Annotated in this window: 96 protein-coding genes, 1 tRNA gene, 2 rRNA genes and 1 other RNA gene (1 of these 100 running past the window's edge); 32 read left to right on the top strand and 68 right to left on the bottom strand. The window is 71.6% G+C overall.

The annotated features are described in order from the left end of the window. Positions 1–350: the 5' portion of an MBL fold metallo-hydrolase gene (locus tag ACF06X_RS00500; protein WP_392284962.1), read on the bottom strand. Its footprint begins 403 nt before the window's first position; 350 of the gene's 753 nt are visible here — the first part of the coding sequence; its start codon is at positions 348–350; the stop codon falls past the left edge of the window. Between the two features lie 252 nt (positions 351–602). Here ACF06X_RS00500 and ACF06X_RS00495 point away from each other — a divergent pair, with 252 nt between their 5' ends. Further along, a complete protein-coding gene (locus ACF06X_RS00495; protein WP_392284961.1) occupies positions 603–1085 on the top strand; it encodes a type II toxin-antitoxin system PemK/MazF family toxin in 483 nt (160 codons plus the stop codon). A 27-nt stretch (positions 1086–1112) separates the two neighbouring features. Here the strand turns inward: ACF06X_RS00495 and ACF06X_RS00490 are convergent, their stop codons facing one another. The 5 genes from ACF06X_RS00490 to ACF06X_RS00470 all read right to left on the bottom strand — a co-directional run bounded on the left by ACF06X_RS00490 (position 1113) and on the right by ACF06X_RS00470 (position 3462). Then, positions 1113–2063: a PLP-dependent cysteine synthase family protein gene (locus ACF06X_RS00490; protein ID WP_392284960.1), complete on the bottom strand. Its 951-nt coding sequence runs from the start codon at positions 2061–2063 to the stop codon at positions 1113–1115. 5 nt (positions 2064–2068) lie between these two features. After that, the gene (locus ACF06X_RS00485) at positions 2069–2347 is read right to left on the bottom strand and encodes a MoaD/ThiS family protein (protein WP_392284959.1); all 279 of its coding nucleotides are present in this window, start codon (positions 2345–2347) and stop codon (positions 2069–2071) included. Between the two features lie 136 nt (positions 2348–2483). Continuing rightward, positions 2484–2600, bottom strand: coding sequence for a putative leader peptide (locus ACF06X_RS00480; RefSeq protein WP_332836496.1), 117 nt, complete (start codon positions 2598–2600; stop codon positions 2484–2486). 44 nt (positions 2601–2644) lie between these two features. Beyond that, a complete protein-coding gene (locus ACF06X_RS00475) occupies positions 2645–2827 on the bottom strand; it encodes a hypothetical protein (RefSeq protein ID WP_392284958.1) in 183 nt (60 codons plus the stop codon). Continuing rightward, positions 2824–3462, bottom strand: a complete 639-nt coding sequence (locus ACF06X_RS00470; protein WP_392284957.1) for an HD domain-containing protein — start codon at positions 3460–3462, stop codon at positions 2824–2826. The genes ACF06X_RS00475 and ACF06X_RS00470 overlap by 4 nt, the downstream gene beginning before the upstream one ends. Positions 3463–3534: 72 nt before the next feature. On the opposite strand from ACF06X_RS00470, the gene ACF06X_RS00465 reads away from it, so the two are divergent. Then, complete coding sequence (locus ACF06X_RS00465; RefSeq protein WP_392284956.1) at positions 3535–4539, top strand: GlxA family transcriptional regulator; 1005 nt, start codon at positions 3535–3537, stop codon at positions 4537–4539. Here the strand turns inward: ACF06X_RS00465 and ACF06X_RS00460 are convergent. The 4 genes from ACF06X_RS00460 to clpS all read right to left on the bottom strand — a co-directional run bounded on the left by ACF06X_RS00460 (position 4524) and on the right by clpS (position 7706). Further along, a complete protein-coding gene (locus tag ACF06X_RS00460; protein ID WP_392284955.1) occupies positions 4524–4955 on the bottom strand; it encodes a Mov34/MPN/PAD-1 family protein in 432 nt (143 codons plus the stop codon). The genes ACF06X_RS00465 and ACF06X_RS00460 overlap by 16 nt on opposite strands. A gap of 77 nt (positions 4956–5032) precedes the next feature. Next, positions 5033–6460, bottom strand: a complete 1428-nt coding sequence (locus tag ACF06X_RS00455) for an amino acid permease (protein ID WP_392284954.1) — start codon at positions 6458–6460, stop codon at positions 5033–5035. A gap of 317 nt (positions 6461–6777) precedes the next feature. After that, on the bottom strand, positions 6778–7401 hold the full coding sequence (locus ACF06X_RS00450) for a DUF2017 domain-containing protein (protein WP_392284953.1): 624 nt from the start codon (positions 7399–7401) through the stop codon (positions 6778–6780). After that, the gene (gene clpS, locus ACF06X_RS00445) at positions 7401–7706 is read right to left on the bottom strand and encodes an ATP-dependent Clp protease adapter ClpS (RefSeq protein ID WP_392284952.1); all 306 of its coding nucleotides are present in this window, start codon (positions 7704–7706) and stop codon (positions 7401–7403) included. The genes ACF06X_RS00450 and clpS overlap by 1 nt, the downstream gene beginning before the upstream one ends. 102 nt (positions 7707–7808) lie before the next feature. Between clpS and ACF06X_RS00440 the strand changes: the two genes are divergently transcribed. Both ACF06X_RS00440 and ACF06X_RS00435 read left to right on the top strand, forming a co-directional pair. Further along, complete coding sequence (locus ACF06X_RS00440) at positions 7809–9137, top strand: nicotinate phosphoribosyltransferase (RefSeq protein ID WP_392284951.1); 1329 nt, start codon at positions 7809–7811, stop codon at positions 9135–9137. A 159-nt stretch (positions 9138–9296) separates the two neighbouring features. Next, on the top strand, positions 9297–9896 hold the full coding sequence (locus ACF06X_RS00435) for an isochorismatase family protein (protein ID WP_392284950.1): 600 nt from the start codon (positions 9297–9299) through the stop codon (positions 9894–9896). Between the two features lie 67 nt (positions 9897–9963). On the opposite strand, the gene ACF06X_RS00430 is transcribed toward ACF06X_RS00435, so the two are convergent. Both ACF06X_RS00430 and ACF06X_RS00425 read right to left on the bottom strand, forming a co-directional pair. Next, positions 9964–10272 (bottom strand): hypothetical protein, encoded by a 309-nt coding sequence (locus tag ACF06X_RS00430; protein ID WP_392284949.1) that lies wholly within the window; start codon positions 10270–10272, stop codon positions 9964–9966. A 124-nt stretch (positions 10273–10396) separates the two neighbouring features. Continuing rightward, positions 10397–12865 (bottom strand): immune inhibitor A domain-containing protein, encoded by a 2469-nt coding sequence (locus ACF06X_RS00425; RefSeq protein ID WP_392284948.1) that lies wholly within the window; start codon positions 12863–12865, stop codon positions 10397–10399. A 353-nt stretch (positions 12866–13218) separates the two neighbouring features. On the opposite strand from ACF06X_RS00425, the gene ACF06X_RS00420 reads away from it, so the two are divergent. Beyond that, the gene (locus ACF06X_RS00420) at positions 13219–13491 is read left to right on the top strand and encodes a hypothetical protein (RefSeq protein ID WP_392284947.1); all 273 of its coding nucleotides are present in this window, start codon (positions 13219–13221) and stop codon (positions 13489–13491) included. A gap of 27 nt (positions 13492–13518) precedes the next feature. Here the strand turns inward: ACF06X_RS00420 and ACF06X_RS00415 are convergent, their stop codons facing one another. Both ACF06X_RS00415 and ACF06X_RS00410 read right to left on the bottom strand, forming a co-directional pair. After that, positions 13519–14265 (bottom strand): RDD family protein, encoded by a 747-nt coding sequence (locus ACF06X_RS00415; RefSeq protein WP_392284946.1) that lies wholly within the window; start codon positions 14263–14265, stop codon positions 13519–13521. A 102-nt stretch (positions 14266–14367) separates the two neighbouring features. Beyond that, positions 14368–15912: an RDD family protein gene (locus ACF06X_RS00410; protein ID WP_392284945.1), complete on the bottom strand. Its 1545-nt coding sequence runs from the start codon at positions 15910–15912 to the stop codon at positions 14368–14370. A gap of 286 nt (positions 15913–16198) precedes the next feature. Between ACF06X_RS00410 and ACF06X_RS00405 the strand changes: the two genes are divergently transcribed. After that, positions 16199–16690 carry an SsgA family sporulation/cell division regulator gene (locus tag ACF06X_RS00405; protein WP_392284944.1) on the top strand — a complete coding sequence of 164 codons (492 nt, stop codon included), beginning with the start codon at positions 16199–16201 and terminating at the stop codon, positions 16688–16690. Positions 16691–16707: 17 nt separating this feature from the next. On the opposite strand, the gene ACF06X_RS00400 is transcribed toward ACF06X_RS00405, so the two are convergent. Continuing rightward, on the bottom strand, positions 16708–18087 hold the full coding sequence (locus ACF06X_RS00400) for an FAD-binding oxidoreductase (RefSeq protein WP_392284943.1): 1380 nt from the start codon (positions 18085–18087) through the stop codon (positions 16708–16710). Between the two features lie 109 nt (positions 18088–18196). Between ACF06X_RS00400 and ACF06X_RS00395 the strand changes: the two genes are divergently transcribed. Beyond that, positions 18197–19654 (top strand): tetratricopeptide repeat protein, encoded by a 1458-nt coding sequence (locus tag ACF06X_RS00395; protein ID WP_392284942.1) that lies wholly within the window; start codon positions 18197–18199, stop codon positions 19652–19654. Between the two features lie 15 nt (positions 19655–19669). On the opposite strand, the gene hppD is transcribed toward ACF06X_RS00395, so the two are convergent. Beyond that, complete coding sequence (hppD, locus tag ACF06X_RS00390; protein ID WP_392284941.1) at positions 19670–20815, bottom strand: 4-hydroxyphenylpyruvate dioxygenase; 1146 nt, start codon at positions 20813–20815, stop codon at positions 19670–19672. A 121-nt stretch (positions 20816–20936) separates the two neighbouring features. Between hppD and ACF06X_RS00385 the strand changes: the two genes are divergently transcribed. After that, complete coding sequence (locus ACF06X_RS00385; protein ID WP_392284940.1) at positions 20937–21410, top strand: Lrp/AsnC family transcriptional regulator; 474 nt, start codon at positions 20937–20939, stop codon at positions 21408–21410. A gap of 90 nt (positions 21411–21500) precedes the next feature. On the opposite strand, the gene ACF06X_RS00380 is transcribed toward ACF06X_RS00385, so the two are convergent. After that, positions 21501–22295, bottom strand: coding sequence for a S16 family serine protease (locus ACF06X_RS00380; RefSeq protein WP_392284939.1), 795 nt, complete (start codon positions 22293–22295; stop codon positions 21501–21503). A 42-nt stretch (positions 22296–22337) separates the two neighbouring features. After that, positions 22338–23531, bottom strand: a complete 1194-nt coding sequence (locus tag ACF06X_RS00375) for an alpha/beta hydrolase family protein (RefSeq protein ID WP_392284938.1) — start codon at positions 23529–23531, stop codon at positions 22338–22340. A 75-nt stretch (positions 23532–23606) separates the two neighbouring features. Here ACF06X_RS00375 and ACF06X_RS00370 point away from each other — a divergent pair, with 75 nt between their 5' ends. Next, the gene (locus ACF06X_RS00370; RefSeq protein ID WP_392284937.1) at positions 23607–24575 is read left to right on the top strand and encodes an ArsR/SmtB family transcription factor; all 969 of its coding nucleotides are present in this window, start codon (positions 23607–23609) and stop codon (positions 24573–24575) included. Between the two features lie 180 nt (positions 24576–24755). On the opposite strand, the gene ACF06X_RS00365 is transcribed toward ACF06X_RS00370, so the two are convergent. From ACF06X_RS00365 to ACF06X_RS00355, 3 genes are all read right to left on the bottom strand, one after another. Then, positions 24756–25397: an IclR family transcriptional regulator gene (locus ACF06X_RS00365; RefSeq protein WP_392284936.1), complete on the bottom strand. Its 642-nt coding sequence runs from the start codon at positions 25395–25397 to the stop codon at positions 24756–24758. A gap of 356 nt (positions 25398–25753) precedes the next feature. Further along, the gene (locus ACF06X_RS00360; RefSeq protein ID WP_392284935.1) at positions 25754–27544 is read right to left on the bottom strand and encodes a DEAD/DEAH box helicase; all 1791 of its coding nucleotides are present in this window, start codon (positions 27542–27544) and stop codon (positions 25754–25756) included. Between the two features lie 269 nt (positions 27545–27813). Next, on the bottom strand, positions 27814–29304 hold the full coding sequence (locus ACF06X_RS00355; RefSeq protein ID WP_392284934.1) for an MFS transporter: 1491 nt from the start codon (positions 29302–29304) through the stop codon (positions 27814–27816). Positions 29305–29566: 262 nt separating this feature from the next. Between ACF06X_RS00355 and ACF06X_RS00350 the strand changes: the two genes are divergently transcribed. From ACF06X_RS00350 to ACF06X_RS00325, 6 genes are all read left to right on the top strand, one after another. Beyond that, a tRNA-Cys gene (locus ACF06X_RS00350) sits at positions 29567–29638 on the top strand. Between the two features lie 61 nt (positions 29639–29699). Next, the gene (locus ACF06X_RS00345; protein ID WP_392284933.1) at positions 29700–30101 is read left to right on the top strand and encodes a hypothetical protein; all 402 of its coding nucleotides are present in this window, start codon (positions 29700–29702) and stop codon (positions 30099–30101) included. Between the two features lie 164 nt (positions 30102–30265). Then, complete coding sequence (locus ACF06X_RS00340; RefSeq protein ID WP_392284932.1) at positions 30266–31192, top strand: serine/threonine protein kinase; 927 nt, start codon at positions 30266–30268, stop codon at positions 31190–31192. Between the two features lie 3 nt (positions 31193–31195). Beyond that, entirely contained in the window at positions 31196–33361 is a 2166-nt protein-coding gene (locus ACF06X_RS00335) for a PQQ-binding-like beta-propeller repeat protein (protein ID WP_392284931.1), read from the top strand. A gap of 27 nt (positions 33362–33388) precedes the next feature. Further along, positions 33389–33880: a serine/threonine-protein kinase gene (locus ACF06X_RS00330; protein WP_392284930.1), complete on the top strand. Its 492-nt coding sequence runs from the start codon at positions 33389–33391 to the stop codon at positions 33878–33880. A 71-nt stretch (positions 33881–33951) separates the two neighbouring features. After that, positions 33952–35457: a PQQ-binding-like beta-propeller repeat protein gene (locus tag ACF06X_RS00325; protein ID WP_392284929.1), complete on the top strand. Its 1506-nt coding sequence runs from the start codon at positions 33952–33954 to the stop codon at positions 35455–35457. Positions 35458–35497: 40 nt separating this feature from the next. Here ACF06X_RS00325 and ACF06X_RS00320 read toward each other — a convergent pair whose 3' ends face one another. The 15 genes from ACF06X_RS00320 to ACF06X_RS00250 all read right to left on the bottom strand — a co-directional run bounded on the left by ACF06X_RS00320 (position 35498) and on the right by ACF06X_RS00250 (position 53579). Beyond that, positions 35498–36178 (bottom strand): hypothetical protein, encoded by a 681-nt coding sequence (locus tag ACF06X_RS00320; protein ID WP_392284928.1) that lies wholly within the window; start codon positions 36176–36178, stop codon positions 35498–35500. A gap of 13 nt (positions 36179–36191) precedes the next feature. Beyond that, entirely contained in the window at positions 36192–38549 is a 2358-nt protein-coding gene (locus tag ACF06X_RS00315; RefSeq protein ID WP_392284927.1) for a hypothetical protein, read from the bottom strand. Positions 38550–38567: 18 nt separating this feature from the next. Further along, positions 38568–38993 (bottom strand): hypothetical protein, encoded by a 426-nt coding sequence (locus ACF06X_RS00310; protein WP_392284926.1) that lies wholly within the window; start codon positions 38991–38993, stop codon positions 38568–38570. 192 nt (positions 38994–39185) lie between these two features. Beyond that, on the bottom strand, positions 39186–40565 hold the full coding sequence (gene mycP, locus ACF06X_RS00305; protein ID WP_392284925.1) for a type VII secretion-associated serine protease mycosin: 1380 nt from the start codon (positions 40563–40565) through the stop codon (positions 39186–39188). 28 nt (positions 40566–40593) lie between these two features. Beyond that, positions 40594–42102 (bottom strand): hypothetical protein, encoded by a 1509-nt coding sequence (locus tag ACF06X_RS00300; protein ID WP_392284924.1) that lies wholly within the window; start codon positions 42100–42102, stop codon positions 40594–40596. Positions 42103–42135: 33 nt separating this feature from the next. After that, a complete protein-coding gene (locus ACF06X_RS00295; protein ID WP_392284923.1) occupies positions 42136–42666 on the bottom strand; it encodes a hypothetical protein in 531 nt (176 codons plus the stop codon). Positions 42667–42764: 98 nt separating this feature from the next. Next, positions 42765–45101 carry a xanthine dehydrogenase family protein molybdopterin-binding subunit gene (locus ACF06X_RS00290; protein WP_392284922.1) on the bottom strand — a complete coding sequence of 779 codons (2337 nt, stop codon included), beginning with the start codon at positions 45099–45101 and terminating at the stop codon, positions 42765–42767. Beyond that, complete coding sequence (locus tag ACF06X_RS00285) at positions 45098–46405, bottom strand: (2Fe-2S)-binding protein (protein ID WP_392284921.1); 1308 nt, start codon at positions 46403–46405, stop codon at positions 45098–45100. Before ACF06X_RS00285 ends, ACF06X_RS00290 begins: the two co-directional genes overlap by 4 nt. Beyond that, entirely contained in the window at positions 46402–47277 is an 876-nt protein-coding gene (locus tag ACF06X_RS00280) for an FAD binding domain-containing protein (protein ID WP_392284920.1), read from the bottom strand. The genes ACF06X_RS00285 and ACF06X_RS00280 overlap by 4 nt, the downstream gene beginning before the upstream one ends. Positions 47278–47515: 238 nt before the next feature. Then, a complete protein-coding gene (locus tag ACF06X_RS00275; RefSeq protein WP_392284919.1) occupies positions 47516–49324 on the bottom strand; it encodes a beta-N-acetylhexosaminidase in 1809 nt (602 codons plus the stop codon). A 4-nt stretch (positions 49325–49328) separates the two neighbouring features. Beyond that, a complete protein-coding gene (locus ACF06X_RS00270; protein ID WP_392284918.1) occupies positions 49329–50210 on the bottom strand; it encodes a carbohydrate ABC transporter permease in 882 nt (293 codons plus the stop codon). Beyond that, positions 50207–51106, bottom strand: a complete 900-nt coding sequence (locus tag ACF06X_RS00265) for a carbohydrate ABC transporter permease (protein ID WP_392284917.1) — start codon at positions 51104–51106, stop codon at positions 50207–50209. The genes ACF06X_RS00270 and ACF06X_RS00265 overlap by 4 nt, the downstream gene beginning before the upstream one ends. A gap of 16 nt (positions 51107–51122) precedes the next feature. After that, on the bottom strand, positions 51123–52430 hold the full coding sequence (locus ACF06X_RS00260) for an extracellular solute-binding protein (RefSeq protein WP_392284916.1): 1308 nt from the start codon (positions 52428–52430) through the stop codon (positions 51123–51125). Positions 52431–52674: 244 nt separating this feature from the next. Then, a complete protein-coding gene (locus ACF06X_RS00255) occupies positions 52675–52968 on the bottom strand; it encodes a DUF3039 domain-containing protein (RefSeq protein ID WP_392284915.1) in 294 nt (97 codons plus the stop codon). A 50-nt stretch (positions 52969–53018) separates the two neighbouring features. After that, positions 53019–53579, bottom strand: a complete 561-nt coding sequence (locus ACF06X_RS00250) for a YqgE/AlgH family protein (protein WP_392284914.1) — start codon at positions 53577–53579, stop codon at positions 53019–53021. A gap of 274 nt (positions 53580–53853) precedes the next feature. On the opposite strand from ACF06X_RS00250, the gene murA reads away from it, so the two are divergent. Continuing rightward, positions 53854–55194: a UDP-N-acetylglucosamine 1-carboxyvinyltransferase gene (gene murA / locus ACF06X_RS00245; protein ID WP_158987783.1), complete on the top strand. Its 1341-nt coding sequence runs from the start codon at positions 53854–53856 to the stop codon at positions 55192–55194. A 127-nt stretch (positions 55195–55321) separates the two neighbouring features. Here the strand turns inward: murA and ACF06X_RS00240 are convergent, their stop codons facing one another. The 10 genes from ACF06X_RS00240 to ACF06X_RS00195 form a co-directional block, all read right to left on the bottom strand. Next, positions 55322–55603, bottom strand: a complete 282-nt coding sequence (locus ACF06X_RS00240; RefSeq protein WP_017237029.1) for an HU family DNA-binding protein — start codon at positions 55601–55603, stop codon at positions 55322–55324. Positions 55604–55912: 309 nt separating this feature from the next. Continuing rightward, on the bottom strand, positions 55913–57349 hold the full coding sequence (locus ACF06X_RS00235) for an NAD-dependent malic enzyme (protein WP_392284913.1): 1437 nt from the start codon (positions 57347–57349) through the stop codon (positions 55913–55915). 406 nt (positions 57350–57755) lie between these two features. Beyond that, positions 57756–60104, bottom strand: a complete 2349-nt coding sequence (locus ACF06X_RS00230; RefSeq protein ID WP_392284912.1) for a HelD family protein — start codon at positions 60102–60104, stop codon at positions 57756–57758. 61 nt (positions 60105–60165) lie between these two features. Then, the gene (locus ACF06X_RS00225; protein WP_392284911.1) at positions 60166–61101 is read right to left on the bottom strand and encodes an anti-sigma factor family protein; all 936 of its coding nucleotides are present in this window, start codon (positions 61099–61101) and stop codon (positions 60166–60168) included. Then, the gene (locus ACF06X_RS00220; RefSeq protein WP_189600955.1) at positions 61098–61691 is read right to left on the bottom strand and encodes a sigma-70 family RNA polymerase sigma factor; all 594 of its coding nucleotides are present in this window, start codon (positions 61689–61691) and stop codon (positions 61098–61100) included. The genes ACF06X_RS00225 and ACF06X_RS00220 overlap by 4 nt, the downstream gene beginning before the upstream one ends. Positions 61692–61767: 76 nt before the next feature. After that, entirely contained in the window at positions 61768–62385 is a 618-nt protein-coding gene (locus ACF06X_RS00215) for a CGNR zinc finger domain-containing protein (RefSeq protein ID WP_392284910.1), read from the bottom strand. A gap of 72 nt (positions 62386–62457) precedes the next feature. Continuing rightward, positions 62458–62967, bottom strand: a complete 510-nt coding sequence (locus tag ACF06X_RS00210) for a GNAT family N-acetyltransferase (protein WP_392284909.1) — start codon at positions 62965–62967, stop codon at positions 62458–62460. Positions 62968–63060: 93 nt separating this feature from the next. Then, a complete protein-coding gene (locus ACF06X_RS00205) occupies positions 63061–64200 on the bottom strand; it encodes a uroporphyrinogen-III synthase (RefSeq protein ID WP_392284908.1) in 1140 nt (379 codons plus the stop codon). 75 nt (positions 64201–64275) lie between these two features. After that, positions 64276–65649 (bottom strand): nitrate/nitrite transporter, encoded by a 1374-nt coding sequence (locus ACF06X_RS00200; RefSeq protein WP_392284907.1) that lies wholly within the window; start codon positions 65647–65649, stop codon positions 64276–64278. Between the two features lie 286 nt (positions 65650–65935). Beyond that, entirely contained in the window at positions 65936–66901 is a 966-nt protein-coding gene (locus tag ACF06X_RS00195; protein ID WP_392284906.1) for a LysR family transcriptional regulator, read from the bottom strand. Positions 66902–66983: 82 nt separating this feature from the next. Between ACF06X_RS00195 and ACF06X_RS00190 the strand changes: the two genes are divergently transcribed. Next, the gene (locus tag ACF06X_RS00190; protein WP_392284905.1) at positions 66984–68264 is read left to right on the top strand and encodes an MFS transporter; all 1281 of its coding nucleotides are present in this window, start codon (positions 66984–66986) and stop codon (positions 68262–68264) included. Between the two features lie 52 nt (positions 68265–68316). On the opposite strand, the gene ssrA is transcribed toward ACF06X_RS00190, so the two are convergent. From ssrA to ftsE, 5 genes are all read right to left on the bottom strand, one after another. Then, positions 68317–68710, bottom strand: a transfer-messenger RNA (tmRNA) gene (gene ssrA, locus ACF06X_RS00185). 101 nt (positions 68711–68811) lie between these two features. Then, positions 68812–69345, bottom strand: a complete 534-nt coding sequence (smpB, locus tag ACF06X_RS00180; protein ID WP_392284904.1) for an SsrA-binding protein SmpB — start codon at positions 69343–69345, stop codon at positions 68812–68814. 18 nt (positions 69346–69363) lie between these two features. Next, on the bottom strand, positions 69364–70569 hold the full coding sequence (locus ACF06X_RS00175) for a S41 family peptidase (RefSeq protein ID WP_392284903.1): 1206 nt from the start codon (positions 70567–70569) through the stop codon (positions 69364–69366). A gap of 78 nt (positions 70570–70647) precedes the next feature. Continuing rightward, positions 70648–71565, bottom strand: coding sequence for a permease-like cell division protein FtsX (ftsX, locus tag ACF06X_RS00170; RefSeq protein ID WP_392284902.1), 918 nt, complete (start codon positions 71563–71565; stop codon positions 70648–70650). Positions 71566–71597: 32 nt separating this feature from the next. After that, entirely contained in the window at positions 71598–72287 is a 690-nt protein-coding gene (ftsE, locus tag ACF06X_RS00165; RefSeq protein WP_147978208.1) for a cell division ATP-binding protein FtsE, read from the bottom strand. A gap of 236 nt (positions 72288–72523) precedes the next feature. Between ftsE and ACF06X_RS00160 the strand changes: the two genes are divergently transcribed. Beyond that, a complete protein-coding gene (locus ACF06X_RS00160) occupies positions 72524–72709 on the top strand; it encodes a hypothetical protein (RefSeq protein ID WP_158987805.1) in 186 nt (61 codons plus the stop codon). Positions 72710–72841: 132 nt separating this feature from the next. Here the strand turns inward: ACF06X_RS00160 and ACF06X_RS00155 are convergent, their stop codons facing one another. The 4 genes from ACF06X_RS00155 to ACF06X_RS00140 form a co-directional block, all read right to left on the bottom strand. Continuing rightward, the gene (locus ACF06X_RS00155) at positions 72842–73519 is read right to left on the bottom strand and encodes an LPXTG cell wall anchor domain-containing protein (RefSeq protein ID WP_392284901.1); all 678 of its coding nucleotides are present in this window, start codon (positions 73517–73519) and stop codon (positions 72842–72844) included. A gap of 486 nt (positions 73520–74005) precedes the next feature. After that, positions 74006–75112, bottom strand: coding sequence for a peptide chain release factor 2 (gene prfB / locus ACF06X_RS00150; RefSeq protein WP_392284900.1), 1107 nt, complete (start codon positions 75110–75112; stop codon positions 74006–74008). A gap of 123 nt (positions 75113–75235) precedes the next feature. Further along, positions 75236–76468, bottom strand: a complete 1233-nt coding sequence (locus ACF06X_RS00145) for a serine/threonine-protein kinase (protein WP_392284899.1) — start codon at positions 76466–76468, stop codon at positions 75236–75238. Between the two features lie 117 nt (positions 76469–76585). After that, on the bottom strand, positions 76586–78301 hold the full coding sequence (locus ACF06X_RS00140; RefSeq protein WP_392284898.1) for a serine/threonine-protein kinase: 1716 nt from the start codon (positions 78299–78301) through the stop codon (positions 76586–76588). A 482-nt stretch (positions 78302–78783) separates the two neighbouring features. Here ACF06X_RS00140 and ACF06X_RS00135 point away from each other — a divergent pair, with 482 nt between their 5' ends. The 5 genes from ACF06X_RS00135 (at position 78784) to ACF06X_RS00115 (ending at position 87991) form a co-directional block, all read left to right on the top strand. Beyond that, positions 78784–82677: an FHA domain-containing protein gene (locus ACF06X_RS00135; RefSeq protein ID WP_392284897.1), complete on the top strand. Its 3894-nt coding sequence runs from the start codon at positions 78784–78786 to the stop codon at positions 82675–82677. 188 nt (positions 82678–82865) lie between these two features. After that, positions 82866–84272, top strand: a complete 1407-nt coding sequence (locus ACF06X_RS00130) for an ABC transporter substrate-binding protein (protein ID WP_392284896.1) — start codon at positions 82866–82868, stop codon at positions 84270–84272. 9 nt (positions 84273–84281) lie between these two features. After that, on the top strand, positions 84282–85604 hold the full coding sequence (locus ACF06X_RS00125; RefSeq protein ID WP_392284895.1) for a carbohydrate ABC transporter permease: 1323 nt from the start codon (positions 84282–84284) through the stop codon (positions 85602–85604). Next, positions 85601–86497, top strand: a complete 897-nt coding sequence (locus tag ACF06X_RS00120) for a carbohydrate ABC transporter permease (RefSeq protein WP_392284894.1) — start codon at positions 85601–85603, stop codon at positions 86495–86497. Before ACF06X_RS00125 ends, ACF06X_RS00120 begins: the two co-directional genes overlap by 4 nt. 135 nt (positions 86498–86632) lie before the next feature. Next, complete coding sequence (locus tag ACF06X_RS00115; RefSeq protein WP_392284893.1) at positions 86633–87991, top strand: glycosyltransferase 87 family protein; 1359 nt, start codon at positions 86633–86635, stop codon at positions 87989–87991. A gap of 83 nt (positions 87992–88074) precedes the next feature. Here the strand turns inward: ACF06X_RS00115 and ACF06X_RS00110 are convergent, their stop codons facing one another. Then, on the bottom strand, positions 88075–93045 hold the full coding sequence (locus ACF06X_RS00110; RefSeq protein WP_392284892.1) for an NAD-glutamate dehydrogenase: 4971 nt from the start codon (positions 93043–93045) through the stop codon (positions 88075–88077). Positions 93046–93466: 421 nt separating this feature from the next. Here ACF06X_RS00110 and ACF06X_RS00105 point away from each other — a divergent pair, with 421 nt between their 5' ends. Further along, positions 93467–94024 carry a DJ-1/PfpI family protein gene (locus ACF06X_RS00105; RefSeq protein WP_392284891.1) on the top strand — a complete coding sequence of 186 codons (558 nt, stop codon included), beginning with the start codon at positions 93467–93469 and terminating at the stop codon, positions 94022–94024. A 118-nt stretch (positions 94025–94142) separates the two neighbouring features. Here the strand turns inward: ACF06X_RS00105 and ACF06X_RS00100 are convergent, their stop codons facing one another. The 3 genes from ACF06X_RS00100 to ACF06X_RS00090 form a co-directional block, all read right to left on the bottom strand. Next, positions 94143–94301 (bottom strand): hypothetical protein, encoded by a 159-nt coding sequence (locus ACF06X_RS00100; protein ID WP_392284890.1) that lies wholly within the window; start codon positions 94299–94301, stop codon positions 94143–94145. A gap of 460 nt (positions 94302–94761) precedes the next feature. Then, complete coding sequence (locus tag ACF06X_RS00095) at positions 94762–95439, bottom strand: HAD family hydrolase (RefSeq protein WP_392284889.1); 678 nt, start codon at positions 95437–95439, stop codon at positions 94762–94764. A 65-nt stretch (positions 95440–95504) separates the two neighbouring features. Beyond that, the gene (locus tag ACF06X_RS00090; protein WP_392284888.1) at positions 95505–96011 is read right to left on the bottom strand and encodes a DUF6912 family protein; all 507 of its coding nucleotides are present in this window, start codon (positions 96009–96011) and stop codon (positions 95505–95507) included. A gap of 274 nt (positions 96012–96285) precedes the next feature. Here ACF06X_RS00090 and ACF06X_RS00085 point away from each other — a divergent pair, with 274 nt between their 5' ends. Continuing rightward, a complete protein-coding gene (locus ACF06X_RS00085) occupies positions 96286–96828 on the top strand; it encodes an Rv3235 family protein (protein ID WP_392284887.1) in 543 nt (180 codons plus the stop codon). A gap of 127 nt (positions 96829–96955) precedes the next feature. Here the strand turns inward: ACF06X_RS00085 and secA are convergent, their stop codons facing one another. Further along, a complete protein-coding gene (gene secA, locus ACF06X_RS00080; RefSeq protein WP_392284886.1) occupies positions 96956–99757 on the bottom strand; it encodes a preprotein translocase subunit SecA in 2802 nt (933 codons plus the stop codon). Between the two features lie 238 nt (positions 99758–99995). On the opposite strand from secA, the gene ACF06X_RS00075 reads away from it, so the two are divergent. Both ACF06X_RS00075 and ACF06X_RS00070 read left to right on the top strand, forming a co-directional pair. Beyond that, a complete protein-coding gene (locus tag ACF06X_RS00075; protein WP_392284885.1) occupies positions 99996–100595 on the top strand; it encodes a GNAT family N-acetyltransferase in 600 nt (199 codons plus the stop codon). 10 nt (positions 100596–100605) lie between these two features. Then, positions 100606–101769, top strand: coding sequence for a winged helix-turn-helix domain-containing protein (locus ACF06X_RS00070; protein ID WP_392284884.1), 1164 nt, complete (start codon positions 100606–100608; stop codon positions 101767–101769). On the opposite strand, the gene ACF06X_RS00065 is transcribed toward ACF06X_RS00070, so the two are convergent. The 6 genes from ACF06X_RS00065 to mtrA form a co-directional block, all read right to left on the bottom strand. Then, complete coding sequence (locus ACF06X_RS00065; protein WP_392284883.1) at positions 101762–102517, bottom strand: response regulator; 756 nt, start codon at positions 102515–102517, stop codon at positions 101762–101764. The genes ACF06X_RS00070 and ACF06X_RS00065 overlap by 8 nt on opposite strands. Before the next feature lie 206 nt (positions 102518–102723). Further along, entirely contained in the window at positions 102724–103404 is a 681-nt protein-coding gene (gene hpf, locus ACF06X_RS00060) for a ribosome hibernation-promoting factor, HPF/YfiA family (protein ID WP_392284882.1), read from the bottom strand. Between the two features lie 330 nt (positions 103405–103734). Further along, the gene (locus ACF06X_RS00055) at positions 103735–104490 is read right to left on the bottom strand and encodes a ComF family protein (RefSeq protein WP_392284881.1); all 756 of its coding nucleotides are present in this window, start codon (positions 104488–104490) and stop codon (positions 103735–103737) included. Positions 104491–104569: 79 nt separating this feature from the next. After that, positions 104570–106450: an LpqB family beta-propeller domain-containing protein gene (locus tag ACF06X_RS00050; RefSeq protein WP_392284880.1), complete on the bottom strand. Its 1881-nt coding sequence runs from the start codon at positions 106448–106450 to the stop codon at positions 104570–104572. Then, positions 106440–108446 (bottom strand): MtrAB system histidine kinase MtrB, encoded by a 2007-nt coding sequence (mtrB, locus tag ACF06X_RS00045; protein ID WP_392284879.1) that lies wholly within the window; start codon positions 108444–108446, stop codon positions 106440–106442. Before mtrB ends, ACF06X_RS00050 begins: the two co-directional genes overlap by 11 nt. A gap of 1 nt (position 108447) precedes the next feature. Beyond that, on the bottom strand, positions 108448–109125 hold the full coding sequence (mtrA, locus tag ACF06X_RS00040) for a two-component system response regulator MtrA (RefSeq protein ID WP_356889901.1): 678 nt from the start codon (positions 109123–109125) through the stop codon (positions 108448–108450). Positions 109126–109580: 455 nt separating this feature from the next. On the opposite strand from mtrA, the gene ACF06X_RS00035 reads away from it, so the two are divergent. From ACF06X_RS00035 to ACF06X_RS00015, 5 genes are read left to right on the top strand one after another with little or no spacing between them, the layout of a single operon-like run. After that, positions 109581–110786, top strand: coding sequence for a hypothetical protein (locus tag ACF06X_RS00035; RefSeq protein ID WP_392284878.1), 1206 nt, complete (start codon positions 109581–109583; stop codon positions 110784–110786). A gap of 4 nt (positions 110787–110790) precedes the next feature. Then, complete coding sequence (locus ACF06X_RS00030; RefSeq protein ID WP_392284877.1) at positions 110791–111471, top strand: DUF4129 domain-containing protein; 681 nt, start codon at positions 110791–110793, stop codon at positions 111469–111471. Next, positions 111468–112679 carry a DUF4350 domain-containing protein gene (locus tag ACF06X_RS00025; RefSeq protein ID WP_392284876.1) on the top strand — a complete coding sequence of 404 codons (1212 nt, stop codon included), beginning with the start codon at positions 111468–111470 and terminating at the stop codon, positions 112677–112679. The genes ACF06X_RS00030 and ACF06X_RS00025 overlap by 4 nt, the downstream gene beginning before the upstream one ends. Continuing rightward, the gene (locus ACF06X_RS00020; RefSeq protein ID WP_392284875.1) at positions 112676–113659 is read left to right on the top strand and encodes an AAA family ATPase; all 984 of its coding nucleotides are present in this window, start codon (positions 112676–112678) and stop codon (positions 113657–113659) included. Before ACF06X_RS00025 ends, ACF06X_RS00020 begins: the two co-directional genes overlap by 4 nt. A gap of 12 nt (positions 113660–113671) precedes the next feature. Beyond that, positions 113672–114982, top strand: coding sequence for a DUF58 domain-containing protein (locus ACF06X_RS00015; RefSeq protein ID WP_392284874.1), 1311 nt, complete (start codon positions 113672–113674; stop codon positions 114980–114982). A 76-nt stretch (positions 114983–115058) separates the two neighbouring features. On the opposite strand, the gene rrf is transcribed toward ACF06X_RS00015, so the two are convergent. Together rrf and ACF06X_RS00005 are read right to left on the bottom strand one after the other, a co-directional pair. Next, positions 115059–115175 (bottom strand): 5S ribosomal RNA (gene rrf / locus ACF06X_RS00010). Between the two features lie 74 nt (positions 115176–115249). Then, positions 115250–115343, bottom strand: a 23S ribosomal RNA gene (locus ACF06X_RS00005); the annotation flags it as partial.

The raw sequence follows: 115343 nt of genomic DNA, 5'->3' as shown, positions 1-115343 counted from the left end.
TCGAAGACCTCGCTCATCGCCTTGTCCGAGGGCGAGTCCGCGTAGGCCGTGGTCAGACGCTGCTCCGCGCCCTCGGGGGCGAAGACCGGGATCGCGTCGCAACGGCCGCCCTCGTGGCGGTAGTAGCGCGCGACGAAATATCCGCACATGTCGATGCAGTGATCTGCGTGGAGGTGGCTGAGGAAGATGGCGTCGAGGTCGTACAGACCGATGTGGCGCTGCAGCTCGCCCAGGGCGCCGTTGCCCATGTCGAGGAGCAGCCGGAAGCCGTCGGCCTCTACGAGGTAGCTCGAACAGGCCGAATCCGCGGACGGGAACGACCCTGAGCAGCCGACGACGGTGAGCTTCATGGAGCGTGAACCTCCGTGGAAGGGTGTCCGTGGACGGTGCGGGACAGACGCTGGGGAGTCGCTGAAGGGGTCCTGAGGGGCCCTGGGGGGTCCTGAGGGGAGGTCGTGCGATCTGTCGAGCGTAAGGCGCGGGGGGCTCCGTCGCTCCTCCGCATCGGCCCGTTGTGGGCGAACTCACGGGCTCTGTCACCGGTTCGGATGGACCTGGGGCGGGTGGGCGCGGGGTGCGGCCCGCCGGTAACGTCATGGGGTATGGACACGTCGTGGTGGCCGGCCCTGCTCGCGGTCGTGGTGCTCGCGCTGGTCGTCGCGCTCGCGGACGGCCGGGGGCGCTCGTCCCGGCGGCCCGGGGGGCGGACGCGGCCGCCCGGACGGCCCACCGCCCCGGGACGGACACCGGCGCGGACTCCGGGCCGGATGCCGGCGCGGATCCCCCGGTCGGGCGAGATCTGGTGGGCGGACGTGCCCTACGAGGACGGTCCGGGCTCCAAGGACCGGCCGTGCCTGGTCCTGTCGCTGCGGGGTGACCGCGCGCTGGTCGCCAAGATCACCAGCAAGTACCACGACGAGCGGCCCGGGGTGATCGCGCTGCCGCCGGGTTCCGTGGGGGACGCGCACGGACGGCCGAGCTTCCTGGAGACGGACGAGTTGCGCGAGGTCCCGGTGTGGGAGTTCCGCCGGAGAGTGGGAACGGCGGACCCGGTCGTATGGGACCAGGTCCGCCATCTGTCGTAGAACCCCCGAAAGGGGCCGGGCCGCGGGCTACGCCCAGAGCTGGCCCTGGAGTGTCTCGATGGCCTCTTCCGTGGTGGCCGCCGTGTAGACGCCGGTCGACAGATACTTCCAGCCGCCGTCCGCGACGACGAAGACGATGTCCGCGCTCTCGCCCGCCTTCACCGCCTTGTTGCCGACCCCGATCGCCGCGTGCAGCGCCGCACCCGTCGAGACGCCCGCGAAGATCCCCTCCTGCTGGAGGAGTTCCCGGGTACGGGTCACGGCGTCGGCCGAGCCGACCGAGAAGCGGGTGGTGAGGACCGAGGCGTCGTACAGCTCGGGGACAAAGCCCTCGTCCAGGTTCCGCAGTCCGTACACCAGGTCGTCGTACCGCGGCTCGGCGGCGACGATCTTGATGTCCGGCTTGTGCTCGCGCAGGTAGCGGCCGACGCCCATGAGCGTGCCCGTGGTGCCCAGGCCCGCCACGAAGTGGGTGATCGAGGGCAGGTCGGCCAGGATCTCGGGGCCGGTGGTGGCGTAGTGGGCGCCCGCGTTGTCCGGGTTGCCGTACTGGTAGAGCATCACCCACGTGGGGTTCTCGGCCGCCAGCTCCTTGGCGACCCGTACCGCCGTGTTCGACCCGCCCGCCGCCGGGGACGAGATGATCTCCGCGCCCCACATGGCGAGCAGCTGGCGGCGCTCCTCGCTGGTGTTCTCCGGCATCACGCAGACGATGTTGTAGCCCTTGAGCCGGGCGGCCATGGCCAGCGAGATGCCGGTGTTGCCGCTGGTGGGCTCCAGGATCGTGCAGCCGGGGGTGAGCCGGCCGTCCTTCTCCGCCTGCTCGATCATGTGGAGCGCGGGCCGGTCCTTGACGGAGCCGGTGGGGTTGCGGTCCTCCAGCTTCGCCCAGATCCGGACGTCGTCCGAGGGCGAGAGCCGGGGCAGGCGGACCAGGGGCGTGTTGCCGACCGCCGCCAGCGGGGAGTCGTAACGCATCTGGATCAGACCATGCCGCCGGCGACGGCCGGCAGGATCGTGACGCTGTCGCCGTCGGAGAGCTCGGTGTCGATGCCGTTCAGGAAGCGCACGTCCTCGTCGTTGAGGTACACGTTGACGAAGCGGCGCAGCTTGCCGCCGTCCACGATGCGGGCCTCGATCCCGGGGTGGCGCGTCTCCAGGTCGGTGAAGAGCTTGGCGAGGGTCTCCCCGCTGCCCTCGACGGCCTTCTGGCCGTCGGTGTAGGTGCGGAGGATGGTCGGGATGCGGACCTCGATGGCCATGGCGTGGGCTCCTGTCGGGAGTGGCGTGGTGGGCGCGCGGCGGGGGCCCCCGCGCGAGGGGGGTCGTGCTGGGAGGTGCGCTCGGGCGGTTGATCGCTGCTGGGGTGTTTCGGTGCTTCGGTGCTTCGATCGGTGCTCAGAGCGCAGCGCGGGACGTACACATCGCGCTGGCGAGGCGGCACAGGTCGACGTGCAGACGGGCTACGAGCAGGGGTGTGCCCGGCGTCTGTTCGCTCACGTCGTGGGAAACCATGCGGTCATCGTATCGATTCCCGGTCCGGGTTCCGGAATGTGATCTCACATGACGGACAGATCGTGCTCGACAGGCGGACCGGGCAGGTGGACGACGGTCGGTGTACCGGTCGTCGGATGCGGAATGACCTCGGCCGCGACACCGTGGACGGTCGTCGGCAGGGCCGGGGCGAGAACCGCTTCGGGCGGCCCTGCGGCGACGCCTCGGCCCCCTCCGGTGGCCGTCATTCGGGCCAGGCGGATCCGCGGATGGTCTCGACGAAGTCGCCGGGGCGGAAGCCGGGGACGAAGTGCCGCAGGACGTCCGCCTTCACGTTGCCGAACGTCGTCGCCGGCCGGGGCGCGATCCCCTCCGTGAAGGCCTGGAGGATCCGGCGCTTGAAGTCGGGGCGCGGGTGCAGGGCGACGATCGCGGCCCGGTCCTCGGGCGCGACGGCGGCCGGGTCCTCGTAGCCGATGCCCAGCACGTCGTACTCCACGCCCGCCGTCACCAGCGCCACCTCGGGCTCCATGAACTCCGGGACACCGGGGGTGGTGTGCAGGGCGATGGCGGTCCAGACCCGGCGTACGGCGTCCTCGTCGACCCCGTGGGAGCGCAGGAAGCGGGCGGCCTCCTCGGCGCCGTCGACCTCGAAGCGGCGGCCGCTGTCCCGGTGGGCCTCGCCGAGGCCGAGGTCGTGGAACATGGCGCCGACGTAGAGCAGTTCGGGGTCGAAGGCGAGGCCGCGGGCGCGGCCCTGGAGGGCGCCGAAGAGGTACACGCGGCGGGAGTGGTGGTAGACGAGCTCGCTCGTGGTGTCGCGGACGAGCGCGGTGGCGGCGGTGGCGAGCGGGCTGTCGGGGATCAGGGTCATCGGGTCCATGGGGCAAGCCTCCCGGCCGGGCCCCGGGCCTCGCCATGTCCGTACGGACAGGCACCCCACAGAATGGGACACGTGACGGAACAGACGACGGAACACATGACGGGCCACATGATTCGGTCCGTGGTGGTGCTGGCTTTCGACGGTGTCCGGCTGCTCGACGTCTCCGCTCCGCTGGAGGTGTTCACCACGGCCGGATCGGGTTACGAGGTGCGGGTGTGCACGCCCGACGGGCGGGACGTGCGCACCTCGGCCGGGCTGCGGATCGGCGCCGACTGCGCCCCGGAGCAGGTGGGCGGCGCGGACACGCTGATCGTGCCGGGCGCGGTCGACGTGGACCGGTTCGTGACGGCGCCGGGGATGGTCGCTCTGGTCGCGGAGCTCGCGGGGCGGTCGCGGCGGGTGGCGTCGGTGTGCACGGGGGCGTTCGCGCTGGCGGCGGCCGGGCTGCTCGACGGGCGGCGGGCGACGACGCACTGGGAGCACGCGGCGGAGCTGGCCCGCCGCCATCCGGAGGTGGAGGTGACGCCCGACGCGATCCATGTGCGCGACGGGGAGGTATTCACCTCGGCGGGGGTGACGGCCGGGATCGACCTGTGTCTGGCCCTGGTGGAGGAGGACCACGGGCCGGCGGCGGCGCGTGCGGTCGCCCGTGACCTGGTGGTGTTCCTGCAGCGGCCGGGCGGGCAGTCGCAGTTCTCGGCCGCCTCGCGCACTCCCCCGACGGTCCATCCGGTGGTCCGGCCGCTGCTCGACGCGGTGGCGGCGGATCCGGGGGCCGACCACAGCGGGCCGGCGCTCGCGCGGCGGGCGGGGGTGAGCGCCCGGCATCTGGCCCGGCTGTTCCGGGAGCAGATCGGGGCGACGCCGGCCGCCTATGTGGAGCGGGTACGGGTGGAGGCGGCCCGGCTCCTGCTGGAGGGCGGGGCGAGCGTCACGGGCGCGGCGGCGCGCAGCGGCCTGGGCAGCGACGAGAGCCTGCGCAGGGCGTTCGCCCGGCATGTCGGGGTGACACCCTCCGCGTACCTCGCCCGCTTCCGTACGAGCGCGGGTGCCGCGGGCGCTCAGGCCTCCACGTAGGCCTCGACGACCTGGACCTCTTCCTCGGTGACGACGCCCTCGACGATGCTGAAGGAGCGGAACTGGAAGGGTCCCGCGCCGTCGGTGTCGGCCGTGGAGACCAGGACGTAGTGGGCGGCGGGCTCGTTCGCGTACGAGATGTCCGTACGGGAGGGGTAGGCCTCGGTCGCCGTGTGCGAGTGGTAGATGATCACGGGCTCCTCGTCCCGGTCGTCCATCTCGCGGTACAGCTTCAGCAGGTCGGCCGAGTCGAACTCGTAGAACGTGGGCGAGCGCGCGGCGTTCAGCATGGGGATGAACCGCTCGGGGCGGCCGCTGCCCACCGGGCCCGCGACCACGCCGCAGGCCTCGTCGGGGTGGTCCGCGCGGGAGTGTTCGACGATCTGGTCGTACAGGGCCCGTGTGATGGTCAGCATGTCCGACAGGATAGACAGACGGGCCGCCCTGTACCGAGGAGTGGTACGGGACGGCCCGAATGCTGGACAGAGGCTCTTTACGAGCGCTTGGCGAAGGCCGCGCCCTCGGGGTTGCGGGACTTCAGCACCAGGTAGGCGACGCCCAGGACGAGGCCCCAGACCGGCGCGCAGTACAGGGCGGTGCGGGCGCCCTCGTCGATGCCCATCATCACGATGACCATGCCGATGAAGAGGAGCGCGAACCAGCTGGTGTACGGGGCTCCGGGGGCCTTGAAGGTGGACTCGGGGAGCTCGCCGCGGTTCGCCTTGGCGCGGTAGCGGATCTGGCAGACCAGGATCATGATCCACGCCCACATGCCGGAGATGGTCGCGAAGGAGACGACGTACTCGAAGGCCTTGCCCGGGGCGACGTAGTTGATCCAGACGCCGACGAGCATCAGCGCGGCCGAGAAGGTCAGGCCGAGCAGCGGGGTGCCGTTCTTGGTGAGCCGGGTGAAGACCTTCGGGCCCTGGCCGTTGAGCGCGAGGTCGCGCAGCATGCGGCCGGTGGAGTACATGCCCGAGTTGCAGGAGGACAGGGCCGCGGTCAGCACCACGAAGTTGACGATGGCGGCGCCGACGCCGAGGCCCATCTGCTCGAAGGCGGCGACGAACGGCGAGATGCCCGGCTTGAAGTGCGTCCACGGGACGACCGACAGGATCATGATCAGCGCGCCGACGTAGAAGACGGCGATGCGCCACGGCACGGTGTTGATCGCCTTGGGCAGGACCGTCTTCGGGTCCTTGGACTCGCCGGCGGTGACGCCGACCAGCTCGACCGCGAGGAAGGCGAACATGACGATCTGGAGGGTCATCAGCGTGTTGCCGATGCCGGTGGGGAAGAAGCCGCCCTGGTCCCACAGGTGGGTCACGGAGGCGGTGTCGCCGGCGTCGGAGAAGCCGATGGTGAGGATGCCGGCGCAGATCAGGATCATGCCGATGATGGCGGTGACCTTGACCATGGAGAACCAGAACTCCAGCTCACCGAAGAGCTTCACGGAGATCAGGTTGGCGCCGTAGAGGATGACGGTGAAGACCAGCGCCGAGATCCATTGCGGGATGTTCCACCAGTACGTCATGTAGGTGGCGGCGGCCGTGACCTCGGTAATGCCGGTGACGACCCAGAAGAGCCAGTACGTCCAGCCGGTCACGAAGCCCCAGAAGGGGCCGATGAACTCACGGGCGTACTCCGCGAAGGAGCCCGACACCGGGCGGTACATGAGCAGCTCGCCCAGGGCGCGCATGATGAAGAAGATGACCAGGCCCGCGATGGCGTAGGCGAGGATCAGGCTGGGGCCGGCCTTGGCGATGGCCTTGCCGGCGCCGAGGAAGAGGCCGGTGCCGATGGCGCCGCCGATCGCGATCATCTGGATCTGCCGGGCGCCGAGGCCACGCTGGTAGCCCTCGCCGCCGCCCACGGCCCCGTCGGTGCCGTCGTATTCCTTGTCGACCTGCACTGAGGTCATGGTGGTGCGCCTTTCTCCATGCTGATCCGCGCCGACTGCGTCTGCCGCGGATCAGGTCCTGATCCCCCCGGATGTGGATGGAGTGCCACCGGCGGTCAGCCGGCCGAAGCGCCCCCGGGAACAGGGGTGGCGTCCCCGGGCGGTCGTGAAGATTTATCACGGGGGAAACAGTGATCGGGGGGCGCGAATGTGGCGCACACCACAGGAAGAAGCGGGCAAAGGGGACTCAACACGGCAAGGCAGAAGAGTTTGGTGACGTATTCGTTATGCGGATTTGAGTGTCCGCTGAGCGAACGAGACGTCTCCCGCCGGTGGCCCTACGGCATCAGCGTCTCGACGAGGGATTCCTGGAGCGCGCCGAGCCAGAGGTACGCCATCACCATCGGCTTGCGGGGGTCGGAGTCCGGCAGCCGGTACAGCTCGCCGTTCTCGTCCTCGTCGGTGACCTCCAGGCGGGTCCCGATCGTCAGCCGCAGGTCGTTGAGCGCGCCGAGCCAGGCCCGGGACTCGTCGGCGGTGAGCTTGAGGACCACCTCGCCCTCGCCGGGCGAGGACGGCGTCTCCGCGGAGTCCAGGGCGTCCGCGGAGTCCAGCGTGTCCAGCGCGTCCAGGGAGCGGATCACCGTGAGGGCGTCCTCCCGCTTGCGGGCCCGCAGGTCGTTCTCGGTGAAGCGGCGGAAGTCGGCCGCCGCGGCCCGCAGCTCCTCGTCCTCGTCGCCGTACGCGTCGGGGAAGAGCCGCTTGAGCGCCGGGTCGCTGGGCGCCTCGCTCGGCCCCTCGGCGAAGAGCGCGGCCAGCGGGTCCTCGCCCTCGACGGGCTCGTCACCCGGCCCGATCAGCTCCAGGAGCTGGACGGCGAGGGAGCGGAGGATGGAGACCTCGACCTCGTCGAGCGCCACGGCCGCGCCGCCGCCCGGCAGCGCCTCGAAGTGCCCGGCCATCAGCCGCGGTCCTGCGACAGCGTCGCCCACAGGCCGTAGCCGTGCATCGCCTGCACGTCCCGTTCCATCTCCTCGCGCGTGCCGCTGGAGACCACCGCGCGGCCCTTGTGGTGCACGTCGAGCATCAGCTTGTGCGCCTTGTCCTTGGAGTAACCGAAGTACGCCTGGAAGACGTAGGTCACATAGCTCATCAGATTGACCGGATCGTTGTGCACGAGGGTCACCCAGGGCACATCCGGTTCGACGACCGCCTGGTTCTCCTCGGCCGATTCCGTACGTTCGATCTCAATTGGCGCGACGCTCACTCAGCCCATGCTGCCACCCGGAGCGGCCCGTCGCACAAACGGGGCGCACGCGCGGCGATAGAAATCGTCACTCTGACGAGTATTCGGGGTAGCATCGCTGACATGAACGCTGCGGACCTTGGGCTGCCGGTGGACGTGCCGTCGACCGCGCTCTTCACCGACCAGTACGAGCTGACCATGCTGCAGGCGGCCCTCAGGGCCGGTACGGCGGACCGGCGCTCCGTCTTCGAGGTCTTCACCCGCCGACTGCCCGAGGGGCGGCGCTACGGCGTGGTGGCGGGCGTCGGGCGGGTCCTGGACGCGGTCGAGAACTTCCGCTTCGACCCGGGCGTCCTCGGCTTCCTGCGCGAGCGGGAGATCGTCGACGAGCCGACGCTCCAGTGGCTGGCGGGCTACCGCTTCTCGGGGGACATCTGGGGCTACCCCGAGGGCGAGGTGTACTTCCCCGGCTCCCCGATCCTGCGGGTCGAGGGCTCCTTCGCCGAGTGCGTGCTCCTGGAGACCGTGATCCTGTCGATCCTCAACCACGACTCGGCCATCGCGGCGGCGGCCTCCCGGATGTCGGCCGCGGCCGGCGGCCGGCGGCTGATCGAGATGGGCGCCCGGCGCACCCACGAGCTGGCGGCCGTCGCCTCCGCGCGGGCCGCGTACGTCGGCGGCTTCGACTCCACCTCGGACCTCGCGTCCGGCTTCCGCTACGGCATCCCGACCGTCGGCACCTCGGCGCACGCGTTCACCCTGCTGCACGACAGCGAGCGGGACGCGTTCCGCGCCCAGGTCGACTCGCTGGGCAGCGGTACGACGCTGCTGGTCGACACCTATGACGTGACCGAGGCCGTCCGCACCGCCGTCGAGGTGGCTGGCAAGGACCTCGGGGCGGTCCGGATCGACTCCGGGGACCTGCTGCTCGTGGCGCACCGGGTGCGGCAGCAGCTCGACGAGCTGGGCGCGAAGGGCACCAAGATCGTCGTCACCTCGGACCTGGACGAGTACGCCATCGCCTCCCTGGCGGCGGCGCCGGTCGACGCGTACGGGGTGGGGACGCAGCTGGTGACCGGCAGCGGGCACCCGACCTGCTCGATGGTCTACAAGCTGGTCGCCCGCGCCCGGTCGGCCGACCCGAAGGCGCCGCTGTCCCCGGTGGCCAAGAAGTCGGTGGGCGGCAAGGCGTCGGTCGGGGGCCGCAAGTGGGCGGCCCGGCGGACCGACGAGGACGGCGTGGCGGAGGCGGAGGTCGTGGGCACGGGCCCGGTGCCGCCGGAGCTCGTCGACCGTCAGCTCCTGGTGGAGCTGGTCAAGGGCGGCGACGTGGTGGCCCGGGAGCCCCTGGAGGCGGCGCGGGAGCGGCACATCGCGGCTCGGGCGGGGCTACCGATGTCGGCGATGCAGCTGTCGCGCGGTGAGCCGGTGCTGCCGACGGAGTACGTGTGAGGGGACGCATGAGGAGCATGTGCGCGGAGCACACGCACGGAGTATCCGTAACGCCGTGAAAGGCCCCCTCCCGAAGGGAGGGGGAAGTCTCTAGGCTCGATGCCATCCCCGAGCGACCGTACCCGCCGCCCGATTCCAGCCCACCGAAGGACACCCGCCATGCACCGCGCATTGATCGTCGTCGACGTTCAGAACGACTTCTGCGAGGGCGGCAGCCTCGCGGTGACGGGGGGCGCGGACGTCGCCGCCGCCATCACCGACCTGGTCGGCGAGACGGCGGGCGCCGCCTATCAGCACGTCGTGGCCACCCGCGACCACCACGTCGACCCGGGCGAACACTTCGCGCCGGAGGGACAGGCGCCGGACTACGTCACCTCCTGGCCCGTGCACTGCGTCGCCGGCACCGAGGGCGTCGGCTTCCACCCGAACTTCGCCCCCGCCGTCGCCTGCGGGGCGATCGAGGCCGTCTTCGACAAGGGCGCGTACGAAGCGGCGTACAGCGGCTTCGAGGGGCGGGACGAGAACGGCGTGACGCTGGCGGAGTGGCTGCGGGAGCGGGACGTGAGCGAGGTCGACGTGGTCGGCATCGCGACGGACCACTGCGTACGGGCGACGGCCCTGGACGCGGCCCGCGAGGGGTTCCGTACGAAGGTCCTGCTCGACCTGACCGCCGGGGTGTCCCAGGCGACCACCGAGAAGGCCCTGGAGGAGCTGCGGGCGGCCGGCGTCGAGCTCACCGGCAAGCCCGTGGTGGTCTAGGGCGACAAGACACCCCCTGGGCCGTCCACCTGGGCGACGGCGCGGCCGCCTGCGCGACGCGTCGGCCCTACGCTGCGGGGCGGGGCAGCGCGCGGACCGGGTGCCAGAGCTCCTGGCCCGTGACCGGGGTCGATCTCCACAGGAGGCCGTCCGGGTGGTGGAGGACGGCGGTGATCTCGTCCGGGGTGGGCGGCTCCGCGTTGCCCCGGAGGTACACCGCCCGCAGACCCAGGTTCCGCAGCCGGGTCAGGGCACGCGCCCGGTTGGCGGCATGGACCAGGAAGCGGACCGTGGCGCCGTCGCCCGCCGGGCTCGGCAGCCCTATCGCGACGACCACACTGCCACCGGGCAACTTGCAGAAACCTCCACCGGGCATGCCGGAACCACTCCCCCTGTGAGCTTGCTGTCAATAAGGACTCGGTCAGACGCACCTAAACACGATCGGCCGCCGCCCGCTAGAGGGCGACGGCCGATCATGCTCTGACCTGCGACGATGCAAACTACTTCGTCGACGGACCCACCTGGACAGTGATCGTCCGGCCGTTCTTCGGCTCCTTGACGACCACGATCTTGGTGTTGGTGTCAGTTACCTGGACACCGGCGCGCTCGGTCTCCTTGAACCAGTACGTGCCCTTGCGGTCGTCGAAGACCGGGTTGCCGGCCTGCGACCTGATCCACACCGGGACGTCCGCCTTGTGCAGCTGGAAGGCGTCGGTCCGGTAGGTGCCGAAGGGGGCGTCGTGGGACTGGATGCGGTTGCGCATCAGGGTCCCGTCGGTCCACTTCAGCGGCGTCGGGTGCGCGTCGACCGGCAGGATGAGGCCCTGGCCCGGGTGGACGGCCGTGTTGTTGTCCTTCTGCGAGGTGTCCCACAGCCAGACGAGCAGCCCGTTCTGGTACGGGTAGTGCTCGACCCAGCTCGCCTTGTCACCCGAGAAACCGAAGTTGTACGGGCCGACCTTCAGGGTCGCGTCGTAGGAGACGTACTGGCGGTTCTCCGCGAGGTAGTACTGCTCGTACTCCTTCGTGAAGCCCTTGCCGATCCGCGAGAAGCCCTTGGCCGTCCAGCCGTTGTCGCCGTTCTCGGCGTTGTCCGAGAAGACGGTGGCGCCGTCGGCGGTCAGCGTGATGGCGTCGGCCGCGAAGCCCTTGCCGCCCGCGCCGCCGTCCGTCTGGTAGCGGAAGCGGAGGTCGAACTTCTTGCCGGCGTAGGCGTCCAGGCCGTACACGAGGTTCTTGTACGCGCCGGAGACGTCGGTCAGCGCCGGGGCGCCGCTCGCGTCGCGCGGCAGCGGCTTGCCGTCGGCCGTGCCGTCGAGCGCGGTCCAGTTGGCGCCGCCGTCCGTCGACACCTCGGTGTAGAGGTAGTCGTAGTCCAGCTCGATGTCGTACCAGCCCTTGAGTTCGAGGGTGGCCTTCGACGTGCCGGTGAGGTCGACGGAGCGGGTCAGGGTGTTCTTGAGGTCGTCACCCATGTCGCTCCACCACTGCGTGGCGCCCTCGGCGGGCGCGACGACATCGGTGGTGACCTTCTTCTTCGGCAGCTCGACGACGAGCGCCTGCGGGTTCTCGGTGTTGTACTCGGCCACGCCCAGCTTGTGGGTGGACTTCGTACCGCGCTGCTCGTCGCTCACCTTGGTGTAGTTGAGCCAGCCGAGCTGCAGCTTGTCCCAGGCGGTCATGTCGCCGGGCAGGTCGCCGATGGAGTCCTTGCCCTGGCCGAGCCAGGAGCCGGAGGACATCAGGGACCAGAAGCCGGTCGAGTTCTCGGCGCCCGGCTTGCCGGAGGTGTCGTACAGGTCCGGCAGACCGAGGTCGTGACCGTACTCGTGGGCGAAGACGCCGAGGCCGCCGTTCTCCGGCTGCATCGTGTAGTCGCCGACCCAGATGCCGGTGTCGCCGATCTGCGTGCCGCCGGCCTTGTTGTGCGCCGGGCCGGTCTTGCCCGCGTTGGTGCCGTACGCGTACCAGCGGTGGGCCCACAGAGCGTCGCCGCCCTGCGCTCCGCCGCCCGCCGACTCGTCCTCGCCCGCGTGGACGATCTGGAAGTGGTCGATGTAGCCGTCGGCCTCGTTGAAGTTGCCGTCGGCGTCGAAGTCGTAGCGGTCCCACTGGTCGTACTGCGCCATGTCGGCCTTGATCTGGGCGTCGGTGCGCCCCTTGGCCTTCTGGTCGGCGACCCACGCGGTGACACCGTCGCGGACGGCGTCCCACACGTTGGCGCAGTTGCTGTTGCCGCAGTAGTTCGAGCCGTAACGGGCCTCGTTGTACTCGACCTTGACCCAGTCCGAGACGCCGCCCTCGACCGAGTACCGGCCGGAGGAGGTCTTCTCCATGTAGGTCTTCAGCGACTGCTTGGGCTGGCCGGTCTTCGGGTCCTTGCCGGTGCCGAAGTACAGGTCCTGGAAGTGCTGCTGGTCGTAGTCCTTCTGCCAGGCCGTGGAGTTGTCCTTCGTACGGTCCGGCTCGGCTATCTGGTTGTGCAGCGGACCGGGCGTGCCGCCGTACTTCGGCTTCAGCTCGTCCGTGTCGTCGTCGGCGCGGTTCACAAGAGTGGTGTTGTCCACCTTGTCGCCGAACTCGACGAGGATCGTGAAGATCTTGTCCGTCTTCTCACGGCCCAGCTCGACGTACTTCTTGCTGTCGAGCTTGACGACCTGGGAACCCCCGCGGCGCTCGACCTTGGTCTCGCCGCTCAGCACCTGCTCGAGAGCGGCCTTGCGCTGCTGCTCCTGCTGCTTGCTGTACGGCCCCTCGAGGTCGTGGTCGACCGCCGTCTTGTCGGCGTGGTCATGGCCGTGGCCGTGGCTGTGGCCGTGGTCCGCCGGATCATGGCGCTCGATGCCGGCCGGTGCGCCCGGCCCCTTGTCCTCGGCCCATGCGCTGGTGAAGGTCGAGGCGGTGGCGGCGGTGGCCGCGAGCGCCACGACGACTGCGGACGCTCTGATCGCCCGTCGTCTGTTGGTCACTTGAAGTTGTCCTCCCCGGCGCCCGCCGCCCACGGACCGGAGGTGGGGTGTCCGCGGCGGGGTCGCGCGTCACAAGTGACGACATTCGACCGGAGTTACCAGAGAAAAGACAGACCTTGACTTGAACAGACCAACTGCACTATGCAGGAGCGCGTTTCCGATAGTCGGACGCCACGGGATCGCCATCCGAACGGCCAACCGGCGCACCGGCCGCGCGGATTGGCCGACTTGATGAATCCATGCGCCCCCCATGCACCGGTACCGTGGGTTAGGTCACGCTTACCACCGGCTCCGCTCGGGCATCCACCGTCGTAGAGTCCGATCGACCCGATGCTTCGAGGACGGTACCCCTCATGCCGCGTCCGAACGCCGCACAGCTCGCCTACGGTTCGGCCACCGTCGTCTTCGCGACCGTCGCTCTGCTGCTGTTGTCCCGCACGACCACGACCCTCGGCGTCGCCGTCGTCTGCGTCGCGGGCCTGCTCCTCGGACTCCTCGTCGCCGTGACCATGCCGGCGCGCGGGAAGGCGGAGCCCCCCGCCGTGGCACACCTCCCCCAGAACGACGCGAACCGGGCACCGGCCGTCCGCGTGGGTGCGGGGGCCGATACCCGGATCGGTTCCTGACGGAGCTGGGGCTCGACGCCCCGGGCGTCACTGCGGCACGGACACCACCACGGTCTTGGCGGCCTTGTCGTGCAGTCCCTGCTTGTAGGGCTTGTCGACCATGATCAGGATGAGGATCAGCAGCGGCCACAGGCAGGCGCAGCAGATCAGCGTGGGCAGCCACAGCACCACGGCGCGCATCAGCGAGGCGCTCATCGGCGGCGTGGAGCCGTCGTTGAGCATCGCGACCCGCAGCTTCATCAACTTCTTGCCCAGCGTCTGACCGTCCTTGGCCGTCATCACGGTGTCGTACGCGAGGTACGCGACGATCGTGATGAGCTGGAAGACCAGCTGGCTGCCGCCGTTGTAGCTGTTGAGCGTGTCGCCGAAGTCGTTGTCGCCGTCCGTCGCCCGGGTGTAGATGTCGAACGGGATGCCGATGATCGCGAGCGGCACGACGATGATCAGCCAGTCGATGATCCTCGCGACGATGCGCCGCCCGGTCTCGGCGAGCGGCGGCATCCCGGCCAGCGGATCGGTGCCGCCGTAGCCGCCGCCGTAACCCCCGTACGGCGGAGGGGGAGGCGCGCTGTCGTACGGCGAGCCGTACGGGCCTCCCGGCGGCGGCCCGCCCGGCGGAGGGCCACCCGGAGGGGGACCCTCGGGCGGCGGGCCGCCGGGGGGCGTAGTGCCGTACGGAGACCCCGCCGACGGCGGCGTGGGGTCCTGCGGCTTCTTGAGGAACGGATCATCGTCCTCGGGCGGCTGGCCGGGCGTCGGCTGGTCGTTGCTCATGGGGGCAGTGCACCGCGCGGGGCACCACCCCGCAACGATTCGCCGCCCGTTCGGGGGACCGCCGTACGGGGCCGTCGTACGGCGGCCCCGTACGGGGAAGGGCTAGCCGGCCACGAAGGTGTGCGCCGCCTTGTCGTGCCAGCACTGCCGCCAGGGGCGGTCGAAGAGGCACCAGAGCACATTGAGGACGCCGAGGACGAGCAGTCCGAGGACGCTGTAGACCAGCCAGCGGCGCAGGGCCGCGCCGAAGGCCGGCGGTTCGTGCGCCTCGATGTCCCGCACCTCCAGACCGCACAGCTTCTTGCCCAGCGTGCGGCCCCACTTGGCGGTCGGCACCGCTTCGTACAGCACCCCGAGGACGAGGAGGGCGGCGAGCGCGATACCGAAGTGGAGGGAGGTGGTGCCGTCCAGGAGCCAGACCTGAACGGTGAGGCCGGACTGCTTGGCCGCCTCGATCTTGCCGTCGATGTGGTCGAGCGCCTGGGTGACGAAGGGGAAGGACACCGCGCCGGTGACCGAGCCGAGCACCAGGGTGTCGATGAGCCGGGCGAGGAGCCGCTTGCCGAGCCCGGCCGGGCGGGCGGACGCCTGCGCGCGGGCGGCCTGGAGGAAGGGGTCCTCGACGGGCGGCTTCCAGGGCAGGACCGGCTGCTCGGGCTCGGCGGCGGCAGCGGGCTGCTGCGCCTGGGCGAGCTGGTGCACCTGCTGGGGCCACGAAGGCGCGCCGCCGCCGGGGCCGGTGGTGACGGGACCAGGGGTGGGACCAAGGGAGGAAGCAGGGGCGGAGGCAGGGGCGGAGGCGGGCTGCTGGGCCTGGGCGGGTGCCTGAGGCTGGACGGGTACGTGGGGCCGCGGGGCGGCCTGCGGCCCCTGGGGTGCCTGAGCGGGCGCCGACGTCCGAGCGGCCGGCGCGGCCGCAGACGCCTGAGCTGCCTGGGGGTCGCGCGGGCTCTCCGGGGGGAGGGCGCGGATGGTCATCGTGCCCTCGGGCGCCGGCGCGGACGCTCGCGCCGCCTCCGGCCGCACCTGCCGTACGCCGGGCAGCGCGCCGCCCGTCGGGTCGGCGGCCGCCCCCGGAGCGGACGTCCGGGCGGCCGGGGTCACCGGCATCCCGCCGAGCCGCGCCGAGGACGAGCTGGCCGCGGACCGGGGGTCGGCGGCCACCCGGGGGTCCCGCGCGGGCGCCTGGGCCCGCGGCGGTTCGCCGCCGGCCGGGGCGCCGGGCCCGGGGTGCGCCTGCTCCGTCTCCGGCGCACCCCAGGAGACCTTCCGGTCCCGGTCGCCGCCGAAGCCGGTCTGCCGGGAGACGTCCGCCTGCCAGGCCGAGGCCGGCTCGGGTTCGGGCCGCGTCTCGGCGGCCGGCTCCTCGTCCAGGAAGACCGGACCGGTCTCCTCCACGGCCGGCACCGCGGCGGCGGCCGGGGCCGTGGCGACGGGCGCGGGCGAGGGGTTCGGGGCGAGCGCCGGACCTGCCGGCATCGCCGCGAACGGCGCCGCCGGCAGGGACTCGCCGTCCTTGGGCGCGGGCCGGCTCGTCCCGGGCACCCAGGCGCCCCCGTTCCAGTACCGGATGTATCCGGGAATGGACGGGTCCGGGTAGTACCCGGCCTGCGGTACCTCTCCGCCGCCTCCAGGAGGAGTAGCCACTGCCCCGACTCCGTTCCGTCACAACGCTTGTCTCAGGGAGGACAGTAACGAAGAACGCCGCTCCGGGAACAAGGAGGCCGACAGAAACCCGCCTTCGAGCGACATACCCACAAAACCTGCCACTCACCGTCACGCTCAGGCCGACGATCCTGCGGAATCCGGTCCGGAGGTGCTCGGGGGAACTCCACGGAAAAACTTTCCCGAAGTCGCGTCATGGCCGGCGCCGAGCGCGCTCTCTCCCTGTGCGGGCCCACCCGGGGCCCCGTACACGCGAAGGAGCGGGACCGTGCAGAACACCGAGAACACCGTCGTGGAGCGGGAGCTGGAGCTGACGCTGGTGCTCTCCCCCGAGCGCAGCATCCCCGTCCCGGCCCGGCTCGCCTACCGCACCGACGACCCGTACGCCGTCCACATCACCTTCCACGTCGGCTCGGACCACCCCGTCAACTGGACGTTCGCGCGCGAGCTGCTCGTCGAGGGGGTCTTCCGGCCGTGCGGCCACGGCGACGTCCGCATCTGGCCGACCAAGGTCGAGGGCCGAAACGTGGTCCTGATGGCGCTCTCCTCCCCCGACGGCGACGCGCTGCTCGAAGCGCCCTCCGCGCAGGTGTCCGCCTGGCTGGAGCGGACCCTGCGCGCCGTCCCGCCGGGCACCGAGTCCGAGCAGCTCGGCATCGACGACGGGCTCGCCGAGCTCCTGGCCACCACGGCGGTGACCGACGAACTGTGGCTGGGTGACCCCTGGCCGTCTGACGAGTCGCAGGACGGTGAGATGTGACGACCCGCCGCGGAGGTTCAGAAGAGCTTTCCTGGGTTCAGGATCCCCAGCGGGTCGAAGGTCCGCTTGATGCCCCGCTGCAGCTCCACGCCGACCGGCCCCAACTCCCGCGCCAGCCACTCCTTCTTCAGCACGCCCACCCCGTGCTCGCCGGTGATCGTGCCGCCCAGCGCGAGACCGAGCGCCATGATCTCGTCGAAGGACTCCCGCGCCCGCCGGGACTCGTCCTCGTCGGTGTGGTCGAAGCAGACGACGGGATGGGTGTTGCCGTCGCCCGCGTGCGCGCAGACGCCGATGGTCAGGCCGTACTTCTCGGCGATGGCGGACGTGCCGTCGAGCATCGCGGCGAGCTTCGTGCGCGGCACGCACACGTCGTCGATCATCGTCGCGGACTTGATCGTCTCCAGGGCGGTCAGGGACAGCCGGCGCGCCTGGAGGAGGAGTTCGGACTCGGCGGCGTCCTCGGCGGGTACGACCTCGGTGGCCCCGGCCGCGACGCACAGCTCCCCGACGGCGGCCAGATCGGCGGCCGGGTCAGGGGTGTCGAAGGCACACAGGAGCAGTGCTTCGGTGGTGTTCGGCAGCCCCATGTTCGCCAGCGTGTTGACCGCTTGGACGGTGGTGCGGTCCATCAGTTCGAGCAGCGACGGGGTGTGGCCGCGCTCCATGATCGCGCAGACGGCCTCGCAGGCGGCGGCCGCGGAGGGGAACTCGGCGGCGAGCGCGAGCTGTACGGGCGGGCGCGGCCGGAGCGCGAGGGTCGCCCCGACGACGATGCCGAGACTGCCTTCCGAACCGACGAAGAGCCGGGTCAAATCATATCCGGCGACCCCCTTGGCGGTGCGGCGGCCGGTGGAGAGCAGCCGGCCGTCGGCGAGGACGACGTCCAGACCGAGGACGTACTCCGCCGTCACTCCGTACTTCACACAGCACAGACCGCCGGACGCGGTGCCGATGTTCCCGCCGATGGTGCACATCTCCCAGCTGGAGGGGTCCGGCGGGTAGTACAGGCCGTGCTCCTCGACGGCCCGGGACAGGACGGCGTTGATCACGCCCGGCTCGACGACGGCGATCCGGTCGACCGGGTTGATCTCCAGGATGCGGTCCATCTTCACCAGCGACAGCACGACGCAGCCCTCGGAGGCGTTGGCTCCCCCGGACAGGCCGGTGCGCGCGCCCTGCGGGACGACCGGGACCCGCAGCGCGGTCGCGGTGCGCATGACGTGCTGGACCTGCTCGACGGTGCGCGGCAGCACGACGGCGGCGGGAGCGCCGGCCGCGCAGAAGCTCGCCATGTCGTGGGCATAGGAGGCGGTGACGTCCGGGTCGGTGATCAGGGCCTCGGCGGGCAGACCCGCGCGCAGTGCCTCGTGGAGCCGCGTCAGAAGATCGTCCATGCGTCCAGCGTGGCACCCGGGGCCATCGGTGTGAACCCGCCCGGCGTTCGGCTTCGCCGAGCGGAGTGGACGCTTCGTGTGCTCTTCGTACTGCCGCACAGTGAGCGCCATGAAGACGGAGAACGTGTCGAGGACGGTCCTCGCGGCCGGGGTCGGCGCGGTGTTCGCGGCGACGGCTCTGCTGTACGCCCCCGAGTTCGCCCCCGGCCTGTTCGACGACGGGCCGGCGCCCGCGCCGGGACCCGCCGCGCGGGCGGTGCTGGCGGCGAACGCGGGCACCCAGGCGTCGCTGCCCGATCTGACCGCGCTGATCAGTGACCGGGAGACCTGGCTGAAGAAGCATCCGGCCGACGACGCGTCATGGGCGGTGCTGGGGGCGGCGTACACGGAGCGGGGCGCGCGGCTCGGCGACGTCACGTACTACCCGCGGGCCGAACGGGCCCTGCGCCGCTCGCTGGAGGTGCTGCCGGCCGCGCGCGGGAACCTCGACGCGCAGCTGGGCCTCGGCGCGCTGGCCAACGCCCGGGGCGACTGGAAGACGGCGCGGACCTGGGCCGAGGCGGTCACGAAGAAGGACCCGAAGCGCTGGTCGGCGTACCCGGTGCTGATCGACGCGTACAACGGGCTCGGGCAGTACACGTCGGCCCGCAAGGCGATGGCCTCGCTGGAGGAGCTGCACTCGGGCGGGGCGGTCAGCGCGCGGGCGGCGCAGACCTACCGCGACCGCGGCTGGCGCGAGGACGCGTGGGCGGCGGCAACGGACGCGGTGGCCCAGGCGGACTCGCCCGCGGAGAAGGCGGCGGCGCTCGGCCGGCTCGGTGACCTGGCCTGGGAGCGGGGCGAGCCGGAGGAGGCGGTGGCGCAGTACGGGACGGCGCTGGGGCTCGTACCGGACCACGGTCCGTCGCTGGCCGGGCGGGCGCGGGCGCAGGCGGCGCTCGGCCGCACGGTCGAGGCGCTCCGCGACTACCGGGCGGCGCTGGAGCGGCTCCCGCTGCCGGAGTACCTCCTGGAGGCGGGCGAGCTGTACGAGTCGCTGGGCCTGGACGAGGAGGCGGAGTCCCGGTACGAACTGCTGCGGACGAGGACGTGGACGGACAGCCCGTACGGCGAGGTCGTCCTGGGGCTGTTCGAGGCCGACCACGGCGACGCGGAGGCGGCGGTGCGGCGGCTGAAGGACGAGTGGGAGCGCGGGCACCGGTCGGTGCGGGTGGCGGACGCGCTGGGCTGGGCGCTCTTGCGGGCCGGGGAGCCGGAGGAGGCGCTGGAGTACGCGAAGAAGGCGACCGACGAGGGGCTGCGGAGCGCGCTCTTCTCGTACCACCGGGGCGAGATCGAGCGGGCGTTGGGGGAGTACGGCCCGGCCCGTCGCCATCTGGCGGAGGCCCTGCGGATCAACCCGCGTTTCTCGCCGCTCCTCGCACCGAGGGCCGAGGCGGCGGTGGCGTCCCTCGGGGAGCCGCCGGACGAGCTCCCGAAGGAGCTGCGCCCGGCCGACGGCGGGGGCGGGGGCGAGGGCGGGGAGGCCCCGGCGCCCCGGGAGACCCCCGAGGCGCCGAGACCGTAGCCGTAGCCCTAGCCGCTACAGGTTGCCGCGCTTCTCCTGCTCGCGCTCGATCGCCTCGAAGAGGGCCTTGAAGTTGCCCTTGCCGAAGCCCATGGAGCCGTGGCGCTCGATCATCTCGAAGAAGACGGTCGGGCGGTCCTGGACCGGCTTGGTGAAGATCTGCAGCAGGTAGCCGTCCTCGTCGCGGTCGACGAGGATCTTCAGCTCGCGCAGGGTCTCGATGGGCACCCGGGTCTCGCCGGCCCACTCACCGAGGGTGTCGTAGTACGAGTCCGGCGTGTCGAGGAACTGGACGCCGTTGGCCCGCATGGAGCGGACGGTGGCGACGATGTCGTTGGTGGCGAGGGCGATGTGCTGGACGCCCGCGCCGCCGTAGAACTCCAGGTACTCGTCGATCTGCGACTTCTTCTTCGCGATCGCCGGCTCGTTGATCGGGAACTTCACCTTGAGGGTGCCGTCCGCGACCACCTTGGACATCAGCGCCGAGTACTCGGTCGCGATGTCGTCGCCCACGAACTCCTTCATGTTCGTGAAGCCCATGACCTTGTTGTAGAAGGCCACCCACTCGTTCATCCTGCCGAGCTCGACGTTGCCCACGCAGTGGTCGATGGCCTGGAAGGTGCGCTTGGCCGGCGGCTCGACGATCGGGTCGGCGGCGACGAAGCCCGGCAGGTACGGGCCGTCGTAGCCGGAGCGCTCGACGAGGGTGTGGCGGGTCTTGCCGTACGTGGCGATGGCGGCGAGGACGACAACCCCGTGGTCGTCCTTGAGCTCGTACGGCTCGGTGATGCCGGTGGCGCCGTGTTCGACGGCGTAGGCGTACGCGGCGCGCGCGTCGGGCACCTCGATCGCCAGGTCGATCACGCCGTCGCCGTGCTCGGCGACGTGGTCGGCGAGGAAGCGGCCCCAGTCGGTGGAGGCCTTGATGACGGAGGTGAACACGAAGCGGGCGGCGCCGTTCGTCAGGACGTAACTGGCGGTCTCGCGGCTGCCGTTCTCCGGTCCGGAGTACGCGACGAGCTTCATGCCGAAGGCCGTGGAGTAGTAGTGCGCGGCCTGCTTGGCGTTGCCGACGGCGAAGACGACCGCGTCCATTCCCTTCACGGGGAAGGGGTCGGCCTGCCGCGCCGTGGAGGGGGTCTGCTGGATGGTCTCAGTCATGGGGGCAGAGTCCCGCCGATCGGCAAGCTGCGCAATAGTTCGCCGGGCGACTGGGCAATATGCTCAGCGACCGGCCAGTAGAGCCGTTCGACTTGTACATCATGACCATGGGGAGACCGCTATGGCGATCGATCATCTGGACGGGCGTCTGATCGTGCTGCTCGCGCGGGAGCCGCGCATCGGAGTCCTGGAGGCCTCGCGACGCCTCGGCGTCGCGCGCGGCACGGTCCAGGCCCGGCTCGACCGTCTCCAGTCGAACGGCGTGATCCGGGGCTTCGGCCCGCAGGTGGACCCGGCCGCCCTCGGCTACCCGGTGACCGCCTTCGCGACCCTGGAGATCAAGCAGGGCCAGGGGCAGGACGTACGGGCCCACCTGGCGACCGTGCCCGAGGTCCTGGAGCTGCACACGACGACCGGCCACGGCGACATGCTCTGCCGCCTGGTCGCCCGCTCCAACGCCGACCTCCAGCGGGTGATCGACCGGGTCGTCGGCTTCGAGGGCATCGTCCGGGCCTCGACGGCGATCGTCATGGAGAACCCCGTGCCGCTGCGGATCATCCCCCTGGTGGAACAGGCGGCGGACGACGCGGACTGAGGTCCGGGGGGCGGGGGCGGGGGCGGGGATTGCGGGGGCCGGCGGGGAGAGGCTCCGACGACGGGGTTCCGGGTCGGCCGCCGACCGGGCTCAGCAGCTCGGGATCTGCTCTTCGCTCCCCCGCTCCAGCGCCTTGAGGGACGACACCGCGTCACCGAGCGTGGAGACCGGGATCAGCCGCATGCCCCGCGGCAGCTCGGCCTCCGCCTGGGAGCACTCCGCCTTCGGTACGAGGAAGACGCTCGCGCCGTCCCGTCCGGCGGCCTGGGTCTTCAGGGAGACCCCGCCGACCGCGCCGACCGTACCGTCGGGCTCGATCGTCCCCGTCCCGGCGATGGTCCTGCCGCCCGTCAGATCCCCGCCCGCTCCGTCGCCGGCGAGCTTGTCGACGATCCCGAGGGAGAAGAGGAACCCGGCGCTCGGCCCGCCGATGTCGGCGAGGTGGAGGGTGACCTTGATCTTCTTCGGGTCCAGCTTGAGATACCGGAGGGCGGCCAGGGTGGCCGCGTCCTGCGACTCCTTCATCTGGCCGAGGTTGTGCTTCTCCACCTCGGCGTCCGACTTGCCCGGCGGGTAGACCGAGTCGCGCGGCAGGACGGCCCGGTCGGTACGGAACCAGGCGTCGGCGACGGTCGCCAAGTCGTTCTCCACGCTCGGGCCGGTGGCCACGATGGTCGTCATCAGCAGCTTGCCCTCCGTCGGCCGGACCGGCGCCCCGCTGACCGTGATCACCGGCCGCCCCTCGTCCACGCCGAGCACGTCGGCGGTCGAACCGGGCTGTGCGATGGCGTACGGCAGCGGCGCGAGCCCGACGACGGCGAAGAGCGCGGCGACGGGCAGGGCGCAGAGCGCGAGCGCACGGGTGCGCGTGAGACGGGAGAGCACGGCCCCAATCTACTGGGCTGCTACCGGGCGGCTAGCGGATGGCTAGCGGACGGCCGATGACGAGCCCGCCGACCGGACATTCCGGGTGAAGAACGTACGTACCTGGCGGCGCACCGCCCGTACCGACGCCTCGGGTGCGATCGTGCCGACCATCTCGGTCCGCGCCTCGGTGGTCATCAGACCGGCGGCGTGGAGCTGCGGCACCAGAGCGGCGTAGTCGGTGAACACCCAGTGCGAGGCGTCGTCGAGCTGCCGGCGGCGGGTGCGGCCCCCGGGGTGGGCGAGCATCGCCGACCAGGAGCGGTCGAGCCGGGCGCCGCGGAAGCCGTCGGTGCCGAGCAGGAGCAGCGGCCGGTCGACGCCGTACCGGGCGACGGGGAACAGCTCGCCGTCCACCTGGTCCAGGTGGCCCTCCAGGTTCACGGCGGCGGCGATCCGCCGGTCGTCGTGGAGCGCCTGGGCGGCGGTGGTCCCGCCGGCGGAGTGGCCGTAGATCCCGGTCCGCTCCAGGTCCATGGCGCGGCCCAGCTCCCCCGGCAGGCTCTCCAGCCGGTCGAGTACGAAACGGATGTCCGCGAGCCGGGTGTCGATCATGGTGCGGAACTGCTCCGGCCCCGGCTCCCCGGTGAAGACGGTGGGGCGGACCTTGTCGCGCCCTGGCCGCTCGGTCGGGAAGTCCACCTCGCTCGCGTCCCCGGGGTGGTCGACGGTGACGACCACCCAGCCGTGGCTCGCGAGCTCCTCGGCGAGGCAGGTGCCCATGGTGCGGGCGTCACCGCCGCCGGGGCTGTAGAGCAGCACGGGCCAGGGGCCGGGGAGGACGGGGGCGCCGACGTGCGTGTGGGTGAGGGTGGCCGCCCAGTCGACGCCGGCGGCGGGCAGCCACCCGGGGCGCATCGCCGGGGCGAGGAAGGTGAAGAGGCCGGCGGCGCCCTCGGTCAGCTGCGGGGCACGCGGGAAGCCACGGACGGTACGGGCCGGGTGGAGAACGGTGACCATCACCTCCCGTACGCCGATCGCGGGCGCCCAGGGATCGTTGCGAGCGGGGTCGACCAGGTGCAGGACGGTGGCGCCGACTTCGTACGGGCCGGTGGGAGCGGGCAGCCGCAGGGTGAGGCCGGCGGCGTGCGCGGCGTGCGCCTCGATGGGGGTGAGTGCCAGGGCCGTGGCGGCGAGGGCGGCGGCCTTGACGACCGTACGCCGGGTCAGGGGGTGTTTCGGGAGGTGTGCTGTCATGTGGATCATGCTGGCGCCGGCCCGGTGTGCCGGGCGAAGGTTGAGGCCCTGACCGAAAGGCTTGCGAGGAGCGCGGTGTTACGGATCCATCTCACGGCCGAGGACGTCGCCCGGGTCCGGTTCGCGCCCCGGCCGGCCCCGGTGCAGGAGCTGAACGCGGCCTTCACGATGCTGTTCGACCGCCGCGACCAGCTGCTCTTCGGCCGCTGGCGACGGCGGGTGGTGAGGTCCCTGCCGGGCGCGGTCGAGCCGCTGGGGGATCTGGTGCCGGCGGGCCGGGCCCCGGTCTTCCTCGACGTCCTCGGCGAGACCCTCGACGAGGGCCTCGACCTGGTCGCGGCGGCGCGCCAGGAGCTGGTGCGGTCGGAGTTGGAGCGGGTGTACGCGGGGCAGCCCTCGCCGCGCTGGATCCGCGAGTTGCACGGGGGCGACGCCGACGCCTGGCGGGTGCTGCGCCGGGCACAGCGGGCCGCCTTCGAGACGGTGCTCGCGCCGGTGTGGCCGCTGGTGGGGGACCTGCACCGGGCGGAGTACACGCGGGGCGCCCTGGCCGTCGCCGAACACGGCGTCGGCGCGGCGCTGCCCGCGCTGGTGGCGGGGAGCCGGCTGCGCGACGGCGTGTGGGCGTGGCCGGCGCCGGGCGAACGGGACGTCAGGGTCGACGGCCGGGGGCTGGTCCTGCTGCCGACCTTCCACTGGACGGGCCGGCCGATGATCCAGGACCTGCCGGGCCGGCCGGTGGTCGTGACGTACGCGGCGGGCCCTGGCCTGCCTCTCGCGCGGGACGGGGCGCCCGACTCGGCCGACTCCCTGGCGACGGTCCTCGGCAGGACCCGCCTCGCGCTGCTCCTCCTGCTGTCCCGGGAACACACGACGACGTCCCTGGCCCGCCGCCTGGGCGTCAGCAACGCGACGGCCTCGGCGCACGCGTCGGCCCTGCGGGGAGCGGGCCTGATCACGACGTCGAGAGCGGGCCGATCGGTCCTGCACCGCCGCACGCCCCTGGGGACGCTGCTGGTGGGCGACGACCACCCGGACATCTGACGTCGTGCCCGCCGGGGCGCCGTTACGGCCGGGGCTGCCGGGACCGCTGGGGCGTCGTACCCGCCGGGGCGCCGTGCCCGCCGGGGCATCGTGCCCGCTGTCACCGCCAGGACCGGCGCCGCTGACGAGCGCCCGTACCTGACCTCGTAACGGCCGTAACTCCCGTAACCGCCGCGCGCCCTAGCGCAACGCGTCGGCGACCTCGCGGGCCGCGTCCACGACGCGCGGCCCGACCCGCTCCGGCACCGCGTCCGCGAGCATGACCACGCCCACGCTGCCCTCGATCCCGGTGACGCCGACCAGCGGAGCCGCCGCGCCGCTCGCGCCCGCCTCAAGCTCGCCGTGGGTGAGCGTGAAGCCGGGTTCGATCAGGCCGCCCTGCCGGGCCGCGAGAATGGCGCGGCCGGCCGCGCCCCGGTCCAGCGGGTGGCGGAAACCGGCCCTGTAGGCCACGTGGTAGTCGGTCCAGGTCGGCTCGACGACCGCGACGGCCAGCGCCTCCGCCCCGTCCACCAGGGTCAGGTGGGCGGTCGCGCCTATGTCCTCGGCCAGCGAGCGCAGCGCGGGCAGCGCGGCCTCGCGGACCAGCGGGTGGACCTGACGGCCCAGCCGCAGCACGCCGAGGCCGACCCGGGCACGGCCGCCCAGGTCACGCCGTACGAGAGCGTGCTGTTCGAGTGTGGCGAGCAGACGGTAGACGACGGTCCTGTTGACCCCGAGTTTGTTGGACAACTCGGTGACGGTCAGGCCGTGGTCGGTGTCGGCGAGCAGTTTGAGGACTCGAAGTCCCCGGTCGAGCGTCTGGGAGGTTTCCGCGGTCACGACGCCCTCTCCTTCGGAGTGAGTGACGGCGGACCTTCAAACGAGAGCAGCGGCGCCGGTCCCGCGGCGACGCACGTCAGAGGCCGCCGGCAGGCCATGCGCACCGGCTGCGCTCCGCGGCGGCGCTGCCACGGGGCGTTTGCATTGCGGGGACAGTAGCGAGCCACTCCGCTCAGCGGAAGACCTCGTCCAGAATCCGGGCGCCGACGACCGGATACAGCTGGTTCGGGTCTTAAGTCAGCCGGTCAGGCGAGTTCGGCGGACATGATCGGTTCCGGCATGGAGGGGGCGCCTGAGCGTGAAAGGGGCCCGTACGCACCTTCGCGTACGGGCCCCCGGCCGTTCGTGGACCGCGCTCACCGCATGCGGGTGGCCCACTCCTGCACCTTCTTGATCCGTTCGCGGATCTGCCCGGCCGTGGCCTCCGCGCTCGGCGGACCGCCGCAGACCCGGCGGAGTTCGGTGTGAACGACCCCGTGCGGCTTGCCGCTCTGATGTACGTACGCACCGACCATCGTGTTCAGCTGCTTGCGCAGTTCGAGCAGCTCCTTGTGCGAAACGACGGGCCGCCGCTCGGCCGGAAGCTCCAGGAGATCGGCCTCGCCGTCCGGCTTCTTGCGGCTGTGCGCGATCTGCCGTGCCTGCCGCTTCTGCAGGAGCAGCTGCACCTGGTCGGGTTCGAGGAGGCCGGGGATGCCGAGGTAGTCCTGCTCCTCCTCGCTGCCCGGGTGGGCCTGCATGCCGAACTCGGCGCCGTCGTAGAGCACCCGGTCGAAGACGGCGTCGGACTCGAGCGCCTCGAAGGGCAGCGTGTCCTGTTCGCCGGTGTCCTCGTCCTGCTGCTTCTCGGCCTCCGCCATCTCCTTCTCGGACTCGGCGTACGGGTCGTCCTCGCCGTTCTTCTTCGGCTTGTCGAGGACGTGGTCGCGCTCGACCTCCATCTCGTTGGCGAAGCCGAGGAGGTTGGGGATCGTCGGAAGGAACACGGAGGCGGTCTCGCCGCGCCTGCGCGAACGTACGAAACGTCCGACGGCCTGGGCGAAGAAGAGGGGGGTCGAGATCGTGGTCGCGTACACGCCGACGGCGAGGCGGGGGACGTCGACGCCTTCGGACACCATGCGGACGGCGACCATCCAGCGGTCGTTGCTCTCGCTGAACTCGTCGATCCGCTTCGAGGCGGCGGCCTCGTCGGAGAGGACGAGGGTGGCCTTGGTGCCGGTGATCTCGCGGATCAGTTTGGCGTAGGCACGGGCGGAGTCCTGGTCGGAGGCGATGACGAGCCCGCCGGCGTCGGGGATGCCCTTCCTGACCTCCGTCAGACGCTGGTCGGCGGCGCGGAGCACGTTCGGCATCCAGTCGCCGCGCGGGTCGAGGGCGGTGCGCCAGGCCTGGGAGATGGCGTCCTTGGTCATGGGCTCGCCGAGGCGGGCGGCGATCTCGTCGCCGGCCTTGGTGCGCCAGCGCATGTTGCCGCTGTAGCTGAGGAAGATGACGGGCCGCACGACGCCGTCGCCGAGGGCGTTGCCGTATCCGTACGTGTAGTCCGCCGAGGACCGCCGGATGCCGTCGTTGCCCTCCTCGTACGTGACGAAGGGGATGGGGTTGGTGTCGGAGCGGAAGGGCGTACCGGTCAGCGCGAGGCGGCGGGTCGCCGGGTCGAAGGCTTCGAGGCAGGCCTCGCCCCAGGACTTGGAGTCACCGGCGTGGTGGATCTCGTCGAGGATGACGAGGGTCTTGCGCTGCTCGCAGCGGTTGCGGTGGAGCATGGGCCGCACGCCGACACCGGCGTACGTGATGGCGACGCCCTGGTACTCCTTGCTGAGCGGCCCGGCGCTGTAGTCGGGGTCGAGCTTGATCCCTATGCGCGCGGCGGCGGCGGCCCACTGCTTCTTCAGGTGCTCGGTGGGTGCGACGACGGTCACCTGCTGGACGACATGGTGGTGCAGCAGCCAGGAGGCGAGGGTCAGCGCGAAGGTGGTCTTGCCGGCGCCGGGCGTCGCGACCGCGAGGAAGTCGCGGGGCTGCTCCTGGATGTACTTCTCCATGGCGCCCTGCTGCCAGGCTCGCAGCTTGTTGGCCGTACCCCAGGGGGCACGGCCGGGAAAGGCGGGAGAGAGGTGATGGGAGGAGGTGGCGGTGGTAGTCACGGTCTCCGGTTCGACGCTCGTCCAGATACGACAACCGGGCCACCCTACCGGTGCGCCCGCCGGCACCCGGCCCGGACGAGGCCGTGACCTCGCGCGGTGCGGCGAGAGTCACAGCCTCGCGTAGGCCGGTGCGCGGAGTCACAGCCTCGGGTAAGACCGGTGCGCGGAGTCACAGCCCCGGGTAAGCCGGTGCGCGAGAGTCACAGCCTCGGCTCAGCGCGCGAACGTGGGCGGCTAGGCCGCCGCGAACGTGGGCAGCCGCGCCGTGATCAGTTTTTCGACGCCTCTGCCTGATCCGGCCCACCGAGCCGCGTGGCGACCCACGCCCCCACCAGTGCCACCCCTGCCATCGGCAGGAACACCGCCGCGAAGGCCGCCGGGTGCGAGGCCGTGCTCGCGCCCGTGCTCGCGGTCGCGTGTGCCGTGTGGCCCACCGCGCCCCCGCCCAGCGCCGCGAACGCCGCGCCGCCCGCCGCCAGCAGCAACACGTTCGACAGGCCGTCCGAGATCTGGAGCGCCGCCGAGTTCGCACCCGCCTCCTCCGGCGCCGACAGCTTCAGGAGCAGCACGCTCGTCGAGGCGATGACCATGCCCATCCCGAGGCACCCGAACCCCCACGCCACCGCGACCACCCACACCGGCACCGAGGCGATCAGCACGCTCGGGGCGGCCGCGATCGCCGCCGCGACCAGGAGCATGCCGATCACGACGAGCCGCTCCCGGTACGGCTCCGTCCACGACCGCGACTGGAGGTAGGAGCCGAACGCCCAGGTCGCACCGCCGACGGCGAGCGACAGGCCCGCGAGCGTCGGACTCAGGCCCCGCTGGGTGACCAGCATGAGCGGTACGAACGACTCGGCGGCGATGAAGGACCCCGCCGCGATCCCCCGCAGCAGCACCACGGACGGCAGCCCCCGGGCCGCGCGGTACGTACCGCGCGGCAGCAGTCCGAGCGCCGCCGGCACGAGGAGCGCGGCCCCGGCCACGGCGGGGAGCAGCGAGAGCCAGCGCAGTTCCTGCCCCGCGTACTGCAGCAGCCCCGCCCCGGCCGAGATGCCGAGCGCGAGCCGGATCCGCCGCCGGTCGTACGGCGGCACCGGCGCCTCCGGGTCGGTCGGCCCGGAGGCGGTGCGCCGTATCGCGGGCAGGGCGAGTGCGAGCGGGAAGACGACGAGGACCGGGATCCCGACGAAGACCCAGCGCCAGCCGAGGTGTTCGGTGATGGTTCCGGAGGCGAGCGGTCCGACGACGGAGGGGACGACCCAGCTGGCCGCGAAGGCGGCCATGATCGCCGGCCGCAGCGTCTCGGAGTAGGCCCGGCTGACGACCACGTACAGCGCGACGATCACCAGGCCGCCGCCGAGCCCCTGGACGGCCCGGCCGAGGACGAAGAGCCACATCGTGCCGGCGGTGCCGGAGAGCAGGAGCCCAGCCGCGAAGGCGGAGATGCCGACGGTGAGCGGGGCGAGGGGGCCGCCGCGGTCGGACCACTGCCCGGACAGGACCATGGCGAAGAGGCTGGTGGTGAAGTACGCGGAGAAGGCGAAGGCGTAGAGGGGGATGCCGTTCAGCTCGCGGGCGGCGACGGGCATGGCCGTGCCGACGGCGGTCGCCTCGAAGGCGATGAGCAGGACGACGGAGACGATACCGATGCTGAGCGCCCGGTGGTCCCGGTCGAGTACGGATCCGCCCGTGCGCTCCGGGAGGGGGGCGTCGGCGGGCGGGGCGACGCCGGAGTCACGGGGGTCCAAGGCACTCATGCCCTTCAGAGTAAGGGGCATGGTGGCGGTAGGACCCTGTCGTCAGGATGGAGCCGGCTCGTCCCTTGGTCGTAGGCCGCTCCCATCAGGGCCGTACGACTGCCGCGCAGCTGCCACCCGACAACCGGACGACTGCCGCCCGACCGTGAACGGCGTATGGCAGTCGTGTTGCGGCCCGCCCGCCTCTCTTGAGCCGCCCAGCGGCGCCGCCCTACGGTCGTTCCAGGAACAGGAACAGGAACAGGAACAGCGCGACCAGCACGACCGTGTACCCGAGTGGTTCAGGGACTCGCCTGCAAAGCGAGTGACGTCGGTTCGAATCCGATCACGGTCTCTACGAGATCCCCCTCCATGGGATCTTCACAAGATCACACGGCCTGTGCCAGCATCCGGCCATGAGTGACACAGGCACAGGCACAAGCACAGGCGTACGTCGCAGACTTGGCGCTCTCGCGGGCGCCGGCATCGCGGTAGCCGCGCTGCCCGGCATCACGCTGGAAGGGGACGGAGCGGACGCGTTCCTCGCCGTCGTGATGGCGGGCCTGGTGATCGCCGTCCTCACCCAGCTCATCCACATCGGCCCGTCGGCCCCTGTTCCCGCTCCGGCCCTGCTGGCCTTCGCCGCGGCCGGGTTCGTCCAGGACTCCCTGATCTGGTGGCTGCTGTCCTGGCTGGGTGAGGAGATGGGGCTGATGCGGGTGGAGGGGTTCGGCACGATTCTGCTCGCGGGCCTGATCACGCGTACCTCGATCCTCGTGCTCTCACTGATCGGCGCCTCCCCGGCGACGGCGGACTGACGGACCGGCACCGGACCGGCACCGCGTGCGCCGTCGCCCACCGTGCGGTCACCCCGGGCGCGGTCACCGAGTGCGACCCCCCTCCCCCCTTTGAGTAGGCTCCTGTTGCTCCCGTGACCGACGGGGTGTCTGACACCGGGGCGACCGACGAGGGGGATGCGCACGTGGAACGGCCGCGCCCGCACGAGGATTCCGCGCGGCGGATCGGCCCGTACCGGCTGATCACCCGTCTCGACCCGCCGGCACCGCACCAAGGCCACGTCTCCTGCCGCCGGTTCATCGCCCGCAGCGCGGACGGCGACCGTACGGTGCTGCTCTCCGCACCCCTGCCCGGCGCGGACCCGGCCCGCTTCCTGACGGAGGCACAGGCGGGGCAGCGGCTCATGGCCCCGTGGATCGCCCCGGTCGCCGAGGTGTCGGACCCGATCGGCACCGCCCCGACCGCCCCCTCCCCCTGGTACGCGACGCCCTATCTGCCCGTACTCCCGCTCCCCGTGGCGCTGGCCGTGCACGGCGGCCCGTTGCCGGAGGGAACGGTACGGGCGATCGGCGCCGCCCTCGCCGAGGCGCTGGCCGCCGTGCACGCGCAGGGCGTCACGCACGCGGGTGTCTCGCCCGCCGCGGTGCTGCTCACCGCCGACGGCCCGCGGCTGACGTGCTTCGGCGCGGTACGGGCGGCGGCGCCGGACGGGCAGCCGCGGGCCGGGCTGCCGGGCCTCGATCCGGGCGCGCTGGCGCCCGAGCAGGCGTCGGGCGGGCGGCCCCGGCCGGCGGGAGACGTGTACGCGCTCGGTGCCGTCCTGGCGTACGCGGCCACCGGCCACACCGTCCCGGAACGCTCCGAACTCCCGCCCGCGCTACGGCAGTCGGTCACCGCCTGCCTCACCCGCGACCCCGCGCACCGCCCCACCGCGGCGGAGCTGCTGACGGCACTGGCGCCGCCCACCCCGCACGAGACGGTCCTCAGCTCGGCCGGGTCGCTACTGGCCCCCGGCTGGCTGCCCGGCCGGATCGTCGCGGCGCTCGCCCGGCAGTCCTCCGAGCTCCTCGCGGCCGAACTGCCGTACCACCCGCAGAACTCCAGGAACTAGCCGATGCTGTCACCGCTCACCCATGACGACCCGGCCTCGATCGCCACGTACCGCCTTCTGGCGCGCCTGGGCTCCGGCGGCATGGGCACGGTCTATCTGGCCCGATCGCCCGGCGGCCGTACGGTCGCCCTGAAGACGGTGCACGCGCGGCTGGCGGCCGACCCCGCGTTCCGTACCCGCTTCCGCCTGGAGACGGACGCGGCCCGGATCATCGGCACCCGGCACGGCGCGGCCGTCGTCGACGCCGACCCGCTGGCCGACACCCCGTGGCTGGCCACGGAGTACGTCCTCGGCCCGCCGCTCGACGACGCGGTCGCGCTGGCCGGCCCGCTCCCCGAACCGACGGTCCGCGCCCTGGGCGCGGCGCTGGCCGGCGGGCTGGCCCAGCTGCACTCCTCGGACGTGGTGCACCGCGACCTGAAGCCCTCGAACGTCCTGGTCACCGCGTACGGCCCGAAGATCATCGACTTCGGCATCGCCCGCGCGGCGGGCGACGACCGCCTGACGCGTACGGGAGCGGCGGCGGGCACCCCCGCGTTCATGTCCCCGGAACAGGCCGGCGGCCAGGAGCACACCCCGGCGGGCGACGTCTTCGCCCTGGCCGGCGTCCTGGTCTTCGCGGCGACGGGCCACGGCCCCTTCGGCACGGGTGCCCCGGCGGACCTCCTCTACCGCGTCCGCTACGCGGACCCCGACCTCACCGGCCTCCCCGCGTCCCTGCTCCCGCTCCTGACGGCCTGCCTCTCGAAGGACCCCTCGACCCGCCCCACGACGACCGACCTGACGACGGCCCTCCACGACGGCCGCGGCGACTTCGCGGACCACCTCCCACCCCTCCTCCTCACGGACATCGCCCACCGCGCCACATCGGTCTGGCTCCCCCACCCGGACCGCCTCCCCGCCCCGGCGGACGACCCGTACGCCCAGACGGCGCCTCCTCAACGGGCCGACCTCACCCGCCGGCTCTCGCGACGCTCCTTCCTGGCGCTCGGCAGCGGCGCGCTGCTCGCCGCGGGAGGCGGCACGTGGCTGTGGCAGAGCGGAAAGGTGAGAGAGGAGGAGAAGCTGCCCTCCGCTCCCCTGCTCGGCAACGCGCCGGCGTCACTGTGGATCCGGGACATGGCCGTGGGCGACGCGGACGAGCTCGGCGGTCCCCTCGTCATCGAGGACGCCGTGGCCATGGTGACCGGCACAGGGATCGCCGCACAGGACCAGGCGACCGGTGACAGCACGTGGTTCTGCACGGTGGAGACGTCAGCGGCGGCCGTCACCACGGACGGGAAGCAGATCTACGTCGTGCCGCAGAAGCGGCAGGACGTGCACAAGGACTTCGCCATCCATACCGTCGACCTGGACAACGGCGACCTCCGTCCGGCGTTCGCGCGGATCAAGAATCTCAACGCCAACATGTACTCCACGCAGTTGCTCTGTGTGGAGGACGGAGTCGTGTATCTGGCGGGCGGCGGCGGGACGATCGCGTCACCGCGGAAGTCGTACCTGCTCGCTGTCGACGTCGCCACGGGCAGGGAGGTGTGGCGGGTGGAGGTCGTCAACCCGGAGAGGGACACGACATACGTGGGAGCCGCGTCCGTACGCGGCGGCAGACTCGTCACCTACGAGTTCGGCAGCGAGGAATCCACCTCCCGCCTGGTCGTCCGGGACGCCCGGACCGGCGCCACGCGCTGGTCTCGGACGTTCCGGGGCGGACCCGGGGCCGGGATCGGCGACCGTCCCTGCATGGACGACGACCACGTGTACGTCGCGCGCGAGTCCCTCGTGGCCCACCGGCTCTCGGACGGGAGCCGCGCCTGGTCGCTCGCCGCCGGCGAGCGCGAGGCCTTCGGTGCCATGGCGCTCCGGGACGGTGTCGTCTACACCCTCGGTTTCCGGGGCGTCGTCGCCGTCGGCGCGTCCGACGGGAAGATCCGCTGGCGCGAGCAGGGCACCGGTGCGCAGACCCACGAGCAGACGCAGGACGACGTGACCCCGGTCGTGGGCGAACGGTACCTCTACAAGAAGATCGCGTCGGGACTCAGCGCCGTCGACCTCGACACCCACCGCAGCAGCTGGGTCTTCCAGACCGAGGTCAGCCGACTCGTCGCGCATGAGCGGGCCGGACGAATGTTTGCCGTGGGCGAGGACTTCCTGATCGCCCTTCCCCTCCAGTGACCCGTACAGACAGGACGTGACCCACCCATGAACCCCCTCGGTGTCGGCGATCCGCTGCGGCTCGGCCCGTACCGCCTCATCGGTGTACTGGGCGAAGGCGGCATGGGCAAGGTCTACCTGGCGACAGATCAGAGCGGCCGCCCCGCCGCGGTGAAGGTGCTCCGCCCCGAACTCGCGCACGACCAGCACTTGGCGCAGCGCTTCGTCCGCGAGGCCCACACCGCGCAGGCTGTGACCGGCAAGGGAGTCGCCCGCGTTCTGAGAGCGCAGATGGAGGGCGGCAGGCCCTGGATCGCCACCGAGTTCCTGGCCGGCCCCACGCTGGAGGAGGCCGTCGCCGCGCACGGGCCCCTCGACGACCAGGCCGTGCGCGCACTGGCCTCGTCGCTCGCCGAGACACTGGAAGCCATTCACGCGGCGGGGCTCATCCACCGCGACATCAAGCCGGCCAACATCGTCCTGACCTCGGACGGGCCCCGCGTCATCGACTTCGGCATCGCCCGGCCCCACACGGGCTGACCCTGACGACGACGGGGCAGATCCCTGTCACACCCGGCTACGGCGCGCCGGAACAGGTCCTCGGTCAGCGCGTGACGGGGGCCGCGGACGTGTTCTCGCTCGGCGCCGTTCTCGTGTTCGCGGCGACCGGCCGGCGCGCGTTCACAGGACCGCATGTCGCGGCCGTCCAGTACGCCGTCGTCCATGCCCAGCCCGATCTCGGCTCGCTCTCTCCGCAGCTGGCGGCACTCGTGGCGCCGTGCCTCGCGAAGGACGCCGCCCTTCGCCCGTCACCGGCGCAGATCGCCCGCGCCTTCTCCCCGTCCAAGAGCGCCCGGACGCTCTGGCGTCAGGGTTCCGTCTTCCAGGAGATCAAGCGGCGGGAGTCGGCGGTCCGCCGACAGACGGCCTCGGCCGAAACCTCGGTGGAGCGCCTGCCCGGCCGGCGCCGTTTCCTGGCCTGGGGTCTTGGAGCCGCCGTACTGCTGGGCGGTGGCGGCGCGTCCGCCTGGTGGCTCACGGAACGCGCCGCGAACGCGCTGCCGCCGGCCGGGGACGCTCCGGACGCCGCCCTGCTCAAGGCGGAGGACGAGAGAATCGAGCCGGAGCCGCTGTGGGGTCCGGTCGAAGCAGCCGCTCATGGCCCGCTGCCCACCCCGGTCGTCCTGCGGGACGTGGTGATCTTCGCTGCCAGGAACGGCGGCCTCACGGCCCTCAAGGTCACCGACGGGACGCAGAAGTGGACGCTGCCTCATCTGTCGGCGCGGGCGCGTCAGCTGGCCGTCGACGAGGACCATTTCGCGGCGGCGGACGAAGGCGGCCGACTCTTCTTCATCGAGGCGTCGACCAGCGCGGAGAAGTGGACGCTGGCGGACGCCGACGTGGCGATGCTCCTCGCCGCGGACCCTGGTGCCATCTACCTCCTCACGAAGAAGGGGAAGCTGCGGGCCGTCGACACGGCCGGCCGCACGGTGCGCTGGACCGGCCCCTCCGTCAGGACCACGGAGGACGACACCGGACCGCTCGCCGCGGCGGGGCGGAACCGCCTCGTCCTGTCCCTGCCGAGCGGCAACGTCTCCGCGGTGGACACCACGACAGGCCGCTCGGTGTGGGAGATCCGCGGCCAGGGCACAACCGCTCTGCAGCCTCTGGTCGACGGCGACACCGTCTACCTCGGCGGCCGGACCCTGACCGCTGTGTCCCTCGTCGAAGGGCGCCGGCTGTGGGCGGCGGATGCCAACTCGAAGCCGGAGGGCACCGAGGGCGGCTGGGGTCCGCCCGCCCTCGACGGGGACGGGGTCGTCGCGGCCGACGGCCCCTTCGTCTACCGGTTCAGCACGTCCGGGACGCGGGACAGCGCACTGTTCGCCGGCCTGAACGGCACGCGGTCTCCCCTGACCCCTCCCGTGATCCAGGGGAACTGCATCTGGGTGATCGAGGGCCTGCCGGAGTTCGGCGTCTCCGCCCTGTCCAAGCCGAGCGACGAACGCGTCTGGACCTACGAACGGGAAGACCGCGGCCCCTGGACCATGACGGGCGCCGGCAACCGGGTATTCCTCATCAGCCGCGGCAAGGTCGTGGCCATGCCGGTCTTTTGACGGGCCGACCACCCCCGGGGAGGCCCGAGGGGCCGTCGCGTCATGGGTGCTTGAGCGCGGGCCTCGGCGCGAGACCGCCGTCACCATCACAGCCCAACCGCTGTGCCACGGCCCGCGCCGCAGCATGCACGACCGTGGCGTTGGCGTCCTTCAGCGCGCCCGCCTCGCCCTTCGGGGCCCGGGCGCTCTCCACCGACGCGAGGAGATACGCCGGAGTCTGCCGGGATCCGCTGAGCCGGTCGCTCACGCACGAGAACCACAGATACGCCCTCTGCGTCCCGACCGAGGCCCGCACACCCATCTCGTACCGCTCCAGCGACGCCGCGATCGCCCCGTCGCCCTCCGCCTCCCCCGCGTCGGAGAGACGGAACTCGATCCGAACGTCGGCAGGGCCCGCGCCGAGGTTCTTCTCCGTCGAAATCGCGCAGAGACCGACCGGATCCCGCTTGTGGGGCGGTGTGCTCAACGGTGCCCAGTGCGCGATCAGCTCATCGGCCGCCGCGCCCGGATTCTCACCGGGATCGGTCGGGTGCAGCGCCGAGCCCCCGGTCAGCAGCCCCAGCGCCACCCGTGCCGGGGCCGAGACCGCACCCCCACAGAGCTGCGCCCCGACGTCCGTCGCCCCGGCCTCCTTGCCATTCGTACCGCCACCGCACCCCACGCCACCGAAGAGAACCCCGGCAACCACCACGGCGGACAGCGCCTTCCCGCGCTCTCTCATCTGGTTCACCCTGTCACTCGGTCTCGGGGTCCTGCCCCTGCTGGTCTTCCTTGGCGTTGCCATTGATATATCCGAGGTTGGCTGATTCCTTCAGGTCCTGGCCGAAGTCGCTGTCAGGCGCGACCTGGTGGCGCTCCATGAAGTCCCTCAAGGCCGCCTTCGAGTTTTCCTCGCCCGCCGTGTAGATGTTCGTCTTCTGCTCACGGATCTGTTCGTCGACCTTGTCCTTGTGCTCCTCCTGCTTCGCGTCAGACCAGTCGCCGATGAACTGACCGGACAGCTGCTCCAGAGCACCGCTGCCGGTATCCACTGCGAGCGGGACGAGGATGGCCGCGGCTCCGGCGGCAGCGGCCGTCGCCGGCAGGAACGCGACGCCGGCGCCGATGGCGGCGGCCGCCCCGAACTCCATCCACCCCGCGCGCGCCTCCAGGGCCTTGTTGTAATCCTCGTCCTTCTTGAGGTTCTCTGCGGTGACCTGGTCGGCTCGCGACTGGTCGAGGATGCCCTGCACCTCCGCTCCCGTGTAGATCGCGGAGCGGGCGTGGCCGGTGTCGATCTTTCCGTTGGCGTCGACGGCGTGGGCGTCCAGCATGCCGTTGGTGTAGATCCGCTCGGCCGTCGCGATCGTCGCGTAGGAGTCGGGGTGTTGTCCCAGCGTGCTGAGGAAGTTGAGTGCGCCCTGGCGGCCGAACTCTGCGTGATTCTTCGGGTCGCGGGCCTCCGGGTACTTCTCGGAGTTCGCGTTCTCCGGCGCGTACATACTCTGCGGGTTGTTCTCGTTGAGCGCCCAGTTGATGTCGTCGATGTATCCGGCCCCCATGGTGCCGAGGCTGTCGGCCATCGCCTCCTGCTTCTTCAGCAGGCCCGGGTCCGTGCCGTATTTCTCGACGACCTTCTCCATGATGTCGACCGTCGTCTCGTCCTTGACGAGCTTGGGGGACGGGTCGTCCCAAGCGTGGCCGAGCGTCGCCGCCTCGAGCGCGTGGCCCAGCGCATCGGGCATGTAGGCCATGGACTTCTTGGCGTCGTCTGGGTGGTGGCCGTCGATGTCAGGGAAGAACTCGTACTTCTCGTTACCGAAGAAGTCGAGGTAGTTGTCGATCTTGTTGCCGTCCTTGTCCTTGCCGAGGTTCAGTTCACCGCCGGGCGCCCCGTCCTTGTTGTACGCGGTGGGATCGGCTGAAAAGAACTGCTTCGCGGCCTCAGGACTGTGTCCGAGCGCCTCCAGCATCGACACCATGGGGTCGTAGCCCGCTCCGTTGACCCCGGAAGGGTTGAAGGGGCTCTTCTGCCAACCGCCGATCGCCTTGTTGTCGGCGAACATGTACGGGTCCTTGGCATGCAGCTGGGCTACATGCTCGGCGATCGGGTTGAGGAACTTCGGGTCGTAGTTGCCGTTGCGCATGATGCCGCCGAGCAGCTGGTAACCGAACGGTCCGTTGTAGTCGTTCTTGGCCAGCGGAATGCGTTCGGTGCCGAGCTTGCGCATCTCGGCGGACCAGTTCTCCGTCCACTTGTCGCCACCCTGCGTGGCTGCGGCAAGGTTGAGACCGAGGTTCCTCTGAAGCTCCTGGACGTCCTTGAGACGCTGCTCGTCGAGCTTGCCGTACTCATACGTGTCCGTCGACAGCTGCCCGAAGAACTCGAGTGAGCCCTTGACCCCGAGCCCGTTGTAGAACGTCCGCGAGAAGTCCTTGGAAGAACTGTTGTCCTTGAGCAGCTCGTTGAGCCGCTCCAGCTCCTCGTGTGAGAGGTCGCGGCCCTTCTTGGCCAGGTCGAGTGCGCGCTGCGCCTCTTCGGCGTCGATGCTGCCGTACCTCGGCGCGCTGAAGTTGTGCTTGTCGCCGGTGATGTTCGCCTTCAACGCGTTGGAGCAGGCCACATCGGCGTCGTCACAAGTCTCGAGAATCGCGTCGATCCGCCGCTGCATCGCCTCGATCGCAGCGCGCTGCTTGCGCAGCGCCTCGGGGTAGTCCGGGTCGTGCCGGGCCCCATTGTCCTTCTCCAGCGGATACGCGGCCTCGACCTTGCCGTTCTTGACGACGAGATGCTGAGCGGGGGCGTCGACGTCGACGATCTTCTTGAGGTCGTCCTTCGCCTTCTTGAAGGCGTTGTAGCCGTCATCGAGGATCCTGTGGATACCGCCGGCGGCCTTCGCCGCGTCGTCGAACTCCTTCGCCGTCTTGTCCACGAACGGCTTCGTCACCTCGGCGTTCACACCACGCCAGTACTCGTCCCTGGCCTTGGCGGCCATGGTCGTACGGGCGTCCTCGGCGAGCTTGTCCAGCTTGCCCTTCATCTCCGACCAGTTGTCGGCCGCGGCCTTCATCTTGTCGAGAGGCGCCTGGTAGACGTTGTCAAAGGTCAGCACGGCTCCTGCTCCCCGCCCCTACTTCAGATACTCGTTGATCTGGGAGGCGGCGAGGGCCGCCTTGATGTCGGCTTCTTCCTTGGCGTGCGTCGCGGCGCTGTAGTCCAGATGGTTGGAGATGTTGGCGCAGGCGTCGAGCAGAGTGCTGAGCTGAGAACTCCATGTCTCCTGCACGGTCGCCATCGCGGACCCGGTACGGAAGCCGCTGGTGGACATACCGGTCGCCGCCTCCGAGGTGTTCGTCCGGGCGTGGTTCCCGTCCTTCACCAGGCGGCCGTGGAGCGCGTAGGCGGCGCTGCCGATGGCACCGAGCTTGTCCTGATCGACACCGAGGTCGGCGTTCCCGCTGCCGCCGCCGGGGTCGGCCGGCACCTGATTGAGCCGCATGCTCACATCGGCCTGGGCCTTGGTGCGCACGGACGCCCACTCGTCGTCGAACGACATGACTCCCCCGAAGTGGTGGCCTTCTCGACTTCGCCTCAGCAAGTTTCGTCACCCACGGAGACGGGATGATCCTAGCCCGCCCATGCCGTACCCGCCGCTCTCCTCTTGGAAATGCAAGGCGTTCCCGGCTCCTTCACGACCTGCGCACGAGTGCTTCACGCTCGCAATCGCCGGCCCCCAAAAAGCGGTGCCTCAGCCGGTCTGACCCGGTCCGGGGGGCGGTCCGTAAGGCGGGTTCTGCTGGTACGGGGCCGGCTGGGGCCGGTGGCCGTAGGAGGGGGCGTACTGCGGCATCACCGGAGGCTGCGGAGCGAGAGCGGCGCCGCGACGACGGGCGCGGAGGACGAGGACCACGACCGCTCCGCCGACGAGCAGCGCGGCACCGACGCCGAGTGCGATCCAGAGGCCGGTGCCGCTGCCGTTGTCGGACGCCGCGACGGGGGCCGCCGTGGCCGGCTTGTCGCTCTCCGCACCCTTGCCCTGCTCTGCCGGAGCGGGCGCGGAAGAGGCGCTCGCGGACGGCGTCTTGGGCTCGGCAGCGGCGAGATCGGGCAGCGGGTAGACATCGGCGGGTCCGGGATCCCCGGGCGTCGTCAGGGCGATACGGGGCCGCACCGCGCCGTAGCCGATGAGATCGGTGCGCTTCTCTCCGCTCTTGGGCTTGCCCGCGGTGTTGAGCATGACGCGGAGGACCTGGTTGTTGGTCCAGTCGGGGTGCTCGGCCCAGATGAGCGCGGCGGAGGCGGAGGCGAGCGCGGTGGCGTTACTGGTACCACTCCCGTCGCAGAGTTGAGTGTTCTTGGAGCAGGCGCTCACCGTGCTCTCTGCGGGAGCAGCGACATCGACATGAGGGCCGGTCTGAGAACGCGGCCACCAATCAGCCTTCCTGTCCAAGCCGCCGACCCCAACAACACCAGGAGTCGCCGCCGGGTACTCCACCTCGTTACCGGCATCTGCGGTGTTGCCGACAGCCGCGAAGATGAGCTTGTTCTTCGACAGCGCATACCGCACCGAGTCGGCCAGCTCCGGCCCGGGAGTTCTGGAGTCTCCTACGGAGATGTTGATGATCTTGGCTTTCGAATCTGCCGCGAACCGGATGGCTGTTGCCATACTCTGGGAGTAAGTCTCCCTGACCCTGTTCTTCTGCTGCCAACGCTCTTGGTTGTAGGGAACGCGGATGGGTAGAATCTTCGCCTTCGGCGCCAGGCCGAACGAACCCTGTACGGCTCCACGCGCACCGGTGGCGGCGATCAGGGCCGCCATACCCGTGCCGTGATCGTCGATGTCGTTGTTCTCGTCACCGGAGAGAAGCGAATAGTCCTTGCCCGGTAGGACTTGGCCGCGCAGATCGGGAATGGTGTCGTCCACACCCGAGTCCAGCACGGCCACGATGACGCCCTCGCCCTTGCTGACCTTCCACATCTCGTCGGCCTTCATGGCATCCAAATGCCATTGCTGGTCACGAACGGTCTCCGCATGGGCCGGCGTCGCGCCGATGCCCAGCAGTGTCAGGGCCATGGTTGCTGCCACGAGGGAACCGGAACCGATGGCCCGTCCACTGCTGGTCCGCATGCGCTTCTCCGTGTCCTTGCCTATGAGATCAGTCGACGACCGGGGGGACGATACGACGGCTACCGGGCTGCCACGTCTCCTCTTCCTCGACCAGGTAGTCGGGACGCTCCCCGTTCCGCTCGTCGCGACGTTCGTCACCGGCGCGGGTGCCGGGCTGGCCGCCCCGGACGAGTCCGGAACCGCCCGGGGTGAACGGTCGTGCACCGCCCTGGCCCGCGTGCTGGGCGCGACCGCCGACGACGCCGCCGGTCTCCGTGGCCAGACGCCGGCCGGCAGCGGTTCCACCCTGCCCGCCGATGCCGCCATGACCGCCGACCATGCCGCCGCCCGCCATGCCACGCCCGTAGCCACCACTTTCGGTGCCGATCACGGTGCCACGCGGAATGCCGCCGGTCGGTCGGCCCGAGTTCGGCGGTACCGCGCGGCCTCCGACGATGCCGGTGTCACGCGGCATGCGCGAGGCAGTGGTCCCGCCGGGAGGCATTCCGGGCCCGGTGATGCCACGCATACCGGGCGCTGTCCGCCCGGTCCCAGCCGGCGGCAGACCTCCCTGGGTGCCGCCGGGGTAGGTCGTCGGCGGGAACGGCGTTGCGATACCCGTGTGCGGGCCAAGGCCCTCGGGCCTTGGCCCAAGCGTGGTGGGCGGTGCCGTCGGGCTGGTTGGCCGCTCGGGCAGGGTCGCGATGCCGTCGATCTCCATGTCGACCGGGCGGTCGGGAAGAACCGTGCCGGGCCGAATGGGATCAGCGGGCCGCAGGGGATCAGCAGGCCGGACGGTACCGCTGTCGACGGTGCCCGTGACAGAATCTTCGCTCTTCCCTACCGACTCGGTGCGCCCGGTGGAATCGTAACGATCGGTCGTCGACGACGTCTTGCTCGTGGACGAGCTGCTAGGCAGCTGCCGATAGCTGTCTCCTGCGCGCCACGCACCGCCCAAGTACCCCGCCGGAGGCGGAAACTCCGGTACCGGCTCCTTGTTGATCTGCTGCCCCGAGTGCGTGTACGTCTGCCCCAGGCTCCGCAGCTTCATCATCGCCGCGATGCGCGTGGCCTCGCGGGTCGCTTCCGCCGCCGCCATCTTCGACGAGGCGTCCTTGGCCGCGTCCTTGCCCCCGTCCGGGTCGTGCTTCGCCGCCTGCAGGGCCTTCTGGGCGCTCGTGTAGCTGCTCTGCGCCCCCGCGCTCGACTTGGCCAGGCCGTCCACGCCGCTCGACGCCTCGGCGATCGCCTGGGCGACGTCGCTCAGGCAGGTGCCCGCCTTCTTGGCGTACTCGCCGAGCTTCATCGTGGCCAGGGCCGTCGCTCCGGTCCACTCCACGAACGCGTCCGCGCCCTCGCCGTCCCAGCGCAGCAGGGACGCGCGGAGGCGGAGGTCCGTGCCGATCGAAAGGATCTCGTCGCCCGCCGCCGTGAGCTTCTGGGACAGGAGGCTGGCCCTGTCCTTCTGCAGCGGGGTCAGCATCGCAAGCAGCTGCTCGTTGGTCAGGCCTTCGAGCGGCGTCTCCTGCGCCTGCGGTGTCTCCGGCTTGCTACCCATTCGACTCTTCCCCCGTTTCCTTCTGGAAGTGCACTAGTAGTCGCTCTCGCCGCCGGGCGACGTCTTCTCCGGGAGCGGCTGGTCGGACGAGCCGCCCATGCCCTTCGCGCCGGCCCTCTGGTCGTCCCGCTTCTGGATGTCGGCGATCTCGCTGTTCAGCCGCTTCATCCGGGCGCGGATGTCGTCGTCGATGGACTGGTACCCGTTCTGCGAGGCGTGGATCGCGAGCTTCATGCTCTCCATCTGCAGTTCCAGGACCTTCGAGAACTTCACCAGCTGGTCGCGGACGACGTTGTACGAGCCGTAGAGGAACTCGGCCTCCTTGAACCCGGGCCCCCCGAGCCGGTCCGGCTCCAGCCATTCGTCACCGATCTTCGCCGGACCGGCCTGTGACGTGCCGAAGTCCTCCAGAAGCTTGTCGACCCGCTTCTTGAGGCTGTCCATCTCGCCGAGTTCGACGACCAGTTTCTTCGCGGCCGCGGCCACGCCGAACACCCCGCCGACTATGGGCGGGAAGAAACCCGACGTACCCCCGCTCGACCCGCCCTCCGTCGCCTCCGCCATCGACGCCTCCCCGTATTAACAAAGCCTAGAAGTCCACTGTACCGAGGAGGAGTGACACCGCGCACCTCTCGGTTGCAGAAGCAACGCGCATCACACGGTTACGAATTGGGTACGCCCACCGCCGCCTGGGCCCTGATCGGGAGGCGGTTGACGGGGCGTCCGGTGGCCGCGCGTACTGCTGACGCGACGGCTGCCGGGGCTGTGACCACGGGGACCGCGCTCGCCGGCTTCGCGCCGAAGGGGGCCACCACGTCGCGTTCCTCGACCAGTTTCACGATGCGAATGTCCGGGGCGTCCAGGGATGTCGGTAGTGCGTAGCCCGTCAGGTCCGGGTGGCGGATCAGGCCGCGGGTCGTGCGGAGGTTCTCCGTCAGGGCCGCGCCGACGCCCTGGGTGATGCCGGCCTCGATGCGGGCGTTCAGCTGGGCCGGGTTGAGGACGCGGCCGACGTCCTGGGCGACCGCCATCTCCACCACCCGTACCGAGCCCAGCTCGATGTCGACGTCCACCACCGCGCGCACCGCGCAGAAGGCGAGGCCCACGAAGGCGTCGCCCTGGCCCGACTCGTCCAGGGGTTCCGTCGGGTGGGGGCGGCACTGGGCCGTGGCCCAGAGTTCCTTGCCGTCCATGGCCTCGGCGACCGTCATCGACAGGATGCCGTCGTACGACGTGATCTTGCCGTCCGCGATCTGCAGCAGCTCCGTCGACATGCCGAACTTGTGGGCCAGCGGCTGGAGAAGCTGGGTACGGACCATCTTCGCGGCCCGTTCCACCGCCCCGCCCGACACCCATGTGTGGCGGCCGTGCGTCGCCGGGCCCGCCGGGGGCTGGTCCGTGTCGACCGAGGCGACGTGGACCTCCTCCAGGCCCAGGGTCTCCTGGACGATCTGGCGCGCCAGGGTCGAGAAGCCCGAGCCCGTCTCCACCGCCGCGCAGATGACCGTCGCGACCCCGTCCTGGACCTTCACCGTCGCCGTCGAGACCTCGTCCGCGCCCTCCGCGCCGAGCATGTGGACCATGCCGAGGGCGTAGCCGACGCCCCGGCGCACCGCGCCCGGTTCGCCCGCGCCCTCCGGGCCGCCGGGGAGCAGCCAGTCCTCCTCCGGGGTGTCGAGGGGGAGAGCCGGAAGGGGAAAGTCGCGGACGGCCGCGAGGAGTTCGGCCACCGGTGCCGGGCAGGTCACCGTCTGGCCGGTCGGGAGGATGTCGCCGGTCGCGAGGGTGTTGCGCAGCCGCAGGTCGGCCGGGTCCAGGCCCAGCTTCGCCGCGAGCTTGTCCATCTGTGCCTCGTACGCCGCGCACACCTGCATCGCGCCCTCGCCCCGCACGTGGCCGGACGGCGGGTTGTTCGTACGCACCGCCCAGCCCTCGACGAAGGCGTGCGGGACGACGTACGGGCCGCAGGCGAAGGAGACCGCCGCCGCCAGGGACTCCGAGGAGGCGTCGGCATAGGCGCCGGCGTCGAGCAGGATCTGCGCCTCCACCTTCACCAGACGGCCCTCCGCGTCCGCGTGATGGCGGTAGCGCAGCAGCGTCGGGTGGCGGTGGGCGTGGCCGAGGAAGGACTCCTCGCGCGTGGCGGTCAGCTTGACCGGGCAGCCGGTACGCAGGGCGAGGAGGCCGAGCGGGATCTGGAAGCCGGGGTCCTCGCGGTCGCCCGTCGCCCCCGGCACGCCCGTGACCACGACCTTCACCTGGTCGGGCGGCAGGCCGAAGCAGGCCGCGGCCAGGTCCCTGTCGGTGTGCGGGTCGGTCGACGCGGTGTAGATCTCCACCCCGCCGTCGGGGCGCGGTACGGCGAGTCCCGCCTCCGCCCCGATGGGCGCCGGGTCCTGGCGGCCGATCCGGTACAGCCCCTCGACCACGACCTCGCCCGTCGCCCCCTCGTCGCCGAAGCGCAGCGGAATGTGGCGGATCAGGTTCCCGTCCGGGTGCAGCGGCTCGGCCGCGAAGGCCTTCTCGGGGTCCGTGACCGGTTCGAGGATCTCGTACTCGACCGCGATCGCCGCCGCCGCGAGACGGGCCGTGTCGGGGTGGTCGGCGGCCACCGCGGCGATCGACTCGCCGTGGTGGCGGACGAGTTCGGAGGCGAAGACGGGACGGTCGGCGACCGTACGGCCGTACGTCGGCTCCCCCGGCACGTCGGCATGGGTCACCACGGCCCGTACGCCGGGCATCTCGGCCGCCGCCGTGGTGTCGATCGAGACGATCCGGGCGTGCGGGTGCGGCGACCGCAGGATCGCGGCCCACAGCAGCCCCTCGGCCCACAGGTCGGAGGCGTACGGGAAGGTGCCCTCGGTCTTGGCCCGCGCGTCGGCCGGGGCGAGGGAGGCGCCGATGCCGTGGGCGGGCGCCTCCTGCTCGGGGCCGTCGAGCACCGGGCCGGTGGCGCCCGCGGGGGCGCCGGTGGTGGCGGTGGTCGCGTCGCTGCTCACGCCATGCCTCCGTCGTACGGGTGCGGGATCTGGTGCGGGATCTGGTGCGGGATGCGGGCCTGGTTCGCGGCCTCGTTCGCGGCCTGGTTCGCGGCCTCGTTCGCCTCACTGCGGGCCTCGTTGGCCGCGGCGGTCGCCGCCGCGCTCGCCTCGCGCTCGGCGACGACCTCCCGTACGGCGTCGAGCACACCGCGGTAGCCCGAGCACCGGCACAGGTTGCCGCAGAGGGCCTGGCGGGCCTCCAGCTCGGTCGGCGCGTGGTTGCCCTCGAGCAGGTCGTGCACGGTCATGGCCATGCCCGGGACGCAGAAACCGCACTGGACCGCGCCGCACCGGGCGAGGGCGCGCTGCACGTCCGAGGGCTCACCGTCGGACGCCAGACCCTCGACCGTCCGCACTTCGCTCCCGGCGGCCGTCGCCGCGGGCACGAGGCAGGAGGCGACGAGCCGGCCGTCGACCTGGACGTTGCACGCGCCGCACTCGCCCTGCGAGCAGCCGTCCTTGGCGCCGGCCAGACCGAGCCGCTCGCGCAGGACGTAGAGCAGCGACTCGCCGATCCAGGAGTCGGTGACGGGGCGGTCGGCGCCGTTCACCCGCAGGACGTACGAGGTGTGCGGGTGCTCGTCGCTGTCCGCGCTGTTGCCCGTGGAGACCGGCACGGCCGCCGGTGAGGGCTCGGGTTCGATTTCGTGGGCGGGTGACGGGTCGGGGGCTGGTTCAGGGGCGGGTTCGGGGCCCGGTTCGGGCTCGGGTGTCGCCTCGAGTTCCGCTTGCGGCTCGGGCTGCGGCTCCGGCTCCGGCTCCAGTTCCGGTTCCTGTACCGCCCACGGCGCCGGCGCGCCCCCCGGCAGGGTCGCCGGTGCGCTGCTCGCGTACTGCGCCAGCATCGACGCCGTGTACTCGCCCGATTCGTCCGGGGAGTCCGTCACATCGGAAACGACCGGAATCGTCCACTGGCCCGTGGACGCCGCCGACTCGGCCGGCTCCACCGCCTCCGTCCCCGCCTCCGCCTCCGCCTCCGGGAAGTTCCACTGTCCCGTCGCGTGCGGATCGACCCCGTGCTGCTCCGGCAGCTGCACCACCCATGAGCCCGTCGCCCCCGGGTCCGTCGCCACCACGGGCGTCAGCGGTGTGATCATCGGCGGCACGTAGCCGTGGCCCGGCGCCTCCAGCGGGACGCCGTCGAGCATGAACTCCGGCGGCAGCTGGACGAAGGCGGTGGCGTCGCCGTCGTACCCCTCGCTCTGCGGGATCGGCTGCCAGCCACCCCCCTGGCCATCGTCATGGTGGTGTTCGTTGCTCACGACAGCGCCCTCCCCAGTGCCCGTCGAGCCAGCGCGGCGACCGTGCGCCGCAGGTGCAGTACGGCCGGGGGCAACTGCTCGTCGCCCGGCGGGTCCGGGATGCAGGCTGCGGCCACGTACTCGCCGAACGCCGTCAGCGCCTCCGGGGCGAGACCGCGCTCCGCGTCCCAGTCCACCAGCGAGGCGATCCAGTGCTCCGCCTCCAGCGGGCGCAGCGGCATCGGGGCGATCGCGCCGACCGCGCAGCGCACCCCGCGTCGGGCCGGGTCGAGGACGACGGCGACGGAGGCGGCGGCGCGGGCCGGGCCCGTACGGCCCGTGGCCTTGAGGAAGACCTGGGGGGCGTGCAGCAGGGGTACGCGGACGAAGGCGACCAGTTCGCCGGGGGCCAGCAGGTCGCGGCCCGCCAGCAGGTGGGAGATGGGGATCTCGCGGGTGCCGAGCGGGCCCATGACCACCAGGTCGGCTTCCAGGGCGGCCAGGACGGGCAGCGAGTCGCCGGTGGGCGCGGCGGTGACGATGTTGCCGCCGAGGGTGCCCGCGTTGCGGATCTGGGGCGGTCCGGCCGCGCGGGCGGCCGCGGCGAGGGCGGGGATGAGGGCAGCGAAGTCGGGGCGGCCCATCCGGGAGTGGGTGAGGCCGGCGCCGAGCAGGGCGTGGCCGTCCTGGTACTGCCAGCCGCGGATCTCGTTGATCCGGCCCAGGCCGACGAGCCCGGCCGGCCGGAGCTGGCCCTTGTTGACGGCCGCCATCAGGTCGGTGCCGCCCGCGACCGGTACGGCGGCGGGCATGGCCGTGAGCGCCGCCACGGCCTCGTCGAGCGAGGCGGGCAGCGTCACGGACTGCGCCGTCTGTGGTGCGTGCGTGGTCAACCCGCTGCCCCTTCCCGGTGTCCCCGGCGGTCCCCGACCGTCCCCGGCTGTCACGCCTGCGCCGACAAGCGTGTGTGGCCGTACCGTACGTGCTCACAGCCCGGACGTGGCAACTCTGGCACATCTTCCGAGCCGTCCGACGCGAGGGTCCACGAAGGATGGTTCCGTCCCGGACGCCCCACCCACGACGGTAACTTCCGTTTTGCCGTTCTTGGGTGGCGTCGGGGCGCGAGGTGCCTCACACGTTCGGGGGCGCCCCCTCGATGGGGCGGCCGGCCACCCCGGGGCGCCGCTGCCACGGCCGCGGGCCGGTGGGCGGCCGGTAGTCGACGCCGAGCGCGTCCAGGCGGCGGTAGTGCGCCGTCATACGGCGCTCGAAGTCGGCGAAGTCCCGCTCGGCGGGTGCCGGGAGGGCCGACCAGGCGACCTCGGCGAAGGCGGCGAGGCGCGGGAAGACCTGGTAGTCGACGCGGGCCCGGTTCTCCATCACCTCGGTCCAGACGTTGGCCTGGGTGCCGAGGACATGAGCGGCGGCCTCGGGCGACAGGGACGGCGGCACGGGCTCAAAGCGGTAGACGTCCTCCAGGGTCCGTACGTAACCGATGGGCATCGGCTCGTCCTCGCCCGGCGCCTGACGGTGGTCCAGATACACATGCTGCTCGGGGCACATGACGACGTCGTGTCCGGCCTCGGCGGCGGCGACCCCGCCCGCGTAGCCGCGCCAGGAGGAGACGGCGGCGCCGGGCGCGAGGCCGCCCTCCAGGATCTCGTCCCAGCCGATGAGCCGGCGTCCTCGCTCGGCGAGCCAGCGGTCGAAGTGGCGGATGAACCAGGACTGCAGCTCGTTCTCGTCGGCGAGACCCAGCTCCGCGATACGGGCCTGGGCCGTCGGGGACTTCTTCCACTGGTCCTTGGGGCACTCGTCGCCGCCGACGTGGACGAACGGCGAGACGGCGGCCGGGAAGAGGTCGAGGACCTCCTCGAAGACGCCCTCGTAGAAGCGGAGGACGGCGTCGGTGGGGGCGAGGACGTTCGGGTTGACGCCCCAGGTGTCCCAGACCGTGAGGGCGCTGGTGTCGACGACGTCGGTGTTGCCGAGTTCGGGATACGCGGCGATGGCGGCCTGCGAGTGGCCAGGGACGTCGATCTCGGGGACGACGGTGATGTGCCGTTCGGCGGCGTACGCGACGATCTCGCGGATGTCGTCCTGGGTGTAGTACCCGCCGTGCGGGGTCTCGTTCCACAGCGGCGACGCCCGGTGCCCCCACTTCGTGCGCGCCCGCCAGGCGCCGACCTCGGTGAGCCTCGGGTGGCGCTTGATCTCGATGCGCCAGCCCTGGTCGTCGGTGAGGTGGAGGTGGAGGACGTTGAGCTTGTGGGCGGCGAGGAGGTCGAGGTGGCGCAGGACGTCGTCCTTGGGCATGAAGTGCCGTGCGACGTCGAGCAGGAGCCCGCGCCAGCCGAAGCGGGGGGCGTCCTCGACCGTGATCGGTGGGAGGTTCCAGTCGCCCGCCCGCACGGGCGCCCTGCGGTACGCGTCGGGGCCGAGCAGCTGGCGGAGGGTCTGGGCGCCCCAGAACACCCCGGCGGGGCCGCCGCCCTCGATGACGACGGCCGCGTCGCCGACCGAGCCACCGCCGACCGAGCCACCGCCGACCGAGCCACCGCCGACCGAGCCACCGCTGCCCGAGCCACCGCTGACCGAGCCGCCGGTGGTCGAGCCGGAGTCGATCGAGCCGCCGGGGGTCGAGCCCTCGGTGGTCGAGTCACCCACGGAGAGGCGGTAGCTCTCCGGGCCGCGCTCCCGTGCCAGCTCCTCGCTGATCCGCAGCCGGATCGCGCGCGGCCCGGCGCCGTCGGCCAACGGCAGCCCGGTGGCGGCGCCCAGGGTGGCCCGCAGCCGGCGCGCGGTGGACTCGGTGCCCGGGCCGGCGTCGAGCGTCGTCCGCTCGTCCAGCGGGACATGCCCGTGGGCGCTTCCCCGGCGCGCGACCGACAGGGGCGCGGGGATGAGGTCCTGGCCGGGAATCAGATCGGTCTCAGACATCGCGTCAGTCCTTCACCGCCCCGCCCAGTCCCGAGACCAGACGGCGCTGTACGAGTACGAAGAAGACGAGTACCGGGATCGTCATGACGGTCGATCCCGCCATGATTCCTCCCCAGTCGTTCTCGTCGGGCTTGAAGAAGACCAGTAGAGCCATCGGGAGGGTCGACTGCGAGACGTCGCTGATGAGGAAGGACTTCGCGAAGAGGAAGTCGTTCCAGGTCGAGATGAACGAGAAGACGCTCGTCGCGACGAGCCCCGGGAAGACCAGCGGGAAGAGGATCTGCCACAGGAACCGGGTGCGGCTCGCGCCGTCGATCTGGGCCTGTTCCTCCAGGGCCTCCGGGACCGCCTTCACGAAGCCGCGCAGCATCCAGATCGCGAACGGGAGGGAGAAGGCGATGTGCGGGAGGATCAGCGAGCCGAGCGTGTTGAGCTGGCCGAAGTCCCGCATCAGGAAGAACAGCGGGATGGTCAGGGCCTCGATCGGCACCATCTGGGCGACCAGGAACATGATCAGCAGGGTCGTCCGGAAGCGGAAGCGGAACCGGGTGACCGCCGTCGCCGCCAGGAAGGCGATCAGCGCGGAGGCGAGGACGACCGCGCTCGCCACGATCAGCGAGTTGAGGAAGTAGCGGCCGAACTCCTGCTGCTCGAAGACCCGGCGGAAGGAGTCGAGGGACGGGGACAGCGTCCAGGGCCGGGGGTGGGCCGACTGGATCTCGCCGGCTGGCTTGAAGGCCGAGAGGACCATCCAGTAGAGCGGGAAGGCGACGACGAGGGCGACGAGGAGGGCGGTGGCCTCGGCCGCGAGGCGTCCGGGGCGGCGGAAGCGGCGGGGGCGGCGGGAGCCGCGGGGCAGCCGGATCCGGATACGGAATGCGCTCACAGTTCTTCTCCCTGGCGGCGCAACAGCCGGAGGTACACCAGCGTGACCGCCAGCAGGATCAGCAGCATGACCACGCCGATGGCCGAGCCCAGGCTGTACTGGGACGAGGCGAACGCCTTCTGGTAGGCGTACACGTTGAGGACGAGGTTCTGGCCGGCGATGCCGCCGCCGCCCGTCATCACGTAGATCTGGGTGAAGACCTTGAAGTCCCAGATGATCGACTGGATCGTGACGACGACCAGGATCGGCCTGAGCATCGGCGCCGTGACCGAGCGCCAGATCCGCCACTGCGAGGCCCCGTCGAGGGCGGCGGCCTCCAGGACCTCGCCCGGGACGGCCTTGATCCCCGCGTACACCGTCACCATCACGAACGGGAACGAGCACCAGACGACCTCGAAGAGGACGAGCGCGAAGGCGCTGTAGCGGCCGTACGTCCAGGAGAAGTCGCCGAGGCCGAGCAGCCGGTTGACGGGGCCGTGGTCCGGGTCGAAGAGGAAGACCCAGACGGTGGAGCCGGTGACGGCGGGGGTGGCCCAGGCGCCGAGCGCGGCCAGCATGAGCGCGAGGCGGGGCAGGGCCCGTACGCGGGTCAGCAGGACCGCGAGGGCGCAGCCCACGGCCAGGGTGGTGACCACGCAGGCGGCGGCGAAGAGGACGGTGGCGAGGAGGACCTGCCAGAACTGGGGGTCGGAGAAGAGGGCGGTGTAGTTCCCGAACCCCTGGAAGGTGGTGGGTTCGCCGCCGCTGACCTGGGCCTGGGTGTACTCCAGGAAGGAGATGAGCCCGAGCTGGTAGATGGGGTAGATCAGGAGCCCGCCGAGGACGGCGAGCGCGGGCAGGAGGTAGAGCCAGGGCGTCCAGGGGGAGCCGCCCCGGGGGCCGGGGCCGACCGTCATCGTCGTCGGCCCGTCGTCAGCGGCCGACGACCGCGAAGGCCGCGTCCATCTTCTTGGCGGCGTCGTCCGAGGCGGTCTTCACGTCCTTGCGGCCGCTGACGACCTCCTGGAACATCGTCGGTAGCACGAGCGAGGCGTCGATCTGGCCCCATGCCGGCGACGCGGGGACGAACTTGGCGCCGGCGTCGAGGGTGTCGATGAAGGGCTTCACGAAGGGTTCCTTCCGCGCCGCCTCCGCCCGTACGTCGGTGTAGGTCGGCAGAAAGCCCATCGCGTCGAAGAGTTCGCCCTGTGTCTTCTTGCCGGCGAGGGACTTCATCAGGTCGACGGCGAGCGTGCGGTGCGAACTGCTCTTCATCACACCGAGGTTGTTGCCGCCGGCGAAGGCGGGGGCGATGGAGCCCGGTGTCACGCCGGGCAGCGGCACCACCGCGTACTTCCCCTTCACCGTGCCTGCCTCGACCGCCGCGTGGCTGAAGTCGCCGCCGATCGCCATGGCGGCCTTGCCCGAGGCGAAGGCGGTGACGGTGGCGTTGCCGCCCATCTGCGCGCACTTGGCGGCGGGGCAGTTGTCGTCGCCGAAGAGCGAGGTGTAGGAGGCGATGCCCTTGCGGGCGGCCTCGCTGTTGACGGCGGCCTTGTACGACGCGCCTTTCTGCGTGGCGAGTTCGCCGCCGTTGGCCCAGATGAACGGCATCGCGCCGTAGGTGTACGCGCCGCCGACGGCTATGCCGTACAGGCCGGGCTTGGCCTTGCGGATCTTCTTGGCCGTGGAGATCAGCTCGTCCTGGGACTTCGGGGCGGTCAGGCCGAGTTCCTGGAAGACGTCGGTGCGGTAGTACAGGGCGCGTACGCCGACGAAGAGCGGGGCGCCGTAGACCTTGCCGTCGACCGTGACGGAGGCCTTCGCGGTGGGGTCGGTGTCTTTCGCGTCGGGCCAGGCCCCGAAGTCGGCGGTGATGTCGGCGAGGCCGCCGTCCTTCACGTAGCCGGCGGTGTCGGTGTTGCCGTACTCGATGAGATCGGGCGCCGACTCCGGGTCGTTGAAGGCGGCCTTGACGCGCTGGGCGCGGGTGTCGACGGGTATGTACTCGACCTCGACCTCTGCGCCGCTGTTCCGCTGCTCGAAGGCGGCGACCGCCGCGTCGACGACCTGCTTCTTGGGGGCGTTGTTGACCTCCTGGAAGAGCCAGACGCGCAGGGTGCCGCTCTTCTCGTCCGTCGCGGCCTTGCCGCCGGAGGTCTGCGGGGCACAGGCGGTGGCGGTGAGGCCGGCCAGGACGAGGGCGGTGAATGGGGCGGCGACACGGGCAGAAAGCTTCATACGGGGGCTCCCACCAATCGGCATTGCAGCTCCGCCCGTTGCAGCATGCGCAACGGTCGTTTCGTGCTGCACAACAGGCGAGAGGTTAGGGCCCGGGCAAGCGCCCGGACAAGTGGTCTCAACCACTCTGTGACCCGCGGAAGCACCCCGCGCAACGGCTCACACTCACCCGGAAACGCGAAACGGCCCCCGGCGCGCGTACCGGAGTACACGCACCGGGGGCCGTCCCCGAGGCAGGACCGTCCTACTTGCCGTCCTTGCCGCCCTTGCCCTTGTCCTTGTCCCCGCCGGGGCCCATGGACTCGTAGATCTCCTTGCACATCGGACAGACCGGGTACTTCTTGGGGTCGCGCCCCGGCACCCAGACCTTCCCGCACAGTGCCACCACGGGAGTGCCGTCGAGGGCACTCGCCATGATCTTGTCCTTCTGGACGTAATGGGCGTAGCGCTCGTGGTCGCCGTCACCGTGGGACACCTGCGGCGTCGGCTCGACGAGGGTTCCCGTTCCTGCCCCGCGCTCGGGCTCGAGAGTGCTCATAAGTGCCAAGGGTACTGAAGCGCGACGCGTACCCGCGCCGCCCGCGCGTCTCAGTTGAGCGACGGGTCGTCCGGGTACGTCGCCACCATCGCCAGGTCGCCCCGCTGGCGGCGTAGGACCTCGCGCCAGAGGGTCTCCGGGCGGGGCGAGGAGACGTCGCCCGGTTCGGACTCGACGACGTACCAGGCTCCCTCGCCCAGCTCCGTCTCCAGCTGGCCCGGCCCCCATCCGGCGTAACCCGCGAAGATCCGGAGCGAGCCGAGAGCGGGGCCGAGGAGCTCCGGTGGAGTCTCCAGGTCCACCAGGCCGATCGCGCCGAACACCCGGCGCCACCCCAGCGGGCCCTCGTCGCCGGGGATCACCGCGATGCCGAGCGCCGCGTCCAGGGAGACGGGGCCGCCCTGGAAGACCACACCCGGTTCGCCGGCGAGGTCGGCCCAGGGGGCGAGGATGTCGCCGACCGTCACCGGTGTCGGCCGGTTCAGGACAACGCCGAGCGAGCCCTCGTCGTCGTGGTCGAGGAGGAGCACCACCGCGCGCTCGAAATTGGGGTCGGCCAGGGCGGGGGTGGCGACGAGCAGCCGTCCTGTGAGCGAGGACACCTCGGTCATGCGACACATGATCCCGCATCTTCGGCTTTCGCGGGGGCTGTACGGCCGGGTGGGCGTCGTCCGCGCACCGGCGCAGTTCAGGAGGGAGGGGCGCGGATGGGTGGGGCGATCGGGGGTAGAAGCGGACGGTGACGCTCCGCAAGATCGTATGAACAGAGGGTGTTGTGCCGAATTCATTACGTCTGCGGGGCCCCCTCGGACTGACATCGGAGGCCTTCTCCCCCCTTACCCTTTTCCCTGGCCCCCTGCCCGACCTCTCCGGAACGCGAGATTCATGACCGGCACAGACGATGTACTGCTTGTCCACGGCGGAACCCCGCTGGAGGGCGAGATCCGCGTCCGCGGCGCGAAGAACCTCGTGCCCAAGGCGATGGTCGCCGCCCTGCTCGGCAGCGGACCCAGCCGACTGCGCAATGTGCCCGACATCCGTGACGTCCGCGTGGTGCGCGGGCTCCTCCAGCTCCACGGAGTGACGGTCCGCCCCGGCGAGGAGCCGGGCGAGCTGGTCCTGGACCCGACGCACGTCGAGTCCGCCAACGTGGCGGACATCGACGCCCACGCGGGTTCGTCGCGCATTCCGATCCTCTTCTGCGGCCCGCTGCTGCACCGCCTCGGCCACGCCTTCATCCCGGGCCTCGGCGGCTGCGACATCGGCGGCCGGCCGATCGACTTCCACTTCGACGTGCTGCGCCAGTTCGGCGCGACGATCGAGAAGCGCGCGGACGGGCAGTACCTGGAGGCCCCGCAGCGGCTGCGCGGCACCAAGATCCGGCTGCCGTACCCCTCGGTCGGCTCGACCGAGCAGGTGCTGCTCACGGCCGTCCTGGCGGAGGGTGTCACCGAGCTCTCGAACGCGGCCGTGGAGCCCGAGATCGAGGACCTGATCTGCGTCCTGCAGAAAATGGGCGCGATCATCTCCATGGACACCGACCGGACGATCCGGATCACCGGTGTCGACCGGCTCGACGGCTACACCCACCGGGCGCTCCCGGACCGCCTTGAGGCGGCCTCCTGGGCGTCCGCGGCGCTGGCGACCGAGGGCAACATCTACGTCAGGGGCGCCCAGCAGCGCTCGATGATGACCTTCCTCAACACCTACCGCAAGGTGGGTGGCGCCTTCGAGATCGACGACGAGGGCATCCGCTTCTGGCACCCGGGCGGGTCGCTGAACGCGATCGCGCTGGAGACGGACGTGCACCCCGGTTTCCAGACCGACTGGCAGCAGCCGCTGGTGGTGGCCCTGACGCAGGCGGCGGGCCTCTCCATCGTCCACGAGACGGTGTACGAGTCCCGGCTGGGCTTCACCTCGGCGCTGAACCAGATGGGCGCCCACATCCAGCTGTACCGCGAGTGCCTGGGCGGCTCCGACTGCCGCTTCGGCCAGCGCAACTTCCTGCACTCGGCGGTCGTCTCCGGCCCGACGAAGCTCCAGGGCGCCGATCTGGTCATCCCGGACCTGCGCGGCGGCTTCTCGTACCTGATCGCGGCGCTCGCGGCGCAGGGGACCTCCCGTGTCCACGGGATCGACCTGATCAACCGGGGTTACGAGAACTTCATGGAGAAGCTCGTCGAGCTCGGCGCCAAGGTCGAGCTCCCGGGCAGCGCGCTGGTCTGAGGCGCTTCCCGGCCCCGTACAGGCCCGTACAAGGCCCACACAGGCCCCACAGGCCCGTACAGAGGCAAACGAGAGGGCGGCCACCCCCTGACAGGGGTGGCCGCCCTTTCTGCTGCCTACAGGCTGCTTACTTGCCCTTGGCGGCTTCCTTGAGCTTCGAGCCCGCGGAGACCTTCACGCTGTAGCCGGCCGGGATGTTGATCGGGTCGCCGGTCTGCGGGTTACGAGCGGTGCGAGCGGCACGGTGGGTGCGCTCGAAGGTCAGGAAGCCGGGGATGGTGACCTTCTCGTCGCCCTTGGCGACGACCTCACCGACGGTCTCGGCGAGAGCGGCCAGCACGGCGTCGGCGTCCTTGCGGGTCACCTCGGCGCGGTCGGCCAGGGCGGCCACCAGCTCACTGCGGTTCATGTTGTTACTCCCGTGTTCTTCTTGCCTGTGAGGCGTGAGATCGAAGCCGATGCTGCCAGGGCCCTCGGACAGTCCCCGGACCCGGGTCTGCTGACAGACCCTCGCGCCCGAATAGGCATCCTGCCCCCACCAGCGGCGGGAACGCCAATCCGGCACCCTCTGGGGTCACACGAAAAGCGCCACGGCCTCCGGCGTGGTGACGTTCCGTCGACTCCGCCGAAACTCTTTGGAGCCGAACCGCCACCCTAAAGGCGGGTTTACGGCGCGGCGACTCGCGACGCGCCGTTTCTCAGGCCGACGTGGGGCCGGTCACAGCCCCTGAGCACCGTTGTCGGGGCCCGATCCGGCCGCCTTCGCGGCGTTGCGAACGGCACCGGCAACGGCGCCCGCGACCTTGTCGTTGAAGACGGAGGGGATGATGTAGTTGGGGTTCAGCTCGTCCTCGGTGACGACGCCGGCGAGCGCGGTGGCCGCGGCCAGCATCATCTCCGTGTTGACCGTGCGGGAGTGGGCGTCCAGCAGGCCGCGGAAGACGCCGGGGAAGACCAGCACGTTGTTGATCTGGTTGGGGAAGTCCGAGCGTCCGGTGGCGACGACGGCGGCCGTCTGACGGGCGATCGCCGGGTCGACCTCGGGGTCCGGGTTCGCGAGCGCGAAGACGATCGCGCCCTCCGCCATGGCGGCGACGTCGTCCGCGCCGAGCACGTTCGGGGCCGAGACGCCGATGAACACGTCCGCGCCGGCCACGGCCTGCTTGAGGGTGCCGGTGACGCCTTCGGGGTTGGTGTTGTCGGCGATCCAGCGCAGCGGCGTGCCGGGCGCGGCGTCGACGAGGTCCTCGCGGCCCGCGTGCACCACACCGTGGATGTCGGCGACGACCGCGTGCTTGACGCCGGCCGCGATCAGCAGCTTGAGGATGGCCGTGCCGGCCGCGCCGGCGCCGGACATCACGACACGGACGTCGCCGATGCCCTTGCCCACCACGCGCAGGGCGTTGGTGAGGGCGGCGAGGACGACGATCGCGGTGCCGTGCTGGTCGTCGTGGAAGACGGGGATGTCGAGGGCCTCGCGCAGCCGGGCCTCGATCTCGAAGCAGCGGGGGGCCGAGATGTCCTCGAGGTTGATGCCCGCGAAGCCGGGGGCGATGGCCTTGACGATCGCGACGATCTCGTCGCTGTCCTGGGTGTCGAGGCAGATGGGCCACGCGTCGATGCCGGCGAAGCGCTTGAAGAGGGCCGCCTTGCCCTCCATGACGGGCAGCGCGGCCATCGGGCCGATGTTGCCGAGGCCGAGGACGGCGGAGCCGTCCGTCACGACCGCGACGGAGTTGCGCTTGATGGTGAGGCGGCGGGCGTCCTCGGGGTTCTCGGCGATCGCCATGCAGACCCGGGCCACACCCGGGGTGTAGATCATGGAGAGGTCGTCACGGTTGCGGATGGGGTGCTTGGACGCCATCTCGATCTTGCCGCCGAGGTGCATCAGGAACGTACGGTCGGAGACCTTGCCCAGCGTGACGCCCTCGATGCCGCGCAGCTGCTCGACGATCTCGTCGGCGTGCGCGGTGGAGGTCGCGGCGATGGTGACGTCGATCCGGAGCTTCTCGTGGCCGGAGGCGGTCACGTCGAGGCCGGTGACGGAACCGCCGTGGGACTCCACCGCCGTGGTGAGCTGGGAGACCGCGGTCCCGCTCGCGGGAACCTCCAGCCGGACCGTCATCGAATACGAGACGCTGGGCGCCGTTGCCATGGCCGAGTTCCTCTGCTTTCCCTGAGCTTCGTTGCTACGCCGCCCCGGCTGGTTGCCCGGCGGCGCCCTCCGATGGTCGCACCTACCTGTCGGTAGCAGGTAATGCGGTCATTTTGTTTTCGGAAAGTAGTTTCCACCATACGAGAAACAGGGGGCAAACAGAAGAGGTCCGTGATCACCCGGGGGTGACACGGACCTCTTCTGTATGGACGTACAAAGTGGCACCGACCCGCCATGCTCGCCTCGCGGCAAGTGGTCCCTCTAAGGGACGAAGGTTGGGCCCGGGGGCTTGGATCGAGCCGGTGCCACGACAAGGCTAACAAACCACCCTGGTAAGTGATTCCTCCCGCGCGGGTTGACCTGAATCAGCCCATGGCTCCTCGTCCCTCCAGTCCCTCCAGTCCCTCTAGTCCCTCAGGAGGTCCGGGACACCGTCCGCGTCCGGTACGTCCCGGGTGCCCGAGATCACCGTCAGCTGCTGGGTGGCCCGGGTCAGCGCCACGTACAGCACGCGCAGCCCGGCCGGGGACTCGTCCGCGATCTCCGCGGGCGAGACCACCACTGTGGCGTCGTACTCCAGGCCCTTGGCCTCCAGGGAGCCGAGCGCCACCACCCGGTCGCCGAGACCGGCCAGCCAGCGGGCGGCCTGTTCGCGCCGGTTCATGGCGACCACGACGCCGACCGTGCCCTCCACCCGTTCGAGCAGCCTGGCCGCCTCCGACCGTACGGTTTCGGCCAACTCCTCCTTCTCGCCCACGGCGACGAACCGCGGCTCGACCCCCGTGGAGCGGACCGCCCGCGGCGACTCCTTGCCCGGCATGGCGAGCGCGAGCACCTTGGCGGCCAGCTCGGCGATCTCCGCCGGGTTGCGGTAGTTCACGGTCAGCTCGAAGCGGCGGCGCGGGCGGCTGCCCAGCGCCTCGTCCCGGGCTTCGGCAGCCTCGTCCGGGGTGGACCAGGAGGACTGCGCCGGGTCGCCCACGACCGTCCAGGTCGCGTGCCGGCCGCGTCGCCCGACCATCCGCCACTGCATGGGGGTGAGGTCCTGGGCCTCGTCGACGATGACGTGCGCGTACTCGACGCGCTCCGCCGCGAGCCGCTCGGCCCGCTCGCGCTGCGTCTCCTCCCGTACGGGCATCAGCTCCTCGAGACCTGTCAGCTGGTCCAGCGGGTCGTACTCCCGCTTCTTGCGGGGCCGGGCCGGGGCGCCGAGGAGGGTGCCCAGCTCGTCGAGGAGCGCCACGTCGTGGACGGACAGGGCGTCGCGGCGCAGGGAGCGGGCGAGGCGCCGGACCTCGCCCGGGTTGAGGATCCGCCGGGCCCAGCGGCCGAGGCGCTTCTCGTCGGCCATCGCGTCGAGGACCCGGCGCGGGGTGAGCTCGGGCCACCAGGCGTCGAGGAAGGTGAGGAAGGAGTCCTCGGTGGAGACGTCCTCGTCGAAGGAGGAGCGCAGCTCGGCGGCGAGCTCGGGGTCGCTGTGCCGGCCGACGGCGCCGGACTTGGCGTACAGCGCGTCGAGCAGCAGCCGGCGGGCGCGCGGGCGCAGCAGGTTGACGGGCGCCGAGCCGCCGAGCACGTTGTGCCTGATGCGCTGGAGCTCGTCGGCCTCCAGCTCCAGGCGGCGGCCGAAGGCGACGACCCGCAGGCGGGTGGGGGTGCCGGCGGGCGCCGGGGCGTCCTCGTCCTCCCCCAGGGCGAGCTGGGCCTGGGCTCTGGGCGCCGGGGTCTCCAGGGCGCCGCGGGCCGCCTTGCGCAGGACGGCGACCATGCGGGAGGAGCCCTTGATCCGGGCCACGGCCGGATCGTCGTACGCGGTGGCCTCCACGCCGTCGACGAGCGAGCCGAGGGCGCGGATGGCGACCTGGCCCTCCTCGCCGAGCGAGGGCAGCACGCCTTCGGTGTACGAGACGAGCAGCGGGGTCGGCGAGACGATCAGGATGCCGCCCGCGTACCGCCGCCGGTCCTGGTAGAGCAGGTAGGCCGCCCGGTGCAGGGCGACGGCGGTCTTGCCGGTGCCCGGGCCGCCCTCGACGTACGTCACGGAGGCGGCGGGGGCCCGGATGACCAGGTCCTGCTCGGCCTGGATGGAGGAGACGATGTCCCGCATGGTGTGGCTGCGGGCCTGGCCGAGCGCGGCCATCAGGGCGCCGTCGCCGATCACCGGCAGCTCGCGCCCGTCGAGGGTGGCCTTCAGCTCGGGACGCATCAGGTCGTCCTCGACGCCGAGGACCTTGCGGCCCTTGGAGCGGATGACCCGTCGGCGCACCACGCGGCCCGGGTCGACCGGGGTGGAGCGGTAGAAGGGTGCCGCGGCGGGGGCGCGCCAGTCGATGACCAGCGGGGCGTAGTCGGAGTCGAGGACGCCGATGCGGCCGATGTGGAGGGTCTCGCCGATGTCGGCGTACTGATGGGTGCCGTCGGACCGTACGGCGTCCTCGGCGGGCTCGACGGAGGTGTACGCGCCGTCGGGCCCCTTCTTGCCGTCCTTGCCGTACAGCAGATCGATCCGGCCGAAGAGGAAGTCCTCGAACTCGTTGTTCAGCCGGTTGAGATGGACGCCGGCCCGGAAGACCTGGGCGTCCCGTTCGGCGAGTGCGCCGGGCGTGCCGACCTGGCCGCGCTGGGCGGCGTCGTGCATCAGGAATTCCGCCTCGTGGATCTTCTCCTCGAGGCGGCGGTAGACCTGATCAAGATGTTCCTGTTCGACACCGATCTCGCGGTCCCGGACCGTATCGACGGCTTCCTGCGCGGCCACCGAGGCCCCCTTCTGATGTGCACTGGGCAGCCGTCGAGCTTATGCCACGCGGGGGCGTATGTCAGGCGTCGACCTCCACCAGTGGGGTGCCGTCGAAGGTCCGGACCTCGAAGCGGTCGATGTCGCCCCGGTCCATGGCCGCTCCGCCGTGCACGTAGAGGGGGTGTTTGGCGCTCTCCTGGGTGGCGCCCGGGATGCCGTATCCCCACTTCGGCACGGCCCAGGAGGTGACGATCTCCTCCTCGCCGCTCTTGGAGACGGCGACGAGCCGGCACTTCAGGGGGCCCTTGACGTTCTTGAGCTCCAGGACGGTGTGGGTGCCCCAGCCCTTCTTCTCCAGGCCGACGGTGGCGCTGACCTGGGTGACCGGGTCGGTGGCCTGGATCTTCTCCTCCATGTGGTGGAAGAAGGCGTCCTCTGCGGGGCTGGTGGGGTGGGGTTCGACGGCGCGGTTCCCCTTCTCGCCGCCGGAGGTGGCGACGACGGCGACGGCGGGGCCGCCGACGACGAGGACGGCGGCGGCCGCGACGAGGGCGAAGGCGCGGCGGCGCGAGCGGGCCCGGCGGGCGCCCACCTCGTCGATGAGCCGGTCGAGGAGCTCGGGCCCCGGCCCGGCGGCGACGGCAGGGACGGCGGGCACGGCGGATCCGGGGGTACGGGCCGGGGGCACGGACGACACCGGCACGGACGACACCGGCGCGGGCGGTCGGGGCGCGAAGGCGTCGAAGGCCTCCTCGGCGTACGGATCGACGGGAGGACCGCCGGGCGCGGCGGGGTCCACGGCGTACAGGCCGGCGGCCGTGCGCATCGCACCGGTTTCGGGGGCCTGGGTGGGTCCCTCGGCCAGCATCGCCAGCATGGGCTCCATGCCGGCGAACTCCTCCACGTGCGCGGCGCACACGTCACAGCCCGCGAGATGAGCTTCGAACGCGGCGGCGTCGGCGGCGTCCAGGACGCCGAGCACGTACGCACCTGCCGCGTCATGTGGCGACGTCATACCGTTACCCCCCTCTCCTCCAGCGCGAGCTTCATCGAACGCAGTGCGTAGAACACCCGGGAACGCACGGTCCCGGCCGGTATGCCGAGGGTCTCGGCCGCCTCGTTGACGGTACGCCCCTTGAAGTAGGTCTCGACCAACACTTCCCGGTGGGCGGGGGTCAAATCGTCGAGTGCGTCAGAGAGCGTCATCAGCCACAGCGCCTTGTCGATCTCGTCCTCCGCGGGCAGGACCTCGAGCGGTGACGGATCGACCTCCTGAGGCCGGGCCTGCCGGCTTCGGTGGCCGTCGATGACGATGCGCCGGGCGACCGTCACCAGCCAGGGTCTGACAGAGCCGGTCGCCCGGTTGAGCTGACCGGCGTTCTTCCAGGCACGGATGAGCGTCTCCTGTACGACGTCCTCGGCGCGCTGGCGGTCGCCGGCGACGAGTCGAAGTACGTAGGCGAGCAGGGGTCCGGCGTGTTCCCGGTAGAGAGAGCGCATCAACTCCTCGTCGGGGACGGCGGGTCGGAGGCGTCTCTCCTCGCTGCGATGCCGGGCCCGATGCGGACGGTCATCGGCCACGGCCGCATCCTTGCGCACCTGCACCTCCCGGTCGAGCCCCTGTGGTCGCCAAGTGGTACGGAGCGCGGGCGGGTTGTGCTCAACGCGGGCGCGAGTTTTTTCAGACCGTCACCTTCGCGCGCCGGGCTGCCCGATGCCGGGCAACGCGCTCCCGGTTGCCGCAGGCCTCGCTGGAGCACCAGCGGCGGCGGCGCCCTCGGGAGGTGTCGAGGTAGCAGCGGCGGCAGCCGTCGCCCTCGCACCGGCGGAGCAGGGCGCGGGCGGTGGGGTCGGTGAGCAGGTCGACGGCGTCACGGGCGACGGCGGCGAGCAGGGCGCGGCAGTCGGGCTCGTCGCCCAACTCCCGTACGAGCAGGCCGCTTTCCGCCCGGACGGCACGGGGAGCAGGGGGCGGGGAGGCGGCGGCGAGGGCGTTGAGCCGTTCCAGGGCGGGGTCGGCGCGACCGTCCGGGGACCACCCGCCGTCGAGCTGGGCGTGGAGCTGGGCGTCGAGCTGGGCGTCGACCAGGGCGGTGACGCAGTCGCGCAGTTCGCGGAAGCGGGCGACCCACCGCTCGTCGAGCGCGCGCAGCGCCGTGGCGGCCGGGACGAGTCCGGTGGCGTGCAGGAAGTGGTCGAGCGCCTCGGTGGCCTGGGTCTCCTCGGTCGCCTCGGTGCGGTCGAGCGGCTGGGCGGCGAGGTCCAGGCAGATCCGCCCGGAGTCGAACCGTACGGTCATGCCCCTGTCACCACCTCACGATCGGAAGCCGTTCGCGCGCCCGACCAGAGTGCACCCGCCGGCCGAGCCCGGCTAGTCCCGCGGGGGCGGGTTGTCGTGAAGGATGCGCTGGAAGAGGTGGTGGTCGCGCCAGGCGCCGTCGATGTGCAGGTAGCGGGGCGCGGTGCCGATCCGCTCGAAGCCGCTCTTGGCCAGGACGCGCTGGGAGGCGTGATTGTCGAGGAGCGTGCCGGCCTGTATCCGGTGCAGGCCGAGCTCATCGCGGGCGGCCCGGCAGACCTCCTCGACCAGCCGGCCGGCCAGGCCCCGGCCTGTGTACGCGCCGTCGACCCAGTAGCCGAGGGAGGCGCTGCGGAAGGGCCCGAGGAAGATCTGGGAGAGGATGGCGGCGCCGACGATCGCCTCGCCGTCGACCGCGAACCACCTCGCGCCGCCGTCCGCGAGCCGCTCCGCCTGCCCCTCGGCGGTGTAGTACCGCTCGGACCGGTACGGCTCCGTGGGACCCAGGTGCGCGCGGTTGCGCAGGAGCGCGGCGGCGAGGGCGGGGGCGTCGGTGGGCTCGGCGGGCCGGATGTGGATCATCCCCGTACGATAATCCGCCGCACACCCGGCCTCCATCGTGCCGGGTCGCGCGCACCTTAGCCGTCCCTCCTGCCCCTCCCCCTGCCCGTCCCCTTACCCGTCCCCGTACTTCGTGTCCGCCGACGGGTCGAGCGCCAGCCGGTACCCCCGCTTCACCACCGTCTGGATCAGCTTCGGCGTGCCCAGGGCCGTCCGGAGCCGGGCCATCGCCGTCTCCACGGCGTGCTCGTCGCGGCCCGCGCCCGGCAGGGCCCGCAGCAGATCGGCCCGGGAGACGACCCAGCCGGGGCGCCGGGCCAGGGTGTTGATCAGCGCCATCCCGGCGGGCGGCACCGGGCGAAGGCAGCCGTCGACGAGGACCGCGTGGCCCCGGATCTCGATGCTGTGCCCGGCCACCGGGAGCGTACGGGCCCGGGACGGCAGCTCCTGGCAGAGCAGCTGCACCAGCGGCCCGAGCCGGAAGCGCTCCGGCTGGAGCGTGTCGATGCCGTGCGCCTGGAGCGGCAGCGCCGTGACCGGCCCCACGCACACCGCGAGCACCTCGTGCCGCAGCGCCGCCAGCAGCTCCGCCCGTACCCCCCGGTCCTCCGCCCGGGTCAGCAGCGACGCGGCGGCCGGGGCGCTGGTGAAGGTCACCGCGTCCAGCGTGCCGGACAGCACCCCGTCGAGGAGGCGGTCGAGCGGACCGATGTCCTCCGGCGGCATCCACCGGTAGACGGGGACGCCGACGACCTCGGCGCCGGCCGCCGTCAGCGACTCCACGAAGCCCGGCAGCGGCTCCCCGTGCAGCTGGAGCGCGATCCGCCGCCCGGCGACGCCCTCGCCGAGCAGCCGGTCGAGGACCTCCGCCATCGACTCGGAGGACGGCGACCACGACTCGTTGAGCCCGGCCGCGCGGACCGCGCCCTTGACCTTGGGGCCGCGGGCGAGGAGCTCGACGCCCCGGAGGCAGTCGAGCAGCTCCTCGCCGTACCCCCAGCCGTCCGCCGCCTCGACCCAGCCCCGGAAGCCGATCGCCGTGGTGGCGACGACGACGTCGGGGGCGTGGTCGATGAGTTCCTTGGTCGCCGCCAGGAGATCGGTGTCGTCGGCGAGCGGCACGATCCGCAGCGCGGGACCGTGGACGACGGCCGCGCCGCGCCGGCGGAGGAGCGCGCCCAGCTCGTCCGCGCGCCGCGCCGCCGTGACTCCGACGGTGAACCCCGCGAGGGGACCTTGCTCTTGCTCGTACATGACGACCGAGCCTGACGGTGAAGCGTGACAGACTCGGTTCGCCCGTATTTCTTGGCCGTTACGGACCACGGTGGATCACACCTCGGCGTAACCGAGCCGCGGCTTCTCGCCCTCCGCAACCTCTGCCGTCTCGGCCGTCTCCGCCGTGTCGGGCACGGCGGCCGGCCGGCGAAGGTATACCGCCCAGGTCACGACGATGCACGCCGCGTAGAAGAGCAGGAAGGCGACGAAGGCCGAGGTGCCGGTGCCTGCCGTCTGGAAGGACTGCCGGAAGGCGAGGTTGATGCCGAGGCCGCCGAGTGCGCCGATCGCGCCGATCAGCCCCATGGAGGCCCCGGAGAGCCTGCGGCCGTACGCCTCCGCCGCCTCGCCGGAGAGCCCCTTGCGGTGCCCCTGCGCGAGGAAGATCGCCGGGATCATCTTGAAAGTGGAGCCGTTGCCGAGGCCGCTGAGGACGAAGAGTCCGATGAAGCCGACGAGGAAGACGGCGAGCGACTCCACGACCGAGGCGTAGACGACGATCCCGGTCGCGGCGGCCATGGCGACGAAGGTCCACAGCGTGATGCGGGCGCCGCCGTGCCGGTCGGCGAGCGCGCCGCCCACGGGCCTGATGAGGGAACCGAGCAGGGGGCCGATGAAGGTGAGCGAGGCGGCCTGCAGCGGGGTCCGGCCGAACTGGGTCTGCAGGACGAGACCGAAGGCGAAGCTGTATCCGATGAAGGAGCCGAAGGTGCCGATGTAGAGGAAGGCCATGATCCACGTGTGCTTGGCGGCCACGGCCTCCTTGACGGCGCCGGTGTCGTTCTTGACCGGGGCCAGGTTGTCCATGAAGAGCGCGGAGCAGACCGCGGCGACCACGATCAGCGGCAGGTAGACGCCGAGGACGATCCGCGGGTGCAGGGCGCCGGCGGTGCCGATGACGAGCAGGCCGACGAGCTGCACGACGGGGACGCCGATGTTGCCGCCGCCCGCGTTGAGGCCGAGCGCCCAGCCTTTCCTCCGCAGCGGGAAGAAGGCGTTGATGTTGGTCATGGAAGAGGCGAAGTTGCCGCCGCCGACGCCGGTCAGCGCCGCCACCAGGACGAAGGTGCCGTACGAGGTGCCCGGCTCCATCACCACGAAGGCGAGGCCGGTCGGCAGGAGGAGCAGCAGCGCGCTGAAGATCGTCCAGTTCCGGCCGCCGAACCGGGCGACGGCGAAGGTGTACGGGATGCGGATGAGCGCGCCGACGAAGGTGGCGGTCGCGATCAGGAAGAACTTCCCGGCGGGGTCGATGCCGTACTGCGGTCCCATGAACAGGACCATGACCGACCACAGGCTCCAGATCGAGAAGCCGATGTGCTCGGAGAACACGGAGAAGACGAGATTCCGCCGTGCGATCCGCTCTCCCTTCTCGCGCCAGAAGGTCTCGTCCTCCGGCTCCCACCGTTCGATCCAGCGGCCGCCCATCAGATACCTCCACGGTGTCGGGTCCCGGGGTCCAGATGCTCTGGACCTCGTGCGGCCGACGCTAGAGGGGCAGCGTTTCAGACCGGTGGCAGGAAGTGACGGGTACGGAACCTTGCTCTCACCCGACGCGGACGCCTGCTGTGAGCGCCCGGGGCGCGGGGCCGGTCGCCACCGTACCGCCGGACCGGCCGCCACCGTACCGCCGGCCGTCGCCGCGGGACACCGGGCCCCGTCACCAACCGGCCTCCTGGCCCCCGTCGCCCCAGGCCCCCAGGCCCCCAGGCCCTCAGGCCGCCGGGACGCCCGGTTCCGCTTCCGGGAGCCACGCGCCCTCCGGGCGCTCCAGCCAGCCCTCCCGCGCGCCGATCTCCGCCGCCGCCGCGCGCAGCGCGTCGAGCGCCGGATGCCGCAGGCCCTTGCGCCACACCAGGCTCACCGGCGACAGCGGCACGGGATCGACGAGGGGCCGCAGCACGTGCCCCGGGATGGGCGGGAAGTCGACCACCACGAGGGCCGGGATGCCGAGCTTGGCCATGATCCGGCGGAACTCCTCCTTCCCCACGGCCATCGGCGCGCGCGGCGCCACGGCTATGCCCCGGCCCTCGAAGAGCCGTGCGGCCAGGTCGGTCCACTCCCGCGTCCGGTCGTTGCCCGCCGCCGCGTAGACGCTCGTCCCCGCCAGCGCGGCCAGCGGTACGGTAGCCAGGTCCACGAGCGGGTGATCCTCCGGCAGCAGCACCGCCATCGCCTCGTACCGTACGAACTGCGAGGCGAGCCCCGCCCGTTCGGCGGCGCCGAGCCCGCCGAACCGGCCGAAGGACACGTCGAGGTTCCCGGCGAGGATCTGTGCCGCGGCCCCCGTCAGGCCGCTTTCGTAACGGGCCATCAGCTCCTGGTCGGGGGCGAGTTCGCGGGCCCGCTCCAGGACGCGGCCGTTGGCCAGGTCCGTGGTGTTGAGGTCGACGAGCAGCGGCCGGGTCGCCGCCCGGAAGGCGTCGGAGAGCTCGTCGCAGGCGGCAAGCACCCTGCGCGCGTACGGGAGGAGCCGCTCGCCGTCCGAGGTGAGCGCCACCTGCCGGGTGGTCCGGACGAAGAGCTCCACGCCCAGCTCCCGCTCCAGACGCCGGACGTCGCGGCTGAGCGCCTGCTGTGCGACGTACAGGCGGGCGGCGGCGCGGGTGAAGTGCAGCTCGTCGGCGACGGCGGTGAAGGCGCGCAGGAGCCGGGGCTCGATCTCGTACGAAGTGGGCACCCCGCATTCAACAACACAGGCGCGTGAATGGCCACGGAGCAGGTGTTGGACCGCGCGGCCCACCCGGCCCGAACCTTGATCCATGCCGCAGTCACGCCTCACCCCCGGCCGCACCCCCGGCCTCACCCTCACCCCGGCGGGCCCCGCGCTCGCCCCCCGATACCGCGAACCCCGCCCGTCCACCAACCCCTACCTGCGGCTCTTCGCCCTGCCCGGCGCCCGCGCCTTCACCGTCGGCAATCTGATCGCCCGCCTGCCGATGGGGATGTTCAGCGTCAGCGCCGTGATCATGATCGCCGGTGCGTACGGCTCGTACGCGCTGGCCGGCGCGGTGACGGCGACCGGGCTGGCGGCCACCGCCGTCGTCGCACCCCGGACGGCGCGGCTCGTCGACCGGTACGGACAGGCCAGGGTCGCGGTGCCGGCCACCGCGCTCGCCGCGCTCGGCTCGCTCGCCCTGCTGCTGTGCGTGCACTACGAGGCACCCGCCTGGACCCTGTTCGTCGCCTACGCGGCGACCGCCACCACCCCCAACACGGGAGGCATGTCCCGCGCCCGCTGGGCCCACCTCCACCGCGGCGACCCGGCGTCCCTGCACACGGCCAACGCCTTCGAGCAGGCCGCGGACGAGCTGTGCTTCATGCTGGGCCCGGTCCTGGCCGCCTTCCTCTGCGCGGCCCTGTTCCCGGAGGCGGGCACGCTGATCGGCGCGGTCCTGCTGCTCACCGGGGTCCTGATCTTCGCGGCCCAGCGGGCCACGGAGCCGCCGCCCGCCCCTCGCGCCACCACGGCCGCCGGCTCCCTGACGCGCGTGCCGGGGATGGCGGCGCTGCTCGGGGTCTTCCTGGCCACGGGCGCGGTCTTCGGGGCGCTGGAGGTCTCCACCCTGGCCCATGCGGACGGCCCGCTGGCCGGGCCGATCCTCGCCCTCCAGGCCGGGGGCTCCTGCGCGGCCGGTCTCGTCTACGGCCGCACCGGCCGCTCGGTCCGCCTGCGCACCTGCCTCTCGGCGATGGCCTGCCTGATGACGCTGCCCTTCCTCGGGGCCTGGTCCGGATCGCTCCTCGCCCTGTCGGCCGGGCTGCTGGCGGCGGGCATGGCGACCGCCCCGACGATGGTCACGGGCATGTCCCTGGTCCAGCGCCTGACGCCGCCCGGCCGCCTCAACGAGGGCATGACCCTCGCCGTGACCGCCCTCCTCGGCGGCATCGCCGCCGGCTCGGCCACCGCCGGCTGGGCCGCCGACCACGCCCCGGCGACGACCTACGCCTTCCTCGCCTCGACGGCGGCGGCCACCCTGGCCCTGCTGCTCTGCACGGTGACCGGGGTGGGGGCGGCACGGACGAGGGGCGCGGGCGCATGACAAAGGCCCGGCGGTCGTCGTGACGACTGCCGGGCCTGTGCCCACATGGGATGAGTGGAGATGGCGGGAATCGAACCCGCGTCCAACGGTGCAGAATCAGGGCTTCTCCGTGTGCAGTCCGCTAGGAGTTTCTCAGCCCCGGAGATCACGCGGACAAGTCTCCGACGGGCTCAGTCACTGTTTGATTTCCCTCAGGCCCCCGTGACCGGGGCTAGAGGTTTAGATCCCTTGATGACGCCAGGATCCGGGTCGGGACCATCCCCGGGCTGACGCTCCTCACAGAGGCTTCTACTCGTTACCTAAAAATTAGGCAGCGAGGGCGAAGCGGGAGTTATCGCTCTTGGAGTTGGCGATTATTGGTTGCGACATATGGTTTACGAGATCATTGCCGCTTCCTCGACACGCTTCCCCTGCTTCGACATCCGCTGTCGAAACCGATCATCCCCATGTTGATTTTTCAAAAGACCGCACCCGCTGTGGGGTGCAGGGCCCATCGTACGTGAACAACGGGTGCCGTTGCCAGCGTATTCCCGCGGGCCGGAGCGGGTCAGCCCTGGGCGGCCCGCTGGCGTCGCTTCGCCGCCGCGATCGCCCGGTTCGTCTCCCGGGTGTCCTGCTTCTCGCGGAGCGTCTGCCGCTTGTCGTACTCCTTCTTGCCCTTGGCGAGCGCGATCTCGACCTTGACCCGGCCGCTGAGGAAGTACAGCGCGAGGGGCACGATCGTGTGACCCGTCTCCTGCGCCTTCGACTCCAGCTTGTCGATCTCCTCGCGGTGCAGCAGCAGCTTGCGCTTCCGCTTCGCCGCGTGGTTGGTCCAGCTGCCCTGGAAGTACTCGGGCACGTGGATGTTGTGCAGCCACGCCTCGCCCCCGTCGATCTGGACGAAGCCGTCGACCAGCGAGGCCCGGCCCATCCTGAGCGACTTCACCTCGGTGCCCATGAGCACCAGGCCGCACTCATAGGTGTCGATGATGTGGTAGTCGTGCCGCGCCTTCTTGTTCTGCGCGATCAGCTTGCGCTCCGGCTCCTTGTCCTTCTTCGCCGCCGGCTTGCCCTGTACGTTGACCAGTCCCTTTGCCATAGTGCGGCCATTTTCGCACTACGAGCCCCCTCCGAGGCCACTCAATACCGTTCGGGCCCGCTCCTCGGCCCGCTCGCCGGTGGCGTCGCCGACGGCCAGGTCCGGCGTGATGCCGCGGCCGTCGACGCCGTGACCGGCCGGGGTGCGGTAGTGCCCGACCGTCAGCTCGGCGACGGAGCCGTCGGGCAGGGTGCTCGGCATCTGCACCGCGCCCTTGCCGAAGGTGCGCGAGCCGACGGTGACCGCCCGGCCCCGGTCCTTCAGGGCGCCGGTCAGAAGCTCGGCCGCGCTCATCGTGCCGCCGTCGACGAGCGCCACCACGGGCCGTTCGGTGTCCCCGCCGCGCTGGGCGTACACCGCGCGCTCCTCGCCGTCGACGTCGTACGTGGCGACCAGGCCGCCGTCGAGGAAGGCGGAGGCGGCGACGGCGGCCTCGGTGACCAGGCCCCCGGGGTTGCCGCGCAGGTCCAGCAGGACTCCGGCGCCGGCCGGGGCGGCCCGTACCGCCGCCCGTACCCGCTCGCCCGTCCCCTTGGTGAAGGCGGACACCTTGATCAGCACCGTCCCGTCGTCGAGGCGGCGCACGGTGACGTCCTCGGTGGCGAGCCGGGCCCGGCTCAGGGTCACGGTCCGGGCGGAGCGGTCGCGCTCCACGCCGAGCGTGACGGTGGTGCCGGGGACGCCGTCGCCGCGCAGCAGGGCGACGACCTCCGGGACGGGGAGCCCGCCGACGGGCCGGCCGTCGAGGGTGACGAGGCGGTCGCCGGCGCGGAGTCCGGCGCGGGCGGCGGGTCCGCCGGCCCGTACGCGGCTGATCTCGACCCGTCCCGGGCCCGCCTTCCGCGCGGAGAGCCCGACGCCCGTGTACGAGCCGTCGAGGGCCTGCTCGAACTCCTCGTACTCCCCGGGGCCGTACACCACGCCCCAGCGGTCGCCGCTGCGGCTGACGAACTCCTCGGCGGCTTTCTCGCCCGACTTGCCGTCGGCCATCGCCTCGGCGGCCGCGCGGGCGAGGGCGGCGCGGTCGACGGTCGCCCGGTCGACGCTCGCCCGCGAGGGCACGGCCCGTACGGCCTTCACCGGGTCCGTCTGCTGCCGGGGCAGCGATCCGGTGGCGGCGGCGGTGGCGAGCACCCCCGCGAAGACCAACGTCAAAGCGGCCCCACGGAGGACTCCGCGGGGCCGGAGACAGTGGTCGGGACGGAGCCCGGGGCCGACCGGCATGCCGCCCACTCTAGGACAAGAGAAAGGCGCCGTACGGTGGTTGACCGCACGGCGCCAGGGGTACTCAGGCGGTTCTTCTCACACCTTGAGGTACTTGCGCAGCGCGACGAAAGCGGCCAAGGCGGGCATCAGCAGGCCGATGGCGATGACGAGCGGCAGCTTGGCGAGGACGGCGTCCCAGCCGATGAAGTTGACGAGCTGCATCTTGTCGGCGAGCGCGATGCCGTGGTCGATCAGGAAGTAACGGCCCACCAGCAGCATGACGCAGGCGACGGCGCCGCCGAGGAGTCCGGCGAAGGCGGCCTCCATGATGAACGGCATCTGGATGTAGAAACTGGAGGCGCCGACCAGCCGCATGATGCCGGTTTCCCGCCGCCGGCTGAAGGCGGAGACGCGCACCGTGTTGACGATCAGCATCAGCGCGATGACGAGCATCAGACCCATGATGCCGAGCGCGGCGATGTTCATGCCGTTCATCAGGTCGAAGAGGTTCTGCAGGATGTTGCGCTGGTCCTGGATCGACTCGACTCCGTCCCGGCCGGCGAAGGCGGTGGCGACGACCTTGTACTTCTCCGGGTCGTGCAGCTTGACCCGGAACGACTCCTGCATCTGGTCCGGCGTGATGACGGAGGCGATGGCGGTGTCGCTGTACTGCTCCTTGTAGTGCTTGTACGCCTCGTCGGTCGACTCGTGGTGCACGGTCTCGACGATGTCCATCTTCTTCAGATCGGCCTCGATCTGTTCCTTCTGCTGCGCGGTGACCGCGCCCTTGGCGCACTTGGTGGACGTGGCCGCGTCGTTCTTGTTGCAGAGGAAGATCGAGACGTTGACCTTGTCGTACCAGTAGTCCTTCATCGTGCTGACCTGCTCGCGCATGAGCAGCGCGCCGCCGAAGAGGGCGAGCGAGAGGGCCACGGAGACGATGACGGCGAACGTCATCGTGAGATTACGCCGGAGGCCGACGCCGATCTCGGAGAGCACGAACTGAGCGCGCATTGGTGTTCTGCCTTCCCCTACTTGCTATGTGCTCAGTGCTGGTATCCGTAGACGCCGCGCGCCTGGTCGCGGACGAGACGGCCCTTTTCGAGCTCGATGACGCGCTTGCGCATCTGGTCGACGATGTTCTGGTCGTGGGTCGCCATGACGACGGTGGTCCCTGTCCTGTTGATGCGGTCGAGCAGCTTCATGATGCCGACGGAGGTCTGCGGGTCGAGGTTGCCGGTGGGCTCGTCGGCGATCAGCAGCATGGGCCGGTTGACGAACGCCCGCGCGATGGCGACGCGTTGCTGCTCACCACCGGAGAGCTCGCCGGGCATGCGGTCCTCCTTGCCGCCGAGGCCGACGAGGTCGAGTACCTGGGGCACGGCCTTGCGGATCTCGCCACGCGGCTTGCCGATGACCTCCTGGGCGAAGGCCACGTTCTCGGCGACGGTCTTGTTGGGCAGCAGGCGGAAGTCCTGGAAGACCGTCCCCAGCTGGCGGCGCATGTGGGGCACCTTCCAGTTGGAGAGCCGGGCCAGGTCCTTGCCGAGGACGTGCACCTGGCCGTGGCTGGCGCGTTCCTCGCGAAGGATCAGCCGAAGGAAAGTCGACTTTCCGGAGCCGGAGGAACCGACGAGGAAGACGAACTCCCCCTTCTCGATCTCCAGGGAGACCTCCCGGAGGGCGGGGCGGTTCTGCTTCGGATAGGACTTGGAGACGTTGTCGAATCGGATCACGGATGCACCACGGTCGGCCGGGAGTAGGTGTGCGCGACCTTACGCGACCGGGGATGGCCCGCGCAGTCGCGGTCCGGGCTTGCGTGCTTTATCCTTTTCGTCCCTTCGGACGGAACAGGTGCAATCCGGCGGGGCGCGCCGAAAAGCTTCGGAGCTGGCACAGTGGTAGGGGGAACGCCCGGGTGCCGCCGAGCGTTGAGCTCGGTGTGGATCCCCGTGCGGGAGGAGGAGAGCGCATGACCTATGACCGATTGGTGTGCGCCAATTGCGCGGCCCCCGTCGCAGAGGGCCGCTGCCCCGTCTGCCGCGCGAACCGGGAGCGACTTGACCCGTCGACGGGCCTGACTCCGGCGAAGCTGCTGACTCTGCTCGTCGCCCTGGTGGTGGCGGTGGCACTGCTGGCGGCGCTGCAGACCGCGTAGCGAGCCGGACGCAAGGCACGCGAGACGCAAGGACACGAGACACGAGAGAGGGCCGGGGGTACGCCCCCCGGCCCTCTTCGTCATGCGTCACATGTCACAGGACATGCCTCAGGTCATGCCTCAGGTCATGCCTCAGACGGCGGCACGCCCGCCGCCCACGAGGCGCGGCAGCATCCGGAAGCCGATGCCACCGGCGATCATCGTCGCGGCGCCGATGATCAGGAACGAGGTCTCGGCGGCGCCGGTCTCGGCCAGCTCCTCCTTGGCCTTGCCCTGCTCGACGGGCTGCGAGCCGGCGTTGTTGGTGTCGGTGTTGTTGTTGTCGACACACTCGGCACCGTCGAGGTCCACGGTGCAGGTGCCCGGGCCCTCACCGGTGGAGTCGTCGCCCGGCACGGTCGGCGCCGGGGTCTCACCCGGAGTCGTCGGCTCGGTGGGCTTGGGCGGCGTGGTGACCGGCGGAGTCGTCACGGGCGGGGTCGTGACCGGCGGCGTGGTGACCGGCGGAGTCGTGACCGGCGGGGTGGTGACCGGCGGCGTGGTGACCGGCGGAGTCGTGACCGGCGGGGTCGTGACCGGCGGCGTGGTGACCGGCGGCGGGGTCGTCACCGGAGGAGTCGTGACCGGCGGCGGAGTGCACAGCGTCGGGTCGATCTCGCAGGACTCGCCCTGCTGGCCGTCGATCTCGGCGCTGAGGCCGATCTCCACGCCCACGGCCTGCGCGGCACCGGCCGCGGTGAGGGACGCACCCGCGGCGATCACGGCACCGGCGGCTATGCGCGCGATACGAACGCGCGTCTTCTTGGTCATCTGGCTGCTACCCCCAGTAGCTCAATCTCGTCAGTGGAGCAGCGCTCAGGGGCACGGACACTGGGGAGCGGTCACACGCGAACTGACCCGGCCCCCGTTCACACGCGCCCCAGAGATACGCATGCCAGGCGCCACCCTTGCGAGTTTCCGCATACGCGTCAAGGTCGTTGCGCGTGCGATGTCCGAAAGATCACCAGTTGCCCGCCATGCGGGGATGCAACTGTGACGTAAACGCGGAACTTCCGCTCCCACTACGCCAGTTCCCTTGTCGACAAAGCGGCCCGTTGCCCCTCATTCCGCTTGCGCCCGCGAATCCGCCGGAGGCCGGTAGACGGAGGCCGGTAGACAGTGAGAGGCCGGTAGGGACAGGCCGATAAGAAGTGACGCCGCGTCACCTCTCGTCGTACGCCCGGCGGAAACGGCGCCGGGCTCCTCGCGTCCGCAGACGCGAGGAGCCCGGTGTCGTCGGACCACAGCCGAACGGCGTTACTTCTCCTGCTGCTTGCGCCAGCGGATGCCCGCCTCCAGGAAGCCGTCGATCTCGCCGTCCAGGACCGCCTGCGGGTTGCCGACCTCGAAGTCCGTACGGAGGTCCTTGACCATCTGGTACGGGTGGAGGACGTAGGAGCGCATCTGGTTGCCCCATGAGCTGCCGCCGTCGCCCTTCAGGGCGTCCATCTTGGCGCGCTCCTCCTGGCGCTGGCGCTCGAGGAGCTTGGCCTGGAGGACGTTCATGGCGCTCGCCTTGTTCTGGATCTGGGAGCGTTCGTTCTGGCAGGAGACCACGATGCCCGTCGGGATGTGCGTGATGCGCACCGCCGAGTCGGTCGTGTTGACGCCCTGGCCGCCCGGGCCCGACGCGCGGTAGACGTCCACGCGCAGCTCGGACTCGTCGATCTCCACGTGGTCGGACGACTCGACGACCGGGAGGATCTCGACGCCCGCGAAGGACGTCTGGCGGCGGCCCTGGTTGTCGAAGGGGGAGATGCGGACCAGGCGGTGCGTGCCCTGCTCGACGGAGAGCGTGCCGTAGGCGTACGGCGCCTTGACCACGAAGGTGGTCGACTTGATGCCGGCCTCTTCCGCGTACGAGGTTTCGTAGACCTCCGTGCCGTAGCCGTGCCGCTCGGCCCAGCGCAGGTACATGCGCTGGAGCTGCTCGGCGAAGTCGGCGGCGTCGACGCCGCCCGCCTCGGCGCGGATGTTGACCAGCGCCTCACGCTCGTCGTACTCGCCGGAGAGGAGCGTACGGACCTCCATCTCGTCCAGCGCCTTGCGGACGACGACGAGCTCCGCCTCGGCCTCGGTGCGGGTGTCCGGGTCGTCCATCTCCTCGGCGAGCTCGAAGAGCACCGCGAGGTCGTCGATCCGGCTGCGCAGGGCCTCGGCCTTGCGGACCTCGGCCTGGAGGTGCGAAAGCTTGCTGGTGATCTTCTGCGCCGCCTCCGGGTCGTCCCACAGGGACGGGGCCGCGGCCTGCTCTTCGAGCACGGCGATGTCGGCCCTCATCTTCTCGAGGTCCAGGACGGCCTCGATCGACCCCATGGTCGAGGAGAGGGACTTCAGCTCTTCGGATACATCGACGACTGCCACGCGTCCAGCGTAACGGCTCATGGCAAGGCCCCGGACCTGCCTCCCCGGCGACCGGTCCGAGGGGCGGCGGGCCGTGCCCTACGGCTGGGGTGGACGTCCGGGCCGGGCTGGGTGGACCTCGCCCTACGGCTGCGTGGACGTCTTCGAGTCCTGCGGCGGTACGTCGGAGTCGCCCGCGGTCGCCAGGTAGCCGCCCGCTCCCAGCGCGCCGGCGACGACGACCGCGGCGATCGAGAGGGTGATGCGGCGCTTGCGGACCGCCTCAGCCTTGTGGCGGGCCGAGCCGGGGCGCCGGGCGCCGGCCGGGCGGGGGGCGCGGGCGGTGCCGAGGGGGCCGCCGGCGAGCTCGTCGGGGGCGGGCACTCGCATGGAGGTGTGGGTGTCCCGGTTGGAGTCGGGGGTGGCGCCGGGGACCAGGGGGACGGCGGCCCGGCGCGGGGCGGCCGGCGCGGCGCCCGTCGGGTACGGGTCCTCCTCCCGCGCCTCGGGGGCGGGCTCGGCGTCCGGCTCGTCCACGTCGAGCGGCGGGATCCCGGCGAGCAGCGGCAGGACGTCCCGCAGGCGGGCGGCGAGCTCGGAGGCGCGCAGGCGGGAGGCCGGGGCCTTGGCCAGGCACTGGACGATCAGCTGCCACAGCTCCTCGGGGATGCCGGGCAGCGGCACGACCGTCTCGGTGACGTGGCGGCGCAGCACGGCGCCCGGGTGGCCGCCGCCGAAGGGCGTGAAGCCGGCCAGGAGCTCGTACAGGACGGTGGCGAGGGCGTAGATGTCGACCGCCGCGCGCGGCGGCAGGCCCTCGACGATCTCGGGGGCCAGGTAGTCGGGTGTGCCGATGATCCGGGTCGCCTTGGTGCGGCCGGGGGTGTCGATGAGCTTGGCGACGCCGAAGTCGGTGAGGAGCGCCGGGTGGGCGCCGCCGGGCCCGAGCGGGCCCTCCATGTCGAGCAGGATGTTCTCCGGCTTGACGTCCCGGTGGACGACTCCGGCGGCGTGCGCGGCGGCGAGGCCGTCTGCGACGTCGGCGATGATCGCGACGGCCGCCTCCGGGGCGAGCCGGCGTTCCCGGTCGAGGCGGGTACGGAGGTCGGTGCCGCGGACCAGGTCCATCACGAGCGCGAGGTCGTTGCCGTCGACGACGAGGTCGCGGACGGCGACCACCCGGGGGTGGTCGAGCCCGAGCAGCGCGGTGCGCTCCTGGACGAAGCGTCCGACCAGCTCCTGGTCCGAGGCCAGGTCCTCGCGCAGCAGCTTGATGGCGACGGGGCCCTCGGGACCCTCGCCGAGCCACACCGTGCCGGCGCTGCCCCGCCCGAGGATCTGGTGGGCCGTGTAGCGGCTGCCGATATTCCGTGCCAAGACTGCTCCCTCAGCGGCTGGCGGTCGCGACAAAGTTACGCGTCCGCGGGCGCCCGCCGTGACTTCCGAGGGGAAATCACCCCCCGGAAGTCGATAAATCGGCAGTACGGCCGGGTTCTACTGCCCCGTACCGCCGGTAGCACCGCCGGTGGTGCCGCCCGTGCCGGTCGCGCTTCCGATCTCGGAGACCCAGGTGGAGACCGACGAGATCATGTCGCCGATGGCCTCCCAGTACCCCTTGCCCTGGGCCACCCAGTCCTGGAGCGGGGTCAGCTCCCAGATGAGCCAGCCCGCGATCACGAACAGCAGGACCGTGAACAGACAGCCCTTCAGGCAGCCGAGGCCGGGGATCCGCATCGGGTTGGCGCTGCGCCGCCGCGGCTGACGCGGCTCGCGCGGGGCCGGCGCCTGGGGCGGCGGCTGCGGAGGCGTGTACTGCTGCCGGGGCTGGGGCTGGTGCTGCGGCTGGGGGGCGTACTGCTGCTGCTGGGGCTGCGGGGGGTACTGCTGCCGCTGCGGCGGGCGCGGGGGCTGCTGCTGCTGGTACTGCGGCGGCTGCTGCCCGTACTGCTGCGCCTGGTGCTGCGGCGGCTGCGGCTGGCGCTGCGGGCGCCGTCGCAGCGGGTCCTGGCTCGGGTCCAGGTACTGCACCTGCGTCTGCTCGTTGCGGTCCCGGGCGGCGCGCAGCTGGCTCTGCCAGGGGTGCGGGTCCTCGCCCTGAGGGGCCTGCGGATCGTGCGACGGTACGGGGGGCATGACCGCGGTCGGGTCGGCGCCGCCGGCCGCCGGACCGCCGGCACCCGGACCGCTGGTCGGCATGACGCTCGTCGCGGCGGCCGGGTCGTACCGATGCGCTCCGCCGCCGCTGGGCAGCACCTGGGTCGGATCGGCCGCTCCGGGCGTCTCCGGGACCGGCGCGGGCGAGGGGTCGGGCGCGAGCAGCGCGCCGACGCCGTCGGCCGCCTCGATCTGCGCGGGCGTCGAGTGGACGCCGATGCCGGCGGCGACCGCGCGCAGTCCCCGGGCCAGGTTCTCGGCGCTGGGCCGCTGGTCCGGGTTCTTGCTGAGGCAGCGCTCTATGACCGTCCACAGCGGGCCGGGGACGGTGGAGGGACGGCGGGGCTCCTCGCTGAGGTGCCGGTGCAGGACCTCCAGGGCGGTGCCCCCCGCGAACGGGGGACGGCCGGTGACCAGCTCGTAGAGCAGGATGCCCGCGCCGTAGATGTCGACGGCCGAGGTCTGCGGGCGGCCCTCGGCGGACTCCGGCGCGACGTACGCGGGCGTGCCGACGAACTCGTGCGTACGGGTCAGGCCCGGGGAGTCGGCGAGGCGCGCGATGCCGAAGTCGGTGAGCATCGGGTGCATCTGGCCGTCGCGCTCCGCGACCAGGACGTTGGCGGGCTTCAGATCGCGGTGGACGACGCCGTCGGCGTGGCTGGCGGCGAGCGCGTCGGCGATCTGCGCGGTGAGGAGCGAGGCGGCGACCGGGGTGAGCGGGCCGTTCTCACGGAGGTAGCGGTGCAGGTCCGGGCCGTCGACGAGGTCCATGACGAGGGCGAGGACATCGCCCTCGACGACCAGGTCGCGGGTCCGCACGATGTTGGGGTGGGTGAGCCGAAGCAGCACGGAGCGCTCGCGCAGGAAGCGCATCACGATGTCCGCGTCGTTGGCCAGCTCCTCCTTGAGGACCTTGATGGCCACGGTCTCTCCGGGCTGGCCCGGCACGGCGGCCTCGGCGCCCGCCGCCTCCCGCTGGCGGGCTCGCCAGACGGTGCCCGTGGCGCCGCGTCCGAGCGGCTCCTCGAGCAGGTACTTGCTGCCGATAGGCCGCACGTCACGCGCTCCCTGCTGATCGTGGTCCGGGGTGGTCCTCGACGGTCCTGGATGATCCCTGGATGGTTCTGGGTGGTTCTGGGTGACCCGGGGGTCCCCCTATGTGTTGTGACCCCTCAGGGTGTCCGACCCACTTTAGTGCCGCCGAACGGGTCACCCGGCGGTCGTCCCTGGCTGATTTCGACGCCGGACTTGTCCGAAAACAAGACGCGTTTGTCGTACCGCGGGTTGCGGGAAGCGACGCACGGCGTGCCCAACCAGGCACTTTTACGTCCACAGCCGACCATTCAAGATCACTTGGAGGCGACCCGCGGGCGTGTTGTCAGTGGCAGGTGCGAGGATGCACACAGCACGTCGCATCAGGGGTCGGGAGCCCCCGCGCCGTGCCGACCTGTACCGGACGACGCGTCCGTGCCGGGTGGGGGGAGAGACGGGGCGGTTCCCCTGCCGAGCACCACGCGCAGAAGGGACCGCTGACGGCGATGCAGATCCGGCTGACCGTCCTCGCGCCGCACGCCGGCCACGGCGCCGGGCGCGCCTGCGACGTGCTCGTCACCGCTCCGGCGGGCACGGCCCTCGCCGCCGTGGCCTCCGCCCTGGCCACGGCCGTCTCCGGCGCCGAAGCCTCCACCTCCAGCACGACCGTGCTGTACGCGGGCCGTGAGCGGCTCGACGCCCGCCGCCGCACGCTCGGCGAGCCGCCGCTCGTCGACGGCGCGGTGCTCACCCTCCAGGTCCCCGGCGACGACGACCGGGTCGGCGAAGGGGCCCCGGCCCGTCTCCACGTGGTCTCGGGGCCCGACGCGGGCGGGGTGCACCTGCTGCACGGCGGCCCGATCAGGGTCGGCCGGTCCCTGGACGCGGACGTCCCGCTCGACGACCCGGACGTCTCCCGGGTGCACTGCACCGTCACCGTCGGCGGCGACGGCCGGGTCACGGTCGCGGACCTCGGCTCCACGAACGGTACGACGCTGGACGGCGCGGCGGTCGGCGACCGCCCCGTCCGGCTGCTCCCCGGCGCCCTGCTGCGCCTCGGCGAGTCCTCCCTCCGCCTGGCGGCGCCCGGCGGCTGCGGTACGGACGCGCTGGCGACGACCCCGGACGGCGAGGGCCACCTCCGGGTCGACCTCGGACGGGCCACCGCGCCCGAGGCGGGTGCGGCCGGGGCGGCCGGCTCGGTCGCCGACGGGAGCGAGGTCGCGCGCGGCGGCTTCGGCGGCCACGACGGCGGCACTTCCGGGCCGTCGGGCGGCACGCGCGCGGGCACGGGTGCCGGCGGCACGTACGGGCCGTCGGCCGGCACGCGCGCGGGCACGGGAGCCGACGCGCCCGCCGACGGGTTCGGCAGGTCCGGCAGGTCCGGCGGGTCCGGCGGGTCCGGCCACGACGACGGCCGTGGAGCCGGCTCCCGGCCGGAGGCGGACGATCACCGGCGCGGCGGCCCGGCACACGGTACGTACGAGCGGTACGGCCCCGGCGTCGGCATCGCGCCGGTGCCGGCGGCGCCCGGCCGCCCCGACCCGCGCTCCCAGGACGTCACGCACGGCGGCTCCCCCCACCCCCCGTCCCCCGCCCACGCACGCGCCGAAGCGGACGGCGGGGAGGGCGGTGGAGGCGAGGGGCACAGCAGGACCCGGCAGACCCGTCGCCAGGCCACGGCCCCGGCCCCGCGCGGCAGACGTGGCATAGGAGCCTGGGCCCGCCGGTTCGCGGGCGCCAAGGAGGAGGAGCCGCAGGCCGCCGCGGCCCTGACGGGCATGGAAGCCGGCGGTGCCGTGTCCGGCACGGCCGCCCGGAGCGCCGGTCACCCCCCGGCCGCCGAGACCTGGCCCGACCCGGCCACCGTGCTGCTCACCGCGCTCGGCCCCGGCCCCCGGCTCTGGGAGCGGGCCCTGGACCATCCCGAGTCCCTGGTGGTCCGGCTCGGCACGACCGACCGGGCCGAGCTCTCCGGGGTGCCGGTCACGGTCGGCCTGCGCGAGGTCGGATCGCTGGGGCTCGCGGGGCCAGGGAACCGGCTCGCCGGGCTCGCCCGCTCCGTCGTGGCCCAGCTCGCCGCGCTCCACGCCCCCTGCGACCTGGAGATCGTACTGATCAGCGCGGACCGGAACCGCCCCCTGGAGGAGCGGCGCCGGGCCTGGGGCTGGCTCGGCTGGCTCCCCCACCTCCGTCCGGCGCACGGCCAGGACTGCCGGCTCCTCCTCGCGTACGACCGCGAACAGGCCCACGCCCGTACGTCCGAGCTCACCCGGCGGCTCGACGACGGGCCGCTCGGGCCGGGCTGGCCGAGCGCCGACCGCGCCGCCGTCGCCGAGGCGGCCGCGCGCCACGAGGGACCGGTCACGGTCGTGATCGTGGACGGCGACCCCGGCTCCGCGGCCCTGCGCGAGACGACCGCGCGGCTCGCCGGAGCCGGAGCGGCGGCGGGCATCCACCTCGTCTGCCTGGCCGAGGCCCCGGCCGCCTCGCCCGTCTCCCCGGTCGCGGCGACGTACGAAAGCGCCTGCGCGGCCTCGCTCGCCTTCCGTGAGTGCGGGGCGGTCGCCCTGCTGAGCGGCGACGTGGCGACGGCGCTGCGGCTGCTGCGTACGGCGGGAGGCCGGGCCGCGGGCCACGGCACCGTCGGGGTGGTGGACGCGGTCTCGGTCGCCTGGGCGGAGCGCTTCGCGCGGGCGGTCGCCCCCCTGCGCACCGATGCGCCCGCCGCGCACGGGCGGACCGCCGCGGCGGCGCTCCCCCGGTCCTCCCGGCTGCTCGACGAACTGGGTCTCGCCCGGGCCACCCCCGCCTCGCTGATGGCCCGCTGGGCCTCGGCCGGGGACGGGACGGCCGTCCTGGGCGCCGGACCGCGCGGCCCGGTCTCGGTCGACCTGACCCAGGAGGGCCCGCACCTGCTGATCGAGGGGCCCGCGGGCAGCGGGCGCACGGAGCTGCTCCGGTCGATCGCCGCGTCCCTCGCGGCCGGCGGCCGCCCGGACCGGCTCGGCCTGCTCCTGGTCGACGGCGCGGGGGGCGAGCGGGGCGAAGGCCTGGCCGCCTGTACGGAGCTGCCGCACGTCACCGAGCACCTGGTGGCCTCGGACCCGGTCCGGATGCGGGAGTTCGCCCAGGCACTGGGGGCGGAGCTGAAGCGCCGTGCGGAGATCCTGGGGGACGGTCACTTCGCCGACCGCCGGGGCGCCGGCCGGCTCATCGGCCAGCGCACGGCGAGCGCGGCGGAGACGGTGGCCCCGGGCGCCCGGGTGACGGCCCGTGTCCCCGACGCCCTCGCCGACACGTCGAGCGGCCGCGTCTCCCGCACACCCGACGGCACCGGCGGCCGCACCCTGCGCACTGACCCCGGCCCGATCGGCGCCCGCCCCGGCCCCCAGGGCGCCCGCCCGATCGCCGACGACCACCCCTCCCGCCCAAACGCGCGCGCGACCCGCCCGGGCGCCGACGACCTGACGTACCGCCCCAGCGGCCGGACTCTCCGCACAAGCGATACGGACCTCGGCGAAGACCACGCCTCCCGCCCGAACGCCCGCACGCCCCGCCCCGGCGCCGACGACCTGACCTACCGCCCCAGCGGCCGCACCCTCCACACGAACACCCCGGACCCCGCCGACGACCACCCCTCCCGCCCGGGCAGCCGGACCGCCCGCTCCGGCGCCGACGATCTGGGCGACCGGCCCAGCGGCAGGCTGCCCCGGCGGGCCGGTGAGGGCGAGGCCTACGGCCGGGTTCCCCGCCCCGGCGGGGAACGCGACCCGCAGAGCGGCGCGACCCTGCACCTACGGACCGACCAGCACACCACCGCCCGCCCGGGGACGGCCGACACCACCACCGGCACCACCGGCGTCCCCCTCCCCCGGCTCGTCGTCCTCGTCGACGACTACGACGCGCTCGTGGCACCGGCGCTCGGATCGCCCGGACGGCCCGCCGCCGGATCCGTCGTCCGCGCGCTCGAAGCGGTCGCGCGCGGCGGCGAGCGGCTCGGGGTGCACCTGATCGCGACCTCGGCCCGCCCGGACCGTACGGCGGACACGGAGCTGGCCCACGGCGCCCGGCTGCGGATCGTGCTCGACCCGGCCCCCGTCGCGGCCGGTCACGACGACCCCGCGCCCGGCCGGGGCCGGCTCGGGCACCCCGACGGACGGGTGACGCCGTTCCAGTCGGGCCGGGTGACGGGACGGATCCCCCGCACGGCGACGCTCCGGCCGACCGTGGTCCCGCTGGAGTGGGAGCGGATGGGCGACCCGCCCACCCGCAGACCCGTCCGCGAACTGGGCAACGGCCCGACCGACCTGGCGCTGCTGGCCTCCGCCCTGGATCGCGCCGCCCGTTCGGTCGACGCGACACCGGTGGCTCCGCTGACCCCCGTAACCCACAGCTGACACACCTGACACAGGCCGACACACGTCCTGACACGACGTCACGAGCCCATCACGATCCCGAGTTGGACACGGAAGGCGGTATTGCGGGCCCCCACCACCCGGCGTAGACCTGTCGGCACGAGCACGAGCCACGCACGAGCACGAGCCACGCACGGGACGAGCACGCGCACAGGAGAGACGGGGCAGCAATGCGTACAACTCTTCGTACATCTCGCACACCTCGCACATCTCGCACCCCCAGGACCGCGAAAGCGATCACCACCCTCACCGCCCTCACCGCGCTCGGCGCCCTCGCCCTCGCCGGGTGCGGCGGCGCCGACAGCGCGGACCCCGGCGGAACACCGAGCCCGAGCGCCGGAGGCAAGGGCGTCTCGCTGCCTTCCCTGAAGGGCGAGAAGATCCAGGTCGCCGCCGTCTGGACCGGCCCCGAGCAGGAGAACTTCACCAAGGTCCTGAAGGAGTTCGAGAAGCGCACCGGCGCGACGGTCACCTTCGTGCCCGCCCAGGACCCGATCGTGAACTTCCTCGGTACGAAGATCGCGGGCGGCTCCCCGCCCGATGTGGCGATGCTCCCCCAGGTCGGCGCGATCCAGCAGGCCGCCGCCCAGAAGTGGATCAAGCCGGTGGGCCCCGAGGCCAAGGCCCAGCTCGCCGCCCACTACTCCAAGGGCTGGCAGGATCTCGGCGCCGTCGACGGCACCCAGTACGGCGTGTACTTCAAGGCCGCCAACAAGTCCCTGATCTGGTACAACAACGCGGCCTTCGAGAACGCGGGGGCCTCCGAGCCGAAGACCTGGAAGGAGTTCCTCTCCACGGCCGAGACGATCTCCGCCTCCGGGGTCACCCCCGTCTCGGTGGGCGGCGCGGACGGCTGGACGCTGACCGACTGGTTCGAGAACATCTACCTCTCGCAGGCCGGCCCGGCGAAGTACGACCAGCTGGCCAAGCACGAGATCAAGTGGACGGACGCGTCGGTCACCAAGGCGCTCACCACGCTCGGCGAGCTGTTCGGCAAGCCGAATCTGATCGCGGGCGGCGCGGACGGCGCACTGCAGACGGAGTTCCCGGCCTCGGTCACCCAGACCTTCAGCGGCGGCGACCAGCCCAAGGGCGCGATGGTCTTCGAGGGCGACTTCGTGTCCGTCAACATCGCGCAGACCAGCGCGAAGATCGGTACGGACGCGAAGGTCTTCCCCTTCCCCGCCGTCGGTGAGGGCGGCAAGGCCCCGGTGGTGACGGGCGGCGACGCGGCCGTGGCGCTGAAGGACACCAAGGGGGCGCAGGCGCTGCTGACCTTCCTCGCCTCGCCTGACGCGGCGGCGATCTGGGCGAAGGCCGGCGGCTTCCTCTCGCCCAACAAGAGCCTGGACCCGGCGGCGTACCCGAACGACGTGCAGCGCGAGATCGCCAAGGCGCTGATCGCGGCCGGGGACGACTTCCGCTTCGACATGTCGGACCAGATGCCGCAGTCGTTCGGCGGCACGCCCGGCAAGGGCGAGTGGAAGGCGCTCCAGGACTTCCTGAAGAACCCGAAGGACGTCGCGGGGACCCAGGCGCGGCTGGAGGCCGACGCGGCCAAGGCGTACAAGAACTGATCCGGCGTCATGGCCTCGGCTCCGCGCCCCTCCGCGTCCAAGAGCGTCACCGGCACCCGTAGGTCAGTGGCGGTGGGGTTCCTCCTCCCCGCCCTGCTGCTGCTCGGCGCGCTCGTCGTCTACCCGATCGGGTACTCCGTCCACCGCTCGTTCTTCGACAAGTCCGGCGACTCCTTCGCCGGGCTCGACAACTACATCGAGCTCTTCACCGACGACACCATCCTCACCGCCGTCAAGAACAACGCGATCTGGGTGGTCCTCGCCCCGACCGTCGCCACCGCCCTCGGCCTGATCTTCGCGGTCCTGACCGAGCGGGTGCGCTGGGGTACGGCGTTCAAGCTGATCGTGTTCATGCCCATGGCGATCTCGATGCTCGCCGCCGGGATCATCTTCCGGCTCGTCTACGAGCAGGATCCGGACCGGGGGGTCGCGAACGCGGTCTGGGTCGGCGTCCATGACACGTTCGCCGAGTCCTCGGTCTTCCCGAGGGCGCGTCCGCTTCCCGTCCACCCCGTCGAGGCGGCGGGCGGCGGCGCGTACGTCACCAAGGAACCGGTCCGTGCGGGGGAGACCGCGCTGCTCCCGCTGGTCGGGGTCGCGCCCGCGCAGATGCCGGGGGACGCCCGGCCGGCGCGGAAGCCGGCCGCCGAGGAGGGCCGGATCAGCGGCGCCGCCTGGCTGGACTTCACCAAGGGCGGCGGCGGGAAGCCGAACGTCGTCGACGCTCAGGAGCGCGGCCTCAAGGGGCTGCGCATCGAGGCCGTACGGGAGGACGGCAGCGTGGTCGCGTCGACGACGGCGGCCGCCGACGGCACCTTCAGCCTCCCGGCGTCCGCCGACGGGACTCGGCTGCGGCTGCCCGCGAGCAACTTCCGGGAGCAGTACAACGGCGTGGAGTGGCTCGGCCCGTCGCTCGTCACGCCCGCCGTCATCGGCAGTTACGTCTGGATGTGGGCCGGGTTCGCGATGGTGCTGATCGCGGCGGGGCTTGCGAGCGTGCCGCGTGAGCTGCTCGAGGCGGCCCGGGTCGACGGGGCGAACGAGTGGCAGGTCTTCCGCCGGATCACGGTGCCGCTCCTCGCGCCGGTGCTCGCCGTCGTCCTGGTCACGCTGGTGATCAATGTGCTGAAGGTCTTCGACCTGGTCTTCATCATCGCGCCGGGTTCGGCGCAGGACGACGCGAACGTGCTCGCGCTCCAGCTGTACCGCTCGTCCTTCGGCACGGACGCGGACCTCGGGGTCGGCTCCGCCATCGCCGTACTCCTCCTGCTGCTCGTACTCCCGGTGATGGCCTTCAACATCCGCCGTATGCGAAGGGAGGCCCGCCGATGACAGCGTCGACCGGAGGTCCAGCCGCAGGCGAAGGCACAGGCACACGCCGCCTCGGCTCACGGATCGCCGCCCGCGCCGCCGGCGGTGGGATGCGGGTCTTCCTCGTCCTCGTCGGCCTCTTCTGGCTGATGCCCACGGTCGGGCTGCTGCTCTCCTCCCTCCGCGGGCCGTCCGACATCAGCGAGAGCGGCTGGTGGCAGGTCTTCAGCGCCCCGGCGCAGCTGACCACCGAGAACTACTCCGCCCTCCTCGCGAACGACACGATCACCGGCTCCCTCGTCTCCACCGTCCTGATCACCGTCCCGGCGGCCCTCCTGGTCGTCGTCTTCGGCTCGCTCGCCGGATACGCCTTCGCGTGGCTGGACTTCCCCGGCCGCGACTGGTGGTTCCTGGTGGTCGTGGGACTCCTGGTGGTGCCGGTGCAGGTCGCGCTGGTCCCGGTGTCGAAGCTCTTCGGCACCATCGGCATCTTCGAGACGACGCTCGGGGTCGTCCTCTTCCACACCGCCTTCGGGCTGCCGTTCGCGATCTTCCTGCTCCGCAACTTCTTCGCGGAGATCCCCCGCGAACTGCTGGAGGCGGCCCGGCTGGACGGCGCGGGCGAGATACGGCTCTTCACCCAGGTCGTACTGCCCCTGGGCGGCCCCGCGATCGCCTCCCTGGGCATCTTCCAGTTCCTCTGGGTCTGGAACGACATGCTGGTCGCCCTGATCTTCGCGAACTCCGAATCGCCCCCGATCACCGTGGCCCTCCAGCAGCAGGTCCGCCAGTTCGGCAACAACATCGACGTCCTCGCGCCGGGCGCGTTCGTGTCGATGGTGATCCCGCTGGTGGTCTTCTTCGCCTTCCAGCGACAGTTCGTGTCGGGGGTGATGGCGGGCGCGGTGAAGTAGCGGGGCGGACCAAGACCGCCCGGCCGGACGGTCGGCTGAAGAGCGTTCACCGGGAAGGGGCGGCTGAGGAGCGTTCACCGGGAAGGACGGACAAAAGGGGAGATACAGGCGTAGACCCGAATAGAGTGCGGCTCGATGACGACGCACCGAGACCCCACCCCGCCCCCCTCGCCCGACCCCGGCGACCAGCCCCCGTCGGCGCCGGCCGAGGCGGGTCCGGCGCGGGCCGCCTGTACCCCCGCTCCGCCGGCACTCACGGGGTCCCCCTTCGACTCGGACACCTTCACCTCGGCCACCTTCGTCTCGGTCGGGAACGGCCCCCTCCTCTCCCTCGCCGGCGTCTGGGTCGTCACCCGCGTCGGCATGCTGCTGCTCCTGCTCCGCGACACCCTGGGCGTGGGTGGTGTGGGCCGCGAGGTGTACGTCCTCTACCAGCACTGGTACCGGCAGTTCGCCCACGGCACCTTCCCCGTGAACGACGTCACCTGGCAGTACCCGCCAGGCGCCGGACTGGTGATCATGTCCCCGGGGGCGCTGCCCTGGCTCACGTATTTCCAGGCGTTCGTCGCCCTCACCCTCCTCGCGGACGCCGTCGTCACCCTCGCCCTCACCCGCGCCGACAGCGACCGCGTCACGCACGGCGCCTGGGTCTGGGTCTGCGGACTGCCCCTGCTCCTGCACCTCCCGCTGGCCCGGTACGACGTCCAGACCACCGCCCTCGCCGTGCTCGCCCTGCTCGCGCTCCGGTCCCGCTCGGCCGCCGGGCACCGCCTCGGCGGGGCGCTCGCCGCGCTCGGCGCGCTGGTCAAGGTGTGGCCGGCGCTCACCCTCCTCGGCACGCCCCGGGGCCGTAGCACCCGCGACGCCTGGGGCTCCGCCGCCGTCACCGCCGCTGCCCTGCTCGCCACCCTGGCGCTCTTCTTCTCGCACTCGCTCGGCTTCCTGCGCCAGCAGGGCAGCCGGGGCATCCAGATCGAGTCCCTGGGCGGCACCGCCCTCGCCCTGGCCAGAGCGGCCGGCATCTGGCCGGGCACGGTGCAGTACCGCTACGGCGCCTTCGAGTACGTCGGCCCGTACGTCTCCAGCATCGGCCGGCTCGCGCTGCTCCTGACCGTCCTCGCCTGCGTGTGGCTGCTGATGTGGCGGATCCGGGCGCGCGCCTGGACCGAGGCGACCCCGGCGGACGCGGCCCTCGTCGCCGTCCTGCTCCTCACCGTCACCAGCCGGGTGATCAGCCCCCAGTACATGATCTGGCTGCTCGGTCTGGCCGCCGTCTGCCTGACCTCGCGGCGCACCGTGATGCGCCCGGTGGCGGTGCTGCTCCTGCCGGCGGCCGCGCTGAGCTCCCTGGCGTACCCGATCCTCTACGAGGACGTGCTGGCCGGCACCCTGCCGGGCCTGGGGGTCATGGCGGTCCGCAACGCGCTGCTGCTCGCGGCCGCGCTGCTGGCCGCGCGGCGCCTGTGGACCTCGTCCGTGGCCGTCGAGGAATGACACGAGAAGACGAAGGGCCCCGCCGGTGATCCCGGCGGGGCCCTTCGTCTTCTCGTGTCGTCCCCTAGGGCACGTACGTACCGCTAGCTGTGCGTGCGCAGCAGCTGCCGCATGGTCCGCATGGCCACCGACAGGTTGGCCAGGTCGAACGTCTCGGAGCTCTGGATCTCCTCCAGCGTCGTCCGCGCCCGGCCGAGGATCGCCGCGTTCTTCTCCTCCCACGCCTTGAACCGCTGCTCCGGGCTCGCGCTCCCGTCGCCCGCCGCGAGCACGTCCGCCGTGAGAGCGGCGTGGGCGGCGAACAGGTCCTCGCGGATGGAGGCGCGGGCCATCGACTGCCACCGGTCGGCGCGCGGAAGCTCGATGATCCGGTCCATGAGCTGCGTGATCCGCAGCCGGTCGGCCAGGTCGTAGTAGACCTCGGCGACCGCCATCGGGTCCTTCTCCGTACGGTCCGCGATCGCGACGATGTCGAGGATCGGGAAGGCGGAGGAGAAGCCGGCGACCCGCAGGGCGAGCTTCTCCGGGACGCCGACGGCCGTCAGCTCCTCCAGGATCTGCTGGTACCACTCCAGGTCCGCGCCGCGCAGCAGCTGCGGCAGCTCGGCCCAGACCTGCTCCACGCGGTCGCCGAAGAAGTCGACGGTCTCGGCGAGCTCGAGCGGCTGCGGCCGGTTGCCGAGCAGCCAGCGCGTGCCGCGCTCGACCAGGCGCCGCGAGTGCAGCCGCATCCGGGTCTGGAATTCGGCCGGAACCTGGTTGTCGAGCGCCTCGACGGCGTCCCAGACGTCGCTGAGCCGGAAGATGGCGCGGGCGGCGGTCTGCGCCCGGACGATCTCCTCGATCGACGCGCCCGTCTCCTCGCGGAGGCGGTGCAGGAAGGTCGAGCCGCCGCTGTTGACGGTGTCGTTGACCAGGATCGTGGTGATGATCTCCCGGCGCAGCGGGTGGGTGTCGATCGCCTCGGGGAACCTCTCGCGCAGCAGCGTCGGGAAGTACGTGTGGAGCAGTTCGCGCAGGTACGGGTCGTCCGGCAGCCCGGTGCCGATCAGCTCGTCGGCCACCGTGATCTTGGTGTACGCGAGGAGGACGGCGAGTTCCGGCTGGCTCAGGCCCTTGCCGGCGTTGAGCAGCTCGCGGATCTGCCGGTCGTTGGGCAGGAACTCCAGCGCGCGGTCGAGGTGTCCGTCCCGGCCCAGTCGGCGCATGAAGCGCTGGTGGGCGTGGAGGAGGGACGGCGACTGGGCGACGGCGTTGGCCAGGGCCACGTTCTGCGCGTAGTTGTTGCGCAGCACGAGGCGGCCGACCTCGTCGGTCATCTCGGCGAGGATCTTGTTGCGCTGCTTGACGGTCATGTCGCCCTCGACGACGAGCCCGTTGAGCAGGATCTTGATGTTGACCTCGTGGTCGGAGGTGTCCACACCGGCGCTGTTGTCGATGGCGTCGGTGTTGACCTTGCCGCCCTCGCCCTCGGGCCCGCCCTTGCGGGCGAACTCGATGCGGCCGAGCTGGGTCAGACCGAGGTTGCCGCCCTCGCCGACGACCTTGACCCGCAGGTCCTCGCCGTTGACGCGGATGGCGTCGTTCGCCTTGTCACCGACGTCCGCGTGCGTCTCGACGGACGACTTGACGTACGTACCGATGCCGCCGTTCCACAGCAGGTCGACGGGCGAGTGAAGGATCGCCTGCATCAGCTCGGCCGGAGTCATCTTGGTGATGCCGGCCTCGATGCCGAGGGCCGCGCGCATGTGCGCGTTGACCGGGATCGACTTGGCGGTACGGGGGTGGATGCCGCCGCCCGCGGAGAGGAGCTCCGTGTTGTAGTCGGCCCACGAGCTGCGGGGCAGCTCGAAGAGACGGCGCCGCTCGGCGTAGGAGACGGCCGCGTCCGGGTTCGGGTCGATGAAGATGTGGCGGTGGTCGAATGCCGCCACGAGCCTGATGTGCTCGGAGAGCAGCATGCCGTTGCCGAAGACGTCGCCGGACATGTCGCCGACGCCGACGACGGTGAAGTCCTCGGTCTGGGTGTCGTGGCCCAGCTCGCGGAAGTGCCGCTTGACGGACTCCCAGGCGCCGCGGGCGGTGATGCCCATGCCCTTGTGGTCGTAGCCGGCCGAGCCACCGGAGGCGAAGGCGTCGCCGAGCCAGAAGCCGTAGGACTCCGCCACGCCGTTGGCGATGTCGGAGAAGGTCGCGGTGCCCTTGTCGGCGGCGACGACGAGATAGGTGTCGTCCTCGTCGTGACGGACCACGTCGACCGGGGGCACGACCTCGCCCGCGACCAGGTTGTCGGTGATGTCGAGGAGCGCCGAGATGAACGTCTTGTACGAGGCGATGCCCTCGGCCAGCCAGGCGTCGCGGTCCACGGACGGGTCCGGGAGCTGCTTGGCGACGAAGCCGCCCTTGGCGCCGACCGGCACGATGACGGTGTTCTTCACCATCTGCGCCTTGACCAGGCCGAGGATCTCGGTACGGAAGTCCTCACGGCGGTCGGACCAGCGCAGGCCGCCTCGGGCGACCTTGCCGAAGCGCAGGTGGACGCCCTCGACGCGCGGCGAGTAGACCCAGATCTCGAACGCCGGGCGGGGCGCGGGGAGGTCCGGGATGGCCTGCGGGTCGAACTTCATCGACACGTACGCGTGCGACCTGCCGTCCTCAGACTTCTGGAAGAAGTTGGTCCGCAGGGTCGCCTTGATGACGGTGAGGAAGGAGCGGAGGATCCGGTCCTCGTCGAGGGAGGCGACCTGGTCCAGGGCGCCGTCCAGCTCCTCCAGGAGCCCGTCGATCAGCTCGGTGCCGGCGCGCTGGCGCTCCGGCGCCATCCGCGCCTCGAAGAGCGAGACGAGGAGCCGGGTGGTGTGGACGTTGTTACGGAGGGTGTCCTCCATGTAGTCCTGGCTGAACGTCGAACCGGCCTGGCGCAGGTACTTCGCGTAGGCGCGCAGCACCATCGCCTCACGCCAGTTCAGCCCGGCGGACAGGACCAGCGCGTTGAAGCCGTCGTTCTCGGCCTCGCCTGTCCAGGTGGCGGCGAACGCCTCCTGGAACCGCTCGCGGGCATCGTCGCCGAGGTAGTCGCCGCCGTTGCCGGTCGAGGCGGGCATCCGCAGACCGAAGTCGTAGATCCACGCGTTCGTGCGGTCGGCGCAGCGCAGCTCGTAGGGGCGCTCGTCGATGACCTCGACGCCGAGCCGGTTGAGGACCGGCAGGACGGCGGAGAGGGAGACCTGCTCACCGCCCTTGTAGATCTTGAAGCGGCGCTCGGAGGGGCCGGTGCCGACCGGCTCGTACAGCGAGAGGGCGAATTCCCTGCCGGTGCGCTTCAGCTGCTCCAGGTGGACCAGGTCGGCCACGGCTGCGCGCGGCGAGTGGTCGGCCTTGTAGCCCTCGGGGAAGGCGTTGCCGTAGCGGCGCAGCAGCTCGGCGGCGCGCTCCTCGCCGCACTCGGCGTTGAGGGCCTCGGCGAAACCGTCGGCCCAGGAGCGGGCCGCCTCGACGAGACGGGCCTCGATGCGCTCCTTGTCGGCGTCGGTCAGGTGGGTCAGCTCGGTGCCGGGCGCGACGCGCACGACGAAGTGGAGCCGGGTGAGCACCGACTCGGTGCTCATGAGGGTGAAGTCGACGCTGGTGCCGCCGAGCTCCTCCTTGAGGATGTCGGTCAGCCGCTCGCGGACGGTGGTGTTGAAGCGGTCGCGCGGCAGGTAGACGAGGGCCGAGTAGAACCGGCCGTACTCCTCCTGGCGCAGGTACAGCCGCAGCCGACGGCGCTCCTGCAGGTAGAGGACGCTGGTGACGATCTCGCGCAGCTCGTCGGGCGGGGTCTGGAAGAGCTCGTCGCGGGGGTACGTCTCCAGGATCTGGAGCAGGTCGCGGCCGTCGTGGCTGTTCGGCGAGAAGCCGGCGCCGTCCAGGACCTCCTGGACCTTGCGGCTGACGACCGGAACCCGACGGACCGACTCGGTGTAGGCGGCGGAGGAGAACAGGCCCAGGAAGCGCCGCTCCCCGACCACGTTTCCTTCGGCGTCGAACTTCTTCACGCCCACGTAGTCGAGGTACGAGGGGCGGTGGACGGTCGCGCGGCTGTTGGCCTTGGTGAGGATCAGCAGCTTGTGCTCGCGCGCCTTGGCGCGGGCGTCGGCGGGCAGCCGGCTGAAGGACGGCGAGACGGGGTGGGCGTGGTTGTCGTCCGCGCCGCTGTGGTGCGGGTCGGAGCGCAGGATGCCGAGGCCGGTGCCGGGGACGGCGGCCAGCGCGTCGCCGTCGACCAGCTCGTACTCCCGGTAGCCGAGGAAGGTGAAGTGGTCGGCGGCGAGCCAGCGCAGCAGCTCGCGGGCCTCTTCGACCTCGGTGGGGCGCAGGTCCTCGGGGGTCGGCTCGCCGGGCAGGTTCTCGGCGATGCGCAGCGCGGCCTCGCGCATCTTCTCCCAGTCCTCGACCGTCTCGCGGACGTCGGACAGGACGCGCAGCAGGTCCGTGGTGATCTGCTTGAGGTCGGCCCGGTCGGTCTCGCGGTCGATCTCGACGTGGATCCAGGACTCGGTGAGGACGTCGTGCGGCAGCTCGGCCTTCGTCCCGGCGGACTCGGAGCTGAGCACCTCGATGAGCTTGCCGGTGACATCACGGCGGACGAGGATCTGCGGGTGGATCACGACGTGGATGCCGCGGCCCTGGCGGGAGAGCTCGTTGGTGACGGAGTCCACGAGGAACGGCATGTCGTCGGTGACGACCTCGACGACGGAGTGGCTGCAGGTCCAGCCGTTCTCCTCGACCGTCGGGGTGTGCACGCGGACGTTCGCGGTGCCCTGGGGGCGGTTCTCCGCGAGCCGGTAGTGCGAGAGGGCGGCGCCGAAGACGTCCACCGGGTCGCGGTCGGCGAGGTCCTCGGGCGCGGTGTGCAGGTAGTAGCGCTGGAGGTAGTCGAGCAGGGTGTCCCGGTCGGGCCTCTCCCCGTGCTCAGGCCCCGTCGGAAGTCGCCCCCCGACCGGGCTGTTCTCAGCTACCCGGGCGGCCCTGTCGAGCAGCTCGGCCTTGGCTTCGTCCAGCTTGGTCTGCATGTCCTCTGGCTCCTGTCGCGCGCCGTTGCGTGACGTCGGTAGAAACGGCACATCGCCACGACGCGGTGGTACCGGTCGAAGTCGACGTTATGCCGTGATGAGAGATGTCCAGGTCGAATCCGGCCACTCTGAGTGGCACGTCCGGACGGAGAGGATCAGCGAACGCCCCGTCGGCCCGGCCGCTGACACGGTCCGGGCGGAGGCCGGGGGCTTCGCTGCCCCCACGGCGTATCGCGCTGATCACGGGAAAAGCCTATCGCTCTCGCCCCCCACGCCGTCATGAGCCGTATGTGTACAAAAGAGGGGGTGGAAGTTTGACGTTATGGACAGCGACACATGTCCTCTTGGCAAAGCACGACGACGCGAGGAGTGTGGCAGCAGCACCTCTTCGCGTGGGGCACCACCACCGGATCTGGGAGTCGTGATGGCGAAGATCTTGATCGTGACCGGGGACGCGGCGGAGTCGCTGGAGGTCCTCTACCCCTACCAGCGCCTGCTGGAGGAGGGTTACGAGGTCGACATCGCGGCCCCCGCGCGCAAGCGGCTGCGGTTCGTGGTCCACGACTTCGAGCCGGGCTACGACACGTACACGGAGAAGCCGGGGTACACCTGGCCCGCCGACCTGGCCTTCTCGGAGGTCGATCCGGGCGACTACGTGGCCGTGGTGATCCCGGGCGGCCGGGCCCCGGAGTACCTCCGCAACGACCCGGAGCTCCGCAAGATCCTCAAGTCGTTCTTCGACGCGGACAAGCCGGTGGCGCAGATCTGCCACGGCCCGCTCCTGACGGCGGCGATCGGCGGCCTGGAGGGCCGCAGGGTCACGGCGTACCCCGCGCTCGAGATCGACATGCAGGCGGCGGGCGCGAGCTTCCAGGACACCGAGGCCGTCATCGACGGCCTCCTCGTCTCCTCCCGCGCCTGGCCCGACCACCCCGCATGGATGCGCGAATTCCTGAAGGTCCTTCGCGGCAGGGCCTGAAGGGCGTCTGCGGCAAGGCCTGAGGGGCCTCCGCGGCCAGGCCTGAGGCGGGCGCCGGGCGGGACCGGACGGCGCGGGCGGGCGCCGACCCGCGGCCAGCTCCGCCCGCGCCTCTCACTCACCGCCGGACGTTCACGGTCACCCGCAGCCCGCCCGTACCGGCGACGGCCACACCGACCGCACCGACGGCCACGGCCACCTCCCCGTGACCGCTCAACGCCAGGACGACCGCCGCGACCACAGCCAGCAGACCCACGCAGGCCGTGAACCAGGGCAAAGCACGGCTGCCACCCTCGGGCTTGTCTGAGATACCGTCGAGAGACGCCAAGGGAACCACTCTCCTCGCAACAGGGGACCCCGTCGGCGCGATAGGGAGATCCGGGAAAGAACGGGGCCAGCCGCCAAGCAAGGGCCTCGCCCGGGTCTCCCTTCGCCACGTCCGGGGTTCATCGGACGCGCCATCGTCGGCCGTTTCTGATCAACGCCCCATGGGCGTACGCCCGTTGAGGCGCATGACCGACCGTCAGCACATGGCGAGCCTATCGCTCTCGCCCTACGGGTCGTCATGGGCCGCTTGTGTACAAAAGCGAGCGCGGAACTTTGACGCTATGGACATGCGCGGCTCGGTTCTTGGCAGAACGTGAGACTTGACGAAACGCGCCACCACTCCCCGGCCGTGCCGTCGAGCCGGCCGCCCGACGTCGAGCGGGGCCGGGCGTTGCGGGCCGCGCCACCCCTCAGACCAGCTCCTCCGCCACCTCGACCGCCTCCGCGAGCGAGTCGACCACCGGCACGCCCGCCCTCTCGAGCGACGCCCGACTGTGCGACCCCCCGGTGTAGAGCACCGCCCGCGCACCGACGTGCGCCGCCGCCACGGCGTCGTCGGCCGCGTCCCCGATCACCACGATCCGCGAGGGGTCGACACCTTCCAGGGCGGCCAGGTGACGCACCATGTGCGCCGACTTCCCCGCCGTCGAGGACCCCACCCGCCCGTCCACGCGGACGAACCGCTCCTCGATCCCGTGCCGCCGCACCAGCGGTATCAGGTCCGTGTGCGGGGCCAGCGAGAGCAGCGACTGCGTCAGTCCGGACTCCTGGCGCGCGGCCAGGAGCTCCGCCGCCCCCGCCGTGAGCACGCAGGTCTCCGCCCGCTGCCAGTAGTGCTTGTGGAAGACGCCGTCCATCAGCGTCCACTCGGCGTCCGTGGGCAACCGCCCCATGAGCCGCTCGTAGAACTTCGGCACGGGCACCATGTAGAGCTCGCGGTAGCGCGCGAGCGTGATCGGCTCCAGGCCCAGTTCGGCGAAGGCCGCGTTCGTCGCGCCGATGACGGCCTCGATGTCGTCGAGGAGTGTGCCGTTCCAGTCCCAGACCAGATGCTTGCCGTGCTTGCCGTTCTTCCCGCGCTTCCCCATGCGAAGACGGTACCGGCCCGCTCCGGCAACCGGCCTCGGCCGGCCGGTCCTCGGCCGGCCGCTCCTCAGGCCAGCAGCTCCGGGATCTCCTGCACCCCGAACCACAGCAGCTCGTGGTCCTCCGCCCCGTCCACCGTGAACTGCGCGTCGTCGTCGCCCTGGTCCGCCGCCCCCAGCGCGGCCGCCGCGGCGGCGACGTCCGCCTCCGCGTCGTCCGCGTCGGCGTGCACGGCCGCCGCCTTCGTCAGCGGTACGGGACCGGCGATCCGGACCTCGCCCAGCGAGCTCGCGTCCAGGCCCCGGTCGGGGTCGACCGTCGCCTCCTTGTCCGCCACGTCGAGGGCGACGACGACCCGGCGCCGCGCGGCCGAGGGGTCGCCGGCGATCAGTCGCAGCGAGGCGGCGGCGGCCCTGCTGAGCGCCGCGTACTCGAGCTCCTCGATGTCGTCGGAGACGTACCACTCGCGCAGGGCGGGGGTGACGGCGTAGGCGGTCAGCGGGCCGGGGCCCAGCTCGCCCGCCTTGTGCGCCTGTGCGAGACCGGAGAGGGTCAGGGGGACGTACACGCGCATGGCTGGCCGCTTTCGTAGTCGGAAACGCCCTCAGGATACGTGCGGAGTCCCCCTTCGGGGTCTCCAGGCCGCCCTCCCGCCGGTCCACCGGACGCATGCCCGGGTGCCGTGGCGTCAGGCCGCGAGGAGCGCGCACTCACTCTGATAGGTGAACCTTCCGGACGGCCACCCGGAGGCTCCGAGCCTCTTGCGAGGCCGGTCAGCGCCCCCGTACAAGATCCCCAACAGAAGTTACCGCCCGGTAGACCGCCGGGCGCCAGGGACGGGGACAGGGATGGACACCATCACCACCAGCACGACGACCGCGACCGCCGGCGCGACTCCCGCGGCCGGCACCCGCCCCCGGACCCCACGGCCCCGCACCGCGCCCCGCGGCCCCGCCGGAACGGGCCCGCGCGGTGCGGCAGGCATCCGCCCCGCGGGCCCGTCACCCGCCCGTACGGCGCCCCGGGTCGTTCCGCCGCACGCGATGTTCGCCGAGCGGCTGCTCGCCGTCCTGAGCGGCGAGCGGCCCGTCCATTGGATGCTCGGGCAGACGGTCGGAGAGGCGTACGAACAGCTCGTCCAGCTCGCCCCGCAGAGCCCGCTCAGGGCCCAGGCTCACGGCACCCGCCCCGTGATCCGCCGCTGCGCCGTCCAGCCCCGCCCGGGCGCCGTCGAGGCCTACGCGGTCATCGCCATCGGCGGAGGCAGGGTCAGGGCCATGGCGTTCCGCCTGGAGCGGGGAGCCGACCGCCGGTGGCGCTGCGCCGCGATCGAGCTGGACGGCCTCCACGCGCGCGTGCCCGCCCAGGGCCGTCCCACGGGCCGGACATGACGGAGGGGCCGGCCACCTCACCAGGTGCCCGGCCCCTCCGCCCTACGCCTCACGGCGCCCTACGCCTCACGGCGCCCTACGCCTCGTGGCGTCCTATGCCTTCCGGCGTCCTACGCCTCGTGGCGCCTTACTTCTTGCGGCGCCGCCCGCCGCCGCTGCTCTTCTGCGCCTTGCGGCGCTCCGCGCGCGTCAGCCCGTCACCGGCGGCGTCGTCGCTGACGAAGTCGCCCTCGACGATGCTGCCCTCACCGTCCACCTTGGGAGCGGTGAAGTGGAGGCGGTCGGGCCGCTGCGGGGCCTCGAGCCCCTTGGCGCGGATCTCCGGACGCCCGGCCGGGACCGCGTCCTCCTTGCGGAGCGAGGGAGCCGCGTCCTGCACCGGGACCTCCTCGACCTGCTGCTCGACCTGGACCTCCAGGTTGAACAGGTAGCCGACGGACTCCTCCTTGATGCCCTCCATCATGGCGGTGAACATGTCGAAGCCCTCGCGCTGGTACTCGACCAGCGGGTCCTTCTGGGCCATCGCGCGCAGGCCGATGCCCTCCTGGAGGTAGTCCATCTCGTAGAGGTGCTCGCGCCACTTGCGGTCGAGCACGGAGAGGACGACCCGGCGCTCGAGCTCACGCATGATGTCCGAGCCGAGCGACTTCTCCCGGGCCTCGTACTGCTCGTGGATGTCGTTCTTGACGGACTCGGCGATGAACTCGGCGGTGATGCCCGCACGGTCTCCGGCCGCCTCCTCAAGCTCCTCCACGGTGACCTTCACCGGGTAGAGCTGCTTGAACGCGGTCCACAGACGGTCGAGGTCCCACTCCTCCGCGAAGCCCTCGGCGGTCTCCTGGCGGATGTAGTCGTCGATCGTGTCGTCCATGAAGTGGCGGATCTGCTCGTGCAGGTCCTCGCCCTCCAGGACGCGGCGGCGCTCGCCGTAGATGACCTCGCGCTGACGGTTGAGGACCTCGTCGTACTTCAGGACGTTCTTACGCGTCTCGAAGTTCTGGGTCTCGACCTGGGACTGCGCGGAGGCGATGGCGCGCGTGACCATCTTGTTCTCGATCGGCACGTCGTCCGGCACGTTGGCCATCGCCATGACGCGCTCGACCATCTGGGCCTTGAACAGGCGCATCAGGTCGTCACCGAGCGAGAGGTAGAAGCGGGACTCGCCCGGGTCTCCCTGACGGCCGGAACGGCCGCGCAGCTGGTTGTCGATACGGCGCGACTCGTGGCGCTCGGTGCCCAGCACGTAGAGCCCGCCGAGCGACTTGACCTCTTCGAACTCCGCCTTGACGGCCTTCTCGGCACGCTCCAGGGCGGCGGGGAGGGCCGCGGCCCACTCCTCGACGTGCTCCACCGGGTCCAGGCCCATCTGGCGCAGCTCGGCCTCGGCGAGGTCGTCCGGGTTGCCGCCGAGCTTGATGTCGGTGCCACGGCCGGCCATGTTCGTCGCGACGGTGACGGCGCCCTTGCGGCCGGCCTGGGCGACGATCGTCGCCTCACGGTCGTGCTGCTTGGCGTTGAGCACCTCGTGCTGGATGCCGCGCTTGGAGAGCTGCTGCGAGAGGTACTCGGACTTCTCGACCGACGTCGTGCCGACGAGGATCGGCTGGCCCTTCTCGTGCTTCTCCGCGATGTCGTCGACGACGGCCGCGAACTTGGCGACCTCGGTGCGGTAGATCAGGTCCGACTGGTCCTTGCGGACCATCGGCTTGTTCGTCGGGATCGGGACGACACCGAGCTTGTAGATCTGGTGGAACTCGGCGGCCTCGGTCATGGCCGTACCGGTCATTCCGGACAGCTTGTCGTAGAGGCGGAAGAAGTTCTGCAGGGTGATCGTGGCGAGGGTCTGGTTCTCGTCCTTGATGTCCACCCCTTCCTTCGCCTCGATCGCCTGGTGCATGCCCTCGTTGTAGCGGCGGCCGGCGAGGATACGGCCGGTGTGCTCGTCGACGATCATGACTTCGCCGTCGATGACGACGTAGTCCTTGTCCTTCTTGAAGAGTTCCTTGGCCTTGATGGCGTTGTTCAGGTAACCGACGAGCGGGGTGTTCACCGACTCGTACAGGTTGTCGATGCCCAGCCAGTCCTCGACCTTGGCGACGCCGGACTCGTGGATGCCGACGGTCCGCTTCTTCTCGTCGACCTCGTAGTCGCCGGTCTCCTCGATGCCCTTGAGCGTGTTGCCCGCCTCGCCCCTGGTCAGGCGGGTCACCAGCTTGGCGAAGTCGCCGTACCACTTCGTGGCCTGGTCGGCCGGGCCGGAGATGATCAGCGGCGTACGGGCCTCGTCGACGAGGATGGAGTCGACCTCGTCGACACAGGCGAAGTTGTGGCCACGCTGGACGAGCTCGTCCTTGGACCACGCCATGTTGTCGCGCAGGTAGTCAAAACCGAACTCGTTGTTCGTTCCGTACGTGATGTCGCAGGCGTACTGCTCACGGCGCTGGGCCGGAGTCATGTTCGCCAGGATGCAGCCGACGGACAGGCCCAGGAACTTGTGGACCCGGCCCATCATCTCGGAGTCGCGTTCGGCGAGGTAGTCGTTCACCGTGATCAGGTGCACGCCCTTGCCGGAGAGCGCGTTCAGATACGCGGGCAGCGTGCCGACGAGGGTCTTGCCCTCACCGGTCTTCATCTCGGCGACATAGCCGAGGTGCAGGGCGGCGCCGCCCATCAGCTGGACGTCGTAGTGGCGCTGGCCGAGGACGCGCTTGGCGGCCTCGCGGACGGTCGCGAAGGCTTCGGGGAGCAGGTCGTCGAGGCTCTCACCGTCGGCGTACCGCTGCTTGTACTCCTCGGTGAGCGCCCGCAACTCGGCGTCGGAGAGGTTGACGAAGTCCTCTTCGATGGAGTTGACCTGGTCCGCGATGCGGTGCAGTTTGCGCAGGATCTTGCCTTCGCCTGCACGCATGAGCTTGTTGAAGACGGACACTGAGGCTGGTCTCCTTGCCGGTCGGGCCTGGCACTGGGTCTTGTCATGACTCGGGCGCGGGCACGGCAGGTGGTCCCCACCGCAACGGCCATCGTAAGCGAGACCGCCGTCGCGTCGGGAGGCCCGCAGTGCCGGAGTGCCACTACCGCCCGGAAAGAGAACGCACGAGGTGCGTGGAAGGTGCCGCCGGGTCCGAAAAGTGTTCGCGTCCGCTTGCCGCGGTCACCACAATCCCGTCATGGACCCGATCACCTTGACCACGGACCGTCTGAGGCTGCGCCCCTTCGTGCCGGAGGACGTGGAGGCGGTGTTCGCCGCCTGTCAGGACCCCGACATCCAGCGCTGGACCGCGGTGCCGTCGCCGTACACCCGCCAGGACGCCGCGTACTTCGTGGAGCGGCTCGTGCCGGACGGATGGCGCGACGGTGTGGAGTACACCTTCGCCGTCGAGCCCCGGGACGGCGGGCCGCTGATCGCCGCGACGGGTCTGCACGACCGCGGTCCGGGTGTGCGGGAGGTCGGATTCTGGGCCGCCAAGGAGCACCGCGCCCAGGGCTACGTGACGGAGGCCGTCGGCGCGCTGTCCCGGTGGGCCTTCACCGAGGGCGGCTGCCACCGTCTGGTGTGGCGGGCGGAGGTCGGCAACACCGGCTCGCGCACGGTCGCCGAGCGGAGCGGTTTCCGGATGGAGGGTGTCCAGCGCGCCGGGCTCACCCACCAGGGCACGCTCCGCGACTGCTGGGTCGCCGCGCTGCTCCCCTCCGATCTCGGCCTGCCGGGGCCGCTGCCGTATCTGCCCGCCGGGGACGCCGGCCGGGCTGTCAGTGGTGCCCTCTAGGGTGCGGAGCATGACGACTGCGCCGCCGCCCGTTGCCGAACTGTCCGCGGACGAAGCCCGCCGGATCGCCCTGCGCGCCCAGGGGTTCCTCGGCGCGCCCGACCGGCGGGGCGGTGTGCGCGGCGTGCTGCGGCACCTCGGCCAGGTCCAGCTCGACACCATCTCCGTCCTGGCCCGCTCGCACGAGCTGATCCCGTACGCACGCCTGGGCGCGGTGGGCCGCAGGACGGTCGAGGACGCGTACTGGACGGAGCGGCACGCCTTCGAGTACTGGTCGCACGCGGCCTGCATCCTCCCGGTCGAGGAGTGGCCGCTCTTCGCCTTCCGCCGCCGCGCCTACCGCGACCGCCCGCAGTGGCACCACGACCTGCCGGACGGTGCGTACGACGCGGTGATCAAGCAGCTGACGGCCGAGGGCCCGCAGACCGCGACGGAGCTCGGCGGCGCGAAGAACAAGGGCGAGTGGTGGGACTGGTCCGAGTCGAAGATCGCCGTCGAGCGGGCGCTGATGTACGGCGAGGTGGTGTGCGTCGAGCGGCGCGGCTGGAAGCGGGTCTACGACCTGGCCGAGCGGGCGATCCCGGAGAGCCTGCTCCATGACGATCTGGACGACACGGAGTGCCTGCGGCGGCTCGTGCGGCAGGCGGGCGAGGCGCTGGGTGTGGGCACGCGCGCGGACATCGCGGACTACCACCGGATCAAGGGTGAGGCGTTCGACGCCGTGGTCGAGGCCTCCGGGCTCGTCCCGGTCGTCGTGGAGGGCTGGGGGAAGCCGGCCTGGGCCGATCCGGCGGCGCTTGCGACCGAGCCGCGCGGCCGGCACCGCACGACGCTGCTGTCGCCGTTCGACTCGCTGATCTGGGAGCGGTCGCGCACCGAGCGGATCTTCGGCTTCACGCACCGCCTGGAGGCGTACGTCCCCAGGCAGAAGCGGGTGCACGGCTATTTCGCGATGCCGCTACTCGCGGGCGGCAGGCTGCTCGGCCGGGTCGATCCGGCCCGTGAGGGCGGGACGCTGGTGGCGAAGCAGGTGTCCCTGGAGTCGGCGAAGGCGGTCGAGCCGATGGCGCGAGCGCTGCGGGAGGCGGCCGAGTGGGTGGGCTGCGACACGGTACGGATCGAGCGGACGGACCACCCGGAGCTGGCGGGCCGGCTCACCGCCGCGCTCACCTGATCTCGAGGATCTTCTCCCGCATCGCGTAGACGACGGCTTCCATGCGGGAGTGGAGCTGCAGCTTCTCCAGGATGTTGCGGACGTGGTTCTTCACGGTGTTCTCGGAGATGAACAGTTCCTTGGCGATGTCCCGGTTGTTCATCCCGGTCGCGACGAGCTTGAGGACTTCCAGCTCCCGGTCGGTCAGCCGGGGCGCCGGGACGAGCCGGCGTTCGTCGGTCCGCTGGATCATCGACTTGAACTCGGTGAGGAGTTTGGACGCCATCGACGGGCTGATCTGCGACTGGCCGTCGGCCACCGCCCGGATGGCGGTGGCCACCTCGTCGGTGGAGATCTCCTTGAGGAGATAACCGGTCGCGCCCGCCTTGATCGCGTCGTAGAGATCGGCCTCCTCGTCGCTGATCGTCAGCATGATGATCTTCGCGCTGGGGGCGACCTCCTTGATGGAGGTGCAGGCCTCGATGCCGCCGCGCTTGGGCATGCGGACGTCCATCAGCACGATGTCGGGCAGCAGATCCGCGGCTTTGTCGACCGCCTCGGCCCCGTCACCGGCCTCGCCGACGACCTGGATGTCCTCCTCCTGGGCGAGAACGATCTCCAGACCCCGCCGGAAGAGGGCGTGGTCGTCCACCACGAGGACCCGGATCGGTTCCCGGCGAGACTCGCCGTTGTCCGAATCCGATCCCTCCGGGGTGGCCGCGCAATGGGGCTCCCGCCCGCTGTGCACCGGCCCGAAGCTGTCCGCCATCGTTCCTCCCCCTGAAGGCCGTGGCCTGAATTCGTGTTCGGTCCTCCAACCAGTGCTCTTGGAGCACCGGTTGGCGTGCACGCCATGATTTCATGCCCGGACGACAGCGTGGTGATCCCGTGGTCGCACGGGGGTGCCCCTGGGAGCGCGAAGGGCGCTCCAGGGGCACCGTGACGGACGAGTGGACGAAGTGCGCGGCCCGCGGGTCAGCCGCCGAGGGCACCACCGGCACCGCCGCCTTCGGCGAGCGGGTCGCTCTCCAAATGGATGACGCCGTAGTCGTACGCGTGTCGCCGGTAGACAACACTCGGCTGCTTGTTGTCGGAGTCGACAAACAGATAGAAGTCGTGCCCGACCAGCTCCATCTCGTAGAGCGCCTGGTCGAGCGTCATCGGCGCGGCCCGGTGGGTCTTCTCGCGGACCACCAGGGGGCCTTCGCCCTGCACTTCGAGCGAGCCCATCATCGTGGTGGGCACCTCGGAGGGCTCCTCACCCACCAGCTGGCCGCTTCCGTTCAGCTGGGCCACGCCCGGCACCACATCGGCGACCTCGGCCGCCGACAGCCTGCCGCTGCCACGGCGGGTGTGCCTCTTGTCGTGCTGCTTGCGCAGTCGCGCCTCCAGCTTGTCGCTGGCGAGGTCGAGCGCTGCGTACGGGTCGCCGGCCGCCGCTTCCGCCCGGATCACCGGGCCTCGGGAGTGAAGGGTGATCTCCACGCGGTCGGACCTGTCGGCCTGCCGCGGGTTGTGCTCCTTGGACACCTCGACGTCGAGGCTGATCACCTTGCCGTCGAGCTTCTGGATCTTCTCCAGCTTCAGCTTCTCGGCCACGTGCTTGCGGAACCGCTCGGGCACCTCGGTCTTGCGGCCCTTGACGACGATGTCCACGCAGAACTCCGTTCCCGGATCGCTCAGGTCGGCACCTCGGCCGCTGAGCATCTCCCTTTGCACCAGACTCCGGTGAATGCCGGAGTCTCGGACTTGGCGACTTTCACCTCCTCCTCCCCAGTCGGCAAGATCCCCACCCCACCAACTTGAGGTTAATTCGCCTTGAACTCCTGTCCTGTAGGCGCACCCGCGCATTCGGTGAGGCGTAGCATTCGCCATTCCTCACAACCGAACATAGCTCGTTCGGACGGGTGTCGGCACCCGCTGCCGCCACATACCTCCGATCGGGTGTTTTCGCCTCTCACCACCTGCAACGACACCAGCTCCCGGTCAGTTCCGGTTTAATTCGAACGACGACGGCGAGCATGCGACGACGGCGGCCGCCGGCGTCAGGATTCGGGATTCCCCCGCTTCTCCGTTCCATGCCGGAATGAACGCGGGATGTACGGCACGCAGTGCCCGGGCGGCCTCGGCCAGCGAGGCCCCCGTGGTCATCAGGTCGTCCACCAGGACCACCCGCCCGCTCTCGACGAGCCGCCCGCCGCCCGCCACGACCTCCAGCGCCCCGGCCAGGTTGGCCAGCCGCCCCCGGGCGTCGAGCTCCGCCTGGTCGGCCACCGTCCGGCGCTGGCGCAGGACCGGAACCACCCGGGCGGCCCATCCCCGACGGCGCAGGCGGCCCGCCGCGGCCAGGGCGACCCGGCGGGTCGGATCATGTCCACGCGCCCGCACCGAGCGCCGCGAGGAGGGCACCGGTACGAGGAGAAGGGGACCGCCTCCACGGTCGTCCAAGGACCCGGCAGCGGCCTCCACGGCGCCCGCAAGGGCGGAGCCCAGCGGTCCGGCGAGGGAAAGCGCCCCCCGCTCCTTGTGGGCGAGGAGAACGGACCGTACGGCATCGGCGTACGGAGCGGCGGCGTGCACCGCCGGCAGTCCGGCCGGCTCGGGGCGGGGACGGACCCGGCGCGGCCCGGGGCCCACCAACTCCGCCCGGCACGACGGGCACAGTTCGGTGCGCGGACTGCCGCAGCCTCCGCAGGCGACCGGCAGCACCAGCCCGGCGATCTCGCGCCACCACCCCCGCATGGGACCACTGTCCTCCCGCGGGCCTTCCGCCGCCACCCCTGTGGACAGCGGCCTGTGGACGACGGCGGGCGGGGGTCGGTCAGCCCGGGTAGACCGGCGAGGAGCCCAGGACCTTGACCATCCGCTGCCAGTTCGCGCCCGTCTCCAGCCGCACGATGCCGTCATTGCCCGAATAGGCCACCACCGGAGCGCGGTCGTCGTGCGGCGCCGACACCGCGGTCACGCCGTTCAGACCCGGCAGGACCGAGGTCGTCGAGGTCGCGCCGTCCGTCTGGACGTACCGGATCTGCTGCACGCCGCCTGCCTCCTTGCCGACCACCACCAGCCGGCTCGGCCCGGCCCAGGACACGGAGGTGACCGCCTCCATCCGCGGGGCCACGGGCTGCAGATCCACGACCGCCACGGTGGGCCGCACCGCCCCGCCCTCGCGCTCCACCCGCCCGATCCTCAGCGTGGTGGTGCCGTCCTTCTCCTTGATGAGGAGAGCGATCCGGACGCCGTCCGCGGAGACGCGCAGGGACTCGACGCGGGTCCCGTCCGTCAGCCAGGGCGCGCGTACCTCGACCGGCTCCCCCTCGCCGTCCGGCACCATCCACAGGCGGGGCTTCGCGGGGTCGCGGTCGGCCACCCACAGGTCGCCCCTGCCGTCCCAGCTCGGGGCGGACAGCCGGTCCTCGGGGCGGGCCGCGTGGCTCGTCAGCAGCGCGGGGCGGAGCTCCTGGTCGGAAAGGATCGACGCCACGCGCAGCTGCTTGCCGTCCTTGCTCACGCCGGCCGCCCGGCTCTCGTCACGGTCGACCGCGACCGAGCGCAGCGGCATCATGCCCTTGCCGAACGGCCCCGGCGTCTCTTCCGCCGGCGTGTCCGCCTTGCCGCCGACCGGCATCGCCATCAGCGTGCCGTTCTCGTGGACGAAGAACGGGTTCTCCGCCCTGCCCGAGTCGCGCACCGGCGCGAACTCCTCCGCCTGCGCCTTGGACAGCACGCACAGCCGCTCCCCGTCCGCCCGCTGCAGCTCCACCTGCTCCACCCGAACGGACGTCAGCCCTCCGAGCGTGAACAGCAACTGAGCCGCCATCCGCCGGCACACCTCGCCGCCCACCCGGTCGGCCTTGGCGTTGAGCGGCACCTTCAGGGTGGACTGGTCGTCCGTCGCGAGCGAGGTGACGCCCGCCTTCAGCGCCGTACCGGAGGGGAAACGCGAATCGACCGACGGCTTCAGCCAGTTCGTCGGCCCTTCCAGCAGCGCCTTGACCGTCTGCGTGACCGGGTCCATCCGCGTCGCCGGGTCCTGCCGCTGCCGGATGTAGACCGGGTCGGCGACGACCCAGTCCTCTCCGGACGCGAAGTAGTACTTGTTGACGGAGCGGTAGTTGCGCTGGAAGTCGGCCTCGCTGAGTACCAGACCCGGCGGCAGGTGGTCGATGCGCCACTCCTTGCCCTTGCCGTCGGCGGCGGGCTGCTGCACGACGTGGATGAAGTCCTTGTACTCCACGGGGTTGACCGGCTGATAGGCGTGCCGGGAGTCCACAGTCGCGATCTGCCGGCCCCGGATCGGGTAGGACCGCCCCTTGTTCTCGGGGTCGGCCAGCCGGTCGGCCTGCTCACGGTCGGGCGCCGTGGTGAGCACCGTGATGCTCTGCGCCGGCCTCCAGGTCCGCGCGGCCTGCTTCGTCAGATACGTCCGGGCCGTGGCGAACCCGGGGTCGTCACTGGTCATGGCCTCCAGGAAGCCGTCGACGATCTCGTCCGGCTCCGCGTTCTCCCGCGGCTGCACGGCGTACACCCGGACCTGCGAATCCCCCGGATTGGACGCCTTCACGTTCCGTACGTCCCCGCTGTCGGGCATCGTCGCGCACCCGGCCACCAGGAACCCGCCACAGGCGAGCAGGACGCTCGTCCGCGCCCCACGCCCGCCGCCGCCCGCCCGCTTCCGCTTCCCTCGGAAGTCAGCGCCCACGTGAACCGCCCTCCGCCTCGGCGTCCGTCGACGCCCTCGCCTCACTGATGTCGGCCTCGGCCGCCGCCCGCGCCACCACCCGGGCGCCACTGCCCGGCAGGGCGGTGGGATCCGCCGTCGCCCGCGGCGCCGGCGGCATCCTGGGCGGTACGGGCAGGGCGGGACGATCCGACCCGGACTGCACCGGCACCGAGAGCCGGCGCGCCCCGTCCTCCCGCGGCCGGCCCGCCGCCTGCTCGCGATTGCGCCGCGAGTCCTCCGGCTCCAGTGGGATCGGGGACCCGCGCAGCGGCTCGTCCGCCGTACGCGGCAGGGTGAGCCGGAACTGCGAGCCGCCCCCGGGCTCGCCCCATGCCTGCAGCCAGCCGCCGTGCAGCCGCGCGTCCTCCACCGCGATGGACAGGCCCAGGCCCGTGCCGCCGGTGGTACGCGCGCGTGCCGGGTCGGCCCGCCAGAACCGGTTGAAGACCCGGGTCGCCTCGCCCGGCTTGAGCCCCACGCCGTAGTCCCGCACGGCGACCGCGACGGCCCCGCCGGCGGCGGCCAGTTTGACGACGACGTCCTTGCCCTCGCCGTGCTCCACGGCGTTGACGACCAGATTGCGCAGCACCCGCTCGACCCGGCGGGCATCCGCCTCGGCCACCACCGGCTGCTCGTCACCGACGACCACGATCCGGCCGCCCTTGCGCTCGGCGAGCGGCTCCGCGCCGCCGATCACCCGGCGTACGACCTGGCGCAGGTCTATCGGCTCGGCCTCCAGCGCCGCGGCTCCCGCGTCGAAGCGGCTGATCTCCAGCAGATCGGAGAGGAGCGACTCGAAGCGGTCGAGCTGGTCGCCGAGCAGCTCCGCGGAGCGCGCGGTGACCGGGTCGAAGTCGACGCGCGCCTCGTGGATGACGTCCGCCGCCATCCGTACGGTCGTCAGCGGGGTCCGCAGCTCGTGCGACACGTCCGAGACGAACCGCCGCTGCATCCGGGACAGGTCCTCCAGCTGCTGGATCTTGAGCTGGAGGTTCTGCGCCATCTTGTTGAAGGCCTCCCCCAGCCGGGCGATGTCGTCCTCGCCGGTGACCTTCATCCGCTCCTGCAGCCGGCCGGCCGACAGCCGCTCGGCGACCCCGGCCGCCATCCGTACGGGGGTGACGATCTGGCGCACCACCAGCCAGGCGATGGCACCGAGCAGCACCACGACGAACAGCCCGGCCGTCGCCAGCGTGCCCTTGACCAGGTCGAGGGAGTCCTCCTCCTGCGACAGGGGGAAGAGGTAGTACAGCTCGTACTGGGTGCCCTCGGCGTCGTTGAGCCGCTTGCCGACCACGAGGGCCGGCTCGGACCCCTTGCCATTGGTGTAGTGGATCCGGGCGTACGTCTGGAACGTGCCCGCCCCCTGCGCCACGGCGTGCCGCAGCTCGCCGGGGATGCTGGTGGCGGGGTCGACCTCGCCGGAGGCCCGGGCGCCGCGGCTCGCGGCCCCGTCGGAATCCTCCAGGGAGAGCGCGACCACGTTGAACGCGCTCTGGCCACCACTGGCGAGCTGCTCGACCAGGGTGGAGCGCCAGTTCACCGACGCTCCCGCCCGGCCGCCGTCCTGCGCGCCGGGAACGGACGGCGTGGTCGCCGCGCGGTCCTGCGCCGCCGAGAACCCTCCGGCGGCCTGGCTCTGAGCGGCCCTCTCCTTGGCGTCGAGGAGACCGTTACGGACCTGGCCGATGACGACCAGGCCGAGGAGCAGCACCACACCGAGCGACATGAGCAGGGTGCCCGCCACCACCCGCAACTGGATGTTCCGCCGCCACAGCCGTACGGCGGGCAGCAGCGGGCGGCGCACCCAGCGGGCGAAGAGCCGCAGCACCGGTCCGCCCGGCGCCCCGTCCTGGAGCAGCCGTCCGTCCTGGAGCAGACGGCCGAATCGCGAGCCCCCCCGCCCCGGTCCGGCAGTCCGCCCCGACCGGTCTCCCGGCTCGCCGGGCTTCGGAGCAGTACTGCCTGCGCTCATGTCAGCTCGGCCCCGCCTTGTAACCGACACCGCGGACGGTCACCACGATCTCCGGGCGCTCGGGGTCCTTCTCGACCTTCGAGCGCAGCCGCTGGACGTGGACGTTCACCAGCCGGGTGTCGGCGGCGTGCCGGTAGCCCCATACCTGCTCCAGCAGGACCTCACGGGTGAACACCTGCCAGGGCTTACGGGCCAGCGCGACGAGCAGGTCGAACTCGAGCGGCGTCAGGGCGATGGACTGCCCGTCCCGCTTCACCGAGTGACCGGCCACGTCGATGACCAGGTCGCCGATGGAGAGCTGCTCCGGCGCGGGCTCCTCCGACCTCCGCAGCCGCGCCCGGATACGGGCGACGAGCTCCTTCGGCTTGAACGGCTTGACGATGTAGTCGTCGGCCCCGGACTCGAGTCCCACGACCACGTCGACGGTGTCGCTCTTGGCCGTCAGCATGACGATGGGCACACCGGACTCGGCCCTGATGAGCCGGCACACCTCGATACCGTCCCTGCCGGGCAGCATGAGGTCCAGCAGCACCAGGTCCGGCTTGGCCTCACGGAATGCGGCGAGCGCCTTGTCGCCGTCCGCTACGAACGACGGCTCGAACCCTTCACCCCGCAGCACGATGCCGAGCATCTCGGCCAGTGCGGTGTCGTCGTCGACGACAAGAACGCGTCCCTTCATATCGACATCATCCCATTTCCGTATCAGTCTCAAGGCGGCTGGTGAGATACCTCACTGACCAGCGACGACGTCCGTGATCGTCCACCGTCGCTCGCCCCTGTCCGTGGGTGCTGATGCCAGACATGGATGTCACCCCCGTACCCCCGTGGTCGTGCTGAACCGTACCCCGAGCGGACTCGCCTGGCCCACGGAGCGGCTCAGGCCGCTTCTCGCCCCCTTCCCCGCCGTCCGTTCCTCGTCCCCGCACCCCGGTTTGTACGCACGCTGGAGGCCTCCAGCCGGTCTTCCTCCCCGAGCGCGCACAATGAAGGTGAGAAGAGATCGCCGCCCCCGCCCACCGGCGGGCCCCTCGTGGCACGATGGCTCCCGGCCCGCCGCTCCGTAAGGCGGTCGGCCGCCGAGACCGTGCCGGCTCGCCGAACCGGCCCCGCGACCATTCCTCGAGGTGGACGACCGTGAACGACACTCCGGGCTGGACCTCGCCCGGGTCTGCTCCCTCCGACGGCCAGGACGGTTCCGGGGTCCCCCGGCCCGCCACGCCCGGTGACGCGAACGGCTCCGCCCCTCAGTGGTCCAAGGACCAGCCGCCCGCCGGCCAGTGGTCGGCGCCCTCGGCGCCGGTCCCCGGCCAGGCCCCCGCTCCCCAGCCCGGTGCGGGCTGGGGCGGCCCCGGCCGTCCCGGCGGCTGGGGCAAGCCGCCGGCCGCCAAGCCCGGCGTGATCCCGCTGCGCCCCCTCGGCATGGGCGAGATCCTCGACGGCGCGGTGTCGACCCTGCGCACGTACTGGCGCACGGTCCTCACCATCTCGGTCACGGTCGCGGTGATCTCCCAGGTCGCCGACATCCTGGCCCAGCGCTATCTCGTCCCGGCCCCGCCCAAGCTCAACCCGGAGGCGACGCCCGCCGAAAGGCTGGACCACTCGCTGGACTCCCTGCAGTCCAGCCTCATCGGCCTCGGCCCCGCGGTCCTCATCATGCTGATGACCACGCTGGTCAGCGCCGCCCTCCTCACGGTGGTCATCAGCCGTGCGGTCCTCGGACGCCCGGTCTCCGTCGGCGCCGCCTGGCAGGAGGCCCGCCCCCGCCTGCTCCAGCTCCTCGGTCTGACCCTCCTGCTGCCCGCGATGAGCGCGGCCATCATGTTCGTCTGCATGGTGCCCGGGCTGCTGCTCGGCGGCCGCGGCGGCGCCGCCCTCGCGGGCATCGGCGGCCTCGGCGGTTTCGTCCTCGTCATCTGGCTGATGATCCGCTTCAGCCTGGCGTCTCCCGCTCTGATGCTGGAGCGGCAGGGGATCGTCCAGTCGATGAAGCGCTCCGCCAAGCTGGTCCAGGGCGCCTGGTGGCGGATCTTCGGCATCACGGTGCTCACGCAGCTGCTGATCTTCCTCGTCGCCATGATCATCGCGCTCCCGTTCGCCGCCATCGGGATCGCCGTCGAGGGCGACGGCTTCAGCGGCATCCTCTCCGGCTCCGACCCGGAGTTCGGCTGGACCTTCCTCATCATCACCGGCATCGGCGGCGTGATCACCAGCTCGATCACCTACCCGATCTCCGCCGGCGTGACCGTTCTGCTCTACGTGGACCAGCGGATCCGCCGCGAGGCCCTGGACCTGGAGCTCGCCCGGGCCGCCGGCCTCCCCGGCTACACGTCCGGGAGCTGATGCGGTGACGGCCACGGGGGGCACGCTCGCCGGCCTGATCAGCGCCGACGACATTCCACTGGACATCCCGCGCGTGCCCGCCAGGGAGGCGGCCGAGCGGGAACTGTCCAAACGGATGTACCACGAGAACGATCCCAACCTGCTCGAACGCGGCCTCGACCGCTTCTGGGAGTGGGTCGGCGAGCTCTTCGCCGCGGCCTCCGGCGTGACCCCCGGAGGCCTGATCGGACTCGTCGTGATCGTACTGGTGGCGCTCGCCCTCGTCGCCGCCCTCTGGTGGCGCCTCGGCACCCCCCACCGGACGCCCACCGGCGCGGACTCCCTGTTCGCGGACGGACCCCGCACGGCCGCCGAACACCGCGCCGCCGCCGCCCGGCACGCCGCCGAGGACCGCTGGAACCAGGCCCTCCAGGAACGGATGCGGGCCGTCGTCCGCTCCCTGGAAGAGCGCGCCCTGCTCGACCCACGTCCCGGCCGCACCGCCGACGAGGCCGCCGCCGAGGCGGGCCGCTCCCTCCCCGCCCACGCGGACGGACTCCGCGCCGCCGCCCGCTCCTTCGACGACGTCACATACGGCGGGCGCGCGGCCGACGAGTCCGCGTACCGCCGCATCGAGGAGCTGGACACGGCCCTGGAGCGGACCAGGCCCACACTCGACACCGCCTCCTCGGGAGCGGCCGAATGAACCCGCCCGCCACCAGCCCCACCTCGACCTCGCTCGCCCCCCGCCAGATCTGGGCCCGAGCGCGCGGTGTGCTCCTTGTCCTGGCCCTGATCCTGATCGGCGGCATCGTCCTGGCGACCATGCGCTCCGCCGACGCCCACGGCGCCCTCGACCCGCGGTCGGCCGACCCCAACGGCAGCCGGGCCGTCGCCGAGATCCTCAAGGCCCAGGGCATCACCGTCCGCGTGGCGACCACCCTGGACGAGGCCACCGCCCTGACAGGCGCCGACACCACTCTCCTGGTCACCACCCCGGATCTCCTGACGGGCCACCAGCAACGCACTCTCCACGCCGCGATGACCGCCTCCGGCGGCCGTACCGTCCTCCTCGGCGCCGGCGACGCCTCCGTCTCCACCCTGGCCCCCGGAGTCACCGCCGCCACCAGCACCTCGGTGGCCGTCCGCGAACCCGGCTGCCCCCTGCCCGCCGCCGTCCGCGCCGGCAGCGTCGACCTCGGCGGCGAGCGCTACACCACCCCCGAGGACGCCGTCGCCACCTGCTACTTCAGCAGCGGCCTGCCCACCATGGTCGGCCTCGACCACCCCGGCACCGGCGACACCGTCCTGCTCGGCTCCCCCGACCTCCTCCGCAACGATCATCTCGACAAGCAGGGCAACGCCTCGCTCGCGCTCCAACTCCTCGGCTCCCGCCCGCATCTCGTCTGGTACCTCCCCTCCCTGTCCGATGCCTCCGCCGCCGAGGGCGACCGTGACAACGAGTCCCCCGACAGCACCGCCGACGGCTTCCTCTCTCTCGTCCCCTCAGGCTGGCTGTGGGGCACCCTCCAACTCGCCGTCGCCGCCCTCCTCGCCGCGATCTGGCGCGGCCGGCGCCTCGGCCCGCTGGTGACCGAACCACTCCCCGTCGCCATCCGCGCCTCCGAAGCCACCGAGGGCCGCGCCCGCCTCTACCGCAAAGCGAACGCCCGCGACCGTGCGGCGACCGTCCTGCGCACCGCGACCCGCACCCGGATCGCACCCCTCCTCGGCGTCCCCGCACGGGACGCCCACTCCCCCGAGGCCTTGCTCCCCGCGCTCTCCGCCCGTCTCCCCGAGACCGCCGCAGACCCCAGGGACCTTCTCTTCGGCCCGGCTCCCGCCGACGACGCCACCCTCATCCGCCTGGCGGACCAACTCGACGCCCTCGAAAGAGAGGTACGCACCTCATGAGCGCCCCGACCCCCGCGACCCCTACGAACTCGGACAGCGCCCGCGCCTCCCTGGAGGCACTGCGCACCGAGATCGCGAAGGCTGTGGTCGGCCAGGACCCCGCCGTCACGGGACTCGTCGTCGCCCTGCTCTGCCGGGGCCACGTCCTGCTCGAAGGAGTCCCCGGCGTCGCCAAGACGCTGCTCGTCCGCGCGCTCGCCGCCGCCCTCGAACTCGACACGAAGCGCGTCCAGTTCACCCCCGATCTCATGCCGAGCGACGTCACCGGCTCGCTGGTCTACGACGCCCGTACCGCAGAGTTCTCCTTCCAGCCCGGCCCGGTCTTCACCAACCTGCTGCTCGCCGACGAGATCAACCGCACGCCTCCCAAGACCCAGTCCTCGCTCCTCGAGGCGATGGAAGAGCGCCAGGTCACCGTCGACGGAAGCCCTCGCCCCCTCCCTGACCCGTTCCTGGTCGCCGCGACCCAGAACCCGGTCGAGTACGAGGGCACCTATCCCCTCCCCGAGGCCCAACTCGACCGCTTCCTGCTCAAGCTGACGGTCCCGCTGCCCTCACGCGAGGACGAGATCAGCGTCCTGACCCGCCACGCGGACGGCTTCAACCCCCGCGACCTCCGGGCCGCCGGAGTCCGCCCGGTCGCCGGCCCCGCCGAACTCGAGGCCGCCCGCGCCGCCGTCGCCAAGACCTCGGTCTCCCCCGAGATCGCCGGCTATGTCGTCGATATCTGCCGTGCCACGCGAGAATCCCCCTCCCTCACCCTCGGCGTCTCTCCCCGAGGTGCCACAGCGCTTCTCTCCACCGCCCGCGCATGGGCCTGGCTCACCGGCCGGGACTACGTCACCCCCGACGATGTGAAGGCCCTGGCCCTGCCCACCCTGCGCCATCGCATCCAGCTGCGCCCCGAGGCCGAGATGGAAGGAGTCACCGCCGACTCCGTCATCAACTCGATCCTCGCCCACGTCCCCGTACCCCGCTGAGAACGGCGCCCCATGGCCCTCACCGGACGAACCGCACTCCTCGCGGCCCTCGGATCGCTCCCCGTCGGCATCCTCGCCCCCAGCTGGACGGGGATGCTCGCGGTGAACGCGCCCCTCTCACTCGCAATTCTGTGCGACTACGCGATGGCCGCGCCAGTGCGAACGCTGCGGTTCACCCGAAGTGGTGACACAACAGTTCGACTGGGTGACGGCGCGGAGGTACAGCTCACCGTCACCAATCCCTCTCGTCGCCGCCTGCGCGCCCAGCTCCGCGACGCCTGGCCGCCCAGCAGCTGGGTGCCCGGTACCGAGCAGGCCGCTTCCCGTCAGAAGCTCACCGTGCCCGCCGGCGAACGCCGCCGGATCACCACGGCCCTGCGCCCGACCCGTCGCGGCGACCGACACGCGGCACGCGTCACGGTCCGCTCCTACGGCCCCCTGGGCCTTGCGGCCCGCCAGGGCAACCACGAGGTGCCCTGGACGCTCCGTGTCCTGCCCGCCTTCGCCAGCCGCAAGCATCTGCCTTCGCGACTGGCCCGCCTCCGCGAGCTCGACGGCCGCACCAGCGTCCTCACCCGCGGCGAGGGCACCGAGTTCGACAGCCTCCGCGAGTACGTCCCCGGTGACGACACCCGCTCGATCGACTGGCGGGCCACCGCCCGCCAGACCACGGTCGCGGTACGCACCTGGCGCCCGGAGCGCGACCGTCACATCCTGATCGTCCTCGACACCGGCCGCACCTCGGCCGGCCGAGTGGGCGACGTCCCGCGTCTCGACGCGGCGATGGACGCGGCCCTGCTCCTCACGGCCCTCGCCTCCCGCGCCGGCGACCGCGTGGACCTCCTGGCCTACGACCGCCGCCTGCGCGCCCATGTACAGGGCCGCCCCGCGGGTGACGTCCTGTCCGCGATGGTCAACGCCCTGGCCCCCCTCGAACCCGAACTGGTGGAGACGGACGCCCGCGGCCTGGCCGCCACGGCCCTGGCGCGGGCCCCTCGCCGTTCGCTTCTCGTTCTGCTGACCAGCCTCGACGCGGCCCCGATCGAGGAGGGTCTCCTCCCCGTCCTGCCTCAGCTTACGCAGCGCCACACGGTCCTGCTGGCCTCTGTCGCCGACCCGCACACCGCCACGATGGCCAGGCGCCGAGGCACGGTCGACGGCGTCTACGAGGCCGCCGCGGCGGCTCAGGCCCAGGCCCAGCGCCGTCGTACGGCAGATCAGCTCCACCGCCACGGCGTGACGGTCGTCGACGCCACCCCGGACAACCTCCCACCCGCCCTTGCGGACGCCTACCTCGCCCTCAAGGCCGCCGGCCGTCTCTGACGCGCCTGCCGTGAGAACGGCCCCTGAACGCAGAAAAGCCCCGCACCATAAGGTGCGGGGCTTTCCCACAATGATTGTTCGGCGGCGTCCTACTCTCCCACAGGGTCCCCCCTGCAGTACCATCGGCGCTGAAAGGCTTAGCTTCCGGGTTCGGAATGTAACCGGGCGTTTCCCTAACGCTATGACCACCGAAACACTATGAAGATATCGAACCGGAAATCGGCACAGTTCGTTACTTCAGAACTAACACAGTGGACGCGAGCAACTGAGGACAAGCCCTCGGCCTATTAGTACCGGTCAGCTCCACCCATTACTGGGCTTCCACATCCGGCCTATCAACCCAGTCGTCTACTGGGAGCCT

It is taken from the genome of Streptomyces sp. NPDC015346 (assembly GCF_043078785.1).
GTDB lineage: Bacteria > Actinomycetota > Actinomycetes > Streptomycetales > Streptomycetaceae > Streptomyces.
The sequence above is the reverse complement of the archived record's forward strand: the minus strand, read 5'-3'. Positions and strand labels throughout refer to the sequence as shown.

Bases quoted from the DNA above. Each gene is read 5' to 3' on its own strand.
- ACF06X_RS00495 (WP_392284961.1), top strand. From the start codon at position 603: ATGGACACGTCGTGGTGGCCGGCCCTGCTCGCGGTCGTGGTGCTCGCG.
- ACF06X_RS00490 (WP_392284960.1), bottom strand. From the start codon at position 2,063: ATGCGTTACGACTCCCCGCTGGCGGCGGTCGGCAACACGCCCCTGGTC.
- ACF06X_RS00485 (WP_392284959.1), bottom strand. From the start codon at position 2,347: ATGGCCATCGAGGTCCGCATCCCGACCATCCTCCGCACCTACACCGAC.
- ACF06X_RS00480 (WP_332836496.1), bottom strand. From the start codon at position 2,600: ATGGTTTCCCACGACGTGAGCGAACAGACGCCGGGCACACCCCTGCTC.
- ACF06X_RS00475 (WP_392284958.1), bottom strand. From the start codon at position 2,827: ATGACGGCCACCGGAGGGGGCCGAGGCGTCGCCGCAGGGCCGCCCGAA.
- ACF06X_RS00470 (WP_392284957.1), bottom strand. From the start codon at position 3,462: ATGGACCCGATGACCCTGATCCCCGACAGCCCGCTCGCCACCGCCGCC.
- ACF06X_RS00460 (WP_392284955.1), bottom strand. From the start codon at position 4,955: ATGCTGACCATCACACGGGCCCTGTACGACCAGATCGTCGAACACTCC.
- ACF06X_RS00455 (WP_392284954.1), bottom strand. From the start codon at position 6,460: ATGACCTCAGTGCAGGTCGACAAGGAATACGACGGCACCGACGGGGCC.
- ACF06X_RS00450 (WP_392284953.1), bottom strand. From the start codon at position 7,401: ATGGCCGGGCACTTCGAGGCGCTGCCGGGCGGCGGCGCGGCCGTGGCG.
- ACF06X_RS00440 (WP_392284951.1), top strand. From the start codon at position 7,809: ATGAACGCTGCGGACCTTGGGCTGCCGGTGGACGTGCCGTCGACCGCG.
- ACF06X_RS00435 (WP_392284950.1), top strand. From the start codon at position 9,297: ATGCACCGCGCATTGATCGTCGTCGACGTTCAGAACGACTTCTGCGAG.
- ACF06X_RS00430 (WP_392284949.1), bottom strand. From the start codon at position 10,272: ATGCCCGGTGGAGGTTTCTGCAAGTTGCCCGGTGGCAGTGTGGTCGTC.
- ACF06X_RS00420 (WP_392284947.1), top strand. From the start codon at position 13,219: ATGCCGCGTCCGAACGCCGCACAGCTCGCCTACGGTTCGGCCACCGTC.
- ACF06X_RS00415 (WP_392284946.1), bottom strand. From the start codon at position 14,265: ATGAGCAACGACCAGCCGACGCCCGGCCAGCCGCCCGAGGACGATGAT.
- ACF06X_RS00400 (WP_392284943.1), bottom strand. From the start codon at position 18,087: ATGGACGATCTTCTGACGCGGCTCCACGAGGCACTGCGCGCGGGTCTG.
- ACF06X_RS00395 (WP_392284942.1), top strand. From the start codon at position 18,197: ATGAAGACGGAGAACGTGTCGAGGACGGTCCTCGCGGCCGGGGTCGGC.
- hppD (WP_392284941.1), bottom strand. From the start codon at position 20,815: ATGACTGAGACCATCCAGCAGACCCCCTCCACGGCGCGGCAGGCCGAC.
- ACF06X_RS00385 (WP_392284940.1), top strand. From the start codon at position 20,937: ATGGCGATCGATCATCTGGACGGGCGTCTGATCGTGCTGCTCGCGCGG.
- ACF06X_RS00375 (WP_392284938.1), bottom strand. From the start codon at position 23,531: ATGACAGCACACCTCCCGAAACACCCCCTGACCCGGCGTACGGTCGTC.
- ACF06X_RS00355 (WP_392284934.1), bottom strand. From the start codon at position 29,304: ATGAGTGCCTTGGACCCCCGTGACTCCGGCGTCGCCCCGCCCGCCGAC.
- ACF06X_RS00345 (WP_392284933.1), top strand. From the start codon at position 29,700: ATGAGTGACACAGGCACAGGCACAAGCACAGGCGTACGTCGCAGACTT.
- ACF06X_RS00335 (WP_392284931.1), top strand. From the start codon at position 31,196: ATGCTGTCACCGCTCACCCATGACGACCCGGCCTCGATCGCCACGTAC.
- ACF06X_RS00330 (WP_392284930.1), top strand. From the start codon at position 33,389: ATGAACCCCCTCGGTGTCGGCGATCCGCTGCGGCTCGGCCCGTACCGC.
- ACF06X_RS00320 (WP_392284928.1), bottom strand. From the start codon at position 36,178: ATGAGAGAGCGCGGGAAGGCGCTGTCCGCCGTGGTGGTTGCCGGGGTT.
- ACF06X_RS00310 (WP_392284926.1), bottom strand. From the start codon at position 38,993: ATGTCGTTCGACGACGAGTGGGCGTCCGTGCGCACCAAGGCCCAGGCC.
- mycP (WP_392284925.1), bottom strand. From the start codon at position 40,565: ATGCGGACCAGCAGTGGACGGGCCATCGGTTCCGGTTCCCTCGTGGCA.
- ACF06X_RS00300 (WP_392284924.1), bottom strand. From the start codon at position 42,102: ATGGGTAGCAAGCCGGAGACACCGCAGGCGCAGGAGACGCCGCTCGAA.
- ACF06X_RS00295 (WP_392284923.1), bottom strand. From the start codon at position 42,666: ATGGCGGAGGCGACGGAGGGCGGGTCGAGCGGGGGTACGTCGGGTTTC.
- ACF06X_RS00275 (WP_392284919.1), bottom strand. From the start codon at position 49,324: ATGTCTGAGACCGATCTGATTCCCGGCCAGGACCTCATCCCCGCGCCC.
- ACF06X_RS00265 (WP_392284917.1), bottom strand. From the start codon at position 51,106: ATGACGGTCGGCCCCGGCCCCCGGGGCGGCTCCCCCTGGACGCCCTGG.
- ACF06X_RS00260 (WP_392284916.1), bottom strand. From the start codon at position 52,430: ATGAAGCTTTCTGCCCGTGTCGCCGCCCCATTCACCGCCCTCGTCCTG.
- ACF06X_RS00255 (WP_392284915.1), bottom strand. From the start codon at position 52,968: ATGAGCACTCTCGAGCCCGAGCGCGGGGCAGGAACGGGAACCCTCGTC.
- ACF06X_RS00250 (WP_392284914.1), bottom strand. From the start codon at position 53,579: ATGACCGAGGTGTCCTCGCTCACAGGACGGCTGCTCGTCGCCACCCCC.
- murA (WP_158987783.1), top strand. From the start codon at position 53,854: ATGACCGGCACAGACGATGTACTGCTTGTCCACGGCGGAACCCCGCTG.
- ACF06X_RS00240 (WP_017237029.1), bottom strand. From the start codon at position 55,603: ATGAACCGCAGTGAGCTGGTGGCCGCCCTGGCCGACCGCGCCGAGGTG.
- ACF06X_RS00235 (WP_392284913.1), bottom strand. From the start codon at position 57,349: ATGGCAACGGCGCCCAGCGTCTCGTATTCGATGACGGTCCGGCTGGAG.
- ACF06X_RS00225 (WP_392284911.1), bottom strand. From the start codon at position 61,101: ATGACGTCGCCACATGACGCGGCAGGTGCGTACGTGCTCGGCGTCCTG.
- ACF06X_RS00215 (WP_392284910.1), bottom strand. From the start codon at position 62,385: ATGACCGTACGGTTCGACTCCGGGCGGATCTGCCTGGACCTCGCCGCC.
- ACF06X_RS00210 (WP_392284909.1), bottom strand. From the start codon at position 62,967: ATGATCCACATCCGGCCCGCCGAGCCCACCGACGCCCCCGCCCTCGCC.
- ACF06X_RS00205 (WP_392284908.1), bottom strand. From the start codon at position 64,200: ATGTACGAGCAAGAGCAAGGTCCCCTCGCGGGGTTCACCGTCGGAGTC.
- ACF06X_RS00200 (WP_392284907.1), bottom strand. From the start codon at position 65,649: ATGGGCGGCCGCTGGATCGAACGGTGGGAGCCGGAGGACGAGACCTTC.
- ACF06X_RS00190 (WP_392284905.1), top strand. From the start codon at position 66,984: ATGCCGCAGTCACGCCTCACCCCCGGCCGCACCCCCGGCCTCACCCTC.
- smpB (WP_392284904.1), bottom strand. From the start codon at position 69,345: ATGGCAAAGGGACTGGTCAACGTACAGGGCAAGCCGGCGGCGAAGAAG.
- ACF06X_RS00175 (WP_392284903.1), bottom strand. From the start codon at position 70,569: ATGCCGGTCGGCCCCGGGCTCCGTCCCGACCACTGTCTCCGGCCCCGC.
- ftsX (WP_392284902.1), bottom strand. From the start codon at position 71,565: ATGCGCGCTCAGTTCGTGCTCTCCGAGATCGGCGTCGGCCTCCGGCGT.
- ACF06X_RS00160 (WP_158987805.1), top strand. From the start codon at position 72,524: ATGACCTATGACCGATTGGTGTGCGCCAATTGCGCGGCCCCCGTCGCA.
- ACF06X_RS00155 (WP_392284901.1), bottom strand. From the start codon at position 73,519: ATGACCAAGAAGACGCGCGTTCGTATCGCGCGCATAGCCGCCGGTGCC.
- ACF06X_RS00135 (WP_392284897.1), top strand. From the start codon at position 78,784: ATGCAGATCCGGCTGACCGTCCTCGCGCCGCACGCCGGCCACGGCGCC.
- ACF06X_RS00130 (WP_392284896.1), top strand. From the start codon at position 82,866: ATGCGTACAACTCTTCGTACATCTCGCACACCTCGCACATCTCGCACC.
- ACF06X_RS00125 (WP_392284895.1), top strand. From the start codon at position 84,282: ATGGCCTCGGCTCCGCGCCCCTCCGCGTCCAAGAGCGTCACCGGCACC.
- ACF06X_RS00120 (WP_392284894.1), top strand. From the start codon at position 85,601: ATGACAGCGTCGACCGGAGGTCCAGCCGCAGGCGAAGGCACAGGCACA.
- ACF06X_RS00115 (WP_392284893.1), top strand. From the start codon at position 86,633: ATGACGACGCACCGAGACCCCACCCCGCCCCCCTCGCCCGACCCCGGC.
- ACF06X_RS00110 (WP_392284892.1), bottom strand. From the start codon at position 93,045: ATGCAGACCAAGCTGGACGAAGCCAAGGCCGAGCTGCTCGACAGGGCC.
- ACF06X_RS00095 (WP_392284889.1), bottom strand. From the start codon at position 95,439: ATGGGGAAGCGCGGGAAGAACGGCAAGCACGGCAAGCATCTGGTCTGG.
- ACF06X_RS00090 (WP_392284888.1), bottom strand. From the start codon at position 96,011: ATGCGCGTGTACGTCCCCCTGACCCTCTCCGGTCTCGCACAGGCGCAC.
- ACF06X_RS00085 (WP_392284887.1), top strand. From the start codon at position 96,286: ATGGACACCATCACCACCAGCACGACGACCGCGACCGCCGGCGCGACT.
- ACF06X_RS00075 (WP_392284885.1), top strand. From the start codon at position 99,996: ATGGACCCGATCACCTTGACCACGGACCGTCTGAGGCTGCGCCCCTTC.
- ACF06X_RS00070 (WP_392284884.1), top strand. From the start codon at position 100,606: ATGACGACTGCGCCGCCGCCCGTTGCCGAACTGTCCGCGGACGAAGCC.
- ACF06X_RS00065 (WP_392284883.1), bottom strand. From the start codon at position 102,517: ATGGCGGACAGCTTCGGGCCGGTGCACAGCGGGCGGGAGCCCCATTGC.
- ACF06X_RS00055 (WP_392284881.1), bottom strand. From the start codon at position 104,490: ATGCGGGGGTGGTGGCGCGAGATCGCCGGGCTGGTGCTGCCGGTCGCC.
- mtrB (WP_392284879.1), bottom strand. From the start codon at position 108,446: ATGAGCGCAGGCAGTACTGCTCCGAAGCCCGGCGAGCCGGGAGACCGG.
- mtrA (WP_356889901.1), bottom strand. From the start codon at position 109,125: ATGAAGGGACGCGTTCTTGTCGTCGACGACGACACCGCACTGGCCGAG.
- ACF06X_RS00025 (WP_392284876.1), top strand. From the start codon at position 111,468: ATGAACCCGCCCGCCACCAGCCCCACCTCGACCTCGCTCGCCCCCCGC.
- ACF06X_RS00020 (WP_392284875.1), top strand. From the start codon at position 112,676: ATGAGCGCCCCGACCCCCGCGACCCCTACGAACTCGGACAGCGCCCGC.
- ACF06X_RS00015 (WP_392284874.1), top strand. From the start codon at position 113,672: ATGGCCCTCACCGGACGAACCGCACTCCTCGCGGCCCTCGGATCGCTC.